Origin of the sequence: Neorhizobium sp. P12A, assembly GCF_008365395.1 — a bacterium.
GTDB lineage: Bacteria > Pseudomonadota > Alphaproteobacteria > Rhizobiales > Rhizobiaceae > Rhizobium.
In genome coordinates, this window is record NZ_QOVX01000002.1 from 1 (window position 1) to 115,343 (window position 115,343).

104 protein-coding genes, 2 tRNA genes and 1 other RNA gene (1 of these 107 running past the window's edge) are annotated in these 115,343 nt (G+C 60.6%); 47 read left to right on the forward strand and 60 right to left on the reverse strand.

Annotated features, from left to right (window positions below; translation table 11 throughout):
* Nucleotides 1-273: 273 nt before the first annotated feature.
* From DTW90_RS05985 to DTW90_RS06015, 7 genes are all read left to right on the forward strand, one after another.
* Nucleotides 274-350: transfer RNA gene (locus DTW90_RS05985), tRNA-Met, on the forward strand.
* Between the two features lie 462 nt (nt 351-812).
* The gene (locus tag DTW90_RS05990; RefSeq protein ID WP_246664929.1) at nt 813-1,811 is read left to right on the forward strand and encodes a glycosyltransferase family 2 protein; all 999 of its coding nucleotides are present in this window, start codon (nt 813-815) and stop codon (nt 1,809-1,811) included.
* Entirely contained in the window at nt 1,808-3,613 is a 1,806-nt protein-coding gene (locus DTW90_RS05995) for an ABC transporter ATP-binding protein (protein ID WP_149337079.1), read from the forward strand. The genes DTW90_RS05990 and DTW90_RS05995 overlap by 4 nt, the downstream gene beginning before the upstream one ends.
* A complete protein-coding gene (locus DTW90_RS06000; RefSeq protein ID WP_149337081.1) occupies nt 3,613-4,836 on the forward strand; it encodes a glycosyltransferase in 1,224 nt (407 codons plus the stop codon). Before DTW90_RS05995 ends, DTW90_RS06000 begins: the two co-directional genes overlap by 1 nt.
* Nucleotides 4,833-6,146, forward strand: coding sequence for a glycosyltransferase (locus DTW90_RS06005; protein ID WP_149337083.1), 1,314 nt, complete (start codon nt 4,833-4,835; stop codon nt 6,144-6,146). The genes DTW90_RS06000 and DTW90_RS06005 overlap by 4 nt, the downstream gene beginning before the upstream one ends.
* Nucleotides 6,143-6,883, forward strand: coding sequence for a class I SAM-dependent methyltransferase (locus DTW90_RS06010; RefSeq protein WP_149337085.1), 741 nt, complete (start codon nt 6,143-6,145; stop codon nt 6,881-6,883). The genes DTW90_RS06005 and DTW90_RS06010 overlap by 4 nt, the downstream gene beginning before the upstream one ends.
* Nucleotides 6,880-8,109, forward strand: coding sequence for a glycosyltransferase family 4 protein (locus tag DTW90_RS06015; RefSeq protein WP_149338356.1), 1,230 nt, complete (start codon nt 6,880-6,882; stop codon nt 8,107-8,109). The genes DTW90_RS06010 and DTW90_RS06015 overlap by 4 nt, the downstream gene beginning before the upstream one ends.
* Before the next feature lie 3 nt (nt 8,110-8,112).
* On the opposite strand, the gene galE is transcribed toward DTW90_RS06015, so the two are convergent.
* Nucleotides 8,113-9,087 (reverse strand): UDP-glucose 4-epimerase GalE, encoded by a 975-nt coding sequence (gene galE, locus DTW90_RS06020; protein WP_149337087.1) that lies wholly within the window; start codon nt 9,085-9,087, stop codon nt 8,113-8,115.
* A complete protein-coding gene (locus tag DTW90_RS06025) occupies nt 9,084-10,058 on the reverse strand; it encodes a UDP-glucuronic acid decarboxylase family protein (protein WP_149337089.1) in 975 nt (324 codons plus the stop codon). The genes galE and DTW90_RS06025 overlap by 4 nt, the downstream gene beginning before the upstream one ends.
* On the opposite strand from DTW90_RS06025, the gene DTW90_RS37000 reads away from it, so the two are divergent.
* Nucleotides 10,057-10,245 (forward strand): hypothetical protein, encoded by a 189-nt coding sequence (locus DTW90_RS37000; RefSeq protein WP_188079889.1) that lies wholly within the window; start codon nt 10,057-10,059, stop codon nt 10,243-10,245. The genes DTW90_RS06025 and DTW90_RS37000 overlap by 2 nt on opposite strands.
* A gap of 145 nt (nt 10,246-10,390) precedes the next feature.
* On the opposite strand, the gene copD is transcribed toward DTW90_RS37000, so the two are convergent.
* Both copD and copC read right to left on the reverse strand, forming a co-directional pair.
* Complete coding sequence (gene copD, locus DTW90_RS06030; RefSeq protein WP_281407559.1) at nt 10,391-11,278, reverse strand: copper homeostasis membrane protein CopD; 888 nt, start codon at nt 11,276-11,278, stop codon at nt 10,391-10,393.
* On the reverse strand, nt 11,275-11,640 hold the full coding sequence (copC, locus tag DTW90_RS06035) for a copper homeostasis periplasmic binding protein CopC (protein ID WP_149337090.1): 366 nt from the start codon (nt 11,638-11,640) through the stop codon (nt 11,275-11,277). The genes copD and copC overlap by 4 nt, the downstream gene beginning before the upstream one ends.
* Nucleotides 11,641-11,980: 340 nt before the next feature.
* Between copC and DTW90_RS06040 the strand changes: the two genes are divergently transcribed.
* Nucleotides 11,981-12,754 carry a metallophosphoesterase gene (locus tag DTW90_RS06040; protein ID WP_149337092.1) on the forward strand — a complete coding sequence of 258 codons (774 nt, stop codon included), beginning with the start codon at nt 11,981-11,983 and terminating at the stop codon, nt 12,752-12,754.
* A gap of 21 nt (nt 12,755-12,775) precedes the next feature.
* On the opposite strand, the gene DTW90_RS06045 is transcribed toward DTW90_RS06040, so the two are convergent.
* Nucleotides 12,776-13,063 carry an exopolysaccharide production repressor protein gene (locus tag DTW90_RS06045; protein WP_132528314.1) on the reverse strand — a complete coding sequence of 96 codons (288 nt, stop codon included), beginning with the start codon at nt 13,061-13,063 and terminating at the stop codon, nt 12,776-12,778.
* 608 nt (nt 13,064-13,671) lie between these two features.
* Between DTW90_RS06045 and DTW90_RS06050 the strand changes: the two genes are divergently transcribed.
* The 3 genes from DTW90_RS06050 (at nt 13,672) to DTW90_RS06060 (ending at nt 18,023) form a co-directional block, all read left to right on the forward strand.
* Nucleotides 13,672-14,298, forward strand: a complete 627-nt coding sequence (locus DTW90_RS06050) for a ribonuclease D (protein WP_132528315.1) — start codon at nt 13,672-13,674, stop codon at nt 14,296-14,298.
* Between the two features lie 139 nt (nt 14,299-14,437).
* Nucleotides 14,438-16,123 (forward strand): adenylate/guanylate cyclase domain-containing protein, encoded by a 1,686-nt coding sequence (locus tag DTW90_RS06055; protein ID WP_149337094.1) that lies wholly within the window; start codon nt 14,438-14,440, stop codon nt 16,121-16,123.
* A 268-nt stretch (nt 16,124-16,391) separates the two neighbouring features.
* Nucleotides 16,392-18,023 (forward strand): hypothetical protein, encoded by a 1,632-nt coding sequence (locus tag DTW90_RS06060; protein WP_149337096.1) that lies wholly within the window; start codon nt 16,392-16,394, stop codon nt 18,021-18,023.
* A 176-nt stretch (nt 18,024-18,199) separates the two neighbouring features.
* Here the strand turns inward: DTW90_RS06060 and rpsA are convergent, their stop codons facing one another.
* From rpsA to DTW90_RS06080, 3 genes are all read right to left on the reverse strand, one after another.
* Nucleotides 18,200-19,903 (reverse strand): 30S ribosomal protein S1, encoded by a 1,704-nt coding sequence (gene rpsA / locus DTW90_RS06070; RefSeq protein ID WP_132528319.1) that lies wholly within the window; start codon nt 19,901-19,903, stop codon nt 18,200-18,202.
* 178 nt (nt 19,904-20,081) lie between these two features.
* Nucleotides 20,082-20,714 carry a (d)CMP kinase gene (cmk, locus tag DTW90_RS06075; protein WP_149337100.1) on the reverse strand — a complete coding sequence of 211 codons (633 nt, stop codon included), beginning with the start codon at nt 20,712-20,714 and terminating at the stop codon, nt 20,082-20,084.
* Nucleotides 20,715-20,737: 23 nt separating this feature from the next.
* Entirely contained in the window at nt 20,738-21,382 is a 645-nt protein-coding gene (locus DTW90_RS06080) for an FMN-binding negative transcriptional regulator (protein ID WP_149337102.1), read from the reverse strand.
* Nucleotides 21,383-21,600: 218 nt separating this feature from the next.
* Here DTW90_RS06080 and DTW90_RS06085 point away from each other — a divergent pair, with 218 nt between their 5' ends.
* From DTW90_RS06085 to DTW90_RS06120, 8 genes are all read left to right on the forward strand, one after another.
* On the forward strand, nt 21,601-21,984 hold the full coding sequence (locus tag DTW90_RS06085; RefSeq protein WP_132528322.1) for a TIGR02300 family protein: 384 nt from the start codon (nt 21,601-21,603) through the stop codon (nt 21,982-21,984).
* A gap of 149 nt (nt 21,985-22,133) precedes the next feature.
* Nucleotides 22,134-22,209, forward strand: a tRNA-Ala gene (locus tag DTW90_RS06090).
* A gap of 251 nt (nt 22,210-22,460) precedes the next feature.
* Nucleotides 22,461-23,480 carry a hypothetical protein gene (locus DTW90_RS06095; RefSeq protein WP_149337104.1) on the forward strand — a complete coding sequence of 340 codons (1,020 nt, stop codon included), beginning with the start codon at nt 22,461-22,463 and terminating at the stop codon, nt 23,478-23,480.
* A 140-nt stretch (nt 23,481-23,620) separates the two neighbouring features.
* On the forward strand, nt 23,621-24,946 hold the full coding sequence (locus tag DTW90_RS06100; RefSeq protein ID WP_132527165.1) for a hypothetical protein: 1,326 nt from the start codon (nt 23,621-23,623) through the stop codon (nt 24,944-24,946).
* Nucleotides 24,876-25,883 (forward strand): SGNH/GDSL hydrolase family protein, encoded by a 1,008-nt coding sequence (locus DTW90_RS06105; RefSeq protein WP_149337105.1) that lies wholly within the window; start codon nt 24,876-24,878, stop codon nt 25,881-25,883. Before DTW90_RS06100 ends, DTW90_RS06105 begins: the two co-directional genes overlap by 71 nt.
* 212 nt (nt 25,884-26,095) lie before the next feature.
* Nucleotides 26,096-27,106 carry a sterol desaturase family protein gene (locus tag DTW90_RS06110; protein WP_132527169.1) on the forward strand — a complete coding sequence of 337 codons (1,011 nt, stop codon included), beginning with the start codon at nt 26,096-26,098 and terminating at the stop codon, nt 27,104-27,106.
* Nucleotides 27,107-27,207: 101 nt separating this feature from the next.
* Nucleotides 27,208-27,924 carry a YoaK family protein gene (locus DTW90_RS06115; RefSeq protein WP_132527171.1) on the forward strand — a complete coding sequence of 239 codons (717 nt, stop codon included), beginning with the start codon at nt 27,208-27,210 and terminating at the stop codon, nt 27,922-27,924.
* A 63-nt stretch (nt 27,925-27,987) separates the two neighbouring features.
* Nucleotides 27,988-28,779: a YdcF family protein gene (locus DTW90_RS06120; RefSeq protein WP_149337107.1), complete on the forward strand. Its 792-nt coding sequence runs from the start codon at nt 27,988-27,990 to the stop codon at nt 28,777-28,779.
* A 26-nt stretch (nt 28,780-28,805) separates the two neighbouring features.
* Here the strand turns inward: DTW90_RS06120 and DTW90_RS06125 are convergent, their stop codons facing one another.
* Nucleotides 28,806-29,282, reverse strand: a complete 477-nt coding sequence (locus tag DTW90_RS06125; protein WP_149337108.1) for a hypothetical protein — start codon at nt 29,280-29,282, stop codon at nt 28,806-28,808.
* Between the two features lie 142 nt (nt 29,283-29,424).
* Here DTW90_RS06125 and DTW90_RS06130 point away from each other — a divergent pair, with 142 nt between their 5' ends.
* Entirely contained in the window at nt 29,425-30,060 is a 636-nt protein-coding gene (locus tag DTW90_RS06130; protein ID WP_132527177.1) for a trimeric intracellular cation channel family protein, read from the forward strand.
* Between the two features lie 51 nt (nt 30,061-30,111).
* On the opposite strand, the gene irrA is transcribed toward DTW90_RS06130, so the two are convergent.
* A complete protein-coding gene (irrA, locus tag DTW90_RS06135; RefSeq protein WP_132527179.1) occupies nt 30,112-30,528 on the reverse strand; it encodes an iron response transcriptional regulator IrrA in 417 nt (138 codons plus the stop codon).
* A 300-nt stretch (nt 30,529-30,828) separates the two neighbouring features.
* On the opposite strand from irrA, the gene fabA reads away from it, so the two are divergent.
* From fabA to fabI, 3 genes are all read left to right on the forward strand, one after another.
* The gene (fabA, locus tag DTW90_RS06140) at nt 30,829-31,344 is read left to right on the forward strand and encodes a 3-hydroxyacyl-[acyl-carrier-protein] dehydratase FabA (protein WP_132527181.1); all 516 of its coding nucleotides are present in this window, start codon (nt 30,829-30,831) and stop codon (nt 31,342-31,344) included.
* 66 nt (nt 31,345-31,410) lie between these two features.
* Nucleotides 31,411-32,643: a beta-ketoacyl-ACP synthase I gene (gene fabB / locus DTW90_RS06145; protein ID WP_149337110.1), complete on the forward strand. Its 1,233-nt coding sequence runs from the start codon at nt 31,411-31,413 to the stop codon at nt 32,641-32,643.
* Between the two features lie 4 nt (nt 32,644-32,647).
* Nucleotides 32,648-33,454: an enoyl-ACP reductase FabI gene (gene fabI / locus DTW90_RS06150; protein WP_132527185.1), complete on the forward strand. Its 807-nt coding sequence runs from the start codon at nt 32,648-32,650 to the stop codon at nt 33,452-33,454.
* Between the two features lie 129 nt (nt 33,455-33,583).
* On the opposite strand, the gene DTW90_RS06155 is transcribed toward fabI, so the two are convergent.
* The 14 genes from DTW90_RS06155 to recR all read right to left on the reverse strand — a co-directional run bounded on the left by DTW90_RS06155 (nt 33,584) and on the right by recR (nt 49,806).
* Entirely contained in the window at nt 33,584-33,841 is a 258-nt protein-coding gene (locus DTW90_RS06155; protein WP_165927954.1) for a helix-turn-helix transcriptional regulator, read from the reverse strand.
* 244 nt (nt 33,842-34,085) lie between these two features.
* Nucleotides 34,086-35,156, reverse strand: coding sequence for an AraC family transcriptional regulator (locus tag DTW90_RS06160; RefSeq protein WP_149337112.1), 1,071 nt, complete (start codon nt 35,154-35,156; stop codon nt 34,086-34,088).
* Between the two features lie 122 nt (nt 35,157-35,278).
* Nucleotides 35,279-36,295 carry a class I SAM-dependent methyltransferase gene (locus DTW90_RS06165; protein WP_149337114.1) on the reverse strand — a complete coding sequence of 339 codons (1,017 nt, stop codon included), beginning with the start codon at nt 36,293-36,295 and terminating at the stop codon, nt 35,279-35,281.
* A gap of 184 nt (nt 36,296-36,479) precedes the next feature.
* Nucleotides 36,480-38,618: a polyribonucleotide nucleotidyltransferase gene (gene pnp / locus DTW90_RS06170; RefSeq protein WP_149337115.1), complete on the reverse strand. Its 2,139-nt coding sequence runs from the start codon at nt 38,616-38,618 to the stop codon at nt 36,480-36,482.
* 326 nt (nt 38,619-38,944) lie between these two features.
* Complete coding sequence (gene rpsO / locus DTW90_RS06175) at nt 38,945-39,214, reverse strand: 30S ribosomal protein S15 (RefSeq protein WP_132527195.1); 270 nt, start codon at nt 39,212-39,214, stop codon at nt 38,945-38,947.
* A gap of 148 nt (nt 39,215-39,362) precedes the next feature.
* Nucleotides 39,363-40,217, reverse strand: coding sequence for an alpha/beta hydrolase (locus DTW90_RS06180; RefSeq protein ID WP_149337117.1), 855 nt, complete (start codon nt 40,215-40,217; stop codon nt 39,363-39,365).
* A 135-nt stretch (nt 40,218-40,352) separates the two neighbouring features.
* A complete protein-coding gene (truB, locus tag DTW90_RS06185; RefSeq protein WP_149337118.1) occupies nt 40,353-41,282 on the reverse strand; it encodes a tRNA pseudouridine(55) synthase TruB in 930 nt (309 codons plus the stop codon).
* Nucleotides 41,283-41,295: 13 nt separating this feature from the next.
* Nucleotides 41,296-41,706, reverse strand: a complete 411-nt coding sequence (rbfA, locus tag DTW90_RS06190; RefSeq protein WP_132527201.1) for a 30S ribosome-binding factor RbfA — start codon at nt 41,704-41,706, stop codon at nt 41,296-41,298.
* 109 nt (nt 41,707-41,815) lie between these two features.
* Entirely contained in the window at nt 41,816-44,539 is a 2,724-nt protein-coding gene (gene infB, locus DTW90_RS06195) for a translation initiation factor IF-2 (RefSeq protein ID WP_149337120.1), read from the reverse strand.
* Nucleotides 44,540-44,636: 97 nt separating this feature from the next.
* Nucleotides 44,637-45,326 carry an RNA-binding protein gene (locus DTW90_RS06200; protein ID WP_246664903.1) on the reverse strand — a complete coding sequence of 230 codons (690 nt, stop codon included), beginning with the start codon at nt 45,324-45,326 and terminating at the stop codon, nt 44,637-44,639.
* Entirely contained in the window at nt 45,326-46,936 is a 1,611-nt protein-coding gene (gene nusA, locus DTW90_RS06205) for a transcription termination factor NusA (protein ID WP_149337124.1), read from the reverse strand. The genes DTW90_RS06200 and nusA overlap by 1 nt, the downstream gene beginning before the upstream one ends.
* 60 nt (nt 46,937-46,996) lie before the next feature.
* Nucleotides 46,997-47,608 carry a ribosome maturation factor RimP gene (gene rimP / locus DTW90_RS06210; RefSeq protein ID WP_149337126.1) on the reverse strand — a complete coding sequence of 204 codons (612 nt, stop codon included), beginning with the start codon at nt 47,606-47,608 and terminating at the stop codon, nt 46,997-46,999.
* Nucleotides 47,609-47,758: 150 nt separating this feature from the next.
* Nucleotides 47,759-49,021, reverse strand: a complete 1,263-nt coding sequence (locus tag DTW90_RS06215) for a lytic murein transglycosylase (RefSeq protein WP_188079890.1) — start codon at nt 49,019-49,021, stop codon at nt 47,759-47,761.
* Between the two features lie 179 nt (nt 49,022-49,200).
* Nucleotides 49,201-49,806 (reverse strand): recombination mediator RecR, encoded by a 606-nt coding sequence (recR, locus tag DTW90_RS06220; protein ID WP_149337130.1) that lies wholly within the window; start codon nt 49,804-49,806, stop codon nt 49,201-49,203.
* 57 nt (nt 49,807-49,863) lie between these two features.
* On the opposite strand from recR, the gene DTW90_RS06225 reads away from it, so the two are divergent.
* A complete protein-coding gene (locus DTW90_RS06225; RefSeq protein WP_188079891.1) occupies nt 49,864-50,490 on the forward strand; it encodes an MOSC domain-containing protein in 627 nt (208 codons plus the stop codon).
* 11 nt (nt 50,491-50,501) lie between these two features.
* On the opposite strand, the gene DTW90_RS06230 is transcribed toward DTW90_RS06225, so the two are convergent.
* The 4 genes from DTW90_RS06230 to ffs all read right to left on the reverse strand — a co-directional run bounded on the left by DTW90_RS06230 (nt 50,502) and on the right by ffs (nt 53,557).
* Complete coding sequence (locus tag DTW90_RS06230) at nt 50,502-51,113, reverse strand: LysE family translocator (protein WP_149337134.1); 612 nt, start codon at nt 51,111-51,113, stop codon at nt 50,502-50,504.
* Nucleotides 51,114-51,144: 31 nt separating this feature from the next.
* Nucleotides 51,145-51,468, reverse strand: a complete 324-nt coding sequence (locus DTW90_RS06235) for a YbaB/EbfC family nucleoid-associated protein (protein ID WP_132527219.1) — start codon at nt 51,466-51,468, stop codon at nt 51,145-51,147.
* 40 nt (nt 51,469-51,508) lie between these two features.
* Nucleotides 51,509-53,410, reverse strand: a complete 1,902-nt coding sequence (locus DTW90_RS06240; RefSeq protein ID WP_132527221.1) for a DNA polymerase III subunit gamma/tau — start codon at nt 53,408-53,410, stop codon at nt 51,509-51,511.
* A 50-nt stretch (nt 53,411-53,460) separates the two neighbouring features.
* Nucleotides 53,461-53,557, reverse strand: an RNA gene (ffs, locus tag DTW90_RS06245) — signal recognition particle sRNA small type.
* Nucleotides 53,558-53,647: 90 nt separating this feature from the next.
* Between ffs and DTW90_RS06250 the strand changes: the two genes are divergently transcribed.
* The 9 genes from DTW90_RS06250 to DTW90_RS06295 all read left to right on the forward strand — a co-directional run bounded on the left by DTW90_RS06250 (nt 53,648) and on the right by DTW90_RS06295 (nt 60,620).
* The gene (locus tag DTW90_RS06250; RefSeq protein WP_132527223.1) at nt 53,648-54,058 is read left to right on the forward strand and encodes an HIT family protein; all 411 of its coding nucleotides are present in this window, start codon (nt 53,648-53,650) and stop codon (nt 54,056-54,058) included.
* The gene (nudC, locus tag DTW90_RS06255) at nt 54,055-55,014 is read left to right on the forward strand and encodes an NAD(+) diphosphatase (protein ID WP_132527225.1); all 960 of its coding nucleotides are present in this window, start codon (nt 54,055-54,057) and stop codon (nt 55,012-55,014) included. The genes DTW90_RS06250 and nudC overlap by 4 nt, the downstream gene beginning before the upstream one ends.
* 10 nt (nt 55,015-55,024) lie before the next feature.
* Nucleotides 55,025-55,714 (forward strand): YafY family protein, encoded by a 690-nt coding sequence (locus DTW90_RS06260; protein WP_132527227.1) that lies wholly within the window; start codon nt 55,025-55,027, stop codon nt 55,712-55,714.
* An 85-nt stretch (nt 55,715-55,799) separates the two neighbouring features.
* Nucleotides 55,800-56,024, forward strand: a complete 225-nt coding sequence (locus DTW90_RS06265; RefSeq protein ID WP_132527229.1) for a hypothetical protein — start codon at nt 55,800-55,802, stop codon at nt 56,022-56,024.
* A 160-nt stretch (nt 56,025-56,184) separates the two neighbouring features.
* Nucleotides 56,185-56,553 (forward strand): VOC family protein, encoded by a 369-nt coding sequence (locus tag DTW90_RS06270; RefSeq protein WP_132527231.1) that lies wholly within the window; start codon nt 56,185-56,187, stop codon nt 56,551-56,553.
* Nucleotides 56,554-56,724: 171 nt separating this feature from the next.
* Complete coding sequence (recF, locus tag DTW90_RS06275) at nt 56,725-57,852, forward strand: DNA replication/repair protein RecF (RefSeq protein WP_149337136.1); 1,128 nt, start codon at nt 56,725-56,727, stop codon at nt 57,850-57,852.
* A 34-nt stretch (nt 57,853-57,886) separates the two neighbouring features.
* Complete coding sequence (locus DTW90_RS06280; protein ID WP_149337138.1) at nt 57,887-58,657, forward strand: molybdopterin-synthase adenylyltransferase MoeB; 771 nt, start codon at nt 57,887-57,889, stop codon at nt 58,655-58,657.
* Nucleotides 58,654-59,139 carry a GNAT family N-acetyltransferase gene (locus tag DTW90_RS06285; protein WP_149337140.1) on the forward strand — a complete coding sequence of 162 codons (486 nt, stop codon included), beginning with the start codon at nt 58,654-58,656 and terminating at the stop codon, nt 59,137-59,139. The genes DTW90_RS06280 and DTW90_RS06285 overlap by 4 nt, the downstream gene beginning before the upstream one ends.
* Nucleotides 59,140-59,372: 233 nt before the next feature.
* Nucleotides 59,373-60,620, forward strand: a complete 1,248-nt coding sequence (locus DTW90_RS06295; protein WP_149337142.1) for an MFS transporter — start codon at nt 59,373-59,375, stop codon at nt 60,618-60,620.
* Nucleotides 60,621-60,659: 39 nt separating this feature from the next.
* On the opposite strand, the gene DTW90_RS06300 is transcribed toward DTW90_RS06295, so the two are convergent.
* Entirely contained in the window at nt 60,660-61,661 is a 1,002-nt protein-coding gene (locus DTW90_RS06300; protein ID WP_149337144.1) for a D-glycerate dehydrogenase, read from the reverse strand.
* Between the two features lie 241 nt (nt 61,662-61,902).
* On the opposite strand from DTW90_RS06300, the gene DTW90_RS06305 reads away from it, so the two are divergent.
* On the forward strand, nt 61,903-62,442 hold the full coding sequence (locus DTW90_RS06305; protein WP_132527243.1) for an SH3 domain-containing protein: 540 nt from the start codon (nt 61,903-61,905) through the stop codon (nt 62,440-62,442).
* Here DTW90_RS06305 and DTW90_RS06310 read toward each other — a convergent pair.
* Entirely contained in the window at nt 62,435-63,427 is a 993-nt protein-coding gene (locus tag DTW90_RS06310) for an adenosine kinase (protein WP_149337145.1), read from the reverse strand. The genes DTW90_RS06305 and DTW90_RS06310 overlap by 8 nt on opposite strands.
* A gap of 383 nt (nt 63,428-63,810) precedes the next feature.
* Here DTW90_RS06310 and DTW90_RS06315 point away from each other — a divergent pair, with 383 nt between their 5' ends.
* Nucleotides 63,811-64,692 (forward strand): alpha/beta hydrolase, encoded by an 882-nt coding sequence (locus DTW90_RS06315; RefSeq protein ID WP_149337147.1) that lies wholly within the window; start codon nt 63,811-63,813, stop codon nt 64,690-64,692.
* A gap of 63 nt (nt 64,693-64,755) precedes the next feature.
* On the opposite strand, the gene DTW90_RS06320 is transcribed toward DTW90_RS06315, so the two are convergent.
* Nucleotides 64,756-65,355 carry a cytochrome c family protein gene (locus DTW90_RS06320; protein ID WP_149337149.1) on the reverse strand — a complete coding sequence of 200 codons (600 nt, stop codon included), beginning with the start codon at nt 65,353-65,355 and terminating at the stop codon, nt 64,756-64,758.
* 152 nt (nt 65,356-65,507) lie between these two features.
* Here DTW90_RS06320 and DTW90_RS06325 point away from each other — a divergent pair, with 152 nt between their 5' ends.
* Both DTW90_RS06325 and DTW90_RS06330 read left to right on the forward strand, forming a co-directional pair.
* Nucleotides 65,508-66,263: a 3-deoxy-manno-octulosonate cytidylyltransferase gene (locus tag DTW90_RS06325; protein WP_132527251.1), complete on the forward strand. Its 756-nt coding sequence runs from the start codon at nt 65,508-65,510 to the stop codon at nt 66,261-66,263.
* 24 nt (nt 66,264-66,287) lie between these two features.
* Nucleotides 66,288-67,142 (forward strand): prephenate dehydratase, encoded by an 855-nt coding sequence (locus DTW90_RS06330; RefSeq protein WP_132527253.1) that lies wholly within the window; start codon nt 66,288-66,290, stop codon nt 67,140-67,142.
* A 110-nt stretch (nt 67,143-67,252) separates the two neighbouring features.
* On the opposite strand, the gene dnaJ is transcribed toward DTW90_RS06330, so the two are convergent.
* The 4 genes from dnaJ to DTW90_RS06350 all read right to left on the reverse strand — a co-directional run bounded on the left by dnaJ (nt 67,253) and on the right by DTW90_RS06350 (nt 75,794).
* Complete coding sequence (gene dnaJ / locus DTW90_RS06335; RefSeq protein ID WP_132527255.1) at nt 67,253-68,392, reverse strand: molecular chaperone DnaJ; 1,140 nt, start codon at nt 68,390-68,392, stop codon at nt 67,253-67,255.
* 84 nt (nt 68,393-68,476) lie between these two features.
* On the reverse strand, nt 68,477-70,393 hold the full coding sequence (gene dnaK, locus DTW90_RS06340; protein ID WP_132527257.1) for a molecular chaperone DnaK: 1,917 nt from the start codon (nt 70,391-70,393) through the stop codon (nt 68,477-68,479).
* Nucleotides 70,394-70,684: 291 nt separating this feature from the next.
* Nucleotides 70,685-73,069, reverse strand: coding sequence for a transglycosylase domain-containing protein (locus DTW90_RS06345; RefSeq protein WP_149337151.1), 2,385 nt, complete (start codon nt 73,067-73,069; stop codon nt 70,685-70,687).
* A 1,096-nt stretch (nt 73,070-74,165) separates the two neighbouring features.
* On the reverse strand, nt 74,166-75,794 hold the full coding sequence (locus DTW90_RS06350) for an NAD(P)/FAD-dependent oxidoreductase (protein ID WP_149337152.1): 1,629 nt from the start codon (nt 75,792-75,794) through the stop codon (nt 74,166-74,168).
* A gap of 174 nt (nt 75,795-75,968) precedes the next feature.
* On the opposite strand from DTW90_RS06350, the gene DTW90_RS06355 reads away from it, so the two are divergent.
* Complete coding sequence (locus DTW90_RS06355) at nt 75,969-76,349, forward strand: SlyX family protein (RefSeq protein ID WP_149337154.1); 381 nt, start codon at nt 75,969-75,971, stop codon at nt 76,347-76,349.
* A gap of 98 nt (nt 76,350-76,447) precedes the next feature.
* Here DTW90_RS06355 and DTW90_RS06360 read toward each other — a convergent pair whose 3' ends face one another.
* The gene (locus DTW90_RS06360; protein ID WP_149337156.1) at nt 76,448-78,052 is read right to left on the reverse strand and encodes an inorganic phosphate transporter; all 1,605 of its coding nucleotides are present in this window, start codon (nt 78,050-78,052) and stop codon (nt 76,448-76,450) included.
* Nucleotides 78,053-78,295: 243 nt separating this feature from the next.
* Here DTW90_RS06360 and DTW90_RS06365 point away from each other — a divergent pair, with 243 nt between their 5' ends.
* The gene (locus DTW90_RS06365) at nt 78,296-78,595 is read left to right on the forward strand and encodes a hypothetical protein (protein ID WP_149337158.1); all 300 of its coding nucleotides are present in this window, start codon (nt 78,296-78,298) and stop codon (nt 78,593-78,595) included.
* Between the two features lie 96 nt (nt 78,596-78,691).
* Here the strand turns inward: DTW90_RS06365 and DTW90_RS06370 are convergent, their stop codons facing one another.
* From DTW90_RS06370 to cyoA, 5 genes are all read right to left on the reverse strand, one after another.
* On the reverse strand, nt 78,692-79,396 hold the full coding sequence (locus tag DTW90_RS06370; protein ID WP_246664930.1) for an SURF1 family protein: 705 nt from the start codon (nt 79,394-79,396) through the stop codon (nt 78,692-78,694).
* 147 nt (nt 79,397-79,543) lie between these two features.
* Complete coding sequence (cyoD, locus tag DTW90_RS06375) at nt 79,544-79,960, reverse strand: cytochrome o ubiquinol oxidase subunit IV (RefSeq protein ID WP_132527271.1); 417 nt, start codon at nt 79,958-79,960, stop codon at nt 79,544-79,546.
* Nucleotides 79,957-80,586: a cytochrome o ubiquinol oxidase subunit III gene (cyoC, locus tag DTW90_RS06380; RefSeq protein ID WP_149337161.1), complete on the reverse strand. Its 630-nt coding sequence runs from the start codon at nt 80,584-80,586 to the stop codon at nt 79,957-79,959. Before cyoC ends, cyoD begins: the two co-directional genes overlap by 4 nt.
* Before the next feature lie 3 nt (nt 80,587-80,589).
* A complete protein-coding gene (gene cyoB, locus DTW90_RS06385) occupies nt 80,590-82,587 on the reverse strand; it encodes a cytochrome o ubiquinol oxidase subunit I (RefSeq protein ID WP_149337162.1) in 1,998 nt (665 codons plus the stop codon).
* A 39-nt stretch (nt 82,588-82,626) separates the two neighbouring features.
* A complete protein-coding gene (cyoA, locus tag DTW90_RS06390) occupies nt 82,627-83,772 on the reverse strand; it encodes a ubiquinol oxidase subunit II (RefSeq protein ID WP_149337164.1) in 1,146 nt (381 codons plus the stop codon).
* Nucleotides 83,773-84,162: 390 nt separating this feature from the next.
* Between cyoA and DTW90_RS06395 the strand changes: the two genes are divergently transcribed.
* The 5 genes from DTW90_RS06395 to DTW90_RS06415 all read left to right on the forward strand — a co-directional run bounded on the left by DTW90_RS06395 (nt 84,163) and on the right by DTW90_RS06415 (nt 90,796).
* Nucleotides 84,163-85,500 (forward strand): MFS transporter, encoded by a 1,338-nt coding sequence (locus DTW90_RS06395; protein WP_132527279.1) that lies wholly within the window; start codon nt 84,163-84,165, stop codon nt 85,498-85,500.
* A gap of 215 nt (nt 85,501-85,715) precedes the next feature.
* A complete protein-coding gene (locus DTW90_RS06400; RefSeq protein WP_149337166.1) occupies nt 85,716-86,741 on the forward strand; it encodes an iron ABC transporter substrate-binding protein in 1,026 nt (341 codons plus the stop codon).
* A gap of 210 nt (nt 86,742-86,951) precedes the next feature.
* Entirely contained in the window at nt 86,952-88,463 is a 1,512-nt protein-coding gene (locus DTW90_RS06405) for an iron ABC transporter permease (protein WP_149338360.1), read from the forward strand.
* Complete coding sequence (locus DTW90_RS06410; protein ID WP_149337168.1) at nt 88,460-89,524, forward strand: ABC transporter ATP-binding protein; 1,065 nt, start codon at nt 88,460-88,462, stop codon at nt 89,522-89,524. Before DTW90_RS06405 ends, DTW90_RS06410 begins: the two co-directional genes overlap by 4 nt.
* A gap of 102 nt (nt 89,525-89,626) precedes the next feature.
* Complete coding sequence (locus DTW90_RS06415) at nt 89,627-90,796, forward strand: M20 aminoacylase family protein (protein WP_149337170.1); 1,170 nt, start codon at nt 89,627-89,629, stop codon at nt 90,794-90,796.
* Nucleotides 90,797-90,843: 47 nt separating this feature from the next.
* On the opposite strand, the gene DTW90_RS06420 is transcribed toward DTW90_RS06415, so the two are convergent.
* The 8 genes from DTW90_RS06420 to DTW90_RS06455 all read right to left on the reverse strand — a co-directional run bounded on the left by DTW90_RS06420 (nt 90,844) and on the right by DTW90_RS06455 (nt 99,944).
* Nucleotides 90,844-92,622, reverse strand: a complete 1,779-nt coding sequence (locus tag DTW90_RS06420) for an adenine deaminase (RefSeq protein ID WP_149337172.1) — start codon at nt 92,620-92,622, stop codon at nt 90,844-90,846.
* Nucleotides 92,619-93,542, reverse strand: a complete 924-nt coding sequence (locus DTW90_RS06425) for a nucleoside hydrolase (RefSeq protein WP_149337174.1) — start codon at nt 93,540-93,542, stop codon at nt 92,619-92,621. Before DTW90_RS06425 ends, DTW90_RS06420 begins: the two co-directional genes overlap by 4 nt.
* A 4-nt stretch (nt 93,543-93,546) precedes the next feature.
* Nucleotides 93,547-94,575, reverse strand: coding sequence for an ABC transporter ATP-binding protein (locus DTW90_RS06430; protein ID WP_149337175.1), 1,029 nt, complete (start codon nt 94,573-94,575; stop codon nt 93,547-93,549).
* Nucleotides 94,568-95,347 carry an ABC transporter permease gene (locus tag DTW90_RS06435; RefSeq protein ID WP_149337177.1) on the reverse strand — a complete coding sequence of 260 codons (780 nt, stop codon included), beginning with the start codon at nt 95,345-95,347 and terminating at the stop codon, nt 94,568-94,570. The genes DTW90_RS06430 and DTW90_RS06435 overlap by 8 nt, the downstream gene beginning before the upstream one ends.
* Entirely contained in the window at nt 95,344-96,186 is an 843-nt protein-coding gene (locus DTW90_RS06440) for an ABC transporter permease (RefSeq protein WP_132527296.1), read from the reverse strand. Before DTW90_RS06440 ends, DTW90_RS06435 begins: the two co-directional genes overlap by 4 nt.
* 88 nt (nt 96,187-96,274) lie before the next feature.
* Nucleotides 96,275-97,297, reverse strand: coding sequence for an ABC transporter substrate-binding protein (locus tag DTW90_RS06445; protein WP_149337179.1), 1,023 nt, complete (start codon nt 97,295-97,297; stop codon nt 96,275-96,277).
* Nucleotides 97,294-98,367, reverse strand: a complete 1,074-nt coding sequence (locus tag DTW90_RS06450; protein WP_149337181.1) for a LacI family DNA-binding transcriptional regulator — start codon at nt 98,365-98,367, stop codon at nt 97,294-97,296. Before DTW90_RS06450 ends, DTW90_RS06445 begins: the two co-directional genes overlap by 4 nt.
* 188 nt (nt 98,368-98,555) lie before the next feature.
* Nucleotides 98,556-99,944: a M20/M25/M40 family metallo-hydrolase gene (locus DTW90_RS06455; protein ID WP_149337183.1), complete on the reverse strand. Its 1,389-nt coding sequence runs from the start codon at nt 99,942-99,944 to the stop codon at nt 98,556-98,558.
* A 196-nt stretch (nt 99,945-100,140) separates the two neighbouring features.
* Between DTW90_RS06455 and DTW90_RS06460 the strand changes: the two genes are divergently transcribed.
* Entirely contained in the window at nt 100,141-102,510 is a 2,370-nt protein-coding gene (locus DTW90_RS06460) for an EAL domain-containing protein (protein WP_149337185.1), read from the forward strand.
* Nucleotides 102,511-102,512: 2 nt separating this feature from the next.
* Here the strand turns inward: DTW90_RS06460 and DTW90_RS06465 are convergent, their stop codons facing one another.
* Nucleotides 102,513-102,929, reverse strand: a complete 417-nt coding sequence (locus tag DTW90_RS06465) for a MarR family transcriptional regulator (RefSeq protein ID WP_149337187.1) — start codon at nt 102,927-102,929, stop codon at nt 102,513-102,515.
* A gap of 449 nt (nt 102,930-103,378) precedes the next feature.
* Here DTW90_RS06465 and polA point away from each other — a divergent pair, with 449 nt between their 5' ends.
* On the forward strand, nt 103,379-106,381 hold the full coding sequence (gene polA / locus DTW90_RS06470; protein ID WP_149337189.1) for a DNA polymerase I: 3,003 nt from the start codon (nt 103,379-103,381) through the stop codon (nt 106,379-106,381).
* Between the two features lie 114 nt (nt 106,382-106,495).
* On the opposite strand, the gene DTW90_RS06475 is transcribed toward polA, so the two are convergent.
* The 10 genes from DTW90_RS06475 to phnL all read right to left on the reverse strand — a co-directional run.
* Entirely contained in the window at nt 106,496-106,960 is a 465-nt protein-coding gene (locus tag DTW90_RS06475; RefSeq protein ID WP_149337191.1) for a DUF1801 domain-containing protein, read from the reverse strand.
* 152 nt (nt 106,961-107,112) lie between these two features.
* On the reverse strand, nt 107,113-107,715 hold the full coding sequence (gene phnN / locus DTW90_RS06480; RefSeq protein ID WP_149337192.1) for a phosphonate metabolism protein/1,5-bisphosphokinase (PRPP-forming) PhnN: 603 nt from the start codon (nt 107,713-107,715) through the stop codon (nt 107,113-107,115).
* Nucleotides 107,712-108,851, reverse strand: a complete 1,140-nt coding sequence (locus tag DTW90_RS06485) for an alpha-D-ribose 1-methylphosphonate 5-triphosphate diphosphatase (protein WP_149337194.1) — start codon at nt 108,849-108,851, stop codon at nt 107,712-107,714. Before DTW90_RS06485 ends, phnN begins: the two co-directional genes overlap by 4 nt.
* Before the next feature lie 11 nt (nt 108,852-108,862).
* Nucleotides 108,863-109,558 carry a DUF1045 domain-containing protein gene (locus tag DTW90_RS06490; protein ID WP_149337196.1) on the reverse strand — a complete coding sequence of 232 codons (696 nt, stop codon included), beginning with the start codon at nt 109,556-109,558 and terminating at the stop codon, nt 108,863-108,865.
* Between the two features lie 138 nt (nt 109,559-109,696).
* Nucleotides 109,697-111,037 (reverse strand): phosphonate ABC transporter, permease protein PhnE, encoded by a 1,341-nt coding sequence (gene phnE / locus DTW90_RS06495; protein WP_149337198.1) that lies wholly within the window; start codon nt 111,035-111,037, stop codon nt 109,697-109,699.
* A 7-nt stretch (nt 111,038-111,044) separates the two neighbouring features.
* On the reverse strand, nt 111,045-112,007 hold the full coding sequence (phnE, locus tag DTW90_RS06500; protein ID WP_149337200.1) for a phosphonate ABC transporter, permease protein PhnE: 963 nt from the start codon (nt 112,005-112,007) through the stop codon (nt 111,045-111,047).
* Nucleotides 112,008-112,090: 83 nt separating this feature from the next.
* A complete protein-coding gene (gene phnD / locus DTW90_RS06505) occupies nt 112,091-112,996 on the reverse strand; it encodes a phosphonate ABC transporter substrate-binding protein (protein ID WP_149337202.1) in 906 nt (301 codons plus the stop codon).
* Between the two features lie 94 nt (nt 112,997-113,090).
* A complete protein-coding gene (gene phnC, locus DTW90_RS06510) occupies nt 113,091-113,945 on the reverse strand; it encodes a phosphonate ABC transporter ATP-binding protein (protein ID WP_188079892.1) in 855 nt (284 codons plus the stop codon).
* Nucleotides 113,946-114,267: 322 nt separating this feature from the next.
* A complete protein-coding gene (locus DTW90_RS06515; RefSeq protein WP_149337206.1) occupies nt 114,268-114,885 on the reverse strand; it encodes a DapH/DapD/GlmU-related protein in 618 nt (205 codons plus the stop codon).
* On the reverse strand, nt 114,882-115,343 hold the 3' portion of the coding sequence (phnL, locus tag DTW90_RS06520) for a phosphonate C-P lyase system protein PhnL (protein WP_132519976.1). It continues 246 nt past the right edge of the window; only the last 462 of its 708 coding nucleotides appear in the window; its start codon lies off the right edge, out of view — the gene reads right to left on this strand; it ends in the stop codon at nt 114,882-114,884. The genes DTW90_RS06515 and phnL overlap by 4 nt, the downstream gene beginning before the upstream one ends.

The window sequence follows — 115,343 nt, forward strand, 5'->3', positions numbered from 1 at the left end:
CAAACGCAACAAACAATCTTCTCGACACGCCTCGGCCCAAGCCGAAATCATCGGGCCGCGAAAGCGGCCTTTTGCTTTTGGGGCCTGCCGCAGAACATATGAAATGAAAGATCGGCGCACCGGTACTATAATGGTGCGTCCATTACAGGAGACCAATTGATCCGCAATTGGCTCCGGCAGAAAGCATCACCGCTTTGCGGTGACGTTATCGCGACATTCGGCAAAGCCGAATGCGCAACACCGGATAAGCCGCTCAGCGGCTTACCTAGAGGACGCGGGGTGGAGCAGCCCGGTAGCTCGTCAGGCTCATAACCTGAAGGCCGCAGGTTCAAATCCTGCCCCCGCAACCAAATCCACACAAATAGCCCGCCCCACGGCGGGCTTTTGCGTTCCAAACAGCCCCTATCCCTGGCGCCAAGACGGCATCTTCCTCGGCAACGATAGCCCAGCGGCCAAGCACCAGAACTAAAAGCCCAAACCACCGTGAAGAGTCCCGGAAGCAAGGCGAGGGCGATGCTGCCGATCTCCAAATCGTGCGACGCATCATCAGACCAACGTCTGAACCAGCATGGACCCAGGTCCGAGGGCAAGAATCTTTGGTCCTAGTGCCATAGATTTGGACGTCTGCTGCGCCAGCTTCTTGTCGATGCAAGCGTCGGAATATCCGGCTATTTTTGGCGGTGGAGTGGTTCGATGAGCATGGCGGGGTTGTCAAAAATGGGCATGATTGCCGCAACTCCCGTCGTCGCTTCTATCCGTAAAAGCACGCGATGTGCCAATGCCCCCGCGAAGGGCGAAGGGTGGCATTGAGAGTGAAGAGCGAGCGAAGTGCGACCGTCGCGGTTGTCGTGCCAATGTACAATGCCGAGCGAACGATCGGTGCGACCCTGGCCAGCATCTGCCGGCAAACCCATCAAGCCCTTGAGATCATAGTCGTCGATGATGGCTCGTCGGACAATTCGGCATCGATCGCGGCCGCCTACGCAAAGCAGGATCGCCGGATTCGGACACTTCAACAGCAGAACAGTGGCGTCGCCGCAGCCCGCAACCATGGCGTTGCTGCGACCGACGCGGCGTTTCTGGCCTTTGTCGATGCTGATGATCTATGGGCTCCGTCAAAGATCTCTCTTCAGTTGCAGGCGCTGGAGGCAGGCGGCTCATCGGCGGGATTGGCCTATTGCTGGTTTGCCCTTATCGACGGCGATAGCCGTGTATTCTCGAAGGATAACCGCCCGATCGCCGAAGGACGCGTGCTCCAGCAGCTGTGCAGGAACAATTTCGTCGGCAACGGCAGCTCGATGCTCCTGCGTCGTTCCGCATTTGAAAAGGCCGGCCGGTTCGAACCTTCACTAAGGGGGCGTAGCGCCCAGGGCTGCGAGGATCTTCTGATGTGTCTGCGAATTGCGGAGAGTTATGAATTTCGCGTCATACCTGAATATCTTGTCGGCTATCGCGTGACGAACACGAACATGTCGAGCGACGTCATGCAGATGCTGCGGTCATGTGAAATCGTTCTTGCCGAATATCGCGAAAAATATCCTCAATATGGCGCCGATCTCGATGGTCATCTGCTCGACATGATCCATTGGCTGGCCGTCAGAGGTTTCGTCGGCGGGCGAACGCTCGAGGGCTGCCACCTCTTGAGGCGATTCTTCGCAATGGAGCCACGGCGGACAATCTCCTGCCTGCCGCACATGCTGGAAGTCTATTGCCGGGCACGGCTGGTTCCGAATTGGATCAAGGCTCCCGTAAAGCGCTTGCGAAACAGGAACGACAAGTTCCGGCCTCTCTATGCGGAGACGATCCTGTGACGCTGATCGCGCCCGTCTTTACGCAATTGCGGCGGCTTTTTCGCCTGGCGGCGGCGCCTGCCTGGGCTGGGCCGACGATCGTCGGGCTTGGATTGGCCGGGGCGGTCCTCGAGGGAGCAGGGCTTTTCCTCTTCATCCCCCTGATCCAGAGTCTCGGGGCAGCAGCGCCCCAGCAGGGTCGATGGCAGCCGATTTTCGACCGACTTCTGATGCGGGTCCCCGAAAGTCATTTGACGGCGTTTCTGGTCGCGCTTTTATGCGTCAGCATCCTGCTCAAGAATGCGGTCCATTTCGTCAACGCCTGGGTGAGCCGATACGTGGACGGTCTTGTCGCACATCGGTTGCGAACAAGGGTCTTCGACCAGACGATCAGTTCCTGCGTCGACTACCGGGTTGAAAACAAGCGTTCGGACATCATCACGACAATCGCCAACAACACCTGGAAGGTCAGCCAAGGCTTGAGCCTCGCCTACCGATTGATGATCTGCTTCTGCACCTTCACCGTCTTCATTCTGCTGATGCTGCTGATTTCCATCGAGCTGACCCTTGTCTCGATGATGTTTCTGTTCCTCGGCGCCATGGCCATTCGTCTGGCGACGCGCCGCGCCGATGAGACAGGCAAGGCCGTTGTCGAAGAAAACAAGCAGTTTGGCCTCAGAATGTGGGAAAGCATCAACGGGCTGCAATTGATCCGGGCCTTTGCTCAGGAGGATTACGAACGCAGTCGCTTTCGGCAGACGTCGGATACTGTGCGAAAACGTCTTCTGAAACTCGACATGCTGTGGGCGACGCCTGGACCGGTTTCGGAAATCTCGATCACAATCCTGATCGGCGCGCTCGTCCTCATCGCCCAGTCGACGGATATAGGCATTGCCGCACTGGCCGCATTTCTATCTCTGCTCTACCGGCTTCAAGGTCCGACGCGGGAACTGCTGCAGTCGAAGGTCGCACTGGATGGCCTCACCGGCAGCATTGACGACGTCGACGATTTTCTGCGCAAGACGGAAAGGCCTTTTCTCTCTGAGGGGCATCTGCCTGCACCCGCGCTCGGCAACGCCATCGAATTCCGGAATGTTTCCTTCCACTATGCTCCCGATCAGCCACTCGCTTTGCAAGATGTCTCCTTCAGCATTCCAAGAGGCAAGACCACGGCGATCGTGGGCGAGTCGGGCGCAGGCAAGTCGACGATAATGGCGCTGCTTTTTCGCTTTATCGATCCCACGTCAGGCAATGTTCTTGCGGACGACGTGTCCCTTCCTGAATTCGATCTCCGCAGTTGGCGCAAGCGCCTATCGCTGATGTCTCAGGAGGTCCATCTCTTCAACGACACGATCGCTGCCAATATCGCCTATGGCGACCTGGAAGCCGGCAAGGCCGAGATACGCAGAGCCGCAGAGATTGCCAGGGCGCATGATTTCATCCGGCAGCTGCCGGGTGGCTACGAGACACGTGTCGGCGACCAGGGGATGCGTCTGTCAGGTGGACAAAGGCAGCGCGTCGCTCTCGCCCGAACAATACTTCGCAATCCCGACATTCTCCTCCTGGACGAGGCGACGAATGCGCTCGATGTCGAGACCGAACAGGCGTTCCAGCTCGCGCTCGACGAATATTCCCATAACCGGACCGTGGTCGTGATCGCTCACCGGCTCTCGACCGTTCAGGCTGCCGACCAGATCATCGTGATGCAAAAGGGGCGCGTCATCGAAGCCGGCTCGCCGGGCGAACTCTTCCAGCGGCAGGGTCATTTTTCCAGGCTTCACGAGTTTCAGCTCAATCGCGCTGTCATGGGTGGGATTGGCTGATGAGCTACAAGCTTGCTGAAATTGAGCTGTCGCAACCTCTGATGCCGATCGAACTCACCGCCGGGCAGAACGGCGTCGGTCTCATCGTCCGCTGGCAAAGCCGGCTAATCGCATTCGAAATGATCGAGCTACCCGCCGGATCGGTGCTGACGGTCGATAGGCTGAAAGCCCTCGCCGACCAGCGCTTTGCCGGACGCGTTCTTGCCGCAAAGATGGAAGAAGCACTTGCAGAGAGACGGCCGGCGAAGGCCGCGAAGCTGCCGAGCCTTAGCATAGCGATCTGTACCAAGGATCGCGCGCAGCGTCTTTCCCGGCTGCTGGGTTCGCTCGATCGGGTTCGGGCAAAGCATGCCTTCCCGTCCGTCGAAATCGTCGTCGTCGACAATGCCTCGGTGGACAACGCCACGCGCGAGGCCGTCACCGGTTTTAGGGATGTCCGCTATGTTTTTGAACCGAGGCCGGGGCTCGACTTCGCCCGCAACGCGGCCCTTCACGCGGCCACCGGCGATATCATTGCATACTTGGACGATGACGTGGTGGTCGACCGCAATTGGCTCGCAGGCCTTGCCAAGGCGTGCCGTGACAATCCCCGTGCCGGCGGCTTTACGGGCCTAGTGCTGCCCTATCGGCTCGATACCGAGGCACAGATCTTTTTCGAACGACGGGGAGGATTTGGCCGTGGTTTTGCGAGAAGGGAATTCCACAATGCGCGGTTCGACAATCCGCTACACCCGGTGGGATCAGGCATTCTTGGCGCCGGCTGCAACATGGCCTTCGATCGTGCGCTGCTGATCGAACTTGGCGGTTTCGACGAAGCTCTTGATACGGGCGCGCCATTGCCTGGGGGCGGTGATCTCGACATTTTTTACCGCGTGCTGCGATCCGGCAGTCCGATGATCTATGAGCCGGAATACACGGTCTATCACGAGCACCGCGAAACCATCCCGCAGCTCCGACGACAATATTGGACCTGGGGCCTCGGCATGATGGCCTTCCTCGTCAAAAGTTACCGCGCAGACAGTGAAATGCGTGCGCGGCATCGCGCCATGGTCCGGTGGTGGTTCCTCGATCAGTTGAAGGCGCTCGCTCGCGCTGCAGCCCGGCGTCGTGGCCAAGACCTGCGCTTCGGCATCGCGGAACTATGGGGCGGCATCTACGGCCTTGCGGGTGAATACGATCGCTCGCTTGCCCGCATCCGGTCGATCCGGGAGCGCAATCCATGACGGAGCGCTTCGACATAAGGCATATCGATCTCGCAATCGCCGACGCCGACGCCGGCACGCCGGGTGGGCGGGCTTTGTCCGTCTTCTGGTGGAAGGACTTGCCGCTTGGAACGCGCGCATCCCTGCAGGAGGAGCTGCCTTTCGGAATCTCCCTGTTGCGCCAGCTCACCGCCGAATATGCGGCGAGGCAATTGGAAGCGCGTGCCGTGATGCTCGGCGCACCGCTGCGAGCCACCTATGAAGGATGGGCGAAACCCGCGATCTCGCTTGCATCCGCACTTGAAGCCGAAAATCTGATCGAGAGCCTCGATGAGTTCGCAACCGCATCTTCAGTCGCCGCGGATGATATTTCCGTAGTGATCTGCACCCGTGATCGGGGTCCGGCGCTGGCGGAATGCCTTCGCAGCGTAGTGGCGCAGCGCGGCACTCCGGGAGAGATCATCGTCGTCGACAATTCCAGAGACTGCAATGCCAGGAGCGTTTGCACCGAATTTCCTGATATCCGCTACGTGCATGAGCCGCGCGCCGGGTTGAGCCGTGCGAGAAACGCAGGGATCCGCGCAAGCCGGCTGAACATTATTTCCTTCACCGATGACGACGTCGAAGTCCATCCGGGCTGGACCGCCGAGATCGCACGCGCCTTTGCCGGGCGGGATGTCGAAGCGATGACCGGCCTGGTGCTGCCGGCACGCCTCGACACCGGCGCGCAATGCTATTTCGAGTTCGCCATGGGCGGTTTCGGGACCAGTTTCATACCGCGCACTTTCGGAAGACAGTTCTTCGAAGAGACCCGGCCGCATGGGGCGCATGTCTGGAAGATCGGTGCTGGAGCCAACATGGCCTTTCGGCGATCCGTATTCGAGCGGCTCGGCCTGTTCGATGAACGCCTCGGGGCAGGCGCTGCAGGATGTTCCGAGGATTCGGAACTCTGGTATCGGCTGCTGGCGACTGGCGGGGAGTGCCTCTACGAACCGCGGGCGGTTGTCTTCCACCATCACAGAAGCGATTGGCCGGGGCTCAAGCGGCAAATGAAGGCTTACATGAAGGGTCATGTGGCGGCGCTGATCGTGCAATACGACAATTTCGGCGATCGCGGCAATATTGTGCGCGTCTGGACGCAGCTACCGATTCATTTTGCGAGGACCTTCCTCAAGACGCTTATTAAGGGTTCGCCGGGCAGGCTCGGAATTCTGGCCGCGGAAATTAAGGGGTGGCTCGCCGGATTGCAGTTTTTTCTGCGCTTCGGCTGGAGAAAGCAGCAGGTCCCGATGCGCGCAGCCACTGCCATTGCCAAGGAGACAGCACGATGATCAAGAAAGCGCCACTCGGCCGGTTCTTGTCCAGGAACCCTTATCCCAATGGTCTGACGGATGGCCTGTTCTATCGGGAGAAGATGCGCGCCATCCATCGTATTGCCCCAACTGAAACGGCAGGTTCGGGACGGGTGCTGGAAATCGGTGGCGGCCGTAGCGGCCTTGCGAGCATCCTCTACCCGGATGCTGATATCATCACCTTTGACATCGACCCGGAATTGGCCGCGCATCAGCCTTCCTGGGCGAAATCGACTTTCATTTGCGGCGATGCATGTACGCTGCCTTTCGACGATGGCAGTTTCGACATCGTTACCCTGTTCGACGTGCTGGAGCATATTGAAGACGATCGCCGCGCCGCGAGCGAGGCGTTACGGGTGGTGCGACCGGGCGGATATGTCCTTGTCTCAACTCCTGAAGCGAAGTGGCATTATCCCTATTTCAGTGTGATGAAACCCCATTGTCCGCATGAGAGCGAACTGATGCGCGAATGGGGCCATGTCCGACGGGGATACCGCGATCCGGAACTCACAGCCCTTTTCGACAGGCCGCCGGAACGGCGCGCCACTTTCATCAACCCCGCCACGGCCTTCTTCCATGACATCTCGTTTTCCCGTCTCGGGCGCCGACGCCGCAAGGTACTCTATGCGCTGGCGGCTCCGGTTACGGTTATCGGCTATTTGATGCACCGGCCCACAACGAGCGGCACCGAGACAGCCTTCGCTTGGCGCAAATGAACGGTCGCCAGGCGCCGCGCGTCATCGCCCTCTTTCCATGGGGTGATGTGATCGAGGAGTTTCTCGAGCCGATAGGGCTGGAGCTACAGGATTTCGTCGAGCGGATGACCGGAGGCTGGCTATTCGGCTATGCCGCCGCGCTAAAGGCGGTAGGGCACAGGCCGGTCATCGTCTGCGCATCCGAACGCGTGACCCGAACCGAGTGCTACGAGCATTCGGGCGCGGGCGTGTCGATCTGGGTTGCACCGGGAAGACGGCCTCGGTTCAGCCATTCTCCTGCCGTCCATAGCCTGCGCCGCTGGGCAGCGATACCGTTTGCCGCCTTTCAGGAGATTCTCACGCGCGCCCGATGCGACGTGCTGCTCGCCCAGGAATATGAATATGTTCGCTTCGACGCGCTTGCATGGTTGGCGCGCCGGCTAAATATTCCCCTCTATGCCAGCTTCCAGGGCGGAGATCGCACGCTTTCCTGGATCGAAGCCGTTGCAAGACAGCTCTCCCTTCGCGCCTGCCGCGGCCTGATCGTCGCTTCCTCCGCGGAGCGGGACCGCCTCGCCAATGCCTATCCGCGCATTGCGCTCGACATCGCCGATATCCCAAACCCGCTGGACACCGAGGAATGGCGAGCGATGGATCGCAGCGCGGCACGAGCCGGCCTTGGCCTGCCGCAGGACGGCTTCATTGTCGTCAATCACGGACGTATCGATATCCATCGCAAGGGTCTCGATGTTCTCCTGAATGCCTGGGCGGAGTTCGCCAATGATCCGGCCTGCCAATTGGTAATCATCGGCTCTGGCCAGGACAGCGAGGCATTCGCGGAACTCCTGCGAAAAAGCGGCCTGTCGAATTTGCACTGGCTTTCCACCTACACCACGGATCGGCCTCTGATCCGGCGCTGGCTTTCGGCGGCAGACGCCTATGTCACGGCCTCACGCATCGAAGGCATGCCGGTCGCGCCGCTGGAAGCGATGGCCTGCGGGCTTCCTGTCATCGCCACGGACGCGCAAGGCTTGCCGGACATTCTCTTGGACGGAGAAGCCTCCGGCGGCCTGATGGTGCGTAAGGAGAGGCCGGCGGAAATTGCGCAAGCCTTGACGAGACTGAAAGACGGCAGAGACCTTCGTGCGCGGCTCGGTGCGGCCGCCAGAAAGCGGGTGACGGAAAAATTCTCGTTCGAAGCGGTCGGCGCCGCTCTCGATGATTTTCTGACGACGCCCCGCAGGTAAGGATCACATCCGGCTGCGATACCAGGCAAGTGCCGTGTCGACGATCCTGTCCATGCCGGATTGCGTGGGCACCCATCCAAGCTCCCGCTGAGCCTTGGCCGCCGAAGCGACGAGAGCCGGTGGGTCGCCCGGCCTGCGGGGGCCATAGGAAACGGGAAGCTCACGTCCGCAAGCACGAGCAACGGCGTCGACCAATTCCTTTACCGTCGTTCCATTGCCCGTGCCGAGATTGTAGGCATGCACGCCGGGCCTCTGCAGCAGCATTTTGCCCGCAAGGACATGCGCCTGTGCCAGATCGCTGACATGGACATAGTCGCGCACAGCCGTTCCGTCGGGTGTATCGAAATCGGTGCCATTGACGGTGAAAAACCGGCCGGGCCGAGTCGCCGCCTCTATGGCAAGCGGAACCACATGCGTCTCAGGCTCATGATGTTCGCCGATCTCTCCATCCGGATCGCAGCCTGCCGCATTGAAATAGCGCAGCATGACAGCGTTGAGACCGTGAGCGCGCGAAAGATCGTCTATCATCCGTTCGATGATGAATTTCGACCATCCATAAGGATTGATCGGCCACTGCGGATGCTCTTCATCGATCGGCGTTTGCACCGGAATGCCATAGGAAGCGCAGGTGCTCGAAAAGATCAGCTTGTCGACCCCTGCCTTCAGCATTTCCTCGAGCAGCACCAGCGTTCCGAAACTGTTGTTCCGGTAGTAGAGTTCGGGGCGCTCGACAGATTCGCCGACATAGGCATAGGCAGCGAAATGCGCCACCACATCCGGTCGGTACTGGCGCAGCGCTGCAGCCATTGTCTCGGCGTCCGCAATGTCGCCCTCGACCAGTGGCCCCCATTTGACCGCCTCGCGCCGGCCGCGCGAAAGATTGTCGTAGGTGACGACCGTCCAGCCCGCTTCGGCGAACGCCTTGCAGCAATGCGATCCGATATAACCGGCTCCACCGGTGACGAGGACAGTGGTCATTCCGCGGCGACCGATTGCGAAGCGCATAGCGAAAGCCGGTCTTCAAAATGGGCAACAGTTCTGGCAAGCCCTTCTCGTAACTGAACTTTGGGCTTCCAGCCGAGTTCGCGGGTGGCCAGCCCGATATCCGGTCGCCGCTGCCTGGGATCATCGGCAGGTAGAGGCAGGAATTTTATCTTCGATCGGCTTCCGGTGAGTTCGATGACGAGATTGGCAAGCTCGAGCATCGTGAACTCGACAGGATTGCCGAGATTGATCGGGCCTGTAACCTCGTCCTTCGTTCCCATCAGGCCAACCAGGCCGCCGATGAGGTCATCGACGTAGCAGAACGAGCGCGTCTGCTCACCGTTGCCATAGACCGTTATCGGCTTGTTCTGCAGTGCCTGAACGATGAAGTTCGAGACAACGCGACCGTCATCGGCCTGCATTCTCGGACCATATGTGTTGAAAATCCGCGCGACCTTGATCCGGAGACTGTGCTGGCGCCAATAATCGAAGAACAGGGTTTCGGCGCATCGCTTTCCCTCGTCGTAACAGGAGCGCGGGCCGATCGGGTTCACCTTGCCCCAATAGCCCTCCGGTTGGGGATGGATTTCCGGATCTCCATAGACTTCCGACGTGGAAGCCTGGAGTATCCTTGCGCCGACTCGCTTGGCAAGGCCCAGCATATTGATCGCGCCATGAACACTGGTTTTGGTCGTCTGTACCGGATCGAACTGATAGTGAACCGGGCTTGCGGGGCAAGCCAGATTGTAGATCTCGTCGACCTCTACATAGAGCGGGAATGTGATGTCGTGACGGATGATTTCGAAAGACTTGTCGTCGAGCAAATGCGCGACATTGCCTCTCCGCCCGGTGAAAAAATTATCGACGCAAATAACCTCGTGCTTTTCTTGTAAGAGTCGCTCGCAAAGGAACGACCCGAGGAAACCTGCACCGCCTGTCACGAGGATTCGCTTGGCTTGCCGCATGGCCGCTTACCTCGAAGCCAATTCCGCGACGCCGCCGCGGAGAGGAACTGCGGCAAGCATCACGGCGATGGGATCGTTTTTCAGGAAGCCGTCCATGTTCATCAATCGTCTCCGCGCGCCCCACAAAAATGGTCAGATACCCTGCCACTTCCGGCGCTGGAAAAAACTGGCGCAGGAGAAGGCGTAATTCTATGGCATTAGGACCAAAGATTTGCGTTCTGGGAGATAGGTCTGTCCGGGCATAGGACGTTGGTCTGAGCAGAAATGAGACAGCGGTTCGCTGGCTTCGCTCCCAGCTCTCGACCAGCGGACCAAGAGTGTGGCTCCAACCCTCAAGCAGGCTCCAGCATGCCGAAAACAGCCACGCAGGCGATCGCAACAATGCCAAGTGCGATCTCTACAATCGTGCCTGTACGGATTGCGGCCAGTGCACGTTGAGGCTGCCGGCCTATCCTCGGGACGAAGACATATCGGTTGATGATCGCAAGCATCGTCATGCAGGTGACGACGGCAATCTTGAACGCCAGCATCGCCTGGTAGGGAGAAGCCCAGTTCGTCGGCAAGCGGCCCAGGATCAGCGCCGTGTTGATCAGTCCCGATAGAATGACCAGGGCGACCGCTGCGTGTCCGATATTGGAGAACCGTTTGAGTGCGCGTCCCGCATCCCGCCTGCATTCCTCTACCTCAAGCAGTCGCAGGATGGGAATCAGCGGCACGAGCGCTCCGAACCAGCTGCCTGCGGCAAGAAGATGGACGATATCGTTGAGGCGATGTGCTAGTCCAAACCAGCCTTGGTGCATCGCGGCGTGGCCGGTCAATGTCAGGGACGCAAGGCCAAGCCCTGCGGTCAGAGCAAGTGCTGCCGGCCTCAGGTGGCGTGGAGCAAGGAATGCCACGAGAAGAAGAACGCTGCTCACGGCCTGGACCTGCCATGCCCATCCCGCCGTCGTCTCGAAGAGCACATCGTGGATCGTCGCGGAATTGACCGCATCCACCCAGCCATTGCCGATTATCCCGGTTTGCAGAGGCAAGGCAATTGCGGTCGTGAGCATGGAAACGATTGCAGCAGCCAGCACAAAGCCCGTGAATTTCGGCCAGACGCGCCTCGATATGGAAGCCGGCGCAAGAGCGGAAAGGAACGCCGAGCAGCCCCACAGGAGCATGAGCGATGTATCGTGCAGAAAGCGGCACGCCTGATATGCTGTATCGGGAGTGATCAAGGCGTCACGGTAAAGCTGTAGCTGCCGCTGCTCTTATGACCATCGGTCGAAAGAACGTGCCAGTAGACGGTGTAAGCGCCGGCGGAAAGCGTTTGCGACACCGGCACTATCAGGACCTTGTCTCCATCCATGAGCATGGGGTCGCCGGTCTCGATTGCCGATTTGTCCGATCCCGTGATCGTCAGGCCGCTGAAATTCAGATTGAGGGCCTCCGAGAAGCTGAGATCCAGCTCCGTCGGCGATGCGGAGACTGAAGACCCGTCCGCCGGCGAGGACGTCGTGAGTTCCGCATGCGCAAAGGCGGGCCTTGCAAGGGCAATCAGGGCAGCGGCAAGGCCGATAATCATGATCCTTTTGCGCATTTGCTTCTCGTTGCTATGGAAATTCAACCTGCTGGCCGCACGGCGGATATCAAAATGAAATTACATCGCTTTCATGGATATCAGGATCAGACTCGATACCGGTTTGGGTGAGGTGCGAGCGATGCAATTGCCTTATCGCAAACACGCATCCGTTTCACGTCGATTCACTGCCTGCAACATAGTTGGTAGACATTCCCAAATCGCATTTATTCCAAGCCCTCAAAGGATTACCACTTCCTTATAAATCCTGCTAACAGCATCTCGGCAAGGCCGATAGCATCTCCGCGGGGCCTTGGAGATGCGGCATTTAGGCCTTGAATGCATGAGGCGAAAGGATTGCATGGCTGGAAATTCATTGCGCAGGCAGTTGTCTGCCCGGTTCGACCGGTCGCGCCGCCGCGCCTATATCGATAATTCGGAAACCCCGACCTATGTGATCGGCGACGTTCACGGGCGCCATGATCTCCTGGCTGAAGTCGAGGCGACCATCGTTGCCGACGCATCGCGGCTGCCGGGTCGCAAGCTGATTGTCATGCTCGGAGATTTCATCGACCGCGGGCCATCATCTGCGCGGGTGATCAGCCGGTTAATGGCGCCGCCTCCGCCGAATTTTGACCGCGTCTGCCTGACCGGAAACCATGAGCTGGCAATGCTCTCCTACATCGATGACGATATATCGCTCTCGCAATGGTTCGCCATGGGAGCCGATGTCACGCTGCATTCCTATGGGCTCGATGCGGCGCATCTTGCACGCCAGTATCCCTCGCAAAAGAAGCTCGATGAATTCATCCGATCATCCCTGCCGGCCAGTCACGTGACGTTTATGCGCGAGCTTCCGATCCTTCTGGATACGCCGAATGCGCTCTTCGTCCATGCCGGGATCGATCCAGAGGTACCGATCGCAGATCAGGTGGACGAAGATCTCGTCTTCATCAGGTCTCGTTTCCTCGACAGCGTACAGCCGCTGCCGAAGCTCGTTGTTCATGGGCACACGCCGATAAAGGAAGTGAAGGCTCGCGGACTGCGCCTGAACCTCGACACAGGCGCCTTCCACACGGGCAGGCTGACAGCCGCCCGCCTGTGGAACGGTCGCGTTCATGTCTTTTCGACTTGACCTGGTGCAGCCGAAAAATCGTCAGGAACCGATCGGCGGAGATTGCTCAAATCCGACCGCTGGCCGAGACATATCGTCGGACGGCAGGCCGGTTCTGGTCGGTTGCTCGCTTTCCAGAAACGAATGCCGCGTTTCGGCCGCTTGCCAGACCATAAAGAGCACGACCGCGAAATAGCCGACCTGCAACAGGATTGCAGCCCCGATTGTCTCGAAGAAAGTCGTAATAAAGGATCCGTTGATAAAATAGCTCGCTATCGCAAACACGATCAACGTACTGAACATACCCACAAAAACGCGTGGCGCTCCCATGACATCACCTCGCACAGAGTGGTCGTTACTAGAAGAAATTGAAACCCCAGAGCTCCCCCTCGCGGTTTCATGTTAACTATATTTCGGAATGATGACGCATTCAAACAAATATTGCCGTTAGGAGCCTCATTTGTACTGGAAATGGCCCGCTGGTTGAGGAGCTACGCCAGACCGCAAGCCTAAAAGTTGCATGCAGCCAAAAATGCCGGGAAAATGGGCAGCCCGTAAGGTAAGGGAGCACCTTGGAGGCCGAATCAGTCCCTAAAAATCCAAGGGCGGCCACGCATTGCCGGCGTCCTTCTCAAGACGGTTGCCGGCTCCGAAACGCGAACCTCTCCGCCTAAGCTCTGTTACTCCATGCGTGCGACGGAAGTCTTTGCGAAGTATTTCGCAGATGCAGCAAATATTGATCGCAACCCGGAGATTTGGCAGCGACGGCACTGTGGTCGGAAGCGCGAAGCAGCCAATCATGTGGCGGGCGGACATCCGCCCTTCATCCCGCTAGCTATTCGTTCCAGAAAAGTCGCTGGGCAGTATCGCTGTTTGCCTCCGTGCGCTATAGCGGGCAAGACAAGCAATCGATCCGAAGACCGAGACTGGAGAGTTCCATGGCTGCCACCATTCGCTATCACGAAGGCGACATTTCCGCCGCAGATGCTGCGCGCTATACCGGCGCCATCGCGATTGATACCGAGACGCTGGGATTGGTGCCGCGCCGGGATCGGCTATGCGTTGTCCAACTGTCGCCGGGCGACGGCACGGCTGACGTTATCCGCATTGAAGCCGGCCAGAAAGAAGCGCCCAATCTCGTCGCCATGCTGGCTGATCCGGCTCGCCAGAAGATCTTTCATTTTGGTCGCTTCGATATTGCCGTCCTGTTTCATACTTTCGGGGTGACGACCACGCCGGTCTTCTGCACGAAGATCGCCTCGCGGCTGAGCCGTACCTATACCGACCGCCACGGCCTGAAGGACAATCTCAAGGAAATGCTGGATGTCGATATTTCCAAGACACAGCAATCCTCCGACTGGGCGGCGGCGACCCTCTCGCCCGCGCAGCTCGAATATGCAGCTTCCGATGTCCTCCATCTGCACGCGCTTCGCGATCGGCTGACCGAGCGCCTCGTCCGCGATGGCCGCATCGAGCATGCGGAAGCCTGCTTCACCTTCCTGCCCACCCGCGCCAAGCTCGATCTGCTCGGCTGGGAGGAAACGGATATTTTCGCCCATAGCTGAGATTTTCCCAGTGACCGCCGGATAGCAAGGCGTCATCCCTGCTCGTGTCTGCCCGCCCCTTCCGAAGACGGAGGAACGGTTCTGTGATAGTGTGTCCAAACGTGGTGGATGCGATCTGTCAGAACCACTCGGGGGGCGAATGGCGAGCGTTCCTGTCAAGCGACGGCTGGCAGCAATCATGGCCACTGACGTGGTTGGTTATGCTCGCCTCATGGAGAGTGACGAAGAGGCGACCCTTGCTCTTATCAAGGCGTTGCAGGCGGACGTAATCGCGCCGAACATTGAGCGCAACGGCGGCAACATATTCAAGCTGATAGGCGACGGAACCTTGTCGGTGTTCGATTCCGCCACCGGGGCAGTCGAATGCGCGATGGCGATCCAGGGCGAACTGGCGCGCCGCGAGCGAGAAGGCGCCCACATCGTTCTCCGAATTGGGATCAACCTTGCCGACGTGCTGGTCGAGGGCACGGATATGTTCGGCGATGGCGTAAACGTCGCCTCCCGGGTTGAGGCAAGCGCGATACCCGGCGGCATTTGCATCACCGATGGTGTCTACCATCAGATCGCCGCGCGGATAGGCGGCGAGTTCGCCGAGGGCGGGGAAAAACGCCTGAAGAATATCGAGCGGCCGGTTCGCGTCTGGCACTGGCAACCGCCTCACGCCGAAATCGCAAAGGCGGAGCCCTTGCGCAGTGGTGAACCGGTGGGATCGCCGGAGCCGGAAAAAGTCCTGGTCAGAGTTGGGGGCACGTCTTCGGCCCTTCCCCATCAGCAGGAGGTCATGGGGTTGGTAACTTCCGGCCTCGAACAATTCCTTTCGGATCGGCATTGGATCGACGTCGCCTCTACTTCGACCGCTGAAATCGGTAGCCGTTCCCACGACTACACGGTCAGCATCGGCGTTCATGGGGCAGGTCCGTTCCGGTTGGGCGTCAGGTTCCTGCACACCTCGGCTACTTCAATCCTCTGGTCGAGGGCCTTCGATCTTCCCGCGGATTGGGATATCGACGCCATTGAATCGGCGGCGGCGGAGATTGTGTCGCTCGTCGTCGACAAGGTGCTTTCCAGCGCATCAAAGACGATTGCGGAGAAGCCGGAGGCTTCCTGGTCTGCATACGAGAATTTTCTTTACGGCAGGATGCTCGACGCGAAACACCTGTTGCCGGAGGCCGAACGCTTCTTCCAGAGAGCGACGGACCTCGCCCCAGCCTTCATCGACGCGCATGCGATGTACGCTATTACGCTGTGCTATTGCTTCTTCACGGAAGGAGTGATCGAGCGACTGCACCGCGCCGAAGAAATCTCGCGCATTGCCTTGCGGCTCGACAACAACCATGCCTTTTCCCACTATGCGGCGGCCTTGGTTCAATTGGCGATGCGAAACTATGATGGCGCTGAGTCCCATTACGCCAAAGCACGCGATCTGGCGCCGAGCGATGTGGAAATTCGCGCCGATCATGCCGAGTTGCTTCACTACATCGGTGATTTGGAAAAGGCCGCAACCGAAATCGAAGAATGCTTCAGGAAGTCGAAGTATCCGCCTGTGTGGTTCTGGGCAGTCAGGGGGATTATCCGGCTTCAGCAAGGCCATCCGGATGCTGCTGTCGAGGATTTCGAGAATGTTCCGAGCAAGTCATGGCGAACCCTGATTTTGCTCGCCGCAGCTCATACTCTGCGCGGTGACGAAGTGCGGCGGGAGTACAGCGAGGGCGAGGCGCGTAGCCTCCAGCCACAACTGAGCCCGGACTTGGTGCGAAGAACCTTCCCCTATCGCGACGAAGGCGCACTTGCGAGGATCCTCGGCGCTTTCGGACCCGCGACATAGGAATCTGACGTATTTCATCAAACGCCGATGTCACTTCCGGATTTTTCTGGCCGACAATGGCGACCGATGCCGCGCCGCACAGCGTCGGTCTCTTCGCGTTTAAGGATTTCTTAAAGCGATTCTTACATCATCCTTAATGATTCCATGCGTTCGACGGGCGTCATGAAGCGCCCGGCAGTCATAGGCACTGCCTCGGAGCGCGACCGACCGCATGAGCGGCTCGCATGTCACCTGCTTCCATCGTCACTTGCCGAGAAAGGAGCGCATCATGCTGCAGCCGGTCCCAGCCATATCCAACATAATCGCCGCTTCTCAGAAGCAGGCAGTCACTGTCAGCACGGGTGTTGCCAGTCCCAGCGCCGCCGCGACCGCGACTGCGGCGCTATCGCATGCAGCCAGCGCAACCGTGGAAGGCAAACTGAGCATCATGCTCATGGCGATCCGCGACAGCATGGTCCAGAGCTTGCTGGATATTATGAATTCCGTCAGTGAATCGCTCGGGTCTCCCCCCGAAGCTGACGAGAGCAATGTCGCACATGCATTGCGGCTTGCCGATGTCATTCAGGGGCTTACTCCGAAGCAATTGGCGACCGTGCAGCAGCAATTGCAGGCGCAGGGCCAAACGCTTCCCCTGCAGCTCGTCGCCCAGGCGCTCAAGGATCCCGCAGGCCCGGAAGCCGCACATATCATCGCTTATCTGGAGACCGCCCGTTTCAAAGGCCGAGATCTGGTGGCCGAAGCCGTTATCGAATCCTATGGCGAAAACGAAGGTCTGTCGAAAGGCGAAGAGACCGCGGCAGCTCCCGAGGCTCATCCCGCAACCTCTGCCGCTCCGCAAGCCACGTCCGCAGAGCCTCGCATCGAGCAAACAACGACGTCGGACCGGACGAATTCCAATCCGGCGGCTGCGCCGGCGGAAGAAAAGCAGATTGCCGAGGAAATACAGGCCAGCGTCCAGTCTACTCAGGTCGATGTAGCGGAAGAACTGGTTTCCGATCCCTTGATCGCCACCGTAATATCTGTCGAGGAGGAACCGGCTCAGGCGCCGGCCGATGCGTCCGGGGAAGCGGCGGCATTCGTTGCGGCCAGCGTTGCCGAAGCATTGGAAGCCGTCGCCGACAATCAGCCTTCGGATGCCGTCACGTTTGATCCGCAGATCATGCAGAATGCCCTGCCCACGGAACTCAAGGAGATCGCCGCCGACGTTCAGGAGGGGCTGAAAGTGGCCATCCAGTTTGCCATGGAGGCTGTCGGTCCCGAGATCGACACCATCAGAGCCGAGGGCGAACAAGTCGCAAATGCAGTCATCGCCAATGCATTGATTGCCGACGTTCTGGATGCCGCCGAACTGCATCAGCAGGATGTTGCCCGTAGCGCCGGCGAATTGCCCTTGCCGCTGGCAAATATACCTGTCCCGGCGTGGCAGGAGGCCGCTGACGATGCTGCGGCACCTTTCTCGTCTGGCTACCCGCCACCGCCGAGCGACAGCGCGCCATTGACGCCGGCTCAGGCAGCTGCAGCCGCCGTTTCCACTCCGCCGCCGGCGCAGCTGCCACTCGGCGTTCCCTTCGCCATCGTGCAGTACCCGCCAGCGCCGGATGTCGTCGGCAAAAAGGATGAATCTGGGGTGGACCGCGTCGAGGCTGTCAGTGATGAAGCGGAAGGCAAGGGCCGCCGGCAGGAGAGGGCTGAGGACGAAGAGCAGCCTGACGACGCCGGGGAGCAGGCGAAAGACGCCCCCAAACAGTCGGCCGATGCCTCCGACGCGCTTCCGGTTTCCGCTGACGATGTCGTGGCAGAGGATGCCGCGCAGGAGCCGCTCGCTTTGCCGATGCCGGCGCCTCTGACGGGCCTGCAGCAGGAAGCCTATGATTTCTACCAGCGCATGGCGGCGGAATAATCATTTCCATAGCAGGCAATAAAAAACCCGCCGGATCGTTCCGGCGGGTTTTTTGTCTCTAAAACAATTCCAGCAAAAGTGTAACGCGGTTTTGCGTCCGGAATTGCGTCAAATCAAAGCGATAGAGCACTTCCGCGATTCGAAGAAAAGCGGAAGCGCTCGAAGCGTTGCGAGGCTTATTCGCCGCCGCGGTTCTTCAGAGCCGCGCCGAGGATGTCGCCGAGCGAAGCGCCGGAGTCGGACGAACCGAACTGAGCGACGGCTTCCTTCTCTTCTGCGATTTCCAGAGCCTTGATGGACAGCATGATCTTGCGGTCCTTCTTGGAGAAATTGGTGACGCGGGCGTCAACAACCTGGCCAACCGAGAAGCGTTCCGGACGCTGCTCGTCGCGGTCACGCGACAGGTCAGCACGACGGATGAAGGACGTGATGTCCTCGTGGTTGACGAGCTTCACTTCGATGCCGCCATCGTTGACTGCGATGACTTCGCAGGAAACAACAGCGTTCTTGCGCAGTTCGCCGGAAGCAGCGGCATCGCCGACAGCGTCCTTGCCGAGCTGCTTGATGCCGAGCGAGATGCGTTCCTTCTCGATATCGACATCGAGAACGACAGCCTTGACCACGTCGCCCTTGTTGTACTCCTCGATGACCTGTTCGCCCGGACGGTTCCAGTCGAGGTCGGAGAGGTGCACCATGCCGTCTACGTCGCCGTCGAGGCCGATGAACAGGCCGAATTCGGTCTTGTTCTTGACTTCGCCTTCGACTTCAGCGCCGGCCGGGTGGTTATGGGCAAATGCCTGCCACGGATTTTCGAGCGTCTGCTTCAGGCCAAGCGAGATACGGCGCTTGGTCGGATCGACTTCGAGAACGACCACTTCGACTTCCTGGCTCGTGGACAGGATCTTGCCGGGGTGTACGTTCTTCTTGGTCCAGGACATTTCCGAAATGTGGATGAGGCCTTCGATGCCCGGCTCCAGCTCGACGAATGCACCGTAGTCGGTGATGTTCGTAACGGTACCGGAGATCTTCTTGCCTTCCGGATACTTGGCCTGGATGCCATCCCACGGATCGCTCTCGAGCTGCTTCATGCCGAGCGAGATACGGTGAGTTTCCTGGTTGATGCGGATGATCTGAACCTTGACCTGCTGGCCGATGGACAGGATTTCCGACGGATGGTTGACACGGCGCCAAGCCATATCGGTGACGTGCAGCAGGCCGTCGATGCCGCCCAGGTCAACGAACGCACCGTAATCGGTGATGTTCTTGACGACGCCGTCAACAACCTGGCCTTCTTCGAGGTTCTGAACGATTTCAGAACGCTGCTCGGCACGGGACTCCTCGAGAACCGTACGGCGCGAAACCACGATGTTGCCGCGACGCTTGTCCATCTTGAGGATTTCGAAGGGCTGCGGGTTGTGCATCAGCGGAGTGACGTCGCGGATCGGACGGATGTCGACCTGCGAACGCGGCAGGAAGGCGATAGCGCCGTCGAGATCGACGGTGAAGCCGCCCTTGACCTGGTTGAAGATGACGCCTTCAACGCGCTCGCCAGCTTCGAACTTGGCTTCGAGCTTGATCCAGCTTTCTTCGCGGCGAGCCTTCTCGCGCGACAGAACAGCTTCGCCCAGCGCGTTTTCGATGCGCTCGACATAAACTTCGACTTCGTCGCCGGGCTTCAGCGAACCGTCCTTGGCGCGCGCACCGAATTCCTTCAGCGCGATGCGGCCTTCGACCTTGAGGCCGACGTCGACAACGGCAACGTCCTTCTCGATGGCCGTTACGATGCCCTTGGTGACATAGCCTTCTGCCAGATCGTTCTTGGCAAAGGACTCTTCGAGAAGGGCCGCAAAATCCTCACGGGAGGGGGTAGCTACAGACATAAAATCTCCTGGCGTGTCCAGCTCTGGGCATCAGACACGAATGCGCCGGTGGGTTGGTGTTGAACGGCCTGAGTTCCATCCGCCCTCTTGATCAGAGGGCAATCCGGCGCGGGGACGGAATTTCAGGCTTGCCTTAAAAACGTTGGCCCGTGCCGGAGGCACGCAAGGCCGCGTCAATTCAGGTATTTCGGCTCAGGGCGGCGTCTATCAAGGATTTCGCAGCCTGAAACGCCGCCTCTATACTCATTTCCGAGGTATCAAGCAAGTGCGCGTCATCAGCGGGTTTCAGCGGACTGTCCGCTCGCCCCATGTCGCGTTCGTCGCGTACCTTAACATCCTGCAGGACCGCTGCAAAATCAGCCGAACCGCCGCCCGCGATGATCTCGTCATAACGCCGCTTAGCCCTGACCTCGGCAGAGGCTGTGACATAGAGCTTCACCACGGCATCGGGGCAGACGACAGTGCCGATATCGCGGCCATCCAGCACCGCGCCCGGGGCCTTCTTTGAAAAGGCGCGCTGCGCTTCCACAAGCGCCCGGCGAACGGCCGGCATGACGGCGATCTTCGAGGCGGCCTCGCCGATCTCGTGTCTCGACAGTATATTGCGATCGAGCCCGGCAAGATCAACCTTGAGGGCCATGCCCTCGGCGATTTTTTCATTATCGAAGGGCAGGCCGGCATCGAGCAACGCCTTTGCGGTGGCGCGGTAGGTGAGACCGGTGTCGAGGTGATGGAAGCCGTATTCCTCGGCAATCCGTCGCGACAGCGTTCCCTTTCCGGCGGCCGCCGGTCCATCGATGGCAATGATCATGTCAAAAATTCCGTTCCGCTTGCTCAATCAAGCTTGCCGTATCGGCGCACCAGTTCCGCCATCTCGGCGGTATCTGCGGCTCCATTGCTGTCCTCGAGCCCGCGGACAACGCCCTTCCGGTCGGCTTCCGGGCGGTTCTGGCTCACTTTCCATTTGCCGTCGATCTCGGCAATCTCGATTTCGATGCCGATGATCCCCTTGATCTGCGAGGCGATGAAATCGGCAGGCGCGTCATCGACGGCCCAAGGTGCAGCCCGCTGGCCTTCCTGGCTCCGCGTCAGCGCCTCGATCTGTGTCCACAGCCACGCGGCATCCTCGATCACCCGCGCCGGGCCGCGCGCCTGGACGATGGCGTAGTTCCAGGTCGGCACCACTTTGCCGGTCTCCTGCTTGGTCTCATACCAGGACGGCGTCACATAGGAGTTGACGCCCTGGAAGACGACGAGAACGGGAGCGCCGCCGGCAATATCGCGCAATTGCGGATTGGCCTTCGCCACATGCGCCTGCAGCGTACCCTTCGGCGAAAGACCGGCATTCAGATAAAAAGGAATGGAATTGGCAACCGGGCCGTCGCTGCCTGAGGAGATCAGCAGCCCGAGCGGGTTCTCACGGATCAGCGCGTGCTGGGTATCGAGATCGGTTTCGCGAAAATGCGGCGGCTGATACATGCTTTCTGCTCCGGCCCTCCCTTGCTAGCCGGCTCGTTAACACAAAGGTTTCCGGCCGTCATCTTTCCCATCATATAGGCGGCGCGGCATGGCTGCAAAGTTTAGCTTTGACAGATAGGGCAGCAACGATTAAGGGGACCGGCTTATAAATTTCCCCTATAACGCCGGCTTGGTCGGCATTGCCGAAGATTGATTCGGCCATACACGAGGCTTTGACAGTGGCGAAAGCGGAACTTGGAACTAAGCGTACCGATCCTGATAACGGCAAGAAGTTCTACGACCTGAACCGTGATCCGGTGGTTTCCCCCTATAGCGGCAAGTCCTGGCCCTTGTCCTTCTTTGAAGAAACCTCCGCTTCGAAGGAAGTTCCGGAAGAGGACGAGGTTGCTGAAGTCGATACCGAAAACACCGAGGTCGAACTGGTTTCGCTCGAGGACGCCGAGGATGGCGCTGCCGGCGACGATATCCCCGACATCGGCGATGACGACGTCGAAATCGATGGCGACGATGACGACGACACCTTCCTCGAAGCCGACGAAGATGACGATGACGACGATATGAGCGGCATCATCGGCGTAACCGGCGACGACGACGAAGTCTGATCCCCGCATGTTCGGCTCGGGAAACGATAAAAGTTCCCGAGCCGATATTTTTCGGCTTGCTATCTTGAAAAACCACAAGTAATAAGCCGCCACCCGACGGACGAAGCGCCGAAGGGAACCCAGGACCGGTTCGCCGGGACCCATCAGATGGGGCTATAGCTCAGCTGGGAGAGCGCTTGCATGGCATGCAAGAGGTCAGCGGTTCGATCCCGCTTAGCTCCACCAAAGCTTTTCTATGCGGATTCGCATACCTGTCAGCCACAAGCAAATGCGATCCTGCGTTGCTGCATTCCTACGTTCCGATAACCTTTAACCTTCCGGAAATCGGACGTCGGGTTGTTTATTTCAGCGGCGTTGGTACAGGCTTTTTCGGCGCCGGCCGCTGAAATCTAATATCGATCCAGCGCTATCATCGCACTCGACTTTTGCGCGATTTTCTTAGAGCATAACCGTCATGGTCTGGGGAGTGTGGGGACGTGTCAAAGCGTAACGGGGTCGCGTTTGCAGTGATTTTATCGATGATGGCAGGTAGCGCAATGACGCAAGAGGCCGGCTCATCCTTTTTGGTTTCCCCTGTTTGGCCAAACGCCCTTCGGCTCCAAGGGATGATCGATGCGCGATCTGCATTATCGTTCCGTCGCGTGCTGGCGGCAAATCCCCAAGCAAAGGTCTTAGTTTTGGATAGTCCCGGTGGCGATGTTCAAAACGGTCTGCTTATAGCAGACGATATCTATACGCGTGGAATGAGTACGGTTGTCCCAAAAGGCTCGGTCTGCGCTTCAGCATGCGCCTATATGTTTTTCGCGGGAAGGAACCGCGTTGTTCAGGGCGAACTGGGTGTTCACCAAATTAGCGGGAGCGCGAGCCTTGAAAACGCGCAACTCAATATTTCCGATATCCTGGATACGCTCAACAAATATGGCGTCGATCAACGCATATTTCCCATCATGTTTCGAACGTCAGCTGATGACATCCATTTCTTTTCTTCGGATGAAATCAAGCAATATGGAATAGAGCGGTTAGGGCCGGACATGCCCGTAACGGTGACAGCGCTCACACCCTCGTCAAGCACCCCGATAATTCAGTCGGCTCCTCCGTCGGTAAATGCCCTACAGCAAGAAAAGTCGGTGGCGACCAGTTTTGTAGCAGGATTAGTCAATGCTGGCAGCTTGGCACCCGAACAGGCAATAGCGTTTGCGTCGTCCGCCTATGCCGACGAAGTCGAATTCTATGGAAAACAGGAGACGCTTGCGAAGATTCTGCTCGACAAGCGCAAATTCTTCGATCGTTGGCCTATAAGAAACTATCAAATCCGACCAGGCACCGTTGTGGTCTCTTGTTCCGACACTCTCTGCCGCGTCGATGGAGAATTTGATTGGCAAGTGCTGAGCCCTCAGCGTGCCAAGAGTCTCAGCGGAACTGCATCGTTCTTTTACTCATTGAATATGAACGGCCAGATCAAGGTCATTGCGGAAGGTGGGAAAGCGAGGAGATGAAAGACGGCGGGACGTTGCATTTGCAGGCGCTGGCGACTTTCCCCGAGGTTATCTGAATCCCTGCATCCCTACGCCTATTAGCGTAATTGAATTCCTCCCGCCCGCGATGAACACTGTCCCCGAACATTGGGGACTTCGAGTTGGCGTGGTTTTTTTTCGCCCTGACGACAGCGTTCAGTATCGTCCTTGTCGTGTACAATCTGCTTGTGCGCGGGCGTTACTTCCATTTTTCCTTCCTGGCGGCGGCGATATTTGTCGTTTTTGTCACCCCGCAAATGCCAGGCATCATCAACAGCCGGTTTATTGGTGAGGACGCGGTCGTAAAAACGCTGTTCTTCTCAATTCTCTGTCTGGCGATGTGCGTCATCGGCTGGGGCTGGGGGATGCGTGGCCAGAGCATACGCGACCTCAGGTTCAGCGAAAGCCGATTGCTGGCTGGCGCTGCGGTCTTGTCGCTCTCCGGCGCCTATTTCTTCTACCAGTTCGATCATCTGCCTGACGAGGAGCGCCTGAGGGGGATCCTGACGGGTGCTGCCGTCTCCTATCTTTTCTTTGCCAAGCTGCTGGCCTACGGATTTGCCATTGCGGTCCTCTGTTATGCGCGTAGGCCATCCTATCTGGCGCTTTCGATCATACTGTTCGACACGATGTTTTATTTGGAACGCATCGTGATCGCCGGACGACGGGGAGATGCGGCTGAATTCTGCCTGATCATCGGGCTTGCTTACTGGTTCCAGCGGCGTTGGGCCGTTCCGCGATATGCCGTTGTCGCCAGCCTCATGTTCGCCGTCATCGCGATGATCGGGGCCGGGCAATACCGGGACGCGACATTCAACAACGGAACGACCAACTGGTCGGCTGTTCTCGATATCGACCTCAAGGAAAACTGGAATCAACTGATAGCCCAAGGCGGCGCGGAAATGACGAACGCGGTCACGGCTATCAACAATATCGATGAGCACAAGGGTTTCGACTATGGGATCGAGCACTGGAACTCGATCGTCTTTGCCTTTGTTCCGGCCCAGCTCGTGGGCACCCCGTTCAAGAAATCTCTTGCCATTCCCGTCCCATCGGTATTCCAGCTCGGATACGAAACCTCGGTCGGATCGACATCGACAGGCATGACGGATGCCTTTGCATCCTTCTGGTATTTTGGCTGCGTCAAGTTCCTGATCATCGCCTGGATCATGGGCTGGATTTACGCCGCAGCCATGCGGGGCAACACGGCAATGCAGCTCGTCTACATGATGTCGGTGGTCCCTTCGATGCTGACCATCACCCATTTCACCAACGAGATCGTCATCGCCTGGATCCATCTCGCAGCGTTCATGTTCCCCGCGCTTTATTTCGCCCGGGTGCCTTCTCCACCCGACCCCGCCAACAGCCGAGTTCCTTATGATGATGAAACGCAAGACATTTTGGATCGTCCTGGCATTGATCGTGATCACGGTCTCGCTGGAGGTTAGTCTCCGCATTGTCGGTGTGGCAACCCCGCCGCTTTTTCAGGCCGATCCCGAGATCGGTTACATGATGGTACCGGAACAGAATATCGATCGCTTCGGGCGCCGTATCTATATCAACCGTTTCCATCAGCGCTCAGAGGAGCTTGCGGAAAAGCCGGCTCCCGGAACGGAGCGAGTCATGTTTCTGGGTGATTCCGTCACCTTCGGCATCGCCAATGTCGATCAGTCCCAGACCTACCCGGAAATCGTTGGCGCGACGCTTCGCAAATCCGGAAAAAGCATCGAAGTTGCCAATGCTTCGGCCGTTTCCTGGGGCATCGGCAACGAGCGCGCCTATATCGCCCGGTTCGGAACCTTCGGCAGCAAGTTCATCGTGCTCGAGATCGGATCAAGCGACCTGCTGCAGCCGTCCAGCACCGGGGCGACCATCGACGTCAACCCCGCTCAACCCTCGAAGCCGCCCGTAAGCGCGATCGGAGAGGTGTTCACACGGTTCCTCATTCCGCGTGTGAAAGACGCGCTGGGCTTTCCGGATCCCTTCGACAACGAACCGGTCTCGACCGAAGCTCGGGAGAAGCAGTTCAACGTCGACATGGATCATTTCAGGGGGCTCGTTGCTCTCGTGCGGGAGCAGGGCACGCAGCCGGTCGTGATGCTTGTGCCTGGCGAGGGAGAGCTGCTTCCCGAGGCGCAGCGGTTTACCCGCTATGAACCCTACCGCGCCCGCTTTCTCCAGATTGTGCAAAGCCTGTCTCTGCCGATCATAAACCTTGCCCCCGAATGGGAGGCCAAGCCCGATATGCACGCCTATTTCAACGACGGCACGCATCTGACGGTACTAGGAAACCAGGTCGTCGCCGCCCGCATCGTCGAGGAACTCTCCAAGCTCGATAAGCCCGAACAACCCAAGAATCCATTGAGCGCGCAAAACCAACAGTAAGGGTGGGCGCCCACGAGGCTGACGCCAGTACGTCGGCCATTGCGTCGCATGGGCTGGCGCGATGCCGGCGCCAACAAATCATATTGGCCATCCCGGGGATCGCGGCTATTGACGCGAAATCATCCTGTCGGCAATCTCCACCGCGCTATTCAACTTTAAAAGTCTTGTACGGGTGCCTCTCCCAAGCATCCCTCATTCCCATAAGGTGACGTATGACGAACTCTAGCGGTTCGCGTTTTTACGCTTTTCTATCATGGCTGATCTGGCCTGGAATTTTTTGCGGCGGTCTCGTGGGTGCCTATTTCGCATTCCAGTCTCCCTCTCGGCTCTTCTGGTTCAACGTGGTCTATGTCTGCGTCGTTGCCACCATCGCACTCTTCGAACGCCTGATGCCCTATGAGAAGACCTGGCTGAAGAGAGACGGCGAAACCTTCAACGATATTGCCCATTCGCTCGTGAGCAAGGGCGGTGTCCAGATCGCCGCGGCGATCGGCACATCGTTTCCGATGGTTGTCGCGATCATTGCGCAGCCGGCCCTCGTCTCGCCATCCCACGTCTGGCCGGATCATTGGCCGCTTGCCCTCCAGGTCGTGCTGGGGCTGATCATTGCCGAACTCGGCCTTTACGCGGCCCACAGGCTTGCCCACGAGAACCTGTCGCTCTGGCGCTTCCATGCCCTGCATCACAGCGTCGAGCGTCTCTGGGTGATCAATACCGGCCGTTTTCACTTCATGGATTCGCTGATCAAGATCGCCTTCAGCCAGATCCCGCTCTATCTGCTCGGTGCGCCCTTGCCTGTTTTCCTCTGGATCGGCGCGGTGACCGCCTTTATCGGCCTGCTCACCCATTGCAATATCGAGGTGCGGACAGGACCGCTGGACTGGATCTTCAGCACGCCCCGGCTGCATCGCTGGCATCATTCCCGCCTGCTGTCCGAGGGCAACACCAATTATGGCGAGAACCTCGTTCTCTGGGATCAGCTTCTGGGAACCTATTATAATCCGCCCCGTCCTTCCTCGATCGATATCGGCATTACCGGTCGCGTGGCAAAGGGGTTCCTGGCACAGGTCGTGCAGCCTTTTTCGAAAAAGGGATACAAGCAGATCATCGGACGCAAGCCGAAGCAGTTGGATCAGCCGGCAGGCCACACAGCCATGAAGCTGCCTGAAGCGGATGTGTTGCCTAGGCTGGTGGCGTCTTCGGTGCGTGTCCAGCAGGATTGATCCGGATGCGGCATGACGCCCTTGCCGCATTTTCGCTCTAGCCGTCGGCGTCCCCGGGCGGCTAGCATCGGTTTATCCCAAAACGCTCGCGATTGAAGCCAATGAAACGTCGCCGCAAAATCGTCAGGACCCGACGGACCGTCACGGGGCTGCTGCTCGTCGCCTCGATTTCGTTCATCGCCGGCATGACCGATGCCGTGGGCCTGATGCTGACCGGCAATTTCGTGTCCTTCATGACGGGCAATACCACACGCGCGGCAATCGCGATCGGCGAGGCCGATTTCGGTCACGCCGCGACGTTGCTAACGGCGATCTTTCTTTTCGTGGCAGGCAATGCGCTCGGCATCATCGTCGCCCACAAGACGGAGCGCCGCGCCTTTGCGGTCCTGTGCAGCGTCGGCATCCTGATCGGCATCGCGTCGATGCTGCCGGTGCCCGGCTTGCTCTTCCTGCAATTCTATCTCGTGGCGCTCGCCATGGGCATGATCAACGCGGCCGTCGAACATATAGAGGGCCTGCCGATCGGGCTTACCTATGTGACCGGGGCGCTGTCGCGCTTCGGCCGAGGCATCGGGCGTTTCCTGATGGGGGACCGGGATTTTGCCTGGCGGATCCAGATCGTGCCCTGGCTTGGCATGATATTGGGCGCAAGCCTCGGCGCGCTGCTCGTCGGCGCCGTGGGCACCCGGGCGCTCTGGGTCGTCTCCCTGCTGTGCCTGTGCGCCGCCCTTGCAACGATATTTATTCCAAGGCCGCTGCGCCGCCGGTTCAACCAGAACCTCGCTTTGGCGCGGGCCGCCTCGCGGCAACAGGATTAGCCGTCCTTCGCATCGCACAAAAATCTGCTAGGAGGGATGTGACGCGACCGGAGGATTATATCGGTGTTTATACTCTCGAAGCTTGTCTGGATTTTCGGCCAACCTCTTTCCCTAGCCTTTTTCTTCTGTGTCCTTGGTTTTGTCACCGGCCTGCTCCGCTGGAGAGGGGCGAGCCTCGTTTCCGTCTTCGTGTCGATCGCGATCCTGTTCGTCGCGCTTTTCACGTCCACGGGCGCCTTGATGGTGCAGAACCTCGAGGATCGCTTTCCCGGCCCTCAAGGCGATCCGGCCGATCTGAAATGCATGATCGTTCTGGGCGGCGGCTTCGACAGCGACGTCGACACCTATCGCGGCGGTTATAGCCTGAACGGCGCGGGAGACCGTTTTGTCGAGGCGATGCGCTTGGCGGAAAAATACCCACAGGCTCGTATTCTGGTGTCGGGAGGCGATGGCTCCATCACCCAGGAATATCTCGGCGATGCGATTGTCTCGGAGCGGATGTTCTCAGCCTTCGGCATTCCCAGGGATCGCCTGGTAGAAGAGAAGGATTCGCGCACGACTTTCGAAAACGCGATCAACACCAAGCAGCTGCTCGATCGCAACGGCATGTCGAACTGCCTGCTGATCACCTCGGGCTTTCATATGCCGCGCTCCATCGGCATCTTCCGCAAGCTTGGCATCGAGGTCGTGCCATGGGTTGTCGACTACAACACGACCGGCAAGGAGTATCTTCGCCTCGATTTCACCCAGCCCTCGCTGAACGTCCAGCTTCTCTCCACGGCCGTAAGGGAGTGGATCGGCATGGTGGCCTACTATGCCATCGGGCGTACCTCGGCGCTCTATCCCGGACCCTGAGGGCTCACCCCGAGATAGGGCGGGCGCTATTTCGTCGAGATCGTCACGAATTGCGTCCCCCGCACGCGCACGGTCATCAGGCAGGGATCGCCCTCGGTACGATTGCAGTATTTTGGGTGCATCTTCATGACCAACACCATGTTGCCGAAGCGCTGGATGAAGTCGTAGCCGTAGATCCGTGCCGTTGCGATGAGCAGGTAGCCCCCGTCCTCGACGCGGATATAGAAATTGTAGGTGCATCCCTCGTCGGTGCAGTCGGGCCCTTTTTCGCCCTTGCAGGTGATCTCGCCTTCGTTGATGACGACGTCCATCAGCTTGTCGTTGTTGATGTCCTGGTCGGTGGAGAAGTGATCGCCGAAGCTTGCCTGGCCTTCGCAGCGCTTGGTGAAATGCTCCTTCTCGAAGGCAACGGGGTCTTGCACGAGCGATTGCTGCGCCACGGCCACGACGGGCATGATGACCAGGGCGAGTACATTCAGAATGATAACGATGAGCAGTCTCACGGGGGCACCTCTTCCATCGGCAGACCGCTCCGCAAATCGGTAGGCGATCGGTGCTCATCATAGTGCCTGCCTGCTTGCGCGGCCCTTGCCGACGTGATCCATTCCGGCAAATATCCTCGCCGACCTGTCCCCGGAGTGCTTCATGTCGCTTCTTGCTTTTCTTGACTACGCCGGCGTTGCCGTTTTCGCCGCGACCGGCGCCCTGTCGGCGTCGCGCAAGGAACTCGACCTCATCGGCTTTCTCTTCCTCGCTGCCGTGACCGGTATCGGTGGCGGCACGCTGCGCGATCTGGTGTTGGGTCGCGTACCGGTCTTCTGGGTTCTTAATCCGACCTATATCCTCGTTTGCGTGGTCGCAGGCGTGATCGTGTTTTTCACGGCGCATCTGTTTGAATCACGCTACCGCCTGCTGATCTGGCTCGATGCGATCGGGCTCTCGGCCTATTGCGTGATGGGCGCTGCAAAGGGCCTTGCGGCCACAGGCTCGCCGACGATCGCCATCGTGACGGGCGCGCTGACGGCGACCTTCGGCGGCATATTGCGCGATCTGCTTGCGAATGAACCCTCGGTCCTGCTGCGCCCCGAGATCTACGTAACGGCGGCCCTTGTCGGCGCCTGCGTTTTCGTTGCGGCAAACGCGACGTTCCTGCCGCTTTATGGCAGCTCTGCGCTGGGCGTTGCCGCTGCCTTTGCCGTTCGCGGCGGCGCGCTCTGGTTCGGCTGGACTTTCCCCAGCTACAAGGCGCGGCCTGGCCGGCATCCGGACGACGTCATGTAACGCCTGGGGATATCAAGCAGGGCAGGCTATCTCAATATGGGAAAGCGGGGCTCAGCGCTTGCGGCGCAGGCGAATGACAACATCGACATGGGCGATTTCCATGCCCGTTGGCGGCTCTGGCAGATTGTCGATGGTCAGGTTGTTGAGGGGGATATCCAGCACCTCGTTGTGGCCTTCCACGAAGAAGTGATGATGATCCGAGACGTTGGTATCGAAGTAGGTCTTGGCACTTTCGACGGCGAGAACCCGGATAAGGCCCGCCTCGGTGAACTGGTGCAGCGTATTATAGACGGTGGCGAGTGAAACAGGCACGCCGGCGGCAACAGCCTCCTCGTGCAATTCCTCGACGGTCAGATGCCGGTCACCCTTCGCAAAGAGCAGATCGCCGAGCGCGACACGCTGTCGGGTCGGCCTCAGGCCGGCGCTACGCAGCCTGGTCTCTATCGCGATATTGGCTTCAGCCGCCATTCGGAAGCTCCGGATTTCTGACTTCGATACAATTATTCATTTAGCCATATAACTTTTACGCCAACGGCTTTCAATAGCGGCAGTGAGGACAGGGCGCGGTAAAGTACCGCAAAATCGGGGTTTTGGCGCTTTTACTACTGGCAGCGGCCTTGGCCTTACTGTATGCGACCACCACATATTGGTGATGCGTGTCCAGTCGGTCGGTCAAATGGAGTAGCCTGTGCTTAGACTTCATTTTCTGTCGATCTTGCACTAAAGCTTCACTTGTCCATCGGCGTTCAGCGGGGGAAATGGAATTTTATGACGACAAAACCATCGAGCTTCAACTACGAGGAAATCCTGAGCTGCGGTCGCGGCGAGTTGTTTGGTCCGGGAAATGCCCAGTTGCCGCTCCCGCCGATGCTGATGTTCAATCGCATCACGCAGGTTTCTGAAGATGGTGGGCCGCATGGCAAGGGCTTTATCCGCGCCGAATTCGATATCACGCCCGATCTGTGGTTCTTCCCTTGCCATTTCCTCGGCGATCCCGTCATGCCCGGCTGCCTCGGCCTCGACGCCATGTGGCAGTTGACCGGCTTCTTCCTCGGTTGGCTTGGCGAACCCGGCAAGGGCCGCGCTATCTCGACCGGCGAGGTGAAATTCACCGGCATGGTCACGCCGAAGACGAAGCTTGTCGAATACGGCATCGACTTCAAGCGCGTGATGCGCGGCCGTCTCGTTCTCGGCATTGCCGATGGCTGGATGAAGGCCGATGGTGAGGAAATCTACAAGGCGAGCGACCTTCGCGTCGGTCTTTTCCAGGAAAAGGCAGCCTGATCGCTGCCGGACGACCGGATCGTCCGGCGCTTTAAAAGACGATAACCAAGGAAAAGGTTAAACAAAATGAGACGGGTAGTTGTCACAGGTCTGGGCGTTGTCTCCTCGATCGGGAACGATGCCGCCGAAGTCACCGCCTCGCTGCGCGAAGCCAAGTCCGGCATTTCTTTTTCCTCCGACTTTGCGGAACACGGGTTCAAGTGCCAGGTCTGGGGCAGTCCCAAGCTTGGTTCTGCGGAGCTGGCCGAGCTGGTTGACCGGCGCGCCATGCGCTTCCTGTCACAGGGCGGCGCCTGGAACCACGTCGCCATGAAGCAGGCGCTCGCCGATTCCGGTCTTGAGGAAAAGGACTACAGCGCAAACGAGCGCACCGGCATCATTATGGGCTCCGGCGGTCCCTCGACCCGTACCCTGATCGAGGCGGCCGAGATTACCATCAAGAACAGCAGCCCGAAGCGTATCGGCCCCTTCGCCGTGCCGAAGGCCATGTCGTCGACGGCGTCGGCGACGCTTGCCACCTGGTTTAAGATCCACGGCGTGAACTATTCGATCTCGTCTGCCTGCTCGACCTCGGCGCACTGCATCGGCAATGCTGCTGAAATGATCCAGTGGGGCAAGCAGGACATCATGTTCGCTGGCGGCCACGAGGATCTCGACTGGACCATGTCGAACCTCTTCGACGCCATGGGCGCCATGTCCTCCAAGTACAATTCGACGCCGGATACCGCGTCGCGTGCCTATGACGTGGACCGCGATGGTTTCGTGATCGCAGGCGGCGCTGGCGTTCTCGTTCTGGAAGAACTGGAGCATGCCAAGGCACGCGGCGCCAAGATCTATGCCGAAATCGTCGGTTATGGCGCAACGTCCGACGGTTACGACATGGTCGCTCCCTCGGGCGAGGGCGCCATTCGTTGCATGCGCCAGGCGCTTGCAACTGTTAAGACCGATATCGACTACATCAATACGCACGGAACCTCGACGCCCGTTGGCGACAGCAAGGAGATCGGTGCCATCAGAGAAATCTTCGCAGACAAGATCCCGCATATTCAGTCGACCAAGTCGCTGACGGGCCATTCGCTGGGGGCAGCGGGTGTTCAGGAATCGATCTACTCGATCTTGATGATGCAGGAGCGCTTCATTGGCGAAAGCGCTCATATCGTCAATCTCGATCCAGAGTTCGAAGGCGTTCCGATCGTGCGCAAGCGCATCGACAACGCAAAGATGGACACCGTTCTTTCCAACTCCTTCGGCTTCGGCGGCACCAACGCCACGCTCGTTTTCCAGCGCTATAACGGATAAACCAATGACGGGAATAATGCAGGGTAAGCGCGGCCTCATCATGGGCGTCGCAAACAATCATTCCATAGCCTGGGGCATTTCAAAGGCGCTCGCAGCTGAGGGCGCGGAACTCGCTTTCACCTATCAGGGCGAAGCACTCGGCAAGCGGGTGAAGCCGCTCGCAGCCGAAGTCGGTTCGGATTTTCTTCTTCCTTGCGATGTCGAGGACATCGCATCCGTCGATACCGTCATCGAGGAATTGCGGACGCGCTGGGGCAAGATCGATTTCATGGTCCACGCGATCGGCTTTTCCGACAAGAACGAGCTGAAGGGCCTCTACGCCAACACGACGCGCGAGAATTTCACGCGTACCATGGTCATTTCCTGCTTCTCCTTTACCGAGATCGCCAAGCGGGCGGCCAGCCTCATGGAAGACGGCGGCAGCATGCTGACGCTGACCTACAATGGCTCGTCGCGCGTCATCCCGAACTACAACGTGATGGGTGTCGCCAAGGCGGCGCTGGAAGCGTCCGTACGCTATCTGGCGGCCGATTACGGTCCGCGCGGCATTCGCGTCAATGCGATCTCCGCAGGCCCGATCCGCACGCTCGCAGGCGCCGGCATTTCCGATGCACGCGCGATCCTGTCGTGGAACCAGCGCAATGCACCGCTGCGCAAGACGGTCACCATCGACCATGTCGGCAGCTCGGCGCTTTACCTGCTTTCGGACTTTTCGGCTGGTGTGACCGGTGAAATCCACCATGTCGATGCAGGCTATAACATCACCTCCATGCCGACGCTCGAAGCGTTGACAAAGGCGGATGTAGAGTAAGGCCCCTGGCCTAAAAAACAAAAAGGCCTAAAATACAACTGACGCGGATCGACCTCATTCAATCCGCGTCAGTCTCCCCGAGAACCGGAATGGTCCGCCGCTGGAGCAGGCCGTCATGGCCTTACCAGCTTAATCCGGCTTTGCGTTCTCGTAGTCCAGGTGGCCTTTCAGCATCGCAAGGCTGATGGCATGTAGTCTGCTATGTGCGCCCAGTTTTTCCCCCGCAGCCGAAAGCACGCTTTCAACCTCGGACTCGCGCAAATCCAGCGCCAGGCCGATCTCGGCAAGCGTTTGCCCTTCCGCAATCATGAGCAGACACGTTTTTTCGCAGGGTGAGAGATACGGCGCGGACACGGCCGATCCACCCACCTCGATTATCACCGACATGGACGTTTCTTTGTATGAGAGGATCAATGGGGGAACTGGCTGGAGTGGACTAGGCCCACATCCCTCGTGTGTCGCCGAAAAGGCGTTTGGCATTCCCTATTTCGTGAGGCGCCAAATATATTAGTCTTCGCCGATTGTCTTTAACGGCAGGCGCCAAAATCTTAACCTTTGGCGCGAAAAGCGCAAATTTAAGTATGAATAACGAGCAGGAATTGCAAAAATCTCAACAATTTTGCGACCCTTGTCAAGGCCGCTGCCGCAAGAGTTCGTCCTTAGGCTCAACTTCCGTCGCCTCATTGGTGCCGTTTCGAAGATTCTTGGGCGATACGCCGAACCAACGATGCACGGAGCGGGTAAAGGCACTCGGCGCCGAATATCCGAGGCGATAGCAGATGGCCGAGATCGAAAGGTCGCTTTGCGTCAGCAATGTCAGGCTGAGGTGCCGCCGTTCTTCGTCGCGGACGTCGTTCAGCGTCATGCCGACATCCGCGAGCCGCCGTTGAAACGTCCGCTCCGATAATCCGAAATAGGTCGCGATCACGCTCAGCGCCAGCACCGGCTCGCCGATCCGTTTGCGGATATATCGACGAACCTGCTCGAGGAACTCCTCGTCCATCGCCTCATCAGAGGCGAGGGTGCGGCACTGCATATCCATCAGCTTGAACAGGTTCTCGTCGCCATTGGCATTCGCTTTGTCGAGGATGCGATTGGGAAAGCGTATGCTGTTGAGGCGCATGTTGAAACTGACGTGCCGCGAGAGCCGCTCGCGGAAAATGGCCGGATTTTTCGGCCTAGGACGTTCGAGGCCGATCGTGACGGCGTCCGCATCGTCGCCGAGCATGCGCCTGAAATGGCGCATGTGCAGAGCGATCATCATGTCCACATACTGGTCGCGCTTGACGATCAGCGGTGAAAAGCTCCAGGAGACCACCGCCTCCGTATCGTTGAATTCCAGCCTGCAATAGCTCGTCTGCGAGACGTAGGGCATGTGATCGCTGAAGAACTGGACCAGATGACGAACCGTCGGCGCAGCCATGACGCCATATCCGTAAGCGCCGCTGGAGCCGAGGACGAAAACCGGAGCGCTTTTCAGCCCGAAGGCCTCGTCATTGGTCAGCAGCGTGCAGGCTTCCAGAAGGCGGCAGAGCCGATCGAGGCTGAGACGGGCCGTCAGGCTCTGCAGGTCGACGGGATCGATATCCAGAGCCTTGCAGATGGGCTCTATATCGATTCCATAGGACAAGGCATGCCGCGCGATGGCCGAACCAACGCCGGCGACCGCCGTAAGCTCATCACTCACCGTTTGATTAGACATTTAATCTCTGGCGCCAAGTGTAAAGCATTCGTCGCCGGAAGATAAATGTAGTTCCTTCCTCTTGTCGAGCGGATTTTCTCTGAGGATAGCCGCTGAGGAGAGGCTTCTGCCGTGCCGGGCGTCTACTTGCGCGCCCAGAGCACCTTGTAACGGGCGTTCCGGCAGGTCTCGCCGCTCTCCTTGAAATGCGCCGAAAGCACCGGCTCATAGGGCAGGCCGCGATTGGCGACGAGCATGAGGCGGCCGCCGCCACGCAGGGCCGACGCTGCCGTCTTGATCATCGCCTGACCAAGCGAGGGTTCCGCCGCGTGGCCCTCGTGGAAGGGCGGATTCATGATGATGAGATCGTACTTGTCCCTGACCGGCTCAGCCGCCAGATCGTGCCAGAAGAAGCGCGCGGCGATATCGGGGCAGTTCTCCGCCATGTTCGCCTTGGCGGCTTCCAGGGCTGCGTGGCTGGCCTCATAAAGGTCGAGCCGACCGAGGCGCGGCGAGCGTGTTGCGAGCTCAATGGAGAGATAACCCCAGGCCGCGCCGAAGTCGGCAGCGTCGCCGGTAAAATCCGTCGGCAGGCGCGATGCCAGCAGTTCGGAGCCGGCATCGACGCGGTCGTGCGAAAACATTCCGGCCGATGCCGTAAACCGATCCTCGACGCGGACCGCTGGCTTTCGGAGCCCGGAGAGCAGGGCGGTAACATCGGCTGGGCGGCTGAACCAGAAGGCGACGCCGTGATATTTCGGCATGTGCTCGATATCGGCGCCCAGGCCTTCCACGCGCTTGCGCAGCGGCTGTATGCCGTCTTCCTTGCCGCCTGCGACGACGATCAGTCCGCCGGCCTTAACGCGAGCGACCGCCTCGGCGATATGCCCCTCGTTCTCACCCTTGTGCTTGGTGCAGAGCACCAATGCACCGTCGAAATCTTCGCCTTCGATCTCGGGCGTCGCGTTGACGCGCTGTGCTTGCAGCTGGCGATAGAGCGGCCGGAAATCCTGGACCGCCGAAAGGCTTGCTGTAAAGCCGTTGGGCAGGGCAAAGCCCGCCTCGGCACCGAGAAAGAGGATGCGCTCGCCCTCGCCGGGCGTGGCGACCGTGCCGGATGCGAAGGGATGGAGGAGGGTTTTCAATGCGTCGCGGCTCATGGGCGGATTCCCTAAGGCAATTCCAGCAAAAGTGTAGCACGGTTTTGCGTCCGGAATTGCGTCAAATCAAGGAGATAGAGCGCTTCCGCGATTCGAGGAAAAGCGGAGATGCCCTAGCGGAAAGCGGATAGAAAAAGGGCGCGGAAAATCATTCCGCGCCCTGTGGATGCGATGAAGGCGCGGCTTATTCGGCCGCTTCGTCCTTCTTCTTGTCGGCCGGGATTTCCTGGCCGGTGGCCTGGTCGACGACCTTCATGGAAAGACGGACCTTGCCGCGCTCGTCGAAGCCGAGCAGCTTGACCCAGACCTTCTGGCCTTCCTTGACGACGTCCTGGGTCTTCGCAACACGCTCGGAGGCGAGCTGCGAGATATGGACGAGGCCGTCGCGGGCGCCGAAGAAGTTGACGAAGGCGCCGAAGTCGGCAGTCTTGACGACAGTACCTTCGTAGATCTGACCGATTTCCGGTTCTGCAACGATCGAGTGGATCCACTTGCGGGCCGCTTCGATTTCCTTGCCGGAAGAAGAAGCGATCTTGACCGTGCCGTCATCCTCGATGTTGATCTTCGCGCCGGTCTTTTCGACGATTTCGCGGATGACCTTGCCGCCGGAGCCGATGACCTCACGGATCTTGTCGACCGGGATGTTCATGACTTCGATGCGCGGAGCGAATTCGCCGAGCTGGCCACGGCTTTCAGTGATCGCCTTGGACATTTCGCCGAGGATGTGGGCACGACCGCCCTTGGCCTGGCCGAGAGCGACCTTCATGATCTCTTCGGTGATACCGGCAATCTTGATGTCCATCTGCAGCGAGGTGATGCCGTCGGCGGTGCCGGCGACCTTGAAGTCCATGTCGCCGAGGTGGTCTTCGTCACCAAGAATGTCGGAGAGAACCGCGAAGCGCTCGCCTTCCAGGATCAGACCCATGGCGATACCGGCAACCGGCTTGGCCAGCGGAACGCCGGCGTCCATCAGGGCCAGCGAGGTGCCGCAAACGGTTGCCATCGAGGACGAGCCGTTCGACTCGGTGATTTCGGAGACGACGCGCAGCGTGTAGGGGAACTGCTCAGGCGTCGGCAGCATCGGACGGATCGCGCGCCATGCGAGCTTGCCGTGACCGATTTCGCGGCGGCCCGGGGAGCCCATGCGGCCGGTTTCGCCAACGGAGTAGGGCGGGAAGTTGTAGTGGAGCAGGAAGCGCTCCTTGTACATGCCGGTCAGGCTGTCGACGAACTGCTCGTCTTCGCCGGTGCCGAGCGTGGCAACAACGATCGCCTGCGTTTCACCGCGGGTGAACAGTGCGGAACCATGGGTGCGCGGCAGGAGGCCGACTTCCGAGACGATCGGACGAACGGTTTCGAGATCGCGACCGTCGATACGGCTCTTGGTGTCGAGGATGTTCCAGCGAACGATCTTCGCCTGCAGGTGCTTGAAGATCGCGCCGACTTCTTCGGCCGTGTACTTGGCTTCGCCTTCTACCGGCAGGAAGTGGGCCTTCACCTTTGCCTTGACGGCGTCGACGGCGGCGTACCGGTCGGCCTTCTGCGTGATCTTGTAGGCTTCGCGCAGTTCGGCTTCGGCAATGCCGAGCATCTCGGTCTCAAGCGCGGAAAAGTCTTCCGGTTGGAAGTCGCGCGGCTCCTTGGCAGCCACTTCGGCGAGCTTGATGATCGCGTCGAGAACCGGCTGGAAGCCCTTGTGGCCGAACATGACGGCGCCGAGCATGACGTCTTCCGGCAGTTCCTTGGCTTCGGATTCAACCATCAGAACGGCATCGTGCGTGCCGGCAACGACGAGGTCGAGAACCGACTCGTCCATCTCGTCGAGATGCGGGTTGAGGACGTATTCGCCGTTGATGTAGCCGACGCGTGCGCCGCCGACCGGGCCCATGAAGGGAACGCCTGAAAGTGTCAGGGCAGCCGAGGTCGCAACCATGGACAGGATGTCGGGGTTGTTTTCCAGATCGTGCTGGATGACGGTTACAACGACCTGCGTGTCGTTCTTGTAGCCTTCAGGGAAGAGCGGGCGGATCGGACGGTCGATCAGACGCGAAACCAGCGTTTCGTTCTCGCTCGGGCGGCCTTCGCGCTTGAAATAGCCTCCGGGGATCTTGCCGGCTGCGTAGGTCTTTTCCTGGTAGTTTACGGTGAGGGGGAAGAAGTCCTGGCCCGGCTTCGGCGCCTTGGCCGAAACGACGGTCGCGAGTACCACGGTCTCGCCGTAGGTTGCCATGACGGCGCCGTCGGCCTGGCGGGCGATCTTGCCGGTTTCCAGCTTGAGCGGGCGGCCTGCCCACTCGATTTCCACGGTATGAACGTCAAACATATGTCTTGTCCTTCAATGCGGGATGACGCGTCCTCGCCCTTCAAGGGGAAACGCGACGTCGACCGCAATCAATGTGACGCATCATGGGCAAGACAACGGGAGGCTTTGCAACGTTGACCAAGGCTTGAAACCCTGGCCGAAAGCATCCGGCAATCCTGCCCCATGACAGGTCAACGGTTGGTTCTGGCGGGACCGGCCCATCCGGTCTGCCAATTTTGCCTCATGGCGCACCGAGAAGAGGCGCGCAGCAGAGACATCTTAATAGGGTTTTCAAACCCTGGATAGACGACCGGCGGGCGTTCGCAGGAACGCCCGCCGGAAAACTATTAGCGGCGGATATTCAAGCTGTTGATCAGCTTGGTATAACGGCCTTCGTCCTTCTTCTTGAGGTAGTCAAGAAGCGAGCGGCGGCTGGAAACGAGCGTCAGGAGGCCACGGCGGGAGTGGTTATCCTTCTTGTGGTCCTTGAAGTGCTCGGTCAGGTTATTGATGCGCTCGGTGAGGATCGCAACCTGAACTTCCGGAGAACCGGTGTCGCCTTCGGCAGTTGCGTATTCCTTGATCAGCGCAGACTTGCGCTCGGCAGTGATCGACATCGGACAATCCTTTCATAAGAGGAGATAAGTCGCCAGAAGCCGGGATGTCGTCCAGCCTTGGCCGCGAATGCACAGGGCTATGCCAAATGCTGGGCTGCCTATAAACTATTAAGCTCGTAATGGGAAGGGGCAGCCCGAAGCAGCGGATTCACTGCTTTCCCGACATGGCGTTCCGGATCATGGCGTCATAGCCTTCCGGATCCTGAAGCATGGCAAAGTGGCTCGCGTCCTTGAGGACGACCAGCTTGGCACCCGGTATCTCCTTCGCCATCATTTCTGTGTGGTCGAGCTTGACGGCTTCGTCGTGATCGCCGATGGCGAGCGTCACCGGAACGGTGATCTTTGAGAGATCGGACGCCGTCCATGCCGGCTGGCTCGCCCACATGGCCGAGATCTGGTTGACGAAGGCATCATACTCGGTCGGCGTCGGCGAGAGCTTCTTATACTGCTCGCCGGCGACATTGATGTAGTTGCTGAACGTCGCGTTGTTCATCACGTCCGATTTGACGCCATCCGTCGTCACGTTGGCTGCCTGCGCAACCACCTGCTTCAGCTTTTCCGGATGGGTCATCGCCATATCGATACCGATGATGCCGCCATCGGACCAGCCGACCAGGGTCACCTTGTCGAGCTTGAGATAATCCAGCAGGGCGACGTAATCGGACGTCATGAGATCGTAGCCGAAGGGTTGCTCGCTGCGGGTCGAGCGTCCATGGCCGCGGCTGTCTGCGACAATGACCAGATGATCCCTGGCGAAATCCTTGATCTGGTTGCCCCAGACATCGGCATTGCCGAGGCCTCCATGGATGAAGAGGATCGGATCACCCTGCCCATACTCGGCATAGTACATCTTGATGTCGTTCACCGGCGCCATGCCGCTGGCATTGGGTGTCGGCATGGAGGGAAAGGCCGGAAGCTCGGCCCAGCGCTCGGCAGACCGGGCGGCTGATATCGTTGCCATCAGTGAAAACAAAGCGATCGTCGCAAGCATAATCCGGCGCATCATTTACCTCCTGTCGGACCGTGTGATCTGCAGAGAATATGGCGCCATCGATGATTGACAATCACCCGAGCGTTCCGGCCGCGACGCAAGGCGGGCAGCCGGTTGATATCCGCTCGGGCCCTAAGTCTTGCCGGCTTAGGCGAAGACGCGCTTCGGCCGGAACTCGCCTTCGCCGATCTCGCCGATGGCGATCAGCTTGCCGCGTGCGGTCGCATAGGCCTCGCTCTCGGCAACCGGAGCGTCACGGCCACGCACGAGGATCGGATTGCCCATCTTCAGCCGGTGTGCCTGGTCGTCGGTGACGACAAGATGCGGCAGCGACGACAGCGCCTCGCTGGTGTCGATCAGGAAAACATCGAGGGCGGCAAGCCGCTCATCCGCGTCCTCGATCGCCTCAAGCTCCACGAGCTTTGCGAGCGGCACCATGCTCTCCTCGGCAAAGGGCGCAACGAAGGTGCGCCGCAGGGAGGCGATGTGGCCGAAGCAGCCGAGGTCGCGTCCGAGATCGCGAGCGATCGAGCGGACATAGGTGCCCTTGCCGCACTCGATTTCGAAATGGGCGAGATTGGACGTCGCGCCGAGCATGGTCAGGCGGAAGACTTCTACTTCGCGAGAGGGGATCTCGACGGTCTCACCCTCGCGCGCCAGATCGTAGGCGCGCTCGCCGGCGATCTTGATCGCCGAAAACTGCGGCGGCACCTGCTCGATGACGCCGGTATATTTCGGCAGCAGCGCGCGGATATCTTCTTCGCTCGGCCGCTTGTCCGAGGACTGCGTCACATCGCCTTCGAGATCGTCCGTCGCGCGCTCCTCGCCCCAGGCGACGGAGAATTCATAGATCTTGCGGCCGTCCATGACGTAAGGAACGGTTTTGGTCGCGTCGCCGAGAGCGATCGGCAGCATGCCGGATGCCAGCGGATCAAGCGTGCCCGCATGGCCGCATTTCTGCGCCTTGAACAGCCACTTGATCTTGGAAACGGCTTCGGTCGAGCCGAAATCCACCGGCTTGTCGAGAATAAGCCAGCCGGAAACCGGCCGGCCCTTGGGTTTGCGTGGTTTGGACATCAAGTCTCTTCTATTATTGGTCTTCGTCGCTGCCGTCGTCGAGGTCGCGCTGAACCTCGGGCGAACGCAGCAGTGCATCGATCTTCTTGTAATTGTCGAAGCTCGTGTCGTCGCGGAAGCGCACTTCCGGCATGTATTTCATCTGCCGAAGCTGCGGACCGAGACGGCCGCGGATGAATTTCGCGTTGCGGTTCAGCGCATCGATGACGACGCTGTGGTCGGAAACGCCGAGCGGCGTCACATAGGCCGTCGCGATCTTCAGGTCGGGCGACATGCGCACCTCCGAGATCGAAATGACGGTTGCCTCGATAACGTCGTCGCGCACCTCGCCCCTCTGCAGAACCTGCGTGATGGCGGCTCGAACCTGTTCGCCAACACGCAGCATGCGCTGCGACGGCGCTGAGGATGTCGGTCTTGTGGCCATTTCTTACACTCCAAAAGGCCTTACAGCCAAAAAGGCCCCTACAGCCAAAAAGGATTAGGCGCCGGACTGGTTGATCCGGCGCCCGTCCAGAATTTCAATCTCGATCCGCTCAGAGCGTGCGCGTGATGTGTTCCACGCGGAAGCACTCGATCGTATCGCCGGCGCGGATGTCTTCGTAGTTTTCGAAGGCCATACCGCATTCCTGACCGACCGGCACTTCCGAGACTTCGTCCTTGAAGCGCTTGAGCGTCTTGAGCTTGCCTTCGTGGATGACGACGTTGTCGCGGATGAGGCGGACACCTGCGCCACGCTCGACCTTGCCTTCGGTGACGCGGCAACCTGCGACCTTGCCGACCTTCGTGATGTTGAACACCTCGAGGATCTCGGCATTGCCGAGGAAGGTTTCGCGCCGTTCCGGAGAGAGCAGGCCCGACATTGCCGCCTTCACGTCATCCACGAGGTCGTAGATGATGTTGTAGTAGCGGATCTCGATGCCTTCGCGCTCTGCGAAGGTGCGCGTCTGCGCATTCGCACGGACGTTGAAGCCGATGATGGCAGCGTTCGACGCTTCGGCGAGCGAGATATCCGATTCCGTGATACCGCCGGCGCCCGAATGCACGATGCGTGCCCGGACTTCGTCGGTTCCCAGCTTTTCGAGTGCGCCGGCAATGGCTTCGATCGAGCCCTGCACGTCGCCCTTGATGACCAGCGGGAATTCCTTGACGCCCGAGGTCTGCAGCTGCGTCATCATCTGTTCCAGTGAACCGCGCTGGCCGGACTGGCGGGCAGCGGCCTTGTCGCGGGCGAGACGCTGGCGATATTCCGAGATCTCGCGTGCGCGGCTTTCGTTCTCGACCACGGCAAACTTGTCGCCTGCAGCCGGAGTGCCCGAAAGTCCGAGAACCTCAACGGGGGTCGCCGGGCTGGCTTCCTTGACGTGGTCACCCTTGTCGTTGATCAGCGCGCGTACACGGCCCCACTGGTCGCCGACAACGATGATCTGGCCGGGACGCAGCGTACCCTTCTGCACGAGCACAGTCGCAACGGCGCCGCGGCCGCGGTCGAGCTGGGCTTCGATGACGGTACCTTCCGCCGTGCGGTTCGGATTTGCCTTGAGATCAAGGATTTCCGCCTGCAGCAGGATGGCTTCGAGCAGCTTGTCGAGGCCGAGGCCGGTCTTTGCCGATACTTCGACGTCGAGGACTTCACCGCCCATGGATTCCACGAAGACTTCGTGTTGCAGAAGCTGCGTGCGCACCTTCTGCGGATCGGCCTCGTGCTTGTCGACCTTGTTGATCGCGACGATGATCGGAACACCGGCCGCCTTGGCGTGGTTGATCGATTCGATCGTCTGCGGCATCACGCTGTCGTCGGCCGCGACCACGAGAACGGCGATATCGGTCGCCTGCGCACCGCGGGCACGCATTGCCGTGAAGGCAGCGTGTCCCGGCGTGTCGATGAAGGTGATCTTCTGACCGTTCTGCTCGACCTGGTAGGCGCCGATATGCTGCGTGATGCCACCGGCTTCGCCGGAGACCACGTTGGCATGGCGGATGGCGTCGAGCAGCGAGGTCTTGCCGTGGTCGACGTGACCCATGATCGTGACGACTGGCGGACGCGATACCTGATCGCCGCCCTCGTCAGCCACGTTGAAGATACCGAGTTCGACGTCGGATTCCGAAACGCGCTTGACCGTATGGCCGAATTCGCTGGCGATGAGTTCTGCGAGGTCGGCGTCGATGACGTCGCCCGGCTTCATCATCTGGCCTTCCTTCATCAGGTACTTGATAACGTCGACCGCGCGTTCGGACATGCGCTGCGACAGTTCCTGAATGGTGATGGTTTCCGGCAGGATAACCTCGCGGACGACCTTTTCGCGCGTTTCCTGCATCTGGCTGCGGCGGAACTTCTCCTGCCGGCGACGCATGGCCGACAGCGAGCGACCGCGTGCATTGTCCTCACCATCGACATTGGCCGTCGTCACGGTCAGCTTGCCGCGACGGCGCTCGTCTTCGGTCTTCGGACGTGCCGGGGCCTTGGCCGGTTCGGGACGCACGATCTTGCCGCGTGCCGGAGCGCCGCGTGCCGGGCCGCGATCATCCTCTTCCTCGTTGCGGCGACCGCGAACGGCCGGGGCTTCGGTCGCAGGCGTGGTACGCGTAGGCTGAGCTGCCCCTTCCTGTCGGCGCACGACCGGAACCGGGCGCGGCGCTTCGGGTGCCTTGGCCTCAACAGGAGCCGGTGCCGGCTCGGCTTTGGCTTCGACGACCGGCTCGGGAACGCGAGCAGCCTCTTCCGCGGCGCGACGTGCAGCCTCGGCGGCCTCTTCGGCACGGCGCTGTTCTTCCTCTACCTTGCGGCGGGCTTCTTCTTCGGCGCGGCGAACTGCATCGGCAGCGTCACGAGCCTGGGCTTCGGCGAGCGCACGACGGCGCGCGTCCATTTCTCCGGCGGAGAGATGGTTGAGCACCACGGGACGCGACTGCCGGTCCTGGTTGGGCCGCTGCGGCTGGCCACCCTGGTTCTGTTGCTGCGGGCGATGCTGCTGCTGGCCACCGGGCTGGTGGATGCGCGGAGCCGGCTGCGGCGGGCGCGGCGGCTGCGGGGTGGGTTCAGCAATGCGCGTCACGGAAGCTGGCGCTGCCGCCGTCACAACTGGCTTTTCATCTTCAGGACGTAGGGGGCGGCGTTTACGTGTTTCGACCACGACCGCCTTGGTGCGACCGCGACCCATATCCTGGCGCACGGTGCCCTGGTTCACGCCTGACGGTTTCAGGGTGAGGGTCTTCTTACCCGCTACGCTCAGTGTCTTGTCGTCATTGTTGTCGGTCATTCCGTTCCCTTCGGACGAGGGCCGGATGACGTCCATCAGACCCTGTCGTTCAATACATGTACCTTAATGAGGCGTCCGGCATGGGCCGGTGACCGCGTCATTGTTTTCGCCGGCCGGCGCCGCCCGTTGCCCGGGACTGACCGCCGTTGCGGTACCGTTCGAGCAGGTTTGCGCGCTTCACTACACCCTCACCCGCCTGCCCTGCAAGCGCTGCGGCATGGATAAAAGTGTTCTGGCCCATCAGTGCCTCCATTTCCGCCTCCGAGAAGAGACGGAAAGAAGGTATTTCGCTCTCGGTCTCCATTCCGAGATGCCAGGCCTTGCGGGCCTGGTCGATTTTTCTAACGCCGTCGTCCGCCGCGTCAGTTGCGTGGAAGACAGCAAGCGCTGCTCCGCTCCTGATCGCGGCATCGACTTTCGACGAGCCCGTGACGAACTGGCCCGCCTTGCGCGCCATGTTCATCATGCCCGTCAAATCCGCCGAAAGCAGACGGTCGACTCGGGCGCCCAGATCGTCGGGCGCCGTCACCTCCGCTTTCAGGGCGCGGGAGAAAAGCCTCTTTGCCACTGCCTTGTCGACGGTTGCGCGTTCGGGCTTCACCCAGCAACCGCGACCCGGCAGCTGCCGCTTCAGATCGGGAACGACTGTCCCGTCGGGAGCGGCGACAAAGCGGATCAGCTCATTCGGCGATCCGCTTTCCCTTGTCACAATGCACATGCGGCCGTTCGTACCGTCGCCAGTGGGACCATCGTCTTCGGTCCCGGCGTCCGGCTTGAGTTCGGCCATCATGCTTCCTGCTCGGCCTCAGCCTCGGCAGGCTCTTCGCCTTCAGCCTCGGCAGCGAGATCGTCTTCGGTGATCCAGCCGGCCGCAAGGCGCGCCTGCACGATCATCTGCTCGGCCTCGACGCGCGAAATCTCGAGCTTGGAGAACAGGCCTTCGAATTTCTTCGTCTCGCCGTTCTTGCGTTCCGACCAGCCGACGAGATCGTCGGCTGCGCAGCCGGCGAAGTCTTCGATCGTCTTGATGCCGTCTTCGCCGAGCGCGACCATCATCTGCGAGGTCATGCCGTTGATCTGGCGCAACTCGTCGGAAACGCCGAGCGCCTTGCGCTTTTCGTCCATTTCGGCTTCGAGCTTTTCAAGGAATTCGCGGGCGCGGGTCTGGATTTCCTGCGCGGTGTCTTCGTCGAAGCCGTCGATCGAGGAAATTTCGTCGAGATCGACATAGGCCAGTTCCTCGACGGCTGCGAAGCCTTCGGAAGCCAGAACCTGGCCGACCATTTCGTCGACGTCGAGCGCGTCCATGAACAGGTTGGTGCGCTCGTTGAATTCCTTCTGGCGGCGTTCCGATTCCTCGGCTTCCGTCATGATGTCGATATCCCAGCCGGTCAGCTGCGATGCGAGGCGGACGTTCTGACCGCGGCGGCCGATGGCGAGCGAAAGCTGCTCGTCCGGAACCACGACTTCGATACGTTCGGCATCCTCATCGAGAACGACCTTGGCGACTTCGGCCGGCTGCAGGGCGTTGACGACGAAGGTCGCCGGATCCTGGCTCCACGGAATGATGTCGATCTTCTCGCCCTGAAGCTCGCCGACGACGGCCTGGACTCGCGAACCGCGCATACCGACGCAGGCGCCGACCGGATCGATCGACGAGTCGTTCGAGATGACGGCGATCTTGGCGCGCGAACCCGGGTCACGGGCAACCGACTTCACCTGGATGATGCCGTCATAGATTTCGGGCACTTCCATGGTGAAGAGCTTCACCATGAACTGCGGATGCGTGCGCGACAGGAAGATCTGCGGGCCGCGCTGCTCGCGGCGGACGTCGTAGACGAAGGCGCGGACGCGGTCGCCATAGCGGAAGTTTTCGCGCGGGATCATTTCGTCGCGGCGGATGATGCCTTCGCCACGGCCGAGATCGACAATGACGTTGCCGTATTCGACACGCTTGACGGTGCCGTTGACGATTTCGCCGACGCGATCCTTGAATTCGTCGAACTGGCGGTCGCGTTCGGCTTCACGCACCTTCTGGACTATGACCTGCTTGGCAGACTGGGCGGCAATGCGGCCGAAATCCATCGGGGGCAGCGGATCGGCGATGAAATCGCCAAGGGCTGCGTCCGGGTTGCGATCGCGGGCAAGCTCCAGCGGAATCTGCGTGGAATAGTCCTCGGCCTTCTCGACGACTTCGAGCAGGCGCTGCAGGCGGATTTCGCCGGTCTTCGGGTTGATGTCGGCGCGGATATTGGACTCCGTGCCGTAGCGGGAGCGCGCGGCCTTCTGGATCGCATCCGCCATTGCGGCAAGCACGATCTCGCGGTCGATGACCTTTTCGCGCGCCACTGCATCTGCGATCTGCAGAAGTTCAAGCCGGTTCGCACTGACTGCCATTGTCTTTAGTCTCCGTCTTCCTGCCCGTGTTCCCGTTTCGTCGGGCGGTTCGTTGATCGGTTATTCTTCGTCTTCTTCGACTTCGTCGTTCTGGTTCGCTGCCTCGGCTTTCGCCAGCTTGTCGGCGCGCAGCGCATCACGAATAAGGTCGTCCGTCAGGATAAGCTTGGCATCGGCCAGCGTGCTGAACGGAATGGTCACCCTCGGCTCTTCGCCATAGGCGACCTGATCGCGCTCGATCGTAAAACCATCTTCGGTCACGTCGGTGATCTTGCCGCGGAAGCGCTTGCGATTGTCCACCAGGATCGAGGTCTCGCACTTGATCAGGTGGCTCTGCCAGCGCATAAAGTCCGACTTGCGCACCATCGGACGATCGATGCCGGGCGACGACACTTCCAGATGATACGCCTTATCGATGGGATCTTCCACATCGAGGACAGGAGAAACCGCCGTGGAGACCGCTTCACAGTCCTGGACGTTCATGCTGCCATCGGCGCGCTCCGCCATGATCTGCAGCGTTGCGCCGTTCTGGTTCAAGAGCCGGACGCGGACGAGGCGGTAGTCCATGCCGAGCAGGACCGGCTCGATGATGGCGGCAAGACGCTGGTCAAGGCCGGTCTCGGTGATCAGCCGCGGTTCGTTGATATCGTTTGCGTTTGTCAAATCCGACAAGCGGTGCGCTCCTCGCATATAGGTATGCATCGGTGATCGCGGTAATAAAAAAGAGCGGGTCCTTGCGGCCCACTCTTCATCACACGATCAAGAATTTGAAGCCGATATATGCCGGTTTCCGTCAAATTGCAAGCTCGGGTGCAGCTTTGGCTATTTCAGCGTGCCCAGCATCGAGCTGTCGGGATAGCAGGTCGGCTTCATGCCGGTCTTTTCCTGCCACTGGCCGATCGAGCGGCGTGTCTTGTAGCCGGGCAGTCCGTCCGTGCCGCCGACATCATAACCCTTTTTCTCCAAAGTCTTCTGCATGGAGGCGACATCCGAACGCAGCATCTTGCCGACATCGCCCCAAGGACCCTGGAATGCGCCAGATCCGTTTGCGATCCGGTCAGCCAGATTGCCGACATAAAGCGCATAGAGATCGGAGTTGTTGTATTCCTTGATGACATAGAAATTGGGCGTGACGATGAATTCCGGCCCGTCGCGGCCGGCCGGAACCAGCATCATGCCCGATGCCTTGAGTTCATCCGACGGGAAGGGCTTGCCCGAAATGCGGGTGATCCCGACGCCTGCCCAGCGGGCGATCGGCTTGGCGAGATCTGGCCCCTCCTGCGCGCAGGACACGTCGATCGGAATGGTGACCTCATAACCCCAACCCCGATCCCGCTGCCAGCCTTTCTTGACCAGATAGTTTGCGATCGAGGCCAGCGTATCCGGCACTGAAGTCCAGATATTGCGATGACCGTCGCCATCGAAATCGACCGCATATTGGAAATAGCTGGTCGGCATGAATTGCGGCTGGCCGAGCGCGCCCGCCGAAGATCCCTTGAACTGATCGGGCGTGACGTCGCCATGTTCGAGAATGCGCAATGCGGCGATCAGCTCGTTGCGGAACATATCTTTCCGCGTCGACATGAAGGCTTTGGTCGCCAGCACCTGGATCGCCGATTCCGGCATCTTGGCCGCGCCGAACCCGGTCTCGCGGCCCCAGATCGCCAGCACGATCGATCCCGGCACGCCATAGGTCTTCTCGATCCGCTTCAGCGTCGAGGCATATTGCGAGGCAAAGCCGCGCCCTGTCGTCGCCAGCCGCTGCAGCCGGCCTTCGTTGAAATATGGCGCGGGGGAAGAAAACTCGGCCTGCGTCTGCTTCAGTTCCTTCGCCGGTGGAAAGCCGGGCGGCGCCAGGTCGTTCAGCGTCCAGTCGAGCTGGATGCCCGAGAATGCGGTCTTGAAGGTGTTTTCCGAAATGCCGTCTTTCTTGGCTTCCGGCCAGAGGTCGGTCTGGAGCCAGTTTTCGAATTGGGATTCGACGGCTGCCTGCGAAGGGGCGGCGAGGGAGGGCGATGCTGTGGCGCATGCCAGCAGGATCGCCAGCGCATAGCGGGCGACACCCCCCTCTGTCCTGCCGGACATCTCCCCCACAAGGGGGGAGATCGAATTGTGGCGCGGGCTGCGTCCCACTTTTCGCTCTGGAAAAGAAGTTAAACGACGCCAAAGAGGGATGGATGAGCAAGCCTTCAGCCGATCTCCCCCCTTGAGGGGGAGATGCCCGGCAGGGCAGAGGGGGGTATCTTGCAACATGCTCCGCCCCCTCAAATCGCCGTTCGCGCCCGAAGCGCGGCCGTCAGCGTTCCCTCGTCGAGATAGTCGAGCTCGCCGCCGACGGGAACGCCGTGCGCCAGCCGGGTGATCTTCACCTCCAGCCCCGAGAGCTGATCGGTTATATAGTGTGCTGTGGTCTGCCCCTCGACCGTGGCGTTGACGGCGAGGATGATTTCACGGATGCCGCCTTCGCCGACCCGGTCGATCAGCCCGCGAATGTTGAGATCGTCCGGCCCGACGCCGTCGAGCGGCGAGAGCACGCCGCCGAGAACGTGATAGGCGGCGTTCATCGCGCCCGCGCGCTCCAGCGCCCAGAGATCGGAGACGTCCTCGACCACGATGATGACGGACTGGTCGCGCCGGTCGTCGGTGCAGACGGTGCAGGGGTCGATCGTATCGACATTGCCGCAGCGCGAGCAGATCTTCACCTTGTCGTAGGCCTCGCCCATCGCGTGGCCGAGAGGCCCGAGAAGCTGGTCCTTCTTTTTGATCAGGTGCAGCGCCGCGCGCCGGGCCGAGCGTGGCCCGAGCCCCGGCACTTTCGCGAGAAGCTGGATGAGTTTTTCGATTTCGGGGCCGGTGACTCGCTTTGCCATAGGCGGCTTTTATCTCATATGCTGGAAAAACGGAATCGCGGAAGGAATGCCTGGCTCATGAAAATTCTGGCCGTGTGCACAGGCAATGCCGAAAAGCTGCTCGGCAAGAGCTACAAGACCGGCATTTACAAGCATCCCGTCCATGGTGCGGTGCTCGTCGATGCCGAGGGCTTGTTAGGCGACGCCATCTGCAATCGCAAGCATCACGGCGGCGTCGATCAGGCCGTCTATGTCGAAGGCTCGATCACGCTCGACTGGTGGGTGACTGAACTCGGCCGATCCATCGAACCCGGCACCTTCGGCGAAAATATAGTGATCGAAGGCCTGGATAACAGGCTTGTCTCGGTCGGTGATCGTTTCATAGCCGGCGATCTTGTTCTCGAAGTCACTTCGGCCCGTATTCCCTGCGCGACCTTCGCCGCCAAGATCGGCGATCCGGGATTCGTGAAGCGTTACACTGAGGCCGGGCGTCCAGGCATTTATTGTCGCGTTCTGAGCGTTGCTTATGTCTCGTCCGGCACTCCGGTCGAATACATTCCCTATGCGGGCGAAAAGGTGACCATGCCCGAACTGATGGAGACCTTCGGCCGCAGATTGACGGAAGAAGACCGCGCGCGCTATCTGGCGGCCCCCCTTCACCACAAGCTCAGGGCCATGCTGGAATCGCAATCCGATCCGGCCTAAACCCGATGAGCTCAATGCATCGCGATGGCAACTGCCGCGCCCGCCATCGTGCCGGCGCTGGCGCGGTTGGCGATTCGCACGGCGCGGCGGCTTTTCAGGAAACCGCGTGCCTTGGCCGCAAGCAGTGCCCAGGCAAGATCGATCGAGATCAGCACCGCAAACATCGTCGCCACCAATTCGGCCCAGCCGACGATGGTCACGGCGTGAATGTCGATGATCGACGGCAGCAGCGCCACGTAAAACATCATGATCTTAGGATTGCCCATCGTGACCGTCAGCCCGGCAAGGAACAGGCGGGCCGGCGACTGTACATCGGGCAGGGCCTCCTCGGCGGAGGCCGCCGGGGCAAACCACATTTTCCAGGCAAGATAGAGCAGGTAGCAGACGCCGATCCACTTGATGGCGACGAAGGCGAAGTGGAAGGTTTCGGCTACAGCCGAAAGTCCCGCGACCGCGCAGGTCAGACAAGCAGCCTCGCCGATCCACATGGCGGCGAGAAACGGCAGCACATCGCGCGTGCCCTTGCTCAGCACACGCGCAACCAGCGCCGCAATGCTCGGCCCCGGCGATCCGGCGGCCACGAAGAGCGCGCCGGCAAAAACCAGCAAAGTCGTCAGGCTCATCCTATCCTCCCAGTCTAGCCAGTGCCCGATCTTAGAACGGCAGCTTGAAGCCGGGCGGGATCGGCAGGCCGGCGGTCAGCGCCTTGGTCTTTTCCGCAGCCACGGCTTCGGCCTTTTCCTTCGCGTCCTTATGGGCGGCGACGACGAGGTCCTCGAGGATTTCGACGTCGTCCTCCTTGAAAAGCGACGGATCGATCTTCAGGCCGAGCAGCTCGCCCTTGCCGTTCATCGTTGCCGTAACGAGGCCGCCGCCGGACTTGCCTTCGACGGTGAGCGCGGCGATCTCTGCCTGCATCGTCTCCATCTTGGCCTGCATTTCCTTGACCTTGCCCATCATGCCCATGATGTCGCGCATCGTCTCGGTCCTTCTCTTGTGTCTGGTTCAGTCGGTTATGTCAGAATTCTATGTCGTCGCCCGGCAGGATATCGCCTTCTTCGGATTCGGCAGCAGCCGGCGGTGCCGCCTGCTCCTCTTCCTCGGGCTCCGGCGCGCGCACGCGCACGTCGATGATCTTGGCGCCGGGAAACTGCGAGAGGATCGCGGCGACATCGGGGTCCTGCCGCGCGTCGAGCACACGCTGCTGCTGCGCCTGCGCCTCGGCCTCGACCATGGTCGGCTCGCCTTCCTCGCGGCTGAGGCTGACGATCCAGTGGATGCCGGTCCATTCCCTGAGTTTGACAGACAGTTCGCCGAGCAGCGTGGTCGGTGCGCCCTCCGTCAGATTGACGTCGAGGCGGCCTGGCTCGAGCTTCACGGGTCGCACGAAGGTGCGCACCAGGGCCTTGATCTTGGCGTCGCGCTTCTGCGCAGCGAGTTCGACGATATCGGCGATCGAATTAACGGGAACGAGAGGTTTCGGCGCCTCGGCCGGCTTCGTCTCGATGCGTCCGACCGGCGTTGCGTCAGGCTGGGTATTCGGAACTGCGCGCAGCATGGCGGTTGGTGCCGGCTGCGGCGTCGGGCGTGCGTTAGGCACCGTTTCGGTCGCTCGCGCAGCAATGCCTGCCTGATAGGCAACGGGCGTGCCGGAACCCGCGCCTGAACCATTACCGGAGGACGGGGCAGGCGAGGGACGAGCGCCATTGCCATTGCCGGCATCGCCTGAAAATTCCGCAAGCCGGCGCGCCGCCTCTTCGGGTGCCGGCAGATGGGCGGCATGGGCAAGACGAATGAGCACCATTTCGGCAGCACCCGCCGTGCGCGCAGCATTTTCGGTCTCGGGGATGCCCTTGAGTAGCATCTGCCAGATGCGCGAAAGCGTCGTCACCGCCACCCCTTGCCCGAATTCGGCCGCCTTCGTCCGCTCGACCTCGCTGAGCGACGGATCGTCGGCGGCATCGGGTACATATTTCAGGCGAGTAACGAGATGGGTGAAATCGGCAAGATCGGTCAGCACGACGACGGGATTGGCGCCGGCCTCATACTGGCTGTTGAATTCCGCAAGGGCGGCCGCCACATCGCCTTTGACGATATGCTGGAACAGATCGACGATCCGGGCGCGGTCTGCAAGGCCGAGCATGCCGCGCACCGCATCCGCCTCGACCACGCCGCTGCCATGGGCGATCGCCTGATCGAGCAGCGACAGCCCGTCGCGCGCCGACCCTTCCGCAGCGCGGGCGATCATGGCGAGCGCGTCCGGCTCGGCCGTGATGCCTTCCTTGGAAGCGATTGTCGTGAACAGGCCGACGAGATCCGACGCGCTGATGCGGCGCAGGTCGAAGCGCTGGCAGCGCGACAGGACCGTGATCGGAACCTTGCGGATTTCCGTCGTGGCGAAGATGAATTTCACATGTTCCGGCGGCTCTTCGAGCGTCTTCAACAGGCCGTTGAAAGCCTGCGTCGAGAGCATGTGCACTTCGTCGATGATATAGACCTTGTAGCGCGCCGAAACCGGACGGTAGCGAACCTGCTCGATGATCTCTCTTATATCGTCGATGCCTGTATGCGAGGCAGCGTCCATTTCGATGACGTCGACATGCCGGCCTTCCATGATCGCCTGGCAATGGTCGCCGGGGATGCGAAGGTCGATCGTCGGCTTGTTGATTTCAGCCGTCTTGTAGTTGAGTGCGCGGGCGAGAATGCGCGCCGTCGTCGTCTTCCCGACGCCGCGAACCCCGGTCAGCATATAGGCCTGCGCGATGCGCCCGGTCTCGAAGGCGTTGGTCAGCGTACGGACCATCGGCTCTTGGCCGACCATCAGGTCCGTGAAGTCCTTGGGGCGGTACTTGCGGGCCAGCACCCGGTAGCCGGTGCCCGTCGGGGCGGCATCTGGTGCTTTTGGCTCGGTGTCGTTCATCGCCCTGCTTGGTCTTGCCCTGACGCAGCCGGGCATTGTGCTGGAAAAGGGTGGGAGGCTGGCACGATGACCCGTGCCGGGCTCGTTAGGGCTGCTTCCTTCCGGACCTGACCCGGTTGGCGAGTGGCTCGTCCACCACCAACCTCCCGCCGCACATATCGGCAATATCGCCATCAAAAGCAAGCCAACACCAAAAAAAACTGCTAAATATCATGAAAACACTGGAGGATTACCCAATTGCACGAATTCGTTCTCGATGAACGCCTTGCCAATGACACCATTCCGGTCGCAACGACGGGCCTTTGCGAAGTGCGGCTTCTTAGGGATCGCCGCTGGCCGTGGCTGGTTATCGTTCCGCGTCGGCCCGGAATTTCGGAGGTTTTCGAACTGACCCCGCTTGACCGGGTGCTGCTGACATTCGAGACGGATAAGGTTGCCGCAGCGTTGAAGACGGCGACGGGCGCGGTAAAAATCAATGTCGGGGCTCTTGGCAATATCGTCCGTCAGCTTCATGTTCATGTGATTGCGCGCTTCGAAGGCGATCCGAACTGGCCGGGACCCGTCTGGGGCTACGGCAAGGCGGAACCCTATTCGGACGAAGACATGAACGCCTTCATAGCCAAATTGCGGGAAGCCATTTCACCATGAATCATTCCATTTTTTCGTCAGATGCGCCCCATCCCGAGGCCAGCCTTCTGACCGCCTTTGCCGAAAACCAGCTTGATCGCCAGGCAGAGCATCGCGACGAGGAATCGGTCGACAAGGCGCTCGCCAAGGAAGGCACCCATATCCTTGCCTTTGCCAATGACAAGCTGGTGCTGAAGCATGACGGCCAGGTGCTTGATCCGCTGTTTGCCCGCTACGAGCTGAAGGAACTCGATCCGGATTGGGATGCCACGGTTCTGCTCGGCTATCGCAAGACCGGCGAACCGCGGCTTGCCGTGCCGGTTCGCGTTGCCGCCGACGATCTCGCCAGCCAGTACAAACCCGCCGACATGCGGGCGCTCTGGCGCGAACTGCTGCTGGAAGGCGAAATCCTCGGAGAGGCCGCCCAAGGCATGAGCCTCATCCGCTGGAATGCCGACAACCGCTTCTGCGGCCGCTGCGGGTCGACCATGGAAAGCAAGATCGGCGGTTACAAGCGCGTCTGCACTGCCTGCGAGCACACGATCTTCCCGCGCACGGATCCTGTTGTCATCATGCTGACAGTGGACGAGGAGCGGGGGCTCTGCCTTCTGGGCCGCAGCCATCATTTCGCGCCGGGCATGTATTCGTGCCTTGCCGGTTTCCTCGAGCCCGGGGAGACGATCGAGAATGCCGTACGTCGCGAAACCTTCGAGGAGTCAGGCATCCATATCGGGCGCGTCCGCTACCATGCCTCGCAGCCCTGGCCGATGCCGCATTCCCTGATGATCGGTTGCTATGCCGAAGCGAAATCGACCGATATCCATATGGATGGCGCCGAACTCGATGATTGCCGCTGGTTTACGCGGGAAGAGACGCTCGCCATGCTGGATCGCGTCGCGCCATCGGGCAATACTTCTCCGCCCAAGGGCGCAATCGCCCATCGCCTGATGCGCGACTGGGTGGAATGGAAGCGATAGGCCCCATGCCATGGCACGCGCCGAACGCCTGCTGACGCTGCTGCAGACCCTGAGGCGTTATCGACGCCCGGTCAGCGGGGCGGCGCTTGCGACCGAAACCGGCGTCAGCCTGCGCACGCTTTATCGGGATATCGCCAGCCTCCAGGCTCAGGGTGCTGACATCGAGGGAGAGGCCGGCGTCGGCTATGTGCTGAAGCCGGGCTTCATGCTGCCGCCGATGATGTTTTCGCAAGAAGAGATCGAGGCCCTTGTCCTCGGCTCCCGCTGGGTGGCGCGCGCTGCCGAACCGAGGCTTGCGGGCGCCGGCGCCGATGCGCTGGCCAAGATCGCGGCGGTCCTGCCCGACGACATGCGCGAGACGATCGAATCGGCCGCTCTGCTCGTCGGCCCGCGCGTCAGCAGCGAGGACAAGGCCGACCTGCCGGCTATCCGCAAGGCGATCAGGACTGAGCGCATTCTGGAACTGACCTATGGCGACGAGCGCGGCGCCGTGTCCGTGCGCCGTGTCTGGCCCTTCGCGCTCACCTATCTCGAGCAGGTGCGGGTCATGGTCGCCTGGTGCGAACTGCGGCAGGATTTTCGCCATTTCCGGACCGACCGCATCATCGAGATGGCGCCTTCGGAAGTGCGCTATCCGCGCCGGCGCGACGTTCTGCTCAAGGAATGGCGCGACCAGCAGGGCATTCCTTCTGAGCCCTGACACTACTGCCATAAACTGTCAGCAGGTGCGGTTATGATCGATGCCATTCCAAGCAGGCCAATTTAGGCAGGAAGGAGTACCGATCATGGCAAACCCCAACCTCACAATTCCCTATCTCGCTGGCCACATGACCGTCGCAGAAACGCGTTCGGTCGTGGCCCGCCTGCTGCATGTCTTCACCTATGCCTTGCGGCAGATGGAGCGGCCAGATCCCCGGCTCGACCTCGACGCGATGCCGGATCACATGAAGCGCGATCTCGGTTTCCTGGATGGGCAAAGCCCACATTACGAAGACAATCTGATGCGGTAAGCCGCCGACGGGGTGGATCCGCGGCTGCGCCTAACCAAACCACACTGCAACTGAAAGAGCGGCGCGATTATCGCGCCGGTTCTTCAGGCAAACGATGCTGCCAAAATCTGTCAGCATGCGGAATTATATTCATCCCACCCACGCAAAGAGGAATATCGAAATGGCCAGCCCGAACATGATCATTCTCTACGTTAAGGACCCAGCCGAGAGCGTGCCCTTCTACAGCGATATCCTCGGGCGCGAGCCTGCGGTGGCATCGCCGAATTTCGCAGCCTTTCCGCTGGACGGCGGCTTCACGCTCGGCCTCTGGCGTCGCAGCACCGTCGAGCCGCAGCCCTCCGCACTCGGCAATCGCGGCGAAGTCGCTTTCATGGTGCCGGGGGAAGGCGCTGTTGCCGCCCATTACGAGCAATGGCGCAATCGCGGCCTGCCGATCGCTCAGGAACTGACCACCATGGATTTCGGACCGACCTTCGTCGTCCTCGATCCGGATGGCCATCGGCTCCGGGTTTGTGAGCCGGATAAATAACGTCGCCTCCCATACTGACCGCCGGGCCCTTGCCGCTTCCGGGCGGCGAGGGCCGAATCATATGCGCATCCATCACCGAGCATCACCACAACGGCTGTCGATCGCACACATGGCTTGCAAAGCCGTCATGCAGGGCCTAGCTCTCAGGCTTCGAACGAATCCGGAAGCTGAATGCCCCACAAGGTCTCATTGTCCCGTCTGAAGCTCACCGACTTCCGCAATTATGCGGCGGCCGCGCTGTCGCTTGACGGCCGACATGTTGTCCTGACGGGCGACAACGGTGCCGGCAAGACGAACCTCATGGAGGCGGTCTCCTTCCTCTCCCCCGGCCGCGGCCTGCGTCGCGCCGCCTATGCCGATGTGACGCGCGTCGGCGCCACTTCGGGCTTTTCGATCTTTGCTGAGCTGGATGGAATGGAAGGCGAGGTCGAAATCGGCACCGGAGCCGACACGACGGACGAAGCTGCCGTCCGCAAGCTGCGGATCAACGGAACGCCGGCCAAGACCGCCGACGAGTTGACCGATCATCTTCGTGTGCTTTGGCTGACGCCATCCATGGACGGCCTTTTTACCGGCGGTTCCTCGGATCGCCGCCGCTTTCTCGATCGCCTGGTCCTCTCTCTCGATCCTGCGCACGGCAGGCGCGCCAGCGATTTCGAGCGCGCCATGCGCAGCCGCAACAAGCTCCTCTCCGAAAACCGCTTCGATCCGGCCTGGCTCTCTGGCATCGAGGAACAGATGGCAAGCCTCGGCATCGCCATGGCGCTGGCGCGGCAGGAGATGCTCGGCCTTCTCGACCGGCTGATTGCGGATAGCCGGGAGGCCACCCCCTTTCCCTCGGCGGCGCTCGAACTCTCCGGTTTCATGGACGGCCAGTTCGATCGGCCGGCTGTCGATCTGGAAGACGACTATGCCGGCATGCTGCGCGATGGTCGTTATCGGGATGCCGCTGCCGGGCGCACGCTTGATGGCCCCCATCGCGCCGATCTTCTCGTCCGCCACCGCGAGAAGAACATGGAGGCCGAGCGCTGCTCGACAGGGGAACAGAAGGCGCTGCTGGTCGGCCTCGTGCTCGCCCATGCCCGTCTCGTCGGCAATCTCACGGGCCATGCGCCGGTGCTGCTGCTCGATGAGATCGCGGCTCACTTGGACGAGGGGCGGCGCGCCGCCCTTTTCGACCTGATCGACGGGCTCGGCGGTCAGGCCTTCATGACGGGAACGGATCGGTCGATGTTCGCAGCGCTTGGCGAGCGCGCGCAATTCTTCACCGTCGCGCATGGCGGTATCGCGGAATCATGATTTTCATGGCCGCAAACAGTGCTAGCATGGCGCCATGGAACCTCTGAGCACAGACGAGATCGCCCGCTATCAGCGCCATATTCTGCTTCCCGAGATCGGCGGTGCCGGACAGCAGAAGCTGAAGGCATCGCGCGTCCTTGTCATCGGTGCCGGCGGCCTCGGTGCGCCTGTCCTGCAATATCTGGCGGCAGCCGGCGTGGGCACGATCGGGCTTGTCGATGACGACCGCGTGTCGCTCTCCAATCTGCAGCGTCAGGTCATCCACGACACCGGCACGATCGGCGAGTTGAAGACACAAAGCGCCGTCGACGCCATGGCGCGCCTCAATCCGCATGTGCGCACAGTCCGCTTCGAGGAGCGTTTCGAGATTTCGAATGCCGCGCGGCTGCTCGCGGGCTTCCATCTGCTGATCGACGGTTCCGACAATTTCGATACCCGCTATGCAGCCGCAGATGCCGCGGAAGTGGCGAAAATCCCGCTGGTAACGGGCGCTGTCGGCCGCTTCGATGGCTCCGTGACGACACTGAAGCCCTATGAGAGCAGTGCGGACGGCGCTCTCAACCCCTCCTATCGCGACCTCTTTCCATCACCGCCGCCGGCCGGCCTCATTCCTTCCTGCGCCGAAGCCGGCATAGTCGGCGCGCTGACCGGCGTCATCGGTACATTGATGGCGATGGAAGCGATCAAGCTGATCACAGGTGCTGGCGAGCCGTTGATCGGCCGTCTGCTACTCTACGATGCCTTGTCGGCACGTTTCGATAGTATACGATACAAACGCAAGCGATCGAAAGCCGCCGCCGAATGACACGGCTTGAGACGGTGCGGCTCGATCAATCCTTCGAGCGATGGCATGAATTGCTCAATCTCATTCTCGCATCCTTCGCTTACATGGATGGCCGCATCGCCCCGCCATCTTCGGCCCTCAAGCTGACGTCGCAATCGCTTCGGGAAAAGGCGGAGCGCGAGATCGGCTATGTCGTGCTGGAAAGAAATGCGATGCTCGGCTGCAGCTTCTGCCGCCCGGAGCCGGAATGCCTCTATATCGGCAAGCTCGCCGTCCTGCCGGCAGAGCAGGGCAGGGGTATCGGCCGAATGCTGCTCGGGCTTGCGGAGGAAACCGCCCGCCGACTGGACCTGTCCGTCCTGCGCCTGGAGACGCGCATAGAACTGACCGGCAATCACGCCGCCTTTGGGCGCTGGGGCTTCGTCAAGACGGCCGAAAACACCCATCCCGGTTTCAGCAAGACGACCTCGATCGAAATGCAAAAGACATTGTCCGCCTTGTAGCTCGGCCCGCGCCGAAGGCATTGACGGCGAAAAATTTCCGGCTTAGTTGTAATTCCATGAAAATCGCAACTATTCTTGTGGTGGTGATCGCGCGCATGGGCAGGATGGTCTAACCGTCCGGCGAAAGCACCCATGCGCGGTAAGCAGGCTCCTGACGGGGCCTTTTTTTATGCCCTGAATTCGGGCCGCGCCTCGTCAGATTTCCTCAACACCCTCACAAGACGGATACGATCATGACTGGCGACAACGCCGCGCAGACATCGCGCAGCCAAATGACTGCGGCGTCGGCCGCGACCTCTCCCATTGCCGCGCCTCGGCTTATCACCTTGATTTTGCTGTCAGCCCTCTCGGTACTGCCGGTCAACATGACCTTGCCGGCGCTGTCGAATATCGCGGCCACATTCCACGCCGATCTCGCGCTCATCAATCTTTCGGTTGCCGGCTTTGCGATCTTTTCCGCTCTGACCGAGCTTGTGGCCGGTGCGATGTCGGATCGATATGGGCGCCGGCCGGTGGCGCTGGCCGCGATCTCCATCTTCGTCCTCGCTTCCCTGGGCTGCGCAGCCTCGAACGATATCGGCACCTTTCTCCTGTTTCGGATGCTGCAGGCAGCAATCGGCGCCTGCTTCTCCATCTCCCTCGTCATTGCCAGGGAAACCTCCGGTGAGCGCGAAGCCGCCAGCAAATTCGGCTACCTCGCAGTCGGATGGGCAATTGCGCCCCTGCTCGGCCCGACATTTGGCGGGCTGCTGGAGGAGTTCTTCGGCTGGCGGGCATGCTTCCTTGCCCTGGCTCTCCTTGGTGCGGCAGCACTTGCCCTTTGCAGCCGCGAACTGAAAGGACCGGCGACGCGTGTATCCGGGCCTCGGCGAAACTATCTTGCGTCATACAGGCAACTGTTGGGCTCGGCGCGATTCTGGGCCTACACGCTGTGCATGATCTGCTCGATGGGAACGTTCTACGTCTTCCTGGGAGGAGCGCCTCTGGCGGTCGGCAACTCGCTCAATGGATCCAGCACGCAGCTCGGCCTTTACATGGGAATGGTCCCGGCAGGCTTCATTCTCGGCAGCTATCTGACCGGCCGCTACGCGTCGCGATTTCAGCGGGGCAGCGTCGTCGTCGCGGCGCGGTCCCTCACATGCATCGGGCTGCTTGTCGGGCTTGCCCTGTCGATGTCGGGCGTCACCTACATCCTGGCATTCTTCGGACCCTGCATGTTCATCGGCATCGGCAATGGCTTGACCATGCCCGCAGCCAATACGGGCGTCATGGCGGTTCGCGCCAACCTCGCCGGAACAGCCGTCGGGCTGGCGGCCGCGATGCGCATTGCCGGCGGGGCGCTCATTTCCTCTATCGGAGGTTTGTTTCTGGCAGAGCAGCATGCCGTGCAGGTCTTATTCGGCATCATGCTCACGATAGCGTCGCTGGCATTGTCGGCGGCGCTGGCCGCAGCCATCATCGATCGACGGACCTCTGAGTAGCACGCTGCGGTATAGGGCTTATGCCGCAATCGCGCCGTATCAGCGGCCGGGCAGGACTCGATTCGGCGGCCGATGCCCGTCCATGAAGGCGCGGATATTGATGATCACCTTGTCGCCCATGTCGATGCGGCTCTCGATCGTTGCCGAGCCCATATGGGGCAGGAGAACGACCTTGCCCTCGTTGGCGAGCTTAATCAGCTTGGAGTTGACCATCGGCTCGTTTTCGAAGACGTCGAGCCCGGCGCCCGCAATCTTGCCCTCGCGCAGGATCTTGATCAGGGCGGCCTCGTCGATCACGTCGCCGCGCGCCGTGTTGACGATATAGCTCGTCGGTTGCAGCAGCGCGAGGCGGCGGGCGGATATCAGATGAAAGGTTGCCGGCGTCGAGGGGCAGTTGACGGAGACGATGTCGACGCGGGCAAGCATCTGGTCGAGGCTGTCCCAGTAGGTCGCCTCCAGCTCGTCCTCGGTCGCCGGGCTGACGCGCTTGCGGTTGTGATAGTGGATCGACAGGCCGAATGCCTTGGCGCGGCGCGCAACCGCGGTGCCGATCCGCCCCATGCCGACAATGCCGATCCGCTTGCCGGCGATTCGCCGGCCGAGCATCCAGGTCGGCGACCATCCGGCCCATTCGCCGGGCTTGTCGGTCAGAACCCGCGAGCCCTCGGCCAACCGGCGCGGGACGGCGAGAATGAGCGCCATCGTCATGTCGGCCGTGTCTTCGGTCAGCACGTTGGGCGTATTGGTGACGGTAATGCCCTTGCGGGCTGCAGCGTCGACATCGATATGGTCCGTGCCGTTGGAAAAGCTGGCGATCAGCTTCATCTGTGGCCCGGCCTGCTCGATCATGTCGGCGTCGATTCGGTCGGTCACCGTGGGGACCAGCACGTCGGCAGTCTTGACGGCTTCGATCAGCTCCGGCTTCGAGCGCGGCGTGTCGTCGATATTGAGTTCGGCATCGAAGAGTTCGCGCATCCGTGTTTCGACAGCGTCGGGCAGTTTGCGCGTGATGTAGACCTTCGGCTTTTTCTTCGTCGTCATGGCGACTTGCGATGCCTTGTTTAGATGTCTTTAACCAACAAGAACGATAATTTAACCGTTCCGGGCATTTCTACCAGACCCGCCGGCGAAGACAAATAAAACTCGCGAGCACTGGCCGATTTGCAGGGGCAGGGGTGCGCACTTCATCAGTCCACCTTGGTCACTACGAGCGATCCCAGCAAAAGTGCGCGGCAGTTTTGCGTTCGGGATTGCCGGAAACGAAGAGCGAACGGAAATCCCCATGCGTGGCAAAGTCCTGAAGTCCTGCGCTGTCCTGGCAATCGGCGTAATGCTCGCTGCCGCCAATGCCCATCTTGCCGAGGCTCAGGCCGCAAAGGGTCCGAGCGGATTGCCGCTTCCGCGATTCGTCACGCTGAAATCGAAGCGCGTCAACCTGCGCATCGGACCGAGTTCCGATTATGCGGTCTCCTGGCTCTATCTTCGCCAGGGTCTGCCCGTCGAGATCATCCAGGAATACGACAATTGGCGCCGCGTCCGTGATTCGGATGGCACAGAGGGCTGGGTCAACCAGTCCCTGCTGTCAGGACAGCGTTCGGCGCTGGCCGCCCCGTGGATGAAGGGCAAGGGCAAGAATATCTACGTCAACATGCGCCGCGATCCGCAGCCTTCGAGCTCGATCATCGCCAAGCTGGAGCCTGGCGTGATGATGCATATCCGCGAATGCACGGGCGACTGGTGCTTCGTCAATGCCGACTCGTCCGAGGGCTGGGTGGCGCAATCAGAAATCTGGGGCGCCTATCCCGGAGAGGCCTTTAAATAAGGCCCGTTTCGCGTGCCGCGTCGGCAAGCGAAACGGTCGGCCTCGGGCCGATCTGTTGGATGACGATACCGGCGGCAAGGCAGCCGAGCTTGCCGCAATCTTCCAGCGAGCGATCCTGCGTATAGCCATAGAGGAAGCCAGCGGCAAAGAGATCGCCGGCTCCGGTCGTATCAACCAGTTCCTTGAGCTCGATAGCGTCGACGCGGTAGCGCTCGTTGCCGCGCAGAATGACGGCGCCGTGTTCGCTCATGGTGACGGCGGCGATTTTGCAATCGGCCGCGATCTTCGTCAGTGCTTCTTCGAAATCGCGCGTCTCATAAAGCGCAAGCGCTTCCTCGCGATTGGCAAACACGATATCGACGGTGCCCGACCGCATGAGGTCGAGGAACTCGCCGCGGTAGCGATCGACGCAGAAACTGTCCGACAGCGTCATGGAGACTTCGCGGCCATTCGCATGGGCGATGCGGGCGCATTCGCGGATGGCTTCCTTGGCGCGTGGCGGATCCCAGAGATAGCCTTCGAAGTAGGTGACCTTGGCATCAGCCACGACGTTGGCCTCGACGTCTTCCGGTCCAAGCTCGACGCAGGCGCCGAGATAGGTGTTCATCGACCGCTCGCCGTCTTCGGTGACGAAGATCATCGACCGCGCCGTGGGCGGAAACGTTCCCTTCGACTCGGTTTGATAGTGTACGCCCTGGGCGCGGATATCGTGGGCAAAGATCTCGCCGAGCTGATCCTCCGCAACCTTGCCGAAATAGGCAGCTCTGCCGCCGAAATTCGCAACGCCCGCCGCCGTGTTGCCGGCACTGCCGCCGGACGCTTCCAGCGCCGGTCCCATTCGCGAATACAACAGCTCGGCGCGCTCGGCGTCGATCAGGTTCATTGCAGCTTTGGTGATACTGTTGTCGATCAGGAACTGATCATCGCAACGGGAGATAATGTCGACGATGGCATTGCCAACGGCCAGTACATCGAAACGTGTCATCAAGAAGGGATCCCGGAAAACTGTGATAGCCGGTATCCGGTAATATCTATTTTTGCGAAGTTTGAAAGAAAAACATTGCGCTAGCCCAATAGGTAATTCGCAATAGTCATTTCCCTGTCACTTTCGAACTGTAAATTTTTAATCAAGCGAACCGGCATGCAGCGGAGCAATCTCTCGTTGTCGGCGGCGGGGACATGATGTCCTTTATCTCATCGGTATGCGACGCTGACCACGGATGAACTGGCAGCCTGCAACCGGGAGCAGTCCGGCAAAGCCGGATGCGGAAAAGCGGGCAGGGCCCGCTTTTTTTGCGTTTGCGGTTTCGCTTTCGTGGCATCCTTCAAAGCCAGGGCTCCATGGGCATTCATGGATGGGAGGATGGTATGAAGTCTATCAAAGCTGGCGTCCTCGATATTGCCTATGCGGAATTCGGTCCACGGGATGGCGTTCCGGTCATCCTGCTGCACGGCTTTCCCTATGACACCAACGCCTATGCCGACGTTTGCGGAAGGTTAAGTGATCGCGGTTTGCGTTCGGTCGTTCCGTCCCTACGCGGCTACGGCGATACACGCTTCCTTGCGGCGGCAACGCCGCGCTCAGGGCAACAAGCCGCGCTCGGCGCGGATTTGTTGGCACTGATGGACGCGCTTTCGATCCCGAAAGCCATTCTGGCCGGCTACGACTGGGGCGGGCGCGCGGCCTGCATCGTTTCGGCACTTTGGCCGGAGCGAGTGTCGGGCCTCGTCAGTTGCGGCGCCGGCTACAACATTCAGAATATTGCCGCGGCGGGCATGCCTGTTCTGCCGGAAGAAGAGTATCGCTATTGGTATCAGTATTATTTTCATTCCGAGCGCGGCCGCATCGGCCTCGACATCAATCGCCGCGCCTTGTGCCGCCTGATTTGGAAGCTCTGGTCGCCGAATTGGGCCTTTGATGAGGCGACTTTCGAGCGTAGTGCCGCATCATTTGACAATCCGGATTTTGTCGATGTCGTGATCCATTCTTACCGGCATCGCTTCGGTCTGGCGGTCGGCGATCCCGCGTTCGATACCATCGAGTCGCTGCTCGCGCGACAGCCGGACATTATGGTGCCGACAATCGTGATGCAGGGTGACGCCGACGGTGTGGATCCGCCAGCAGCTGAAGACGCCGTGGCTTCCCATTTCAAGGCGCGCTATGAAAGGCGTATCCTTCACGGCATCGGTCACAATCTGCCGCAGGAGGCGCCGGCCGCATTCGCGAATGCAATTCTGTCGCTGCTCTGATGAACGGAGCAACAAAAAAGCCCGACTGTGGCCGGGCTTTCGAGGATTGGACGTACAGTTCGCTCAGTTCGTCGCGGCAGGTGCGGCGGCCGGAGCAGCATTCGCATCCGGCAGCGGTTCCGGCGTATCGGCGAGCGTGCGCAGATAGGCGATGACGTCGGCGCGATCTGTTTCCTTCGGCAGGCCGGCAAAGCCCATGGCGGTTCCGGGAATGAACTTCTTCGGCGCCATCAGGAAGTGGTAGAGGTGGTCATAGGTCCACTTTTCCGTGCTGCCCTTGGAGAAGTCCTTGATGCCTGAGGAGTAGCCGAAGCCCTCGTGCGAGGCGATCGGACGGTCGACGACGCCATAGAGATTCGGGCCAACCTTGTTCGGCCCTCCCTTGGTCCCGTCATGACAGGCCTGACACTTCTTGAAGATGGTTTCGCCAACCTTGGCGTCGGCCTTCTGCAGCAGCTGTGCGATCGGCGTTTCCGGCTTTGCCGCCGCGCCCTTGTCGCCGGCTCCGCCGGATCCTGCACTCTCATCCGCAACAATGGTGAAACCGGGCTTTTCCGGCGCTTCTGAACTGAAGATCGCGCCCGACACGAGCGAGACCGACTTCAGCACGAAAAGCGTGGCCAAAAGTGCTCCCACACCCATGTTCACGTAGGATGAATTCATCTGCTATGCTCCCCTCGCCTCCGACAGAAACTGCCGGCCCATCTTGAATTCGGCCGAAACCTATGTCTTTTGCCTTTTCCTTGCAACTCTCTAAATCGTCTCACCCATGAGACTTTTTGACACTTTTGCGGCGGGAACAGAAGGCCAAGACAATGACTCATCCCCACATCGACAATACGCTCGTGCTCATTCCTGCCCGTTTGGCCTCAACTCGCCTCCCGGGCAAGCCGCTCGCCGATATTTGCGGCCTTCCGATGATCGTACAAGTCGCCAAAAGAGCGCAGGAGGCGGCAATCGGTCGCATCGTTGTTGCCGTCGACCATCAGGACACGTTCGATGTGGTGGCGAAGGCGGGATTCGAGGTCGTCATGACCCGCGAGGACCATCAATCCGGCTCCGATCGCATTTACGAAGCCCTGTTGAAGGTTGATCCGGACGGTCGCGCCGAGTTCATCGTCAACGTCCAGGGCGATCTGCCGACGATCGATCCGGAAACCGTGCGCGCCGCGCTGCGTCCGCTGGAAAATCCCGCTGTCGATATCGGCACGCTGACGACGGAGATCGAGGACGAAGCCGACAAGACCGCGCCGCATATCGTCAAGATCGTCGGTTCGCCCATCTCGGAAAGCCGCCTGCATGCGCTCTATTTTACGCGCACGACCGCCCCCTACGGCAACGGCCCGCTCTATCACCATATCGGGCTCTATGCCTACCGCCGTAGCGCGCTCGAAAAATTCGTCAGCCTCAAGCCGTCGACGCTCGAAAAGCGCGAATCACTGGAGCAGTTGCGGGCGTTGGAAGCCGGCATGCGTATCGATGTCGAGATCGTTGACACCGTTCCGCTCGGTGTCGATACTCCCGCCGACCTTGAAAAGGCCCGCCTTATCCTTTCCGGCGCCTCCCTCTGACGCCCCTCTGATGGATTGTCTTCCATGATCAAGCTGACCAACAAAATTGCCTTCCAGGGCGACTTCGGCGCCAATTCCGATATGGCCTGCCGCGATATGTTTCCGTCCATGGAGCCGCTGCCGTGCCAGACCTTCGAGGACGCCTTCATCGCGCTGGACAATGGCGACGCCGATCTTGCGATGATCCCGATCGAGAACACGATCGCCGGTCGAGTGGCCGATATTCACCATCTTCTGCCCGAGTCGCGCCTTCATATCGTCGGCGAATATTTCATGCCGATCCGTTTTCAGCTCATGGTGCTGCCGGGCGTGAAGAAGGAGGAGATCCGCACGGTTCACAGTCATATCCACGCGCTCGGCCAATGCCGCAAGATCGTGCGCGCCAACGGCTGGAAGCCTGTGATCGCCGGTGACACGGCGGGTTCGGCAAAGCTCGTCAAGGAAACGGGCGACCGCAGCATGGCGGCACTGGCTCCGCGCCTGGCGGCGGATATGTATGGGCTCGAGATCATCGCGGAAAACGTCGAGGACGTCGAAAACAACATGACGCGCTTCGTCGTGCTCGCCCGCGACGAGGAATGGGCCGAGCGCAAGACGGACGAGGAGAAGATCGTCACCACCTTCGTCTTCAACGTCCGCAACATTCCGGCAGCGCTCTATAAGGCGCTCGGCGGTTTTGCGACCAACAACATCAACATGACGAAGCTCGAAAGCTACCAGCTCGGCGGCAAGTTCGTCGCGACGCAATTCTATGCCGATATCGAGGGACATCCCTCCGATGCGAATGTGCGCCGCGCGCTGGAGGAACTACGGTTCTTCTCGGAGAAAGTCCGTATCCTCGGTGTCTACAAGGGACATCCGACGCGGGGACTGCTCTGATCGCAGGCATACCCTCCGGCAATTGTCGGAGCTAAGGGAACGAAAAAAGCCGGAGCGACACCCGCTCCGGCTTTCAATGTTTCAGGGGCAGCCGCGTCTGCGGCGCCCTGTCAATCGCTTAGCGTATCAAAGAAATCCTTCATCCGGGCAAAGAAGCCGGTCGATTCAGGATTGTTGTCCTTCGAGGAAATCTGCTCGAACTCCTGCAGCAATTCGCGTTGGCGCTTGGTGAGCTTCTGCGGCGTCTCTATCTGGATCTGGATGTAGAGATCGCCGACCTGGCTGGAGCGCAACACCGGCATGCCCTTGGCTTTCAGTCGGAATTGCTTGCCCGCCTGGGTGCCCTCGGGGACGCTGACGCGCGACTTGGTGCCATCGAGCGTCGCCACGTCGAAAGTGCCGCCAAGCGCTGCCGTCGTCATCGAGATCGGCACGGCGCAATAGAGGTCAGCCCCATCGCGCTGGAAGAACTCATGCGGCTTGACCGACAGGAAGATGTAGAGATCGCCGGAGGGACCGCCACGCAGACCAGCTTCGCCTTCGCCCTGCAGGCGGATGCGGGTGCCGTCTTCGATCCCTGACGGGATGTTGACGGAGAGCGAACGCTCTTCGGTCACGCGACCCTGGCCATGGCATTTGCCACATGGATCGGGAATGATCTGGCCGCGGCCATGGCAGGTCGGGCAGGTGCGCTCGATCGAGAAGAAGCCCTGGGCAGCGCGGACGCGGCCCGAGCCCTGACAGGTGCCGCAGGTTTTCGGCTGCGTGCCCGGCTTGGCGCCGGAGCCGGAACAGACGTCGCAGGTGATCGAGGTCGGAACGCGGATCTGCGCCGTCTTGCCCGCAAAGGCCTCTTCCAGCGAGATTTCCATGTTGTAGCGAAGATCGGCGCCGCGCTCACGTCCGCCTGACGAACGCTGCCGCTGGCGGCCGCCGCCCATCATCTCGCCGAATATATCCTCGAAAATATCGGAAAAACCGCCGCCGCCCGCAAAGCCGCCACCACCGGCGCCCATGCCGCCATGCTCGAAAGCCGCATGACCGTAGCGATCATAGGCTGCCCGCTTCTGCGGATCCTTCAGCGTTTCGTAGGCTTCGTTCAGTTCCTTGAACTTGCGTTCAGCTTCATGATCGCCAGGGTTCTTGTCCGGATGGAACTTCATCGCCAGCTTGCGAAAAGCGCTTTTCAGCTCCTTCTCATCCGCCGACCTGCCAACACCCAGAGTTTCGTAATAGTCCGCTTTTGCCATATAAGGAATAGACCCCGGAAATGGATTTCCGGCTGCCATCGGCAGCCGGATCTAAGTTTCCGCAGAACCGTTTAAGGTTCGTGCTTATGCAGACCGCTTGCGGTCGTCCTCGTCCTTGATTTCCTCGTAGTCGGCATCGACGACATCGTCCTTGCCTTCTGCCGAGGCATCACCGGAACCGGCTTCCGCCTGCTGGGCTTCGTAGATGGCCTGGCCGAGCTTCATGGACACTTCCATAAGGGTCTGGGTCTTGGCCTTGATGTCCTCTGCATCCGGCTCGGACGCTTCGGTTGCTGCCTTGAGAGCAGCGATCGCATCGGCAATCGCGGTGCGGTCAGCTTCGGTTACCTTGTCGCCATATTCCTTCAGCGACTTCTCGCTGGAGTGGATCAGGCTTTCTGCCTGGTTCCGGGCTTCGACACCTTCGCGACGCTTCTTGTCTTCGGCAGCATGCGATTCGGCATCCTTGACCATCTTTTCGATGTCGGCGTCAGAGAGACCGCCGGAGGCCTGGATGCGGATCTGCTGTTCCTTGCCGGTACCCTTGTCCTTGGCCGAAACCTGCACGATGCCGTTGGCGTCGATGTCGAAGGTGACTTCGATCTGCGGAACGCCACGCGGTGCCGGCGGCAGACCGACGAGGTCGAACTGGCCGAGCAGCTTGTTGTCCTGCGCCATTTCGCGCTCGCCCTGGGAAACGCGGATGGTGACGGCGGACTGGTTGTCGTCGGCGGTCGAGAAGGTCTGGCTCTTCTTCGTCGGGATCGTCGTGTTGCGTTCGATCAGACGGGTGAAGACGCCGCCCAGCGTTTCGATGCCGAGAGACAGCGGGGTCACGTCGAGAAGCAGAACGTCCTTGACGTCGCCCTGCAGAACGCCGGCCTGGATGGCTGCGCCGAGGGCTACGACTTCATCCGGGTTGACGCCCTTGTGCGGGTCCTTGCCGAACAGCTGCTTGACGACTTCCTGGACCTTCGGCATGCGGCTCATGCCGCCGACGAGAACCACTTCATCGATTTCAGCAGCGGTAACGCCTGCATCCTTCAGCGCTGCCTTGCAGGGAGCGATGGTGCGCTGGACCAGATCGTCGACCAGGCTTTCGAGCTTGGCGCGGGTCAGCTTCAGCGTCAGGTGCTTCGGGCCGGTTGCATCAGCCGTGATGAACGGCAGGTTGATTTCGGTCTGCTGCGAGGAGGACAGTTCGATCTTGGCCTTTTCAGCAGCTTCCTTGAGGCGCTGCAGGGCAAGCTTGTCGCCCTTGAGGTCGATGCCGTTGTCCTTCTTGAACTCGGCAACAAGATATTCGACGAGACGCATGTCGAAGTCTTCACCGCCGAGGAAGGTGTCGCCGTTGGTCGACTTCACTTCGAAGACGCCGTCGCCGATCTCAAGGATCGAGATATCGAATGTACCGCCGCCAAGGTCGTAAACGGCGATCGTCTTGCCGTCCTTCTTGTCGAGGCCATAGGCGAGGGCTGCAGCAGTCGGCTCGTTGATGATGCGGAGAACTTCAAGGCCGGCGATGCGGCCGGCATCCTTGGTTGCCTGGCGCTGTGCGTCGTTGAAATATGCGGGAACGGTAATGACGGCCTTTTCGACCTTTTCACCGAGGTAGGATTCGGCGGTTTCCTTCATCTTCTGAAGGATCATCGCGGAAATCTGGGCAGGCGAATAGGGCTTGCCGTTGGCTTCGACCCATGCGTCGCCATTGTCGCCCTTGACGATGGTGAACGGAACGAGGTGCTTGTCCTTTTCGACGGTCGGATCTTCGTAGCGGCGGCCGATCAGGCGCTTGACAGCGAAGAGGGTGTTCGTCGGGTTGGTGACTGCCTGGCGCTTGGCCGGCTGGCCGACGAGGCGTTCGCCATCATCGGAAAAGGCCACCATGGAGGGGGTAGTGCGGGCGCCTTCGGCGTTTTCGATCACTTTAGCGTCTTTGCCGTCCATGACAGCGACGCAGGAATTTGTCGTTCCGAGGTCGATACCAATTACTTTTGCCATGTCATTTCTCTCCTTGAAGCAAGCTGTCGGAACCCCCATCGGGCATTCCGCTGACAGCCCCTTACGGGATGGTCTTGAATTGCGCAGTCATGACTGCGGTGATGTCGCGTATATAAGTAGCGGTTTTTCTGACTGCAAGGCGAGAAATGCGCTGAAAACCAGCAAAACAAACGGTTTGCAGCCGAAATGTCCCACTGTCACAAAAAGCCCGCCAATCGCCCGAAATCCGGAAAGCCAGCTATCAGACCAGCCTTGCGTCCGGCATGCAAGCGGCAACCAAAAAAAGCCCACTCATTGCCCCATGATGAGGTCGAGAAGCGTCGTGCGATGCCGCCTCGGCGGCGGAGCGCGGGGAGCCTCGCCGACATCCATCGGCGGCACCATGTCGCCGCGCTGCGAAGCATAGGGGTTGTTGCTGTCGTCATCCGGTACAGAAGGCGGAATGTCGACCGGTTCTTGGCCGTCGGTTGCAGCCGCCGCTCTTGCCTGCGCCTGGATCTGCGCCTTCGCTTCTGCCGGCGTCGGCGGCGGCAGCGTGCCAGTTCGTACCTGCGTCTCCGGTTGCTGCTGCGCATTGTTCGCGCTGTTGCCGTTCAGCACATTTGAAATAATGCTTTCCAGCGTCTGGCCGCTGCCGTCCTGGGCAACCGGCAGGCCGTTGTCGATGATCTCGCCGCCGCCGAAGATCGGCGTGGGCGTCAGGCCCTTGCTGGCTGATGTCATGAACTTGCTCCAGGTCCGTGCCGGCAGGAAGCCGCCGGTGACCCGCTTCATCGATTTGCCGTCGTCATTGCCAAACCAGACACCTGTCGTCAGGTTGCTGGTGAAACCGACGAACCAGGCATCGCGATAGGATTGCGAGGTGCCGGTCTTGCCCGCGACCTGCCATCCCGGAATGCGGGCGGCGCGGCCGGTACCCGCTGTCACAACGCCGGCCAGCATGGCATCGAGATTAGTGGCGACGGTTTCGCTGAGCACCCGCGGCGGGTCGGCGAAATTCGCCTGATACAAGATCTTGCCGGAGGCAGTGGTCACCTTGGTGATGACATGCGGCGTCGCCTTGTACCCGCCGTTCATGAAGGCGGCATAGGACGAGGTCAGCTCAAGCAGCGACACTTCCGACGTGCCGAGAGCGATCGAGGCATTCGGCTGCAGCTCCGAATCGATGCCGACGCGGTGGGCGAGCTTGATGATGTTGTCAGGACCTACTTCCATCGCAAGCTGGGCGGCGACCGTATTGATCGAATGGGCGAGCGCCACGGCGAGCGTGACGGGCCCCATATATTTCCGCTCGTCGTTTTCGGGCGTCCAGTTGCCGATCTTGACTGGTGCGTCATTGCGCATCGAATAGGGCGTCAGGCCCATCTCCAGTGCGGCCGCATAGACGAAGGGCTTGAACGAGGAGCCGGGCTGGCGCTTCGCCTTGACGGCGCGGTTGAACTGGCTCTCGCCATAATCCTTGCCGCCGACCAACGCCCGGATTGCACCCGTTCCATCGACTGTGACGAGCGATGCCTGCGATGCGTTGACCTTCTTGCCGTCATGATCGAGGGCGTCGGTAAGCATCTCCTCGGCCTTCGCCTCAAGTTTCGTGTCGACCGTCGTATCGACGACGAGATCTTCCTTGATGTCGCCACCGATCAGGCCGGGAAGCTGGTCCATGACCATGTCCGCGACGTAGTTCTGCGCGCCGTTCCAATAGCTCTTGGCCCGGGTCGGCGGCTGCGACATGGCGGTCTTGATGTCGGCGTCGGTGATGTAGCCTTGATCCCGCATCGCCTGCAGCACGACCTGCGCGCGGGCCTGGGCCGCCGCCGGATCGCGATTGGGCGACAGGCGCGACGGCGCCTTGACGAGACCGGCGAGCATTGCAGCTTCGCCAAGATTGACGTCGCGCGCCGACTTTCCGAAATAGCGCTGCGATGCCGCCTCGACGCCGAAGGCGTTGGCGCCGAAGAAGACGCGGTTGAGATACATCGCAAGGATCTCGTCCTTGGTGTATTTGTGCTCCAGCCAGAGGGCGAGCAGCACTTCCTGCACCTTGCGTTCCAGGGTGCGGTCTGGCGAAAGGAAGAGGTTCTTGGCGAGCTGCTGCGTCAGGGTCGAACCGCCCTGGACGGTATGGCCGGTCAGGAGATTGGTGACGAGCGCGCGGGCAAGTCCGAGCGGATCGACACCGAAATGCGAATAGAAGCGCCGGTCTTCGATCGCGACGATCGCCTGGGGAATATAGGGTGACATGTCGGCAAGAGCGATTGCCTCGCCGCCGGTCGTGCCGCGGTTGGCAAGCGTCGAGCCATCGAGCGCATTGATCTTGACGTTGGGCGGCCGCGCGGGGATTTCCCAGGTGCTGGCGCTCGGCATGCGCGATCCATAGTAGAAAACCAGGCCCGCAACGCCGATACCGACCCAGATGGACAGGACGAGGCACCAGTAGATCAGGGAGCGGATGAAGCCGAAAAAGCCTCCGCCGGCGCGGCGTGGCGGTTTGCGACGGCGGCCGGAGGAGCGGCCCCTGGTCGGCTTGGCTCGGCGCTGTTCGGGTTCGTCACGACGCGAAGAACGGCCGCGACCGATGCGATCGTCGGCGTCGATGCTCACTTCATCGTCATCACGGTCGCGGTCGCCGGCAAAGGAGGGTTCTATTCTGTGGCCTGATCTGCTTTTGCCTGCCATTGCGGACCGGTCGTACCCCCGATGATGTGCCGATATATCTGAAATCCGGCGCCATGGTTACGCCAGTCATATCAGTCGCCCGTATCGCGCGACTGCCCTGTCCATCGGTTGGACTTTAAATGCGGCGATTTAAGGGGTGGTTAAAGTCAAGAAAGTTAAAAGCCGTTAATGTTCATCGCCTTGGCGCAACGGGGTGGCGCAACGGCCGCCCATAAAAGAATTGGGCGGCTCAAGGCCGCCCAATCCATTTGTATTTCGTGTTCCCGGCTTGGCCACCGCTGACCCTGGATATCCTCGTTATCGCAGTTGCCGGGCACACGCGGTTACCTTGCTGGGAGCAAGGCAAATCCGCAGTCCGCCAAATTCTAGTGAGTCTGAATTGAGGAAAGACTGACGGCCAGAAAAAGCACCAGCGGCAGAGAACTTGCAATGAACAGGATAAAAGCGGTCGACATGTCAGCCTGCCTCCTTTTGGAAGTTTGCACTGCCCGAATAGTTCGGGAAGCGAGGTTGATAATGGTCGAGAGCCATCATTCTTTAGGCCTCAACATACGTGAAAACCTTTAGCACCACGGTTAAGGATTGGTTAATAAACCGCTCTCCGCAGGGCTTCCGGAGGTGCGAGCACTGTGGATACCGACAGAAATGCAACGCCGGAAATGCGGGATGCGCGCAGCTCACGCCGAATTCATGCGCAATATGGAAAGGCCCGGTTTCGTCAGCGAAACCAGCTCTTACAAGGGGTTATCCGGTTTTCACCGGTCTATTCAGGCGATTATCGAATTACCACAACGCCCGCCAAACCAATCAGTGCAATACATTGCAGGATATACATCGGCCATTCTTGAGCCATTTTGCTTCCTCCCAAGCCCCTGAAGAGCTTCACGGCAAACCTACAGCAAATCCGATCCAGGGGACGAAGGTATATTGAGCTAATCAATAAAGGCACCTCCGGAACGCAGGATCGAGACCAAAGACGTTACGGTGTTAAGAACCGTTTCGCCGGGCTTTGGTTGCACGTTCACTAGGCCACGCCACTTTTCACTCGCTGTAGAAATGCGCCGGCGAAAGCAGTGCGCCGCCTTTCGGGCAGCAATCAGGCAGCGACGCTGATCAGTTCCCGGGCAACCGCTTCGGCGACCTTGATGCCGTCCACAGCCGCCGAGAGGATGCCGCCGGCATAGCCCGCACCTTCTCCGGCCGGATAAAGACCCGACGTGTTGAGGCTCTGCAAATCCTTGCCGCGTGTAATGCGCACGGGCGATGAGGTCCGCGTCTCGACGCCGGTCAGCATGGCGTCGGGATGGTCGTAGCGGGCAATCTGCCGGCCGAAGACCGGCAATGCCTCGCGCATGGCGGCAATGGCGAAATCGGGAAGGCACCGGTTGAGATCGGTCAGATGAACGCCCGGCTTGTAGGAAGGAATGACCTCGCCGAATTCCGCCGAAGGCCGCCCGGCCAGGAAATCGCCGACCTTCTGCCCCGGAGCCTTGTAGTTCGAGCCGCCCGCGACATAGGCGAGCGATTCCAGCCGCTGCTGCAGCTCTATGCCGGCGAGCGGATGGTCGGGATAGTCGCGCTCCGGATCGATCCCGACGACGAAACCGGCATTGGCGTTGAATTCCTGCCGCGAATATTGGCTCATTCCGTTCGTGACGACGCGGCCGGGCTCCGAGGTCGCGGCCACCACGCGGCCGCCGGGGCACATGCAGAAACTGTAGACGGTCCGGCCGTTGCTGCAATGATGCGACAGGCTGTAGGCCGCAGCCCCGAGATCCGGATGGCCGGCGCAGGCGCCGAAGCGCGCCTTGTCGATCCAGGATTGCGGATGCTCGATGCGCACGCCGATCGAAAAGGGCTTTGCCTCGATACAGACGCCCTGCTGGTGAAGCATGCGGAAGGTATCGCGGGCGCTGTGCCCCACGGCGAGCACGACCTGGTCCGTTTCCAGATATTCGCCATTGTGCAAATGAAGGCCGCGCACGCGGCGGCTGCCATCCGGCGCCACCTGGATGTCGATAGTCTCGACGCGTCGGCTGAAGCGATATTCGCCGCCGAGCGCCTCGATCGTCGCGCGCATGTGCTCGACCATCGTTACCAGCCGGAAGGTGCCGATATGCGGATGGGCCTCGGTCAGGATTTCCGACGGAGCGCCGGCCTTGACGAATTCCGTCAGCACCTTGCGCCCGAGATGTCGGGTATCCTTGATCTGGCTGTAGAGTTTGCCGTCGGAAAACGTACCGGCACCGCCTTCGCCGAACTGCACGTTGGATTCCGGGTTGAGTTCGCTGCGCCGCCAGAGACCCCATGTGTCCTTGGTCCGCTCGCGCACGACCTTGCCCCGCTCGAGGATGATCGGACGAAAACCCATCTGTGCCAGGATCAGCGCTGCAAACAGCCCGCAGGGGCCTGCGCCGATCACGACCGGCCGCGGTCCTTCGCTCTTGGCAGGCGCGGTGCCGACGAACCGGTAGCTGGTATCGGGGGATGGCTGAACATGGTGGTCGCCGGCAAACCGCGCAAGCACGCCGGCCTCGTCGCTCAGCGTCACATCCACCGAATAGACCATCAGGATCGCCGACTTACGCCGCGCGTCATTGGCCCGGCGCGCGATCTCAAAGGAGATCAGCTCATCCGGTCCTATCCCGAGGCGTTGGTGGATCGCCGCCGGCAATGCCTCGGGGGCATGATCGAGCGGCAGCTTCAATTCGGTAATGCGCAGCATGGCAGTGCTTTACCGGCAACCAAATCGGCGCGCAATCGGCGTCTTTGTCGAAATCGGCAGGATACTGCCGGTTCAATCCGGTCTTATCCCCCGCCAAACGCATCTTCTGCTGCATCTTTTCCGCCGGGCGCGCGTTATCGCAGCATCAGGATCGATTGCACCCGGGAGGGACAAATGCAGACAGGAGTGAACAAGGATGGCTTCGTGCCGACCGACTGGGCGGAAGAAGAGGGTGCGGAGGCCAATGCGGAGGCGGATCTTTCGGCCGATCTCGCTCGCGCAAGGGCGCAGGGTGAGATCGACGCGCTACGGCGACAGATCGCCCTGCTTCGCATCAGGCTATCGGAATTTGCCGAGCAATCGGGAGATGTCGTCCGTGCCGAGGCGCATTGGGCCAATGCTAGCGCCCGTGCGCAGCTCGGCAACTATCCATGGATTAAGCTCGCGGCCGCGTTTGCCGGAACTTTCGTCGCTGCCCGCTTTCTGCGCCGGCTGCCCCTGGGACTATTGGTCACGGCGCTAGCGGCCCGGACCAGCGAGGCGTCCCGTCGCTAGAACGGTCTCCGGCGGCGGGATGAGTCCCACCGATATTCGCCAACGAAAATTGGCGCCGGATTGCTCCGGCGCCTCTGTTTATTCCGTAGTCTGCAATCTTAGAAAACGTGACGCAGAAGAATGAAGAGCACGAAGGCGAGCGCGATCGAGGCCGGCAGGGTCAGGACCCAGGCCATGATCATGTTGCGCACCGTCGACCACTGCAGGCCGGAGCCGTTTGCAGCCATGGTACCGGCGACTCCCGACGAAAGGACGTGGGTCGTTGATACAGGCAGGCCCATATGGTCCGCCATGCCGATGGTGATCATGGCGACGACTTCGGCAGCTGCGCCCTGGCCATAGGTCAGGTGCGTCTTGCCGATCTTTTCGCCGACCGTGACCACGATGCGCTTCCAGCCGACCATCGTGCCGAGGCCGAGCGCCAGAGCGACCGCGACCTTCACCCAGAGCGGGATGAACTTCGTCGCATTGTCGACCGAGGCGTGATAGGCGGTCACGGCCTTGAGATCGGCTGCATCCATCGGCAGCAGCTTCTGCTTGTCGATCAGCTTCAGCGCTTCACCGATGAGATAGATGTCGTTGCGGATGTTTCCGACCAGCGTGCTCGGTAGTGCTTCGACCGTCGGATAGGCGGCGACTTCGGCGCTGGTCGAGTGGATATAGGCCTGGAGAGCCGGCGTGGTTTCGTCCGTCCAGGTCTTGTTCTTGACGGCAGCGCTGACGACAGCCTTCGGATCAGCCGGAACGGCGACACCGGGTTTGATGTATTTGCCGAGCGCGGTCTCGACCTGCGCGGAAGCGGCCTTGTAGGCTTCGAGATAGTTGACGTCAGGGGTCTTGTTCAGTGCAAAGGCGGTCGGCACGAGACCGATGAGAATGAGCATGATCAGGCCCATGCCCTTCTGCCCGTCGTTGGAGCCATGGGCAAAGCTGACGCCGGTGCAGGTGAAGATCAGGAGCGCGCGGATCCAGACCGGCGGCGGCGCATTGGTCTTCGGAGCTTCGTAAAGCGCCTTGTTGCGCACCAGCACCTTCATGACCAGCAGCAGGATGGCCGACATGCCGAAGCCGACGATCGGCGACACCAGCAGCGACGTGCCGACGCTCGATGCCTGCGACCAGTCGACACCGCTCGTGGCGCTGCCGGCAGGAGCCAGGAACTGGTTTGCGAGACCGACGCCGATGATCGAGCCGACCAGCGTGTGCGAACTGGAAGAGGGCAGACCGAAATACCAGGTGCCGAGGTTCCAGATGATGGCGGCGACCAGGAGGGCGAAGACCATGGCGAGGCCCGAGCCGGAACCGACCTGCAGGATCAGTTCGACGGGCAGAAGGGCCAGGATGCCGAAGGCGACTGCACCGGAGGAGGTCAGTACCCCGAGGAAATTGAAGAAGCCCGACCACATGACCGCGAATTCGGCCGGCAGCGAACGGGTGTAGATGACGGTCGCAACCGCATTGGCGGTGTCATGGAAACCGTTGACGAACTCGAAGCCGAGCGCGATCAGAAGCGCCAGGCCGAGCAGGATCCAGGGGACATAGACGGCACTGGCGAGATCCTTGCCGAGCGCGTAGGCCACATAGGCAAGGCCTGCAAGAACGATAATGCCGAAGACCGGAAGGAACCAACGGCCAGCGCCGGTGCCATGGAGAGGATGATTTTCATTTCCGCCGTCATGGCGGCTTGAGGCCACGTCCACCATACTCGCTATCCCCTATGGTAAATGACCCCTTTCCACTATGCGATCTTGATGAAGTTGATGTGACGTATTCAATCAATGGTCCGTACGAGCACTAGCCGGCTTACAATCGACGGTTTTTATATTGAGGTTTTCGATAACCTAAGGCCTTGATATCGCCACGAAAAGGTCAAACTCGGTTCAGGAAGGGTTCATCCGTTTGGCGCTTAAATGGCTACTGAAGGGAATCGAATGGAGGTTTTCGAGATGAGATTGTCATTGATTGCAGGTGTTCTTCTGCTCGGCGGAATGATTGCACCATCGGTAGAAGCGATGCCGCTTGTGGCCGAGCCCGCCGTCGCGCAAAAGGCGCCCGCGGCCATACAGGTGGACTATGCCTGCGGCAGGGGTTGGCACCTCAACCGGTGGGGCGAATGCCGCCGGAACGAATGGCGCGGTCCGCCTCCGGGTTACTGGGGTCACCGCCCGCCACCGCCGCCGCCTGACGACTGGCGTAGTGACTATCGGCCGCGCTACTGGCACCGCCCGCCGCCCGGCTGGTATTGATTGGCATGCCGGCAGCTGATCCTGCCGGCACTTAATTCTGGATATGCAAAAGCCGGGGCTGTCTCAGCCCCGGCTTTCTTGCATTAAAAGATATGGCTACGCCTGCGCCTTTCCGCGGCTTCTCTCCGAATAGACGAGATAGGCTGCAAGCCCGGATGTCATCACTGCCAGGCAATACCAGGTGATGGCATAGACCAGGTGGCTGTTGGGAAAGACGATCTGTGTCAGCCCGCCGACGGGCAGACCGCCGGGATTTGCGGTCGAATCCGCATCGATGAAATAGGGCGCCACCGTGCCGAGCCCGCGCTTGGTAGCAATCGCATCGACATCGCGGGAATACCAACGATCCTGATCAGGCACATTAGAGCGCAAAAGCGTGCCCTTGGGCTCGTTCATCCGCAAGAGGCCGACAACGGTCACGGGACCCGAAGGCTCGCCGGCAGCACGCGTTTTCGGATCGCGTCTCTCGGTCGGCACGAAGCCGCGATTGATGATGGTGATCGTTCCGTCAGCCGCCCTGAGCGGCGTCATCACCCAATATCCGGGTCCAAGATCCGTCGAGGCATAGACCTGTGCTTCGCTGTCGTTCAGGAACGTGCCCGTCAGCTCCACATGGCGATACTCGTATCCATCGGCATTGACCGATGCCCATTCGGCCGGCCCGGGCGCCGGCTGCGGTGCGGCATGCACGCGCTGATCGACGCGGGCGATCAGGTCGAGCTTCCAGTGCCGTCGCTGCACCTGCCAGGTTCCAAGCCCGATCAGCAGCGCGGTGAGGAGGAGGAGAAGAAAGACCCATATGCCGAGGACGAGCGGCGAACGGCGGGATGGGGAAGCGGGGGAGGGGATTTCATTCAAGGCGCAAAACTCCATCGGAGGCGCATGTCCGGCGGCCTTGCGCGGCCGGAGAGGGCAGGCGGGCGGCCGCAAGGACCGCCCGCTGCAGGATCAGGGAAGGTTACGCATGACGTCCGGCGACATCGGCATCATGTTGTTGTTGAGGTGGTACATGACCCACATCGAACCGCTGAGCGCGATCACGACGATGACGATGGTGAAGATCATCGCCATCATGTTCCAGCCGCCTTCGGACTTGGAGTCGAGGTGCAGGAAGTAGATCATGTGAACGATGATCTGGATGCCTCCGAGTACCATGACCAGTACCGTCGTTACGACCGGATCGGAGAACACCTTGGCCATGACGAGCCAGAAGGGGATCGCCGTCAGGATGACCGACAGCACGAAGCCGATCATGTAGCTCTTGAACGTGCCGTGGCTGGCCTGGTGGCCGCCATGATCGTGTCCGTGGCCATGCCCGTGACCGTGGCCGTCGGAATGATGCGAAGTATGTGCGTTCGAGCTCATCCGATGACTCCCAGCAGATAGACGATGGAGAAGACGCCGATCCAGACGACGTCAAGGAAGTGCCAGAACATCGAAAGGCACATCAGGCGACGCTGGTTTTCCGGGATCAGGCCCTTCATTCCGACCTGAACCATCAGCGTGATCAGCCAGATGATGCCGCAGGTGACGTGCAGGCCGTGCGTGCCGACCAGCGTGAAGAAGGCCGAGAGGAAGGCACTGCGCTGCGGGCCGGCGCCTTCCTGGATCAGGTGGTAGAACTCGTTGAGCTCGAGATAGATGAAGGCCGCGCCGAAGAGGCCGGTGATCGCCAGCCACAGGAGCGTGCCGCTTTTGTTGTCCTTCTGCATCATCAGCATGGCAAAGCCGTAGGTGATGGAGGAGAACAGCAGCATCGAGGTGTTGAGCGCCACGACCGGCAGCTCGAACAGGTCCTTCGGGGAAGGACCTGCCGCGTAATTGCGTCCGAGCACGGCGTAGGTGGCGAAGAGGACCGCGAAGATCAGGCAGTCGCTCATGATGTAGATCCAGAAGCCCAGCATGGTGCTGCCTTCGGGATGATGGTCCTCGGTCAGGTAGAAGGCCGGCGTCTCGCCGTCCGTCACTGTTGTTTCTGCGTGCATCGTCATGTCTTACACCTGCCCTGCGAGGATTTTTGTGCGCTCGGCTTCGGTTTCGATGACTTCGTCGACGGGAATGTAGAAGTCACGCTTGTAGTTGAACGTATGGCCGATCGTGATGACGATCATGGCGGCGAAGGTCAGTGCGGCGAGCCACCAGATGTACCAGATCATGGCGAAGCCGAAGCCGATGGACAGCACGCCGAGGATGACGCCGGTACCGGTGCTCTTCGGCATGTGGATCGGCCGGAAGCCGTCGGTCGGACGCACGTAGCCGCGCTTCTTCATATCCCACCAAGAATCGTGGTCGTAGACGATCGGGGTGTGAGCGAAGTTGTATTCCGGCGGCGGCGAGGAGGTTGCCCATTCCAGCGTGCGGCCACCCCAGGGGTCGCCCGTCCAGTCGCGCAGCTGTTCACGGTTCTTGATGCTGACGAAGATCTGGATGAGGAACGAGAGGATGCCGATGCCGATCAGCACGGCGCCGAAGGCCGCGATGATGAACCAGATCTGCAGCGACGGATCGTCGAACGAGCTCATGCGGCGGGTCACGCCCATCAGGCCGAGGATGTAGAGCGGCATGAAGGCGAACCAGAAGCCGATCTGCCAGAACCAGAAGCTCATCTTGCCCCAGAAGGGGTCGAGCTTGAAGCCGAAGGCCTTAGGGAACCAGTAGTTGATGCCGGCGAACATGCCGAAGACGACGCCGCCGATGATCACGTTATGGAAGTGCGCGATCAGGAACAGCGAGTTGTGCAGCACGAAGTCGGCCGGCGGGACGGCCAGCATAACGCCGGTCATGCCGCCGATGATGAAGGTTCCCATGAAGCCGACGGTCCACAGCATCGGCGGCTCGTAGCGAATACGGCCGTGATACATCGTGAAGAGCCAATTGAAGATCTTGGCGCCCGTCGGGATCGAGATGATCATCGTCGTGATGCCGAAGAAGGAGTTGACGCTGGCGCCCGAACCCATCGTGAAGAAGTGGTGCAGCCAGACGAGGTAGGAAAGGATCATGATCACGCAGGTCGCGTAAACCATCGAGGCATAGCCGAACAGGCGCTTGCCGGCGAAGGTCGCGACGACTTCGGAGAACACGCCGAAGGCGGGCAGGATGAGGATGTAAACTTCCGGATGGCCCCAGATCCAGATGAGGTTGATGTACATCATCGGGTTGCCGCCGAGATCGTTCGTGAAGAAGTTCGTGCCGACATAGCGGTCGAGCGTGAGCAGAACGAGGGTTGCGGTCAGGATCGGGAAGGAAGCGACGATCAGGATGTTGGTGCAGAGCGCAGTCCAGGTGAAGACGGGCATCTTCATCATGGTCATGCCAGGCGCACGCATCTTGACGATCGTGGCGATCAGGTTGATGCCCGACAGCGTCGTACCGAGACCGGCGATCTGCAGGCCCCAGATGTAATAGTCGACGCCGACGCCCGGGCTAAAGGCCGCGTCCGACAGTGGCGGATAGGCAAGCCAGCCGGTACGGGCGAATTCACCGATGAACAGCGAGATCATGATGACGATCGCGCCGGCCGTGGTCATCCAGAACGAGAAGTTGTTCAGGAAGGGGAAGGAAACGTCGCGTGCGCCGATTTGCAGCGGCACGACGAAGTTCATCAGGCCCGTCACCAGCGGCATCGCCACGAAGAAGATCATGATGACGCCATGCGCCGTGAAGATCTGGTCGTAGTGGTGCGGCGGCAGGAAGCCGTCCGAGCCGTTGAAGGCGATTGCCTGCTGGGCGCGCATCAAGAGCGCGTCGGAGAAGCCGCGGATCAGCATGATGATCGCCAGAACGATATACATGATGCCGATCTTCTTGTGATCGACGCTGGTGAACCATTCCTTCCAGAGATAGCCCCAGAGACGGAAATAGGTGAGCAGCGCAAAGACCGCGATGCCGCCGACGGCGACGCCCGCGAAGGTCACTATGAGGATTGGCTCATGATAGGGGATCGAGTCGAGCGTCAGCCGACCGAATATGAGCTTTTGAAGATCAGGGTTCATTGTTCTGCCTGTTCGTTAAGACTGTTTTGACGCCAGGCGTCAGTTACCGTTGCTCGACTGCGCGGGCTTGGTGCCGGACATGTCCATTCCCTGCATGTCCATCCCGGACATGGAATGGTCGTCGCCGGTCGCCGCCTTGGGCGCGGTCTCGCTGCTGGCCGAAGTGTCCTTGCCGAAATATTCCGCCGCATTCGGCGCGCCGAACTGGTCGATCGGTGCCGACTCCTGCAGGAGGCGCTCACGATTCTGTTCGCCCTGCTCGCCGGGAACGCCGCCCTTCATGTCGATCATCATCATGTCGCTGGAGCACATCTTGCCCGGTGTCGCGCACATGTTGAGGATCTTGCTGAAGAGGCTGTTGTCGAAGGAGGCGAAAAATTGCGGCGGATTGCGCTCGCTAGGCTTGACGAGCTTCAGGTAGGCGTCGGTGTTGAGCGCCGTTCCCTCGGACTTGGCCTTCTGGACCCACTGGTCGAAATCGGCCTGGCTCAGGCCATGGAACTTGAAGCGCATGCCGGAGAAGCCGGGACCGCTATAGTTGGCCGAAAAGCCGTCGAACTCGCCGGGATTGTTGATGACCGCATGAAGCTGCGTCTCCATGCCCGGCATGGCATAGATCTGGCCTGCCAGTGCCGGAACGTAAAAGGAGTTCATGACCGAGGTCGCCGTGATGCGGAAGTTGATCGGCGCATTGACCGGCGCGGCAAGCTCGTTGACCGTGGCGATGCCGAGGTCGGGATAGAAGAACAGCCACTTCCAGTCCATCGCCACGACTTCGACGTTGAGCGGCTTCACCTTGGCCGAGATCGGCGTATTCGCATCGATCCGGTCGAGCGGACGATAGGGGTCGAGCTTGTGCGTGCTGATCCAGGTCACCGCGCCGAGCGCGATGATGATGACCAGTGGTGCCGACCAGATCACCACTTCAAGGCGGGTGGAATGATGCCAGTCCGGCTCATAGCGGGCCGCGGTGTTCGAATGCCTGTAGCGCCATGCGAACAGGAATATCAGGAACATCACCGGCACGATGATCAAGAGCATCAGAACGACGGAAATGAGGATGAGGTCGCGCTGCTGCGTCGCGATATCGCCCGAGGGCGCCATGACAACAAGGTTGCAGCCCCCCAGCATGAACATTAGCGAAATAGCAGATAAGCTGCTGAAAATCTTCGAAAGTCTGGACACGTCCCAAAGCTCTTTTTGTTTCGACCGTACCGCGACTAAAGGACGGTGGTCATGAACGATATGAGGTGTTTCGTCGCACTGCAGCAAATCGGTTGCAATGCGGTAGTGGATACCTGTCGAACTACTCAGAAAATCCTGAAAAATCCAGAAGGTTTTCCAGTCCAGCATTTATTTTTGGAAACCTAATATATCCGGGCGCGTCGAAATGACCACCGTCGGAAATGCGTTCTTTCGTCGATCTCTTCAGAAACTCATCAAATAGGCCCCGGTTGACCGCAATTTTGTGAACTATTTCCGCGCCCAACACTTGATAAGCTCGTAACTTCGTTCAACATCCTAATTGATGGCGAATTCGTGGAGGGGTTCGTCTCATGAGGAGGGTATTTCAATATGGCGAATTTTGCGCATGCAACCATGGAGCCGACGTCCTCGGGTCTCGAACGCGATGCCCGTCAGATCCACGCCGACAAGCCGGTGGATGCTGGCAATATTGCGATCGGTGTAGTCATCGGTCGCACGTCGGAGTTTTTTGATTTCTTCGTTTTCGGCATTGCGTCGGTTCTTGTCTTCCCACGATTGTTCTTTCCCTTTGTCGATCCGCTGCAGGGAACGCTCTATTCCTTCTTGATCTTCGCGCTTGCCTTTGTCGCGAGACCGATCGGCTCGGTCATCTTCATGGCAATCGATCGGACCTATGGCCGTGGTGTCAAGCTGACCACCGCGCTGCTCCTCCTCGGCGGCTCCACCGTGTCGATGAGCTTCCTGCCTGGCTATAACGACCTCGGCAGCCTCGCCATCATTCTGCTTGCTGCCTTCCGTATCGGGCAGGGCCTGGCGCTTGCAGGCGCATGGGATGGTCTCGCCTCGCTTCTGGCGCTCAACGCGCCGCAGAACAAACGCGGCTGGTATGCAATGATCCCGCAGCTCGGCGCGCCGATCGGCTTTATGATCGCCAGCGCGCTCTTTGCCTACTTCGTTGTGAGCCTGAATTCACAGGACTTCCTCGAATGGGGCTGGCGCTATCCGTTCTTCTGCGCCTTCGCCGTTAACGTGGTTGCGCTTTTTGCCCGGCTGCGCATCGTCGCTTCCTCGGAATTCGGTGCCCTGCTCGACCGTCATGAGCTGGAGCCGACCCGGATCACGGATCTCCTGCGCACCCATGGCCGCGACGTTATAATCGGCGCCTTCGTGCCGCTCGCAACCTTCGCGCTCTTCCATCTCGTCACGGTCTTCCCGCTCAGCTGGGTCACGCTCTACACCTCGCAGTCGCCGAGCGTGTTCCTGTTGGTGGAGCTCGTCGGCGCAATCTGCTGCATTGTCACCATCATCTGTTCCGGCCTGCTCGCGGACCGGGTCGGTCGTCGCAACCAGCTCGGCATCTGCGCTGTCCTGATCGCGATCTTCAGCTTCATCGCGCCGCTCCTGCTCGATGCGGGCGCCGCGGGCCGCTACTCCTTCGTCATCCTCGGCTATTCGCTGCTGGGCCTGTCCTTCGGTCAGGTCTCGGGCGCCGTTGCCGGGCGCTTCGGTCGGGAATACCGCTACAGCGGTTCGGCCGTGACATCGGATCTTTCCTGGCTGGTCGGTGCTGGTTTCGCGCCCTTTGTGGCGCTGACCCTCGCAAGCCAGTTCGGCATTCGCTATGTCGGCTTCTACCTGCTGTCGGGCGCGGTCTGCACGATCCTCGCGCTGATCTTCAACAAGCGTCTGGAAACGCTCGACAATTGAGCTTCGGACATCCGAAAAAATCGAGGCTGCGGCGGGAAACTGCCGCAGCTTTTGCTTTCTTGACGTTTTGACGCAAGAAAACAGGGCTCAGGCATATCCATTTTCTCAAACATTTGTGATAGAAGCCCCAACCAGCAAACTTGAAAACTGCAATCAAGAAAAATATAGCCTGTGCGACCGTCATCCCCGGCGGACAAAAAAGCGGGAGAACACCGATGATCCTTTCCCTTGCGCGTTTGAACAGAGCGCTGCTTTTCACGGCCGCCGGCCTTGGTCTGGCGCTGATGGCAGGCGCTGCAAGCGCTCAGGATTCCGAGGGCATCGTCGTCTATAACGCCCAGCACGAGGCGCTGACGCAGGCCTGGGCGAACGGCTTCACCAAGGAAACCGGCATCAAGGTCACGATCCGCAACGGCAGTGACATGCAGTTTGCCAACCAGATCGTCGAGGAAGGCCCCGCTTCTCCCGCAGATGTGTTCCTGACCGAGAATTCCCCGGGCATGGCGTTAGTGGATGCCGCGGGCCTCTTTGCACCCGTTAACGCTGATACGCTGGCGCAGGTGCCCGATACCTTCAAGGCATCAGATGGCCATTGGATCGGCGTTGCCGCCCGCTCCACCGTGTTCGTCTACGACAAGACGAAACTGAAGGAATCCGATCTGCCGAAATCGCTGCTGGATCTTGCCGACCCCGCCTGGAAAGGCCGCTGGGGTGCAGCGCCCGCAGGCGCCGATTTCCAGGCGATCGTCAGCGCGCTCTTGGAGCTGAAGGGCGAGGACGTTACCAAGTCCTGGCTGAAGGCGCTGAAGGAAAACGCCAACGCTTACAAGAACAACAATGTGACCCTGAAGGCCGTCAATTCAGGCGAGATCGAGGGCGGCATCATCTATCACTATTACTGGTTCGGCGATCAGGCAAAGACCGGCGAAAACAGCAACAACACCGCCTTGCACTACTTCAAGAACCAGGATCCGGGCGCTTTCGTCAGCCTTTCCGGCGGCGGTATCCTTGCTTCGAGCCAACATCAGAAGGAGGCGCAGGCCTTCCTGAAGTGGATCACCGGCAAGGGCGGCCAGGAGATTCTGCGCGACGGCGATTCCTATGAATATGCCGTCGGCAATGGCGTCCAGTCCAATCCCAAGCTGGTACCGCTTCCCGATCTCCAGGCACCCAGGATCGAACCCTCGAAGCTGAACAGCAAAGAAGTCACCGACCTGATGACGGATGCCGGGCTGATCTGACGCCTTGCGCAGCTGTTGCAAGCCCTGCTAGGGGGAGTTGCAACAGCGCTGAGCAATCGGAAACCGGCAATCGCCCTGAACCGGCGGTTGCCTTATTGTATTGAGAAAGAGGCAGCGGACATCTTGCTGCAGAAGAGCACATCTGTCGGCGCGCCCGGCTACCCCATCGAGCGCCGGCCGTCACCGGTCGCAGCCGCGCCGCGCAGTCGCATGCCGCATGCGTCGGTCGTGATCTTCGCCTCGGTCGTCTCCCTGTTCAGCCTCCTGCCGCTCGGCTTCATTGTCTGGATCACCATCCAGACCGGCTGGCACCAGGTGATCGCTCTTGTCTTTCGTGGCCGTGTCGGCGAATTGCTGGTCAACACGGTCCTGCTCGAAGTCTGCACCATCCCGCTGTCGATCCTGCTTGCCGTCGCCCTTGCGTGGCTGACGGAGCGCACGGATATTCCGCACGCCCGGCTCTGGTCGTGGCTGGCCGTCGCGCCGCTTGCCGTGCCTGCCTTCGTGCACAGCTACGCCTGGGTCAGCCTCGTGCCCGGCATGCGCGGTCTCTGGAGCGGCGTACTCGTCTCCGTTCTTGCCTACTACCCGTTTCTCTACCTGCCGGTTGCCGCAGCCCTTCGTCGTCTCGATCCGGCAATTGAGGATGCCGCAGCCTCGCTCGGGCTGAACCCCTGGCGCGTCTTCTTCCGCGCCGTCCTGCCGCAGCTGCGCCTTGCCATCTGCGGTGGCTCGCTGCTGATCGGCCTGCATCTCCTGTCGGAATACGGTCTCTTCGTGATGATCCGCTTCGATACGTTCGCGACCGCCATCGTCGATCAGTTCCAGTCGGCCTATAACAGCCCGGCAGCCAATATGCTCGGCGGCGTGCTCGTCCTCTCCTGCCTGCTGCTGCTCGGCCTCGAAGCGCTGATCCGCGGCAATGAGCGCTATGCTCGCGTCGGCTCCGGCGCTGCCCGCCCGGCCGATCGCCGCCGGCTCGGGTGGATGACCTTGCCGGCAGTCGCGCTGCCGATCGCAACCGCGGTGCTCACCATCGGCGTGCCGTCAGTGACGCTCGCCCGCTGGCTTGTCATCGGCGGCCTCGGTATCTGGAATGCCGAGGTCGGCTCGACCTTCCTGCAGACGATCGGCCTTGCGATCATCGGCGGCGTGTTGGCAACCATCGCAGCGGCGCCCATGGCCTGGCTGTCTGTCCGCGCGCCGGGCCGCCTGCAGCGTGTGCTCGAGGCCTGCCACTATTATGTCGGCTCGCTGCCGGGCGTCGTCGTGGCGCTGGCGCTCGTGTCCATCACCGTCCGGCTGATCCTGCCGCTCTACCAGACCTTCGCGACGCTGCTGCTCGCCTATGTCCTGTTGTTCCTGCCGCGCGCCATGGTCGGCCTACGCGCCAGCATCGCCCAGGCACCCGTCGAACTCGAGCGCGCCGCCATGGCGCTCGGCCGCACGCCTGCTCAGGCGATGCGGCAGATCACCATGCGCCTCGCAGCCCCCGGCGCTGCGGCCAGCGTCGCCCTGGTCGCGTTGGGCATTACCAACGAGCTCACCGCAACGCTGATGCTGTCGCCGAACGGAACCGAGACGCTCGCGACGAAATTCTGGTCGCTGACCAGCGAAATCGACTATGTCTCGGCAGCGCCCTATGCCTTCATGATGGTGGTCCTGTCACTGCCGCTCACCCTTCTTCTCTACATGCAATCCAAGCGGACATCAGGGCAATGACCTTTCTGGCGATCAAGGATATCAGCAAGAATTACGGCCCTGTGTCTGCACTCGCCGGGATCGATCTCGAAGTGCTGGCCGGCAGCCGCACCGCGATCGTCGGCCCCTCGGGATCAGGCAAGACGACGCTGCTGCGCATCATCGCCGGCTTCGAGACGCCGGATACGGGCAAGCTGATCCTCGAAGGCGAGACGCTGGCGGATGGCCCGTCCATCGTGCCCGCCCATCGCCGCGGCATCGGCATCGTCTCGCAGGACGGCGCGCTCTTCCCGCATCTGAGCGTCGCAGACAATATCGGCTTCGGCATAGAGCGCGGTGCATCGGACCGTGAGCAGCGCATTGGCGAACTCATCGACATGGTCGAACTCGACCGTGGAATGCTCAGCCGCCGCCCCCACGAGCTGTCGGGTGGCCAGCAGCAGCGCGTGGCGCTCGCCCGCGCGCTCGGCCGCAAACCGCGCCTCATGCTCCTCGACGAGCCCTTTTCGGCGCTCGACACAGGCCTGCGCGAAAACATGCGCAAGGCCGTCGCCCGCGTGCTGCAGGCGGCAGGCATCACGGCAATATTGGTCACGCACGACCAGGCCGAGGCGCTGTCCTTTGCCGATCAGGTTGCCGTATTGCGCGAGGGAAGGCTGATCCAGGCGGGTACGCCGCAGGCGCTCTACCTGACGCCTCGTGATCGCGACACGGCGACGTTCCTCGGAGACGCGATCCTGCTGCCCGCGGAGCTGGGCGACGGATTTGCCGATTGCGCTCTCGGCCGCATCGCCGCCGACGCGGGCGGTCGCCGGGGCAATGCCGAGATCATGCTGCGGCCGGAACAGCTGTTCCTGACATCGACCGGATACGATGAAATCGATGCCGGCGGCTGCCATGGGACGGTGTCGGATGTGGAGTTCGGCGGCGCGCTCTGCACGATCACGCTGTTGCTCGCCAATACGAATGGCGGCAATCCGCTATTGGTGCGCAGCTCCAGCGCAAGGCTTCCGGCGGTCGGCAGCAATGTGCGCGTGACCGTGCTCGGCAAGGCGCACGTCTTCGATATCGCCGGCAGCTAAGTTCTCCTTAGCGATAGCGGTTGAATCCCTCGCCCTTTTGCGAAAGAAGAGGTGGAGCGCCGTCCACCAGAACCCACGCGGCTGCCAGAAGGACATGCATCCATGCCTATTTCTGAGCGGATCATCAACGATCTTCCTTTCCTGACCGCATTGCGCCACAACCTCCACGCCCATCCTGAACTCGGGTTTGAGGAGGAGCGGACCAGCGACATCGTGGCCGAATTGCTGGAGGAATTGGGGATCGAGGTCCATCGTGGCCTGGGCAAAACAGGCGTTGTCGGCAAGCTGCAGATCGGCAACGGAACCCGCACAATCGGCCTTCGCGCCGATATGGATGCGCTCGCCATGCCCGAGATGGCAAATCGGCCCTACAAGTCAACAGTATCAGGCAAGATGCATGCTTGTGGACATGACGGCCACACCACGATGCTGATCGGTGCCGCCCGGCATTTGGCCGCGACGCGCAATTTTTCCGGCACGGTGCATTTCATCTTCCAGCCGGCCGAGGAGGGACGAGGCGGCGCGAAGCGCATGGTCGAGGATGGTCTTTTCAATCTCTTCCGCTGCGATGCCGTCTACGGCCTGCACAACATGCCGGGCCTCGACGTGGATGAAATGGCCGTCGTCGAGGGGCCGCAGCTTGCCTCGTCGGACAGCTGGTGCATCACCTTCCGCGGGACCGGGACGCATGGTGCCAAGCCGCATCTCGGCAAAGACCCGATCACGGCGGCCGCAACCTTTCTTTCCTCGTTGCAGACCATCGTCGGCCGCGTCGTCGATCCGCTGCAGCCGGCGGTCGTCAGCGCCTGCTCGCTGCGGGCCGGCGACCCCAAAGCATTGAACGTCATCCCGGATACGGTTGATATCGGCGGCACCGCGCGAGCCTATACGCCCCAAGTGCGCGACCAGCTTGAAGAAGAAATCGGACGACTGGCCCGCGGCACGGCGGCCATGTATGGCATTGCCGTCGACTATGCCTTCGAGCGCCGCATCCCGCCCGTCGTCAACGATCCGGATGCCACGGCCCGGGCGCTGAAGGCGGCGCAAACTGTTTTCGGCAGCAAGGTGCGCACCCGCTTCCCGCCCTCCACCGCCGGCGACGATTTCGCCTTCTTCGGCCAGCAGGCGCCCGGATGCTATGTCTGGCTCGGCAACGGCCCTGCCATCGCCGGCGCACTCCATCACAACACGTCCTACGACTTCAGCGACGACGCCATTGCGTCAGGCGTGGCCTTCTGGACGACCCTGGTCGAGCAGGAACTGGGTGAGTAAGGAGAATTCCCTTCTCCCCCGAGGGAGAAGAGACTCGCGCGGCGCCCTCACAGCACCAGCGTTTCCATCAACGTCCCTGCCACGACATCGGCAATGCCGCGGTCGGTCTGGTGCGGCCCGACATTGCAGGCGAGTGTGGCGCCGAAGCAGGCCTTGAAGACCAGATAGGGCGGCTGCCAGTCGACGATCTTTTCCATCGCCTTGCGAAGCCCGCGAAACGCCTCTGCGGTGTCGCTGAGATCGGCCTCGCTGACGAGACCTGACAGAGGCAGCGGCAGAATCGCCTCGATCTTCCCATCGAGCGCCACCGCCATGCCGCCGCCGGCAGCGATGACGGCGTTTGCGGCGACCGTCATGTCGCGGACATTGCCGCCGAACAGCGTGAGGTTATGGCTGTCGTGCGAAACGGTCGTGCAGAAGGCGCCGCGCCATTCGCCCCAGCCGGTTAGGAAACCGACCCGCGGCCGGCTGTCCGCCTTGCCGTGGCGGTGCACGACCGAGATCATTGTGCTGCCGGGGGGCGGAACGACGAAACCGTCGTTGACATCCGCTTCAGCCTCGCCCCATTGCGTGAAACGCGGCCGGTCGATCGTAGCGACACGGACGCGCTTGCCTGATGCCGGCACCCGAAAATCCGCCTCCGACAGCGGAGACAACTTGACCGAGCCATGAAGCGGGGTCGTATCGATCCGCGGCAGCGAACTGATGATTTGTCCATCCCGGGCCACGGACTTGCCATTGGCGATGACGTGCCTGGCTTTGAAATCCGAGAGATTTTCGAAGAGAACGAGGTCGGCGCGACGGCCGGCGGCGACCAGTCCGAGATCGGCGCGGCCAAGCCGCATGGCGGCGTTCAGCGTCGCCGCCCGCAGCGCCCATTCCGGCTTCAGCCCGTCGCGGACGAGGCGACGGATGACATCGTCGAGACCGCCGTCGAAATGCAATTCGTCCGGAAAGACGTCGTCGGTGCAGAGCGTCACCGTCTGTGGCATGTGGCCCAGACCGTTGATGACTTCGACGAACTGTTGCAGCAGATGGTCGTGCGAGCCGCGCAGCTCGATCGTCAGGCCCGCCTGCAGCTTGGAAAGAAGATCGGCCCCCGATGTCAGTTCGTGATCGGAGGAGACGCCCGCCGCCATGAAGGCGTTGAGATCGGCTCCCTCCAATCCGCGTGCGTGGCCGGAGACGAGTTTGCCGGATTTGAGCCCCGCATTGACGATTGCGGTCATGCGCGGATCGCCGTCGATGACGCCGCGCATGTTCATGACCTCGGCGACCCCGCCGATATCCTTCCAGGACAGCATGTCGGCCATGTCGCCCGCGTCGAAGTCGGCGCCCGCCATCTCAAGGCCGGGGGCGGACGGGACACAGGAGGGGGCGAGCGGAATGATGCGCAGCGGGAGCTGCCGCGCCGCTTCGATCGCCCAGCGCACGCCGTCGAGCCCGTGCACATTGCCGAACTCATGCGGATCCCAGAGGATGGTGGTCACACCACGCGGCAGCACAGCTTCCGCATAGGCAGCCGGCGTCACCATCGAGCTTTCGATATGCATATGCGTGTCGATCAGGCCGGGCGTGATGAAACAGCCCGATGCATCGATCATTTCAGCCGCATCCAAGCGCGTGCCTGCCGGGTGGACGCTTGATATCAGCGGCCCGACGATCCCGATGTCGGTGGGCCGGATCTGACCGGTCACCATATCGACAAGCTGTCCGCCGACAACAAGGCGATCGAACGGCCGGTCACCGCGCGCCGCCGCCACGGCGCGGGCGCGCAGATCCGGATCGTTCAGGTCGGCAGGCTCGTGGGGGGACTGCTGGTTCATTGACGTGCCTCATTGGCAAGCGCGCCGAGAATGATGACCCGAGCCATGTCGGCATCGATCTCGGACGCGAAATATGCATTGAAATTTCCATGCGAGGCGCGCATCTCGACGACGGTACGCCCACGCGTATGCTGGTCCTGCAGCTCGACATCGATCCGGGCATGCCGGAAGGTGGCGATCTCAGGCGCGATGAAGATGGCGGCGGCTGTCGGATCGTAGAGCGCCATTGCCGGCCGGCCGCGGCTGATGGCGATATTGATATAGCCGGCTAATAAGTCCGCCAGCAATTCGGCATTCTTGCCAGGCCCCTGGCGCAGGCAATCCGCATCGTCCGGCTTTACCAGCACTTTTCTGCAGATATCGAGATCGACCATCTTTAGCGGCAGTCCATGCGAAAGCACGATGGCCAGCGCGTCCGGATCGGCAAAGGCGTTGAATTCGGCAGAAGCGGTATGGTTGCCTGACGTGACGCCGCCGCCCATCCACGTCAGTTCGGTGATGCGATCAGCAAGATCCGGGCGGGCAAGCGCAACCGCAGCAATATTGGTGAGCGGCCCGAGCGCAAGGATGCGCCTCGGGCCTGTCCCTTCTTCGAGCCATCGGCAGAGCGCCTCGAATGCATTGCTGAACGGCAGCTCCGGAGCGGCGGGCAGGCTCTTGCCCGTTGTCGACATGCCGCTATCACCGAGAATGCGTTGCGCGGTCTCGAGCTTGCCGAGAACGGGAAGCGCGCGACCGGAATGGATCGGAAACGACCAGCCGAAGGCGGCAGCGGCGCTTGCAGCGTTGGCGCGCACCTGTTCGAGGGGTGCATTGCCCATGACGAGCGAGACCCCGTCGATTTCAATGTTCGAATGCGCGACCACGAGAATGGCTGCAATATCGTCGAACCCCATATCGGTATCGATCCAGACGCCCATGATCTCACCTGAACTTCTTGAGGGGAGCGGCTGCCGCAACGGGCAGGTCGAAGGCAAGCTCGTCCCCTATGGCATGGCCGGGCTTTGCAGCATCGATCTCGGCCTTGATCGGCCCCAGCGGCGTATCGAGCAGATATTCGCGGGTGCTGCCGGCAAAGGACGTGCCGCGCACGGTCCCCCGGAACGGACCGGAACCCAGCGTGACGGCGCGCGGCCGCCATGCGAGGCTCGCCGCACCGGATGGCGCAGGCTCCGAAAGCGTAACCGCACCCTTTGCCGTCTTGAGCTTGCCGTCATCAAGCGCAAACACATTCTCGAAGCCGACAAAATCGGCGACGAAAGCCGAAATCGGCCTGTTGTAGATATCTTCCGGCGTGCCGATCTGTTCGATGCCGCCATTCAGCATGACGACAATGCGGTCGGCTAGCGCTAGGGCCTCGCCCTGATCATGGGTGACGAAGATCATTGTGACACCGGTTTCCTTCTGCACGCGCTGCAGTTCGGTCCGCATTTCGAGCCGCAGCCGGGCGTCGAGGTTGGAGAGCGGCTCGTCGAGCAGCAGCACCTTCGGTTCCATCACCATGGAGCGGGCAAGCGCGACGCGCTGCTGCTGCCCGCCGGAAAGTTCGCCGGGCTTGCGGCCGGCAAAGCTGGCAAGGCCGACCGATTTGAGGCCTGAGCCGACGCGTGCATCAAGCTCCTGACCACGCATGCCTTTGAGCCGCAGGCCGAAGGCGACATTCTCATAGACCGTCAAATGCGGAAACAGCGCATAGGATTGGAAGACGAGGCCGACGGCGCGCTTGTTGGCCGAGACGCGCGTGACGTCGGCACCGTCGAGTTTGATCTTGCCGGAGGTCGGATTGAGCAGCCCGGCAATCGCCCGCATGGTCGTCGTCTTGCCGCAGCCGGAGGGGCCAAGCAGCGCGACAAGTTCGCCCTTGGCGATCGACAGATCGAGATCCCTGACTGCGACCGTGTCGCCATAGGCAAGCGTCAGCTTCTCCAGCGAGAGATAGGCGGCATCAGACATAGCGGGAGAATCCTAGAAAGCGTTCGGCAAGGAAGACGATGCCGATGGAAAGAAAGGCGAGCAGCGAGGAGAGGGCCGCAACGGAGGGATCATAGGTCGTCTCCATGTAGCCCAGCATGTCGATCGGCATCGTCTGAATGCCGGGGCCTGACAGAAACAGCGAGACCGGCACCTGATTGAAGCTGGTGACGAAGCCGAGGATGAAGGCGGCAAGCACGCCGCCTCTGATATTCGGCAGCACGACGCGGAAGAAGGCGCCAATCCGGGAGGAACCGAGCAGCACCGCCGCCTCCTCTATGTCCGAGCGCAGATTGTTGAGGCTGGCGGAAACGACGCGCACGGCATAGGGCAGCACCAGCGCCGTATGGGCAAAGAACAGCGCAATGGTGATGCTGAAGGCGAAAGGCACGACGAGATAGCGCAGGATCGCGAGGCCCACGATAATACCAGGCACGATGATCGGCGAAGAAACAATGGTGCGGATCGTCTCGGCGAAAGGCAGTTTGTAGCGCGAGAGCGCATAGGCCGCCGGAATGCCTAACATCAGCGCGAAGATCGTGCCGCCAATCGCGAGAAACATCGACATGGCGAAACTGGCGCGGAAGCTGTCGACCGTAAAGACCTTGGCGACCCAGCGCAGCGACAGGCCCTGCGGCGGAAAGGCGAGCGTCTCGCCCGCCGAGAGCGAGGCGGCGACGATGATGATGAAAGGCCCGATCAGAAAGGCCAGCACGAGAAAGAGCACGATTGGCGAAAACAGGCGTCGGCTCATGGCATGGTCCTCGCAGCCTTGTTCTTCGCCGTGGCGAGACGTTTAAGCACCAGATTGGCGCCGAAGCTCATGACGATGAGGATGAAGGCGATGACGCTGGCAGAGACGAAATCATTGGAGACGGTGACGCGCTGGTAGAGCAGCGTCTCCAGCATCAACACCTTCGACCCGCCGAGGATGGCTGGCGTGATATAGGCGGTCAGCGAGCCGGTAAAGACGAGCGTTCCGCCGATCACAAGGCCTTCACGGGTGAGCGGCAGCACAACCTTCCAGAACACCTGAAGCCAGTTTGCGCCGAGCACGCGCGCCGCCGGAACGGCGTCCTTCGGCATGTTTTCGAGAGCGCTGATCAGGGAGAGGATCATCAGCGGCAGGAAGAGCTGGAGCAGGCCGATGAAGATCGCCGTCTCGCTGAACAGCAGCCTGAGCGGGGTCTCGCTGAGGCCGAGGCCGCGGATCGCCTCATTGACGATGCCGGTGCGCCCGAGGATGACGATCCACGCATAGGTGCGCGCGACCGGCGAAATCATCAGCGGCAGCACCACGAGGCCAACCATGCGGCCCTTGCCCTTTGGCGGCAGGTTGACGATTGCGAAGGCAGCGGCATAGCCGATGACGGCGGAAACGACGGTCACCTCAGCGCCGAGCCGCAGCGTGCGCAGGAAGACGGTCCGGTTCAGTGGCTCGGAAAAGAAGCCGGTATAGGCGGCAAGCGACCAGGTGCCGGCGGAGTGAAATCCTTCCGACAGCAGCAGCACGACCGGCACAAGGAAGACGACCGCCGCAAAAACTGCCGCCGGCAAGGCAAGCGCCATAGCCTCGGCCCTATTCTGGAACATCAAAACCAACCTTCATGAGCGCGGATTGTCGGAGCGGCGGGCAGGATATCCCGGCAAGGTACCGGGATATCGTTATCAGTCATGGACGTTACTGGCCGACGGTCTCGTTCCATTCCTTGACCCAGGTGTCGCGCTCGTCGAGCGCTTCGGCAGACGGAATGAGCTTCAGGCTTTTGGCGGTGTCTTCGCCATAGGTGATGTTGTTGGCGACATCGTCCGGCACCTTAACCTCCTTGTTGGCCGGGCTGTCGACCAGCTTGGTGGCCAGCGCCGTCTGCACCTCGGTGGACAACCAGAAATCCATGAACTGCAAAGCCAGATCCTGGTCCTTGCTGCCCTTGGTCATGATCATGACGTTCATGCCGCCGGTCTGGCCTTCCTTAGGCGTCGCCCAGGCAACGGGAACGTCGAGCTTGGTAAAGCCGGCCCAGGAGAATCTGCCGATCGGTGCCGCCCAGATTTCTTCCTGCTGCATCAACTGAACGAGCTGGGAAGACTTCTCGTAGAAAGTTACGATATCGTCCTTGTGCTCGCCGATGGCGGCGATCGCACCCTTAAGATCGGGCGTGTCCTTGCCGATCGCCTTGCCGAGCATGTAGAGCGCCGGTGGTCCCTGGTTGGTCGTGACGTTCGGAAACGCGACATGGCCCACATATTCCGGCTTCAGCAGGTCAGCCCAGGACTCGATTTTCATCTTGTCCGGCCGGTAGGCGATCGAGGTGGCATAGAACGTATAGCCGATGCTCATGCCGTCGCCGTTCGGATCCTTGGCGATGTCATAGAGCTTGTTGAAGTTGGTAAGCTTGGACGTATCGATCTTGTCGACCAGGCCGGAACGGGCGGCCTGCAAGGCATCGGCCATGGAGACCACGGCCATGTCGACAACAGGATTGGCCTTGTTGGCTTCCATCTTCTGCAGGCGCTCGACGCTGTTGCCCGTTTCGACCACCAGTTTGCAGCCGCATTTGGCTTCGAAGGGATCGTAGACAAGCTTCTTGTAATCGTCCTGTGCGAAGGCGTAGACGGAAATCGTCAGCGTTCTGTCGGCCGCCTGTACCGAAAGGGCGGAAAAGGAGAGCAGCACGGCCGATGCTGCGAGCAGTAGTCTCATTTCGGAAGGTCTCCATCTGGAAGGTTCGTTTTTGCCGGTCCCGGAGGCCCGGAAGATTGGCGAACGACGAGTTGCATCGGCACGCGCGATACGGTCGCGGTGACGAGCCTCCGCTCGGAAGGCGTCTCGTCCGCAGACGCTTCTTCCGGCTCCCCCTTTTCGATGGCATGCACGAGAGCAGAGATCGCGATTTCGGCGATCGTGTCCATATCCATGCGCATGGTCGTCAGCGCCGGCGTGACGACGGGCGACCAGATAAGATCGTCGAAGCCGGTCACGCTGACGCAGCCGGGCACATTGATGCCGGCCCGCTGCAATTCGGTGAGTGCTCGCAATGCATGCAGGTCGGAGACGGCGGCAAAGGCGGTGAAGCCCTCCGTGGCCTTCTCGGCAAGACCGAGCAGACAGCCGCCGCCGTTTTGATCCTCAATCTTCTCGATCCAGAGAACCTCGGTCTGAACAGCGGAATCGAATCCGGCTTTTATCCCGCCGATACGGTCATTCTGCACGTTCGATCCCGGATTGGCGCCGATCAGCAGAACCTTGCGGTGGCCAAGCCAGGCAAGATGCTTTGCGATTTCCCGCCCGCCCTGCCAGTGGTCGGCCGAAACGGTATTGCCCGGCGTGGACGGCGTATCGATGACGGCGACGGGACAGCCGATATCAGCAATGCGGGTGCCGCGACGCGGTACGATGATCATGCCGTCGACGCCACGTTCGATCAGGCGATTGATCGCCTCGGTCTGCATGCCCACATCGCCGCGTGAATCGGCAATCAGAACGCCATAGCCGGCAACCGAGGCGGAATATTCGATGGCCTGCGCGATTTGCGGAAAGAGCGGGTTGGAAATATCAGGCAGCACCAATCCGAGGACACCGCTGCGGCCGGTTCTGAGCGCGCGCCCGGCTTGGCTCGGCACGTAGCCGAGTGCATTGGCCGTCGCCCGAATACGCTCGACCAATTCGGCCGAGACGCGGCCCTTTCCCGAAAGCGCGTTGGATACGGTCGCGACGGAGACACCGAGCGAGGCGGCAATTCTGCTGAGATTGGGTCCTGGGCGTGTTGCCATGTATCTCGTAGACTGATGATTAATCGTTTAATCAACGTTTACAGCAGTCCGGGGGCAATGTCGAATCCAAATTCACCCCCGCTTGTGATTTTGTTCTTGATACTCGCGGAAGGCAAGTCGCCAGATTTGGGGAGGATATTGGTATCAACGGAGGATGCGCGAGATACGCGCATCCCCTTCATGGGCTATCAGGCCGCGAGTGCGTCGAGAATGCGAATCCAGGAACGGATCCCCTTGTGATAGGAGGTCAGCTCGTATTTCTCGTTCGGCGAATGGATACGGTCATCGCTGAGGCCGAAGCCGACGAGCAGCGATTCCATGCCGAGCATCTTCTGGAAATCGCCGACGATCGGGATCGATCCACCCATACCGATGACGACGGCCGGCTTTGGCCATTCGTCGGAAAGGGCAGCCTTGGCCTTGCTGAGCAGCGCCGAATCGTAAGGGAGCTGGATGGCCGGCGAACCCCCGTGCGGATGAAATTCGACCGAGCAGTCGGCCGGGATCTTCGAGCGGACATAGGCGCGAAAGCTCTCGCGGATCGCTGCAGGGTTCTGGCGGCCGACGAGACGGAAGGACACCTTCGCGGATGCCTTGGAAGCGATGACGGTCTTGAAGCCTTCGCCCGTGTAACCGCCGGTAATGCCGTTGACCTCGGCCGTCGGCCGGGCCCAGATCAGCTCGAGAATGGAGCGGTCCTTCTCGCCTGACGGGACCGATAGGCCGACTTCGCTCAGGAACGATTCAGCGGAATCGTCGAGTTTCTTCCACGCCGCCTTGACGTCCTCGGGCGTTTCGTCGACGCCATCATAGAAACCGGGAAGGGTAATCGTGCCGGTGGAGTCGTGCAAGCCGGCCAGGATATCGGCGAGGATACGGATCGGATTGGCGGCAACGCCGCCATACATGCCCGAATGCAGATCGCGATTGGCCGCGGTGATGACAACTTCTTCGCCGACCAGGCCACGCAGACCGGCCGAAATTGCCGGCGTTTCTGCATCGAGCATGCCCGTGTCGCAGACGAGCGCATAATCGGCCTTGAGCTCTTCCGCATTCGCTTCCAGGAACGGCTTCAGCGACGGCGAGCCGGATTCCTCTTCACCCTCGAACAGGATCGTGAGCCGGCAGGGCAGCGAGCCGTGGATGTCCTTATAGGCCCGGCATGCTTCGACGAAGGTCATGAGCTGCCCCTTGTCGTCGGATGTGCCGCGGCCGGTAATGACCTTCCGGCCGTTGCCGATGTCCTTGATGGCGGGCGTGAACGGATCGGTCTCCCACAGCTCCAGCGGGTCGACGGGCTGGACGTCATAGTGACCGTAAAACAGCAGATGCGGTGCGTCGGCGGTCGCGCCATCGTGGTGGGCAACCACCATCGGATGGCCCGCGGTATCGCGCACGGATGCTGCAAAGCCGATCGAGCCCAGATAATTCACCAGCCAGTCGGCTGCCTTGCGGCACTCCGCCTTGAAGCTGGGATCGGTGGAAATCGATTTGATGCGGATGAGGTCAAACAGCTTGTCGAGGCTTGAATTGAGATTGTGATCGGCGCGCTCAAGAACAGGCTTTATGTCGGTCATACCAGATTCCTTCTCTGAAATTGGCAGGACGATAGACCAAACTCGCTCCCGTTTCGAGGCGACGGAAAGAGAATTTTGATGGTTGCATAACGAAGCGTTTCAATATCGAGATAATTAAAGACTTATCTAATGCAATTTACGGTTATTTAGAAAATGCCCCATAAATTCAATCCTGGGGAGCAATGGAGTGGGGCAGATGTTTGCAGTTCTTGCATGCATTCGGAACGATCACGACTGGCGTTTGGTTCTATCCGCAGCAGGCGTCTGCATGATCGGTTGCCTGGCAACCATGCTCCTGCTCTCAAGGGCGCAGGAATGTGCCGGCTGGCAGCGTCGCTCCTGGCTCGCTGCCGCGGCTGTCGCCTGCGGTGTCGGAATCTGGTCCACGCATTTCATCGCCATTCTCGCCTATCGGGGCGGTTTTCCCATAAGTTATGGATTGTCGCTCACCCTCCTGTCGGTTGTCTTTGCGATTGCCGGCGCCGCGGGCGCTATTGCCGTGGGTTCTCTGGGCAACGGCCTGCCCTCCCAGGCGATGGGGGGATTGCTGATGGCGCTCGGCGTGGCGCTCATGCATTTCACCGGCATGCGGGCGATAGAGGCTCCAGCGAATTTTTCCTATGATTTCCTGGGAGTTGCGGCGGCATTTGTCATCGGCGCGCTCTTTTGCATCCTCGCATTCGTCACCTTTCACAAGGTTTCCGGCTGGCGAGGGATCATCTCGGCCTCTCTCCTCCTGGTGCTTGCCATCTGCATTCTGCATTTCACCGCGATGAGCAGCGTCACGCTCGTCCCTGATCCGGAGAGGCAGGTTGCAGCCACGGCGATCGATCGCGGCATTCTGGCTGGCATCATCATCGTGTCTTCGACGGTATTGATCCTGCTGGCACTTGGTGCCGTGTTCGTCGAGCGCCACCTGACGGACCTGCGTGGCCTTGCCAATGCGTCGCTGGAAGGGCTTTTGATCGTTCGCGACGGTCACATCATCGATGCCAACGAGCGCTTCCTGGCCATTTCGGGATGCAGCCTGCCGCAGGTGGTTGGCAAGGCGCCGTCAGCCTTCCTCTCGGCGGACTGTATCGCAAGGGTTGAAGGCGATGTGCTGGTGGAAACGCTGCTGACGACACGGGAAGGTAGTCAGATCTCCGTCGAAATCGCCACGCGGAAAATCACTTATCGCGGGCATGAATGCCGCGTCTTCGTCCTGCGGGATCTGACCGAACGGCGCGAGGCGCAGGAGATGATCGAGCATCTTGCCCTGCACGACATGTTGACCGATCTCCCCAACCGCACGCTGTTTGCGCGGCGCATAGGCCAGGCCCTTCAGGCGGCGACGGTCAGGAACGAAGCGGTTGCCGTTTTCTATCTCGATCTCGATCGCTTCAAGGCCGTCAACGACATCTTTGGCCATGCCGAAGGCGACCGCATCCTGAAAAAGGTCGCTCAGATCCTGCATTATGCCGCCGACGATCGCAGCGACACGGTGGCGAGGCTTGGCGGCGACGAGTTCGCGATCATCCAGTGCGGCAAGGACCAGCCGGGTGGCGCCCGTCGACTTTCCGAGGAGATACTCAAAAGGTTCGCCGCCGAGATGGATGTTTCCCGCGACCCGACAGCGGTTGGCGTCAGCATGGGGATCGCCCTATATCCCCTCGACGGCAGCACTCCGGAGCAGCTCTGCGCCAACGCCGACACCGCGCTGTACCGAGCCAAGCATGATGGCCGTGGCAGCGCATGCTTCTTCGATTCAGACATGGATCAGACCATCCGCAGCCGGCGTCAGCTTGAGGCCGATCTGCGTCAGGCTATATTTCGCAATCAATTCCACCTGTCGTATCAACCGATCCTCGATGCCCGTTCCGGCAATACGAGCGGCTATGAGGCACTCTTGCGCTGGTCTCATCCGACATGCGGGATGATCGAGCCGGAAGTCTTCATTCCGATCGCCGAGGAGGGCGGCTCGATCATAAAGATCGGCGAATGGGTGTTGGAGCAGGCGTGCACGGAAGCGGCCCGTTGGCGTCAGGATATGAGCATCGCCGTCAACGTCTCCCCGGTGCAGTTCCTGTTGCCCACGCTCTACGACCAGGTGGAGCGTATTCTGGCCAAGACGGGCCTTGATCCCGCAAGGCTTGAGCTCGAGATCACGGAATCGGCGCTGATACGCGACCGGGGCGCGGTCCTCTCCATTCTGTGGCGCCTTCATAAGCTCGGCGTCCGCGTCGTCATGGACGATTTCGGTACCGGCTATTCCTCGCTCAGCAATCTTCGCGCCTTTCCATTCGACAAGATCAAGATCGATCGCAGTTTTACAGGCGCGCTTGAGCATGATCCGGCCGCGCGGTCCATCGTGCGCGCCATCATCGGCCTTGGCCACAGTCTCGATATGTCGGTTGTAACGGAAGGCGTGGAAACCGAGACGCAGCGGCGGATCGTCGTCGAGGAAGGCAGTGCCCAGATCCAGGGCTTTCTGCTCGGCAAGCCGGATATTGAACCGAGTATCAGGTTTCCTGCCCGCTCCAGGCGCCGAGGGCTCCAGGGCGGCTCGCGGAGAACCGTGGCCTAATCCTAGAGGCGTTTCGCATTGTCAAGGATGCGGCGAATATATTCCAGGAGCAGTTCCCGCTCAAAGGTTCGGAAACCGCGGAATAGATCCTGATCCGCCGCCATGGCTGCCCGAACGGCCTCGGTCTGCATCGCGGTCGCCTTCCGTGTCAGAAAGATCAGCTGCGCCCGCTTGTCGGAAGGATGCGGCCGCCTTTCAATCAGCCCGTCCCGCTCCATGCGCGAGAGGGTGTTCGCCATCGTCGCCTGCTCGATGTCCACCCGTTCCAGCAGCTGCTTTTGGGTGAGCCCGTCTTCGGACCACAATTCGAGGAGGATCGGAAACTGGCCGGGCAAAAAGCCGAGGCCCGCCGCCCGTTGGTGCAACGAGCGGGCAAAACCCTTGGCCAGCTGGCTGGCAAGGTATGCCGCAGAGTCCATCCGGTTAAATCCCATGGGGCTAGGATATGCGCTATTTTTTGACAAAGACAATGAGTAAATCGCAGGCGATGTATTGCCTTCCGCTAGAGTACTCACCTTGGGTTAGGTTGACTTCGCGTTTGGGGCAGAATTGTCGCTAGAAGATAAAAGCCGCCATGGTCTGGAGGTGTGACCATGGCGGCTCGAATTGGGGACAAAGGCCCGGAGAGGGGGATAAGGCCTTTGTCCAAGTCTGACGCGGCGGGGGACAGGCCGGTCATCAGACCCTCGGCGCGATCAAACGCCGGTGACTCTGAAGTGTGATTGCAAATGTGGTTTTTCAAGGGAGTTCGCGGTTGCATCCGGTTACAAATTGGTAACGTTTCAGTGAATACTTAACTTTGCCCGATGCCCGTTTGCGCAGCGAACAGTATGGACGTTGGCGATAGCCCGCGCTATCCATGCTTCCCATGAAAAAAGGTGATCATCTCTTCCTCGTCGATGGCTCGGGCTTCATTTTCCGGGCCTTCCATGCGTTGCCGCCTCTGACGCGCAAGTCGGATGGCCTGCCTGTCGGCGCCGTTTCAGGCTTCTGCAACATGCTATGGAAACTGCTCACCTCCGCCCGCGACACCTCGGTCGGCGTCACGCCAACGCACTTTGCGGTTATCTTCGACTATTCCTCCAAGACCTTCCGCAAAGAAATCTACCCTGATTACAAGGCCAATCGTTCCGCCCCGCCGGAAGAGCTGGTCCCGCAGTTCGGCCTGATCCGCGAGGCGACCCGCGCCTTCAACCTGCCCTGCATCGAGACCGAAGGTTTCGAAGCCGATGACATCATCGCGACCTATGCGCGGCAGGCAGCCGGTATCGGCGCCGATGTCACCATCATTTCATCAGACAAGGATCTGATGCAGCTCGTCACGCCGACCATTCACATGTACGACGGCATGAAGGACAAGCACATCGGCATCCCCGACGTCGTCGAAAAATGGGGTGTTCCGCCGGAAAAGATGATCGACCTCCAGGCGATGACCGGCGACTCGATCGACAACGTGCCCGGCATCCCTGGGATTGGTCCCAAGACCGCGGCCCAGCTTCTGGAAGAGTTCGGTGATCTGGACACGCTGCTTGCGCGCGCCGGCGAGATCAAGCAGCAGAAGCGTCGCGAGACGATTATCGCCAATGCGGACAAGGCGCGGCTCTCCCGCGAACTCGTATCGTTGCGAACGGATGTGCCGCTGGATCTCGCGCTCGACGCGCTCGTCCTCGAAGACCAGAACGGCCCGAAGCTGGTCGGCTTCCTGAAGGCTATGGAATTCACCACGCTGACCCGTCGCGTGGCCGAAGCCTGCCAATGCGATGCCGCCGCCATCGAGCCCTCAGTCATCAAGATCGAATGGGGCGACAAGGCCCATGGTCCGGATCTCGACACCGGCGAGGCGGTGCCGCTGGTCGGTGGCGCTGCCGCCGATGTGCAAGGTCCGTCCGTGTCTGTGCCCGACAAGCCGAAGTTCCGGCCAGACACCGATGCCGCCGAACCCGGCGCCCTCGTCAAGTCGCGCGCCGAGGCGTTTTCGACTGCACCCATCGACATAGCCAGCTATATAACGATCCGCGACGTCGCCACCCTCGATGCGTGGATAGCGTCGGCGATGGAGACCGGCCTCGTTGCCTTCGACACCGAGACGACGTCGCTCGATCCGATGCAGGCCGAACTCGTCGGCTTCTCCCTGGCGATCGCAGACAATACGCGCGATCCCTCGGGAATGGCGACGCGCGCCGCTTACGTGCCGCTCGGTCACAAGAATGGCGTCGGCGACCTGCTCGGCGGTGGCCTGGTGGAAGGCCAGATCCCGATGAAAGATGCCTTGCCGCGTCTGAAGGCCCTTCTTGAGGACACCTCCGTCCTGAAGGTGGCCCAGAACCTGAAATACGACTACCTGCTGATGAAGCGCTACGGCATCGAGACGAAGAGCTTCGACGACACGATGCTGATGTCCTATGTGCTGGACGCGGGCGCAAACAATCCGCACGGCATGGATTCCTTGTCGGAGCGCTGGCTCGGACATACGCCGATCGCCTATAAGGACGTTGCCGGCAGCGGCAAGGCCAATGTCACTTTTGATCTCGTCGATATCTCCAAGGCCACCGCCTATGCCGCCGAGGATGCCGACGTCACGCTGCGCCTGTGGATGGTCCTGAAGCCGCGGCTTTCTGCCGCCGGCCTGAGTTCGATCTACGAGCGGCTGGAGCGCCCGCTTGTGCCGGTTCTCGCCCATATGGAAGAGCGCGGCATCACCATCGACCGGCAAATCCTGTCGCGCCTGTCAGGCGAACTGGCCCAGGGAGCCGCAAGGCTCGAGGACGAAATCTATCAGCTTGCCGGAGAGCGGTTCAACATCGGCTCCCCCAAGCAGCTCGGCGATATCCTCTTCGGCAAGATGGGCCTTGCCGGCGGCACCAAGACCAAGACCGGCCAATGGTCGACCTCGGCGCAGGTATTGGAAGATCTGGCTGCGGCCGGTTTCGAATTGCCGCGCAAGATCGTCGACTGGCGCCAGCTCACCAAGCTGAAATCGACCTATACCGACGCGCTCCCCGGCTATGTCCATCCCGAGACTAAGCGGGTGCACACCTCCTATTCGCTGGCCTCGACCTCGACGGGCCGCCTGTCGTCCTCCGAACCCAACCTGCAGAACATTCCGGTCCGCACTGCCGAAGGTCGCAAGATCCGTACGGCCTTCATCTCGACGCCCGGCCATAAGCTGATTTCGGCCGACTATAGCCAGATCGAACTGCGGGTACTGGCACATGTGGCCGACATCCCGCAGCTGAAGCAGGCCTTTTCTGACGGCATCGACATTCACGCCATGACGGCGTCGGAAATGTTCGGCGTGCCGGTCGAAGGCATGCCGGGCGAGGTTCGCCGCCGCGCCAAGGCGATCAACTTCGGCATCATCTACGGCATTTCCGCCTTCGGCCTCGCCAACCAACTCTCGATCGAGCGATCCGAAGCCGGTGACTACATCAAGAAGTACTTCGAGCGCTTCCCGGGCATCAAGGAGTACATGGAAAGCACCAAGGCCATCGCTCGCGACAAGGGCTATGTGGAGACCATCTTCGGCCGCCGCGCCCATTACCCGGAAATCCGTTCGTCCAACCCGTCCGTCCGCGCCTTCAACGAACGCGCCGCGATCAACGCACCGATCCAGGGGTCCGCTGCGGATGTCATTCGCCGCGCGATGATCAAGATGGAGCCTGCGCTTGGCAAAGCAGGTCTCGGCGACCGCGTACGCATGCTGCTGCAGGTGCATGACGAACTGATCTTCGAGGTCGAAGATGCCGATGTCGAGCGTACCATGCCGATCATTGTGTCAGTCATGGAGAACGCGGCCATGCCGGCTGTCGACATGAAGGTCCCGCTGAAGGTCGATGCGCGCGCCGCAACCAACTGGGACGAGGCGCACTAGGGTTCATACTCAATCAGCTGGCGCTCGGGCCGAAGGCCGATTCCGAGATTCCGGTGGGTAGACCGTCGTCACGGCCTCGGGCTGCATTCGGGTGGCCCGTTAAGCAGCCAGGAGCTATTTCTTCTTCTTCCCTCCGACGAACGGTTTCTCGGCGGCCTGAGCCATCCACGAAAGCACCTGGTCTTCGTCGAGCTCGTCCATGGAGGTCAACTCGACGCCACGGGCAGCCTTGCCCATTCCGATCGGGGTCACCGGGGGTTCTGGTTGCAGTTCGTTGCCTCGAATGAACATCAGCTTCAGGTGACCGACGAAGGCGCCGGAAGTGAAGCACCACCCATTGGGAACGCCATAGTAAGCCATTCCCCATTTCACCGCGCGTTTGAGGTCCGGCAGTGCCTTGGCGGCCAAGGCATCGACATGTTTGGCAATGCTCTTCTGCGGTTCGGGAAGGCTCTCGATATAGGCAAATACCGGCTTGTCGCCTTCGGCCGCTTTCGCGGGACTCGCCTTGCCGGTCATCGCGACCAAAAGCTCGGCACCTTTTTCCTGCGGCGTTCCAGCGTCCTTTTTTGCTGTCATGGTCCCACCGATCTAATTCGTGATGTGGCATCCGCGGTTCGGTTTGCCTCGACACTCACAGGCGGCAGCCTAGGCGAGAGTTTACATTGTCGTCCAGGGGTCTGGACTCAATGAGCGTCCACCAAGTGACGGCTGCGGCGAGGTGGACGGCCTCACCCTTTCAGCAGGGTTTCCAACTTTTCGACGATCGTGCGCGCGGCATCTTCGAGCTTGCCGCTATTGTCGATGTCGGTCACGTCATAGGTGCCCTGAACCGTTAGTGAGCCGCGCTCGAGGCGCTTGATGATATCCTCGCGTGTCTCCCGACCGCGTGCGATCAGCCTTTCCGCCAGAACCTCGGGCCGGGCGGTGATGTTCAGCACCTTTAGCCGGGGAAAAGCTGCCTGGAACCGGTCGAGCACGGAACGTGAGCCGTTGGCGATCACAAGATGCCCCTGCGACAGTTCTTGGCGCACGGCAGCCGGAATGCCGTATTTCAGGCCATGGGCGTCCCAGCAGACGGCAAAGCTGCCGGCCCGGTCCATCGCGAAGAACTCGGCGACGGAAACGCTCAAATGATCCTCATTGCCGGCCTCACCGTCCCGCGTAATGACGCGGCGCACGAAATGCACGTCGCGCCGGCCGGCAAAATGCTTGGCCGCAATATTCATCAGCGTGTCCTTACCGGCGCCGCTCGGGCCGACGACCACGACCATCATGCCCGCTTTCGTACCGGTCATGTCGGCTGCGCTGTGAATGTTGGGGCTCGCCGTCATGCCACACGCCGTCCTTCCCGCCAGACCGAACGCGTCACCGGTACACCGTGGTCGCGGCGAACGCGCACCAGATCGGCGCGCAGGCCGGTTGCGATACGGCCGCGGTCGTCGAGGCTGACGGTACGCGCAGGCGTCGCCGTTACCATCGCAATCGCCTTCGGCAGCGAAATGGCCTCGACCTCGTCCGCAAGGATGAAGGGTGCGTGCAACAGGCTGAGCGGCACATAGTCGGAGGAAAGCACGTCGAGCACATCGAGTTCGGCGAGATCGCGGGCCGCGATATTGCCGGAGTGCGACTTGCCGCGAACGATGTTGGGAGCGCCCATCAGAACGCTCATGCCCGCCTTGTGAGAGGCCTTGGCAGCCTCGACGCTGGTCGGGAATTCCGCCAGGCGCACGCCATACCCGATCGCTTCGTCGACATGGTCGAGCGTTGCGTCGTCATGGCTGGCAATGGTGATGCCGTGCTCGTGGCAGATCTTCGTGAGCACGTCGCGGTGCGGCTTCGAATATTTGGCCGATTCTTCCTGTCGCTTGGCGACAAAACGCGCGAATGCCTCATCGCTCAGACCGCGCTTCTTCTGATAGTAGAAGATATACTGGTCCATCGTCTGGAACTGGCGCTGACCGGGCGCATGGTCCATCAGCGAGACGAGACGGACGTAGTTGTCGTTCTCGAAATCGTGGAAATGGTCGAGCACGTTGTCGGCCGACACCTCGCAGCGCAGGTGGATGAGGTGGTCGGCACGCAGCCGGTCCTCGCGCTGTGCCTGCTGGATGGCGTCGGCCATGTCGCGCATCTCGCCCTTTTCGAAACCGCCGTCCTCATCCGAGCCCATGCGCAGACAATCGAAGACGGTGGTGATGCCCGAGGTCACCACCTGCGCATCATGCGCCTGGATGGCTGCCGTCTTGTTCCAGCGAACGCCCGGACGCGGCGAATAGTGTGATTCGAGATGGTCGGTATGCAATTCGACGAGACCGGGTATCAGGTAGTCGCCCTCGAAATCCTCGCCGACCGTGGAGTGTCCTTCCGAAATGTCGGCGATCTTGCCGTCGCGGATCAGCACCGAGCCCGAGAGAAGTTGATCTTCCAGGACGATGCGGGCGTTCGATAGGACAGTCTCTTTGGACATTGCAGTCACTTTCAGCTTTGGGCGCCGGCGAGCGGCAGCCAGGAGTGGACGGTGAACGGCGCAGCGCGCGCCTCTTCGACGAAGACGGCGAGGCCGGAGATCGCAATCGGGCGACCGGTATGGGCGGCAAAGGTCTCGCGAAGCAGATCGTGAACAACGGCCTGCCGCTCAGGCGCGACCTGGCCCGTCAGCGTCATATGAAAACGGAATTCATCCATAACATACGGGTAGCCCCAGCGCAGGAGATTGTTGCGATGCGCTTCGCTGAGGCTTTCTGGTTTGCGCCGGGCTATATCAGCCTCCGACAAGGCCGCACGGAAAGGCTCGAAGGATTTGACAACAGTGGCGGCGAAATCCTGCAGCGGTTGATACAAGGCACCCGGCACGAGCGCGAAGAAGCGGCCAAGCTGGCCCAGCACCAGTTCCGGAAGCGTGAAGGCCGGCGTGCGGGCTGCAAAATCTTCCACGACCGCCATCAGATCGCGCTCGGTCACTGAGGCAGCCAGCTCGAAAGGCGCTTTCAGCGTGGCATGGAAGCCGTAGCGGTGCGGTTCGGCAGTGATATCGCGCTGCTCGTCGGCGGAAATATCGCCGGAACCGGTAGCCGGAAAACTATCGTTGGAAAAAGCATCGCGACCGAGCCAGCGCGCAGCCAGTCCAGTCAACGGGTCGTCCTTCGGAGGCGTGAAATAGAGTGCGTAGCGCAAGGGAATATCCTTGGAAATCGGCGGCGGCCATACTGATGGGTGATTTGGCGACGAACCGCAAGACGGCCCTGCGCTAAAAGATTTCCATGACAGAATGATGATGGCGGAGCGGCGTCCGCCATCATTTTTCAGCAATGTTTAACGGACGTTCGGACCCATCAGGCGCGTACGCAATGCGTTCGATGCCATGTCGAACAGGAAGACGACGATCAGGATCAAAAGCACCATGTAAGCGACGTTTTCCCAGTTCGCATTGGTGGCCATCGCCTCCCAGAGCTTGAGGCCGATGCCGCCTGCGCCGACCGCGCCGATAATGGTGGCGCCGCGGACATTCGACTCCCACTGGTAGAGTGTCTGGCTGACAATGACAGGCACGATCTGCGGCATCACGCCGTAGCGCTGCACGAGAACATTGTCCGCGCCGGTCGAGGAAACACCCTCGCGCGGCTTGTCATCGATATTTTCTAGCGCTTCGGAGTAGATCTTGCCGAGCGTGCCGGTCTCGGTGAAGAAGACCGCCGCACTACCGGCCAAGGGGCCGGGACCGAAGGCGCGGGTAAAGAACAGCGCCCAGATCAGCATGTCCATCGAACGCAGGAAATCGAAGAAGCGTTTGAACAGGTGATTTGCAAATCGGTTCGGGGTGATGTTGCGCGCTGCCAGGAAAGCCATGGGGAAGCTGAAGACGGCGCCCAGCAGCGTTCCGAGAAAGGCCATGACGATCGTCTGTAGCAGCTTGGTGATAACGTCACCGTGCTGCCAGCCGCTATTGTTCCAGAAATTGTCGAAGGCGAGCGCCCAGTTGGAGGTGCCCTTCTCAAGCTGCGGACCGCTGATCAGCAGCGTGGCAACTTCGCTGGCCGATTTGCCGAAGAATTTCGATTGCGTGTCGAAGATGAAGTTCGGCCAGCCAAGGAAGCGCTTGCGGATCTTGACGCGATCGACGTCGATGCTGACGTCGCCGGCAAAGCCCAGGTTGGCAAGCACGTTGTCGTCATAGACAGTCATCCAGGCCGGCGGAGTGCCGACGACCTTGGGTTGGCCGCTGGTCAGCGAAACAACGACGCTCTGGCCGTGGTTGAGAACGGTAACCTCTGTTTTGCTGAGGGTGACCATTTTCTGCGCGCCGCCGACATCGACGGTAACCGTGCCATCGGCATTCTGCGTGACCCAGTCCGGATGCGGATCGTCGCCGAGCGGAGAGAAGCGGGGATATCGCGGGGTGATCTTGCTGCCGGAAAGCCGGAACTCCGGCTGCACGTCATAGCTGATCCATTCCCCGAGATAGAGACCGACACGCTCCCAATGGGCTTCCGCCACGATCTTCGGGATATCGAAGAACCATACGGAGTAGATGCCGTAGAGGATCAGCGCAATGACCGTCAGCAGCGGGCCGAAACGCTTGAGGAAGGGAGGATTGAAGGCTTCCGGGAAGCGCTCCTCGATCGATGCCGCATGGCTCGCACTTGTCATCGTCATGGAATCCTCAATGTTGCAGCAGGAAGGCGTGCTCGCCGACCAGGCGCCGTCTGAGCCAGGCGGAGAACTGATCAACGGCAAGAATGGTGAGGAAGAGCAGAAGGATCAGCGCCAGGGCCTTTGGACCGAAGCCGCGCGAAATCGCCAGCTTCAGCTCCTGGCCGATACCGCCGCCGCCGACTGCGCCGATGATGGTCGATGCGCGAACGTTGATCTCAAGGCGAAGCAGAGCATAGGACATGAAATTCGGCAGGATCTGCGGGAGTGCTGCGAAGCGGACGCGTTCCGTCCAGCTGCCGCCCACGGAGCGGATGCCCTCGTCGGCCTTCATGTCGGCGTTTTCGACGACTTCGTAGAAAAGCTTGCCGAGTGCGCCGATCGAATGCAGGCCGACCGCGATGATCGCCGAGACGGGGCCGATCGAAACGATCGCGGCAAAGAGGCCGGCGATGACGATCTCCGGAAAGGCGCGCAGCACTTCCATGAAGCGCTTGACGACAAGGCGAACCGGCCAGGCGGGCGTCAGGTTACGCGAGGCCAGGAAGGAAAGCGGCACGGCAAAGATAAAGCCGACGAGCGTCGAGACCAGCGCCACGTTGAAGGTGATGATCATCAGCTCGAAATATTCGGGAATGTAGAAACTGCCCCAGATATAGACGCGACCTTCCGGAAAGTTCCACTCTTCGCCGCCGGTGCCCGGATTGTTCGGGCTGGCGATGTCGAATAGCGCACGCCAGACGTCGTTCCAGTCTTTCGGGATCAGCCAGGTCGTGAAATCGAAGAGATGCGGCAGCCGCTCGAAGAAGTGTCCGGCATTGCTCTCGTTGGCGAACTGAACCGAGGAGACGAAGGCAACGACCAGCAGGAGGAGGCCGAAACCAGTATACATCCGGCGGCGCGCAATAACCTTGCGCCATGCCTCGCCGATGTCGTGGGCGCTGAGGTGTTGCTGGGGATCGGCAAAGGTCATGAAGAATTCGCCCGTACTGGAACCGGAAAACGGCGAGAATGGAAAGGGCGGCCGTTGGCCGGCCGCCCTCGCATGCATGGGGATCAACCGCCGATCGCAGCCTTACGGATGTCGATAACAGCGTTGTAGAATTCCTGCTTGACCGGAACGTAGCCCTTGAAGTCGCCGCCTTCGATAGCGGAGAAGCACTTGGCGTCGGTGGTCGGCAGCTTCGTGAAGAAGTCGGCCAGCTTGCCCTGCCATTCCTGGCCGATCTTGTTCGAAACGACCAGCGGGCCGTTCGGGATCAGCGGCGAACGCCATACTTCGACGAGTTTGTTCGGATCAACCGAGCCCTTGTCGACTTCCTTACGGAAGGTACCGGAGGTGAAGCCGTCCTTGAAATCGCCGAGGCCCGAAGAGTCGTCTACAGCAACGTCGACCTTGCCGTCATAGGCAGCGAGGAGGTTGTTCTCGTGACCGCCGTTGAACTGGGTCGAGCCAAAGAACTTGTCGTTCGGCATGTTGGTGGTCTTCGGGATCTGTGTCAGCGGGACGAGGTAGCCAGACGTGGAGTCCGGATCGGCGTAGCCGAGCTTCTTGCCCTTGGCGTCCATGATCGTCTTGATGCCGGAGGACTTCAGAGCGAGACCGATCGAGTAGTAGCCGGTCGAGCCGTCCGTCTGCTGGGTCGTCAGGATCGGGGTAACGGCGTTCGGGTCCTTGATGTAGGTAGCTGCATAGCCGGAAGCGCCGAGTTCGGCGAAGTCGAGCGTGCCGCCGAGAAGGCCCTGGATAACGCCGTCATAGTCGGCGGCCGGGAACAGCGATACCTTTTCGAAACCGAAGGTTTCCTTCAGGTGGTCGGCAAGGCAAGCATAGTTGCGCAGGCGGTCGGCTTCGTTTTCGCCGCCAAGGATACCAACGCGGAATTCCTTGAGGTCGGCTGCGGATGCAGAACCGACGAGCGCGAGAAGCGCCGTGGCTGCGAGAAGAGTCTTCTTCAACATGGGTGTCGTCTCCTGATTGACCGGTGTCCCCGGATGGTCTTGCGTCTTGAAGAGAAGCGCCCTTTACGCGGGCTCTCGATCTTGGTCGGCTCCCTCAGAGGCCGACCATTGCCAGCGGTTGCAAGCCGGCAGATGCATTTGCCGCGGCAGCCGCAGGCAATTCGGGAATGTTGATGCTGGTCGAAGTCATGCTTTCGTCGATGCCGGCGCCGTCCTTGTCGGTGCCGTAGATCGCCTTAACCGCGTCGGCGGTCAGATCGGATGGAGCGCCGTCGAAGACGACCTTGCCGGCCGCCATGCCGACGATGCGCTCACAGTAGTTGCGCGCCGTGTCGAGCGTGTGAAGGTTCGTGATGACGGTAATGCCTTCCCGCTCGTTGATGTCGCGCAGCGCGTCCATCACGATCTTGGCGTTGAGCGGGTCGAGCGATGCGATCGGCTCGTCCGCCAGCATCATCTTCGGCTTCTGCATCAAAGCGCGGGCGATCGCCACGCGCTGCTGCTGACCGCCGGAAAGCGTGCCGGCCATCTGCATGGCGGTCTGCTCGATACCGAGCCGCTCCAGAGCCGTGATCGCGTCGATGCGCTCCTCGCGGGTAAATACGTTGAGCAGGCTGAGCAAGGTCGAGCGTTGGTTCAAGCGTCCGAGCATAACGTTGGTCAGCACGTCGATACGCGGCACCAGATTGAACTGCTGAAAGATCATGGCGCAATCGCGCTGCCAGTCGCGACGCTTGCGGCCGCTGAGCGCGGAGACTTCGACGCCGCCGAAATGGATGGAGCCCGAGGTCGGGTCGGCAAGGCGGTTGATCATGCGCAGCAGCGTCGACTTGCCGGCGCCTGAGCGGCCGATAATGCCGACCATCTGTCCCTGCGGAATTTCAAGGCTTACGGAATCTACGGCCAGCTTGTTTCCGAAACGGCGGGAGACATTCTTTAGCTCGAACATCATGCTCTTCCTTCGTATTTCTAGCCTGCGTCGAGGGAAGGGCTTAGACTTGCTTCATGAAGCTCAAATGTCAGTTTTATGTAAGCATTGTCACAAATGCCTTTGCCGCTCTTTCCGGCGATAAACTGACGTAAGGCCAGAGTTTACAGGCGTTTTAGGCGCAAAAGACGCGATAAACTGACGACACGCAAACGCCACCGGCGAGGGTGGAGTTGTTCCGCCCTCACTCGATGGTTTTCTTTTTCCGCCGCCCGCGGCGTTGATTGTGACAGTGTATTAACGCGGCTCGATCGCCACGAAATCTGTCCCGATCCGGATCCGGTCAGCCGCCGTAGCGCACCAAGAAATCCTCTGCGCCCAGCGCGCGGAAATCCTGCAACGCGTCGCGCAGCTTTGTATGGTCCCAATCCCACCAGGCGATCCGGTTCATCCTCTCGCCGATTTCCCTGGTGAAACGCTCGCGAATGAGTTTCGCAGGCACGCCACCGACGATCGTGTAAGGGGCGACGTCCTTCGAGACGACCGCACCGGCTCCGATCACGGCGCCATTGCCGACATTGACGCCGGGCAGGATGGTCGCTCCATGGCCGATCCAGACGTCGTGGCCGATTGTGACACGGTTATCGCGACGCCAGCTAAAGAAGTCCGTCTCCATGTCGGCGTCCGGCCAGTAGTCTGCGGCGCGGTAGGTGAAATGGTGCAGCGTTGCGCGCCAGGTCGGATGGTTCGTGGCGTTGATGCGCACGGCAGCCGCGATGTTGACGAACTTGCCGATCGTCGCGCACCAGACGGCGCCGTCCTGCATGATATAGGAATAGTCGCCCATCTCGACTTCGTCGATGCGGCAACGCTCCGAGACTTCGGTAAAGCGGCCGAGGGTGGAATCCTTCACCCGGGCGGTTTCGTGGATATAGGGCGTTTCGCCCAGCTTGCGGCTCATGCGGCGGTCTTTCTGGGAGAGAATTTGCTGACGTCGAGAATGCGGTCGGCAACGGAGTCGCGGACCTCGGTGTCATGGAAGATGCCGAGCAGGGCAACGCCCGCCTTCTTCTTTTCTTCGATCATCTCGACGACTACGCCGCGATTGCGCGCATCGAGTGATGCCGTCGGCTCGTCGAGCAGAAGGATCGTATGATCGGTGATGAAGCCGCGGGCGATGTTGACACGCTGCTGCTCGCCGCCGGAGAAAGTGGCGGGCGGAAGCTGCCAGAGTTCTTCCGGCAGGTTGAGCTGCGCCAGCAGATCGGCCGCCCGCTGCTTGGCGACCGACTGGCTTTCGCCGCGGGCAAGCAAGGGTTCGGCAACGACATCGATCGCAGCGACACGGGGCACGGTGCGCAGGAACTGACTGACATAGCCGAGCGTCTGGCGCCGCACGTCGAGAACGGTGCGCGGGTC

Coding starts and splice junctions, on each gene's coding strand:
- recR (WP_149337130.1), bottom strand. CDS start 49,806: ATGGCAAAGCGAGTCACCGGCCCCGAAATCGAAAAACTCATCCAGCTT.
- DTW90_RS06160 (WP_149337112.1), bottom strand. CDS start 35,156: ATGTCTAATCAAACGGTGAGTGATGAGCTTACGGCGGTCGCCGGCGTT.
- DTW90_RS06130 (WP_132527177.1), top strand. CDS start 29,425: ATGTCGCTTCTTGCTTTTCTTGACTACGCCGGCGTTGCCGTTTTCGCC.
- irrA (WP_132527179.1), bottom strand. CDS start 30,528: ATGGCGGCTGAAGCCAATATCGCGATAGAGACCAGGCTGCGTAGCGCC.
- DTW90_RS06285 (WP_149337140.1), top strand. CDS start 58,654: ATGACACGGCTTGAGACGGTGCGGCTCGATCAATCCTTCGAGCGATGG.
- DTW90_RS06080 (WP_149337102.1), bottom strand. CDS start 21,382: ATGTATCAGCCGCCGCATTTTCGCGAAACCGATCTCGATACCCAGCAC.
- DTW90_RS06050 (WP_132528315.1), top strand. CDS start 13,672: ATGGCTGCCACCATTCGCTATCACGAAGGCGACATTTCCGCCGCAGAT.
- DTW90_RS06455 (WP_149337183.1), bottom strand. CDS start 99,944: ATGACCGACATAAAGCCTGTTCTTGAGCGCGCCGATCACAATCTCAAT.
- DTW90_RS06040 (WP_149337092.1), top strand. CDS start 11,981: ATGGCTGGAAATTCATTGCGCAGGCAGTTGTCTGCCCGGTTCGACCGG.
- fabI (WP_132527185.1), top strand. CDS start 32,648: ATGACGGGAATAATGCAGGGTAAGCGCGGCCTCATCATGGGCGTCGCA.
- DTW90_RS06010 (WP_149337085.1), top strand. CDS start 6,143: ATGATCAAGAAAGCGCCACTCGGCCGGTTCTTGTCCAGGAACCCTTAT.
- phnE (WP_149337200.1), bottom strand. CDS start 112,007: ATGACCTTTGCCGATCCCCAGCAACACCTCAGCGCCCACGACATCGGC.
- DTW90_RS06475 (WP_149337191.1), bottom strand. CDS start 106,960: ATGACAGCAAAAAAGGACGCTGGAACGCCGCAGGAAAAAGGTGCCGAG.
- DTW90_RS06315 (WP_149337147.1), top strand. CDS start 63,811: ATGAAGTCTATCAAAGCTGGCGTCCTCGATATTGCCTATGCGGAATTC.
- DTW90_RS06060 (WP_149337096.1), top strand. CDS start 16,392: ATGCTGCAGCCGGTCCCAGCCATATCCAACATAATCGCCGCTTCTCAG.
- DTW90_RS06300 (WP_149337144.1), bottom strand. CDS start 61,661: ATGACGACGAAGAAAAAGCCGAAGGTCTACATCACGCGCAAACTGCCC.
- DTW90_RS06515 (WP_149337206.1), bottom strand. CDS start 114,885: ATGAGCCGCAAGCTGGGCGAAACGCCCTATATCCACGAAACCGCCCGG.
- DTW90_RS06280 (WP_149337138.1), top strand. CDS start 57,887: ATGGAACCTCTGAGCACAGACGAGATCGCCCGCTATCAGCGCCATATT.
- phnC (WP_188079892.1), bottom strand. CDS start 113,945: ATGTTCGAGCTAAAGAATGTCTCCCGCCGTTTCGGAAACAAGCTGGCC.
- cmk (WP_149337100.1), bottom strand. CDS start 20,714: ATGATCATTGCCATCGATGGACCGGCGGCCGCCGGAAAGGGAACGCTG.
- phnE (WP_149337198.1), bottom strand. CDS start 111,037: ATGACGATGACAAGTGCGAGCCATGCGGCATCGATCGAGGAGCGCTTC.
- DTW90_RS06025 (WP_149337089.1), bottom strand. CDS start 10,058: ATGCGGCAAGCCAAGCGAATCCTCGTGACAGGCGGTGCAGGTTTCCTC.
- pnp (WP_149337115.1), bottom strand. CDS start 38,618: ATGTTTGACGTTCATACCGTGGAAATCGAGTGGGCAGGCCGCCCGCTC.
- DTW90_RS37000 (WP_188079889.1), top strand. CDS start 10,057: ATGGCCGCTTACCTCGAAGCCAATTCCGCGACGCCGCCGCGGAGAGGA.
- truB (WP_149337118.1), bottom strand. CDS start 41,282: ATGTCCAAACCACGCAAACCCAAGGGCCGGCCGGTTTCCGGCTGGCTT.
- dnaJ (WP_132527255.1), bottom strand. CDS start 68,392: ATGGCAAAAGCGGACTATTACGAAACTCTGGGTGTTGGCAGGTCGGCG.
- DTW90_RS06465 (WP_149337187.1), bottom strand. CDS start 102,929: ATGGACTCTGCGGCATACCTTGCCAGCCAGCTGGCCAAGGGTTTTGCC.
- DTW90_RS06310 (WP_149337145.1), bottom strand. CDS start 63,427: ATGACACGTTTCGATGTACTGGCCGTTGGCAATGCCATCGTCGACATT.
- DTW90_RS06440 (WP_132527296.1), bottom strand. CDS start 96,186: ATGTTCCAGAATAGGGCCGAGGCTATGGCGCTTGCCTTGCCGGCGGCA.
- rpsA (WP_132528319.1), bottom strand. CDS start 19,903: ATGTCTGTAGCTACCCCCTCCCGTGAGGATTTTGCGGCCCTTCTCGAA.
- cyoD (WP_132527271.1), bottom strand. CDS start 79,960: ATGAGCTCGAACGCACATACTTCGCATCATTCCGACGGCCACGGTCAC.
- nudC (WP_132527225.1), top strand. CDS start 54,055: ATGAATCATTCCATTTTTTCGTCAGATGCGCCCCATCCCGAGGCCAGC.
- DTW90_RS06430 (WP_149337175.1), bottom strand. CDS start 94,575: ATGTCTGATGCCGCCTATCTCTCGCTGGAGAAGCTGACGCTTGCCTAT.
- DTW90_RS06360 (WP_149337156.1), bottom strand. CDS start 78,052: ATGGTGGACGTGGCCTCAAGCCGCCATGACGGCGGAAATGAAAATCAT.
- nusA (WP_149337124.1), bottom strand. CDS start 46,936: ATGGCAGTCAGTGCGAACCGGCTTGAACTTCTGCAGATCGCAGATGCA.
- DTW90_RS06425 (WP_149337174.1), bottom strand. CDS start 93,542: ATGGGCGTCTGGATCGATACCGATATGGGGTTCGACGATATTGCAGCC.
- DTW90_RS06015 (WP_149338356.1), top strand. CDS start 6,880: ATGAACGGTCGCCAGGCGCCGCGCGTCATCGCCCTCTTTCCATGGGGT.
- DTW90_RS06485 (WP_149337194.1), bottom strand. CDS start 108,851: ATGTCCAAAGAGACTGTCCTATCGAACGCCCGCATCGTCCTGGAAGAT.
- DTW90_RS06410 (WP_149337168.1), top strand. CDS start 88,460: ATGACCTTTCTGGCGATCAAGGATATCAGCAAGAATTACGGCCCTGTG.
- DTW90_RS06415 (WP_149337170.1), top strand. CDS start 89,627: ATGCCTATTTCTGAGCGGATCATCAACGATCTTCCTTTCCTGACCGCA.
- DTW90_RS06165 (WP_149337114.1), bottom strand. CDS start 36,295: ATGAGCCGCGACGCATTGAAAACCCTCCTCCATCCCTTCGCATCCGGC.
- DTW90_RS06105 (WP_149337105.1), top strand. CDS start 24,876: ATGATGATGAAACGCAAGACATTTTGGATCGTCCTGGCATTGATCGTG.
- DTW90_RS06365 (WP_149337158.1), top strand. CDS start 78,296: ATGAGATTGTCATTGATTGCAGGTGTTCTTCTGCTCGGCGGAATGATT.
- DTW90_RS06240 (WP_132527221.1), bottom strand. CDS start 53,410: ATGAACGACACCGAGCCAAAAGCACCAGATGCCGCCCCGACGGGCACC.
- copC (WP_149337090.1), bottom strand. CDS start 11,640: ATGCGCAAAAGGATCATGATTATCGGCCTTGCCGCTGCCCTGATTGCC.
- fabA (WP_132527181.1), top strand. CDS start 30,829: ATGACGACAAAACCATCGAGCTTCAACTACGAGGAAATCCTGAGCTGC.
- polA (WP_149337189.1), top strand. CDS start 103,379: ATGAAAAAAGGTGATCATCTCTTCCTCGTCGATGGCTCGGGCTTCATT.
- recF (WP_149337136.1), top strand. CDS start 56,725: ATGCCCCACAAGGTCTCATTGTCCCGTCTGAAGCTCACCGACTTCCGC.
- DTW90_RS06325 (WP_132527251.1), top strand. CDS start 65,508: ATGACTCATCCCCACATCGACAATACGCTCGTGCTCATTCCTGCCCGT.
- dnaK (WP_132527257.1), bottom strand. CDS start 70,393: ATGGCAAAAGTAATTGGTATCGACCTCGGAACGACAAATTCCTGCGTC.
- DTW90_RS06005 (WP_149337083.1), top strand. CDS start 4,833: ATGACGGAGCGCTTCGACATAAGGCATATCGATCTCGCAATCGCCGAC.
- DTW90_RS06225 (WP_188079891.1), top strand. CDS start 49,864: ATGAAAATTCTGGCCGTGTGCACAGGCAATGCCGAAAAGCTGCTCGGC.
- DTW90_RS06230 (WP_149337134.1), bottom strand. CDS start 51,113: ATGAGCCTGACGACTTTGCTGGTTTTTGCCGGCGCGCTCTTCGTGGCC.
- DTW90_RS06155 (WP_165927954.1), bottom strand. CDS start 33,841: ATGTCGGTGATAATCGAGGTGGGTGGATCGGCCGTGTCCGCGCCGTAT.
- phnN (WP_149337192.1), bottom strand. CDS start 107,715: ATGACGGCGAGCCCCAACATTCACAGCGCAGCCGACATGACCGGTACG.
- DTW90_RS06400 (WP_149337166.1), top strand. CDS start 85,716: ATGATCCTTTCCCTTGCGCGTTTGAACAGAGCGCTGCTTTTCACGGCC.
- infB (WP_149337120.1), bottom strand. CDS start 44,539: ATGACCGACAACAATGACGACAAGACACTGAGCGTAGCGGGTAAGAAG.
- DTW90_RS06200 (WP_246664903.1), bottom strand. CDS start 45,326: ATGGCCGAACTCAAGCCGGACGCCGGGACCGAAGACGATGGTCCCACT.
- DTW90_RS06350 (WP_149337152.1), bottom strand. CDS start 75,794: ATGCTGCGCATTACCGAATTGAAGCTGCCGCTCGATCATGCCCCCGAG.
- galE (WP_149337087.1), bottom strand. CDS start 9,087: ATGACCACTGTCCTCGTCACCGGTGGAGCCGGTTATATCGGATCGCAT.
- DTW90_RS06320 (WP_149337149.1), bottom strand. CDS start 65,355: ATGAATTCATCCTACGTGAACATGGGTGTGGGAGCACTTTTGGCCACG.
- DTW90_RS06235 (WP_132527219.1), bottom strand. CDS start 51,468: ATGCGCGACATCATGGGCATGATGGGCAAGGTCAAGGAAATGCAGGCC.
- DTW90_RS06330 (WP_132527253.1), top strand. CDS start 66,288: ATGATCAAGCTGACCAACAAAATTGCCTTCCAGGGCGACTTCGGCGCC.
- DTW90_RS06115 (WP_132527171.1), top strand. CDS start 27,208: ATGAAACGTCGCCGCAAAATCGTCAGGACCCGACGGACCGTCACGGGG.
- DTW90_RS06265 (WP_132527229.1), top strand. CDS start 55,800: ATGGCAAACCCCAACCTCACAATTCCCTATCTCGCTGGCCACATGACC.
- DTW90_RS06405 (WP_149338360.1), top strand. CDS start 86,952: ATGCCGCATGCGTCGGTCGTGATCTTCGCCTCGGTCGTCTCCCTGTTC.
- cyoC (WP_149337161.1), bottom strand. CDS start 80,586: ATGACGATGCACGCAGAAACAACAGTGACGGACGGCGAGACGCCGGCC.
- DTW90_RS06260 (WP_132527227.1), top strand. CDS start 55,025: ATGGCACGCGCCGAACGCCTGCTGACGCTGCTGCAGACCCTGAGGCGT.
- DTW90_RS06180 (WP_149337117.1), bottom strand. CDS start 40,217: ATGCGCCGGATTATGCTTGCGACGATCGCTTTGTTTTCACTGATGGCA.
- DTW90_RS06000 (WP_149337081.1), top strand. CDS start 3,613: ATGAGCTACAAGCTTGCTGAAATTGAGCTGTCGCAACCTCTGATGCCG.
- DTW90_RS06355 (WP_149337154.1), top strand. CDS start 75,969: ATGCAGACAGGAGTGAACAAGGATGGCTTCGTGCCGACCGACTGGGCG.
- DTW90_RS06110 (WP_132527169.1), top strand. CDS start 26,096: ATGACGAACTCTAGCGGTTCGCGTTTTTACGCTTTTCTATCATGGCTG.
- DTW90_RS06450 (WP_149337181.1), bottom strand. CDS start 98,367: ATGGCAACACGCCCAGGACCCAATCTCAGCAGAATTGCCGCCTCGCTC.
- DTW90_RS06270 (WP_132527231.1), top strand. CDS start 56,185: ATGGCCAGCCCGAACATGATCATTCTCTACGTTAAGGACCCAGCCGAG.
- DTW90_RS06055 (WP_149337094.1), top strand. CDS start 14,438: ATGGCGAGCGTTCCTGTCAAGCGACGGCTGGCAGCAATCATGGCCACT.
- DTW90_RS06305 (WP_132527243.1), top strand. CDS start 61,903: ATGCGTGGCAAAGTCCTGAAGTCCTGCGCTGTCCTGGCAATCGGCGTA.
- DTW90_RS06215 (WP_188079890.1), bottom strand. CDS start 49,021: ATGTCCGGCAGGACAGAGGGGGGTGTCGCCCGCTATGCGCTGGCGATC.
- fabB (WP_149337110.1), top strand. CDS start 31,411: ATGAGACGGGTAGTTGTCACAGGTCTGGGCGTTGTCTCCTCGATCGGG.
- phnD (WP_149337202.1), bottom strand. CDS start 112,996: ATGTTGAAGAAGACTCTTCTCGCAGCCACGGCGCTTCTCGCGCTCGTC.
- rpsO (WP_132527195.1), bottom strand. CDS start 39,214: ATGTCGATCACTGCCGAGCGCAAGTCTGCGCTGATCAAGGAATACGCA.
- DTW90_RS06420 (WP_149337172.1), bottom strand. CDS start 92,622: ATGAACCAGCAGTCCCCCCACGAGCCTGCCGACCTGAACGATCCGGAT.
- cyoB (WP_149337162.1), bottom strand. CDS start 82,587: ATGAACCCTGATCTTCAAAAGCTCATATTCGGTCGGCTGACGCTCGAC.
- DTW90_RS06345 (WP_149337151.1), bottom strand. CDS start 73,069: ATGGCAGGCAAAAGCAGATCAGGCCACAGAATAGAACCCTCCTTTGCC.
- DTW90_RS06460 (WP_149337185.1), top strand. CDS start 100,141: ATGTTTGCAGTTCTTGCATGCATTCGGAACGATCACGACTGGCGTTTG.
- DTW90_RS06045 (WP_132528314.1), bottom strand. CDS start 13,063: ATGGGAGCGCCACGCGTTTTTGTGGGTATGTTCAGTACGTTGATCGTG.
- DTW90_RS06295 (WP_149337142.1), top strand. CDS start 59,373: ATGACTGGCGACAACGCCGCGCAGACATCGCGCAGCCAAATGACTGCG.
- DTW90_RS06435 (WP_149337177.1), bottom strand. CDS start 95,347: ATGAGCCGACGCCTGTTTTCGCCAATCGTGCTCTTTCTCGTGCTGGCC.
- DTW90_RS06445 (WP_149337179.1), bottom strand. CDS start 97,297: ATGAGACTACTGCTCGCAGCATCGGCCGTGCTGCTCTCCTTTTCCGCC.
- rbfA (WP_132527201.1), bottom strand. CDS start 41,706: ATGGCCACAAGACCGACATCCTCAGCGCCGTCGCAGCGCATGCTGCGT.
- DTW90_RS06395 (WP_132527279.1), top strand. CDS start 84,163: ATGGCGAATTTTGCGCATGCAACCATGGAGCCGACGTCCTCGGGTCTC.